Origin of the sequence: Herbiconiux daphne, assembly GCF_024979295.1 — a bacterium.
In the GTDB taxonomy this organism is placed as follows: Bacteria; Actinomycetota; Actinomycetes; order Actinomycetales; family Microbacteriaceae; genus Herbiconiux; species Herbiconiux daphnes.
This window is the reverse complement of the sequence record NZ_JANLCJ010000001.1, coordinates 956,963-1,070,644: the sequence shown is the minus strand read 5'-3', so window position 1 is coordinate 1,070,644 and position 113,682 is coordinate 956,963. Positions and strand designations below refer to the sequence as shown.

Genomic DNA, 113,682 nt, shown 5'->3' with positions numbered 1-113,682 from the left:
TCGACAGCACGCGCGCGACGACGTCGTCGTTCGTCATTTCGGTGTCGCTGGTCTCATGGTCTGACATTGCAGTCAAGACTAGCCTCCTTGTTTGCTAGATTCCCTCTATGGATGGCGAGCACTACTTCTCTGCGCAGCCCGCGGGTGAGCTCTCACTCCGCGAGATCGACGTCACCCTGGCCGGCTCGCCCTACCGCCTCACGACGGCGTCGGGCATCTTCAGCCCGGAGCGGATAGATACCGGCACCCAGGTGCTGCTGGCGAACGTGCCCACTCCACCGCCCGGCGGGAATCTGCTCGATCTCGGGTCGGGGTGGGGGCCGATCGCGCTTTCACTCGCCCTGGAATCACCGCGTGCAACGGTGTGGGCGGTCGACGTGAACGAGCGCGCTCTGGATATGGTTCGTAGAAATGCTCACATGATTGGTCTCGAGAATATCAACGCCTGCCGGCCTGAAGATGTTCCCGCAGATCTCGGTTTCACCACGATCTGGTCGAACCCGCCGATCAGAGTGGGCAAGAACGAGTTGCACTCGATGATGTCGACCTGGCTGCCTCGCCTCGAGGTGGGGTCGGATGCCTGGCTCGTCGTGCAGAAGAACCTCGGCTCGGATTCATTGCAGCGCTGGCTGACGGGCGAGTTCGCCGATCTGTCGGTGACGCGGGCCTCGACGAACAAGGGCTACCGCGTGCTGCGAGCCCGCAAGAAGGCCGCCGCAGCCTGAAGCTGAGCCGCTAGGCGATGGCGAGGTCGCCCTCGTAGACGAGCTCGGCCGGGCCCGACAGGGCGACGTGCTCGCCGTCTTCGGTAGGGAACATGCGCACGCCGACGACACCGCCCGGAACGCTGACACTCCAGTTGTTGGGAGCACCGGCTCCCGCCCAGTGCCGCGTCGCGAGCGCGGCCGCCGCAGCACCGGTGCCGCAGGAGAGCGTCTCGCCGCTCCCCCGCTCGTGCACGCGCATGCGGATGTGACCGACGCCGTCGCGCACGAGCGGATCGCCCGGCACCACGAACTCCACATTGGCGCCGTCGGCCGGCGCGGGTTCGAGGTGCGGGATGAACGACAGATCGGCCTCGTCGAGCTCGGCGTCGTCGGCGAGAGCCACCACAACGTGGGGGTTGCCCACGTTGATGCCGAGGCCCGGCCGCGCGACCTGCAGGTTCTTGGCGCGAACGAGCGGCTCGCCGCCGTCGAGACGCCAGCGGCCGAGGTCGACCTGGAAGCCCAGTTTGTTGAGCTGCACGTCGCGCACACCGCCGCGGGTGCCGATGACGAGCGTCTCGCCGGGGGCGAGCGTCGCCAGGCCGTTGTCGAGCAGGTAGCGGGTGTAGACCCGGATGCCGTTGCCGCACATCTCCGAGAGCGATCCGTCGGCGTTGTGGTAGTCCATGAACCACTCAGCCGACTCGTCTTCGGCCAGGGCTGCCGCGCCGGCCTCGAGGCTGCGCGAGCGCACGGCCCGCAGGATGCCGTCGGCGCCGACGCCGAAATGCCGGTCGCAGATCGCCGCGATCTGGCTGGGGCTGAGGTCGACTTCGCCGTCGGGATCGGTGAAGAGCACGAAGTCGTTTCCCGTGCCCTGGCCCTTGGTGAAGTGCAGATCGGCTGGCATGAATTCAGTCTATGGCTGCCCGGATGGCGGCCTGCACGCTGTCCGCGTCGAGCGAATCGGCGTCGATCGCGCCCGGATAGCGTTTGAACCAGCTGACCTGCCGACGGGCGTAGCGCCGGGTCAGGGCCTGGGCTTCGGCGATGGCGTCGGCTCGCGACATCCGGCCGTCGAACTCGGCCAGGGCCTGGGCGTAGCCGATGGCCCGGGCAGCCGTCGTGCCGTCGCGGAGGCCTTCGTCGAGCAGTGCTTCGACCTCGCCGACCAGCCCGTCGGCCCACATGCGCTGCACGCGGGCGTCGAGGCGCGGAACGAGTTCGCTGCGCTCCATGCCGAGCCGCACGATCGCGGTCGGCCGCCATGGCACCGGCGCCTCGGGGAGGCTGCCGGTGACCGGCGTGCCCGTGATCTCGACCACCTCGAGTGCGCGCACGATCCGACGCCCGTTGAACTGGCCGATGGATGCCGCCGCCGCGGGGTCGATCGCCTTGAGCCGGTCGTAGAGGGCACGAGGGCCGGCCTCGTCGAGCTCGTTCTCGAGGCGGGCGCGGACGGCATCGTCACGCGCGGGGAACTGGAAGTCGAAGATGACCGACGAGACGTAGAGCCCCGACCCGCCGACGACGATCGGAACGGCGCCCCGCTCGAGGATGCCGTCGACGGCGGCGCGGGTGTGACGCTGGTAGGCCGCGACGGAGGCCTCGTCGGTGACCTCGAGCACGTCGAGCAGGTGATGGGGCACGCCGCGGCGTTCGGCGACGTGGAGCTTGGCGGTGCCGATGTCCATGCCCCGGTAGAGCTGCATGGCGTCGGCGTTGACGATCTCTGCCGAGCGACCGGATGCCGCCAGCGCGTCGGCGAGGTCGAGCGAGAGGTCGGACTTTCCGGTGCCCGTGGCGCCGACCACGGCGATCACCTCGGGGCGGCGTGCGGGGTCGGCCCCCGACGACGGGCCGAAGGGGGCGGTCATGCGACCGTCAGCGAAGGTCGTCGTTCGAACTGTAGATCGGCACCGTGGCCACACGGTCGGGCGACGGCGTCGCCGGGCCGACACGCAGGGTCGGCAGGCCGAGCGACACGCGGCCCGGGGTGGTGGCCGTCGCACCGGTGGTCGAAGCGGGCACCCCGCACGACTCGGCGTCTGCGCGGTCCCAGGCGTCGCCCGCGCGGGTGGCGCGAACGACGAGCGGGGAGCCGTCGCTGTCGGCGATGAGGTGGAACGGAGCGGCCTGGGTCACGGTGACCGTCACCACGTCACCCGGTCGGGGCCTCGCCGACCCCTCGGGGAGTTCGAAGTGCACGAGCCGGCTGTCGCGCGCGCGACCGCTCAGGCGGTGTGTGGCCGAGTCTTTGCGGCCTTCGCCGTTGGCGACGACCAGTTCGACCTGGCGGCCGATGAGCTTCTGGTTCTCTTCGAGCGAGATGCGCTCCTGCAGGGCCGCTAGGCGCTCGTAGCGCTCCTGTACAACATCGTGGGGCACCTGGTCGGGCAGCGTCGCCGCCGGGGTGCCCGGCCGGATCGAGTACTGGAAGGTGAACGCCGACGCGAAGCGCGCCTGCTCGACGACCCGCATCGTCTCGAGGAAGTCGGCCTCGGTCTCGCCCGGGAAGCCGACGATGATGTCGGTGCTGATGGCGGCGTCGGGCATCTTGGCGCGCACCCGGTCGAGGATGCCGAGGAACTTCTCGGAACGGTAGGAGCGCCGCATCGCCCGCAGGATGCGGTCGGAGCCGGACTGCAGCGGCATGTGCAGCTGCGGCATCACCGCCGGCGTCTCGGCCATCGCGTCGATCACGTCGTCGGTGAACGCGGCCGGGTGGGGGCTGGTGAAACGGATGCGCTCGAGGCCCTCGATCTGGCCGGCGGCACGCAACAGCTTTCCGAAGGCGAGACGGTCGCCGAACTCGACGCCGTAGGAGTTGACGTTCTGGCCGAGCAGGGTGACCTCGATGGCGCCGTCGTCGACGAGCGACTGGATCTCGCCGAGCACCTCACCGGGCCGGCGGTCTTTCTCTTTGCCGCGCAGCGACGGCACGATGCAGAACGTGCAGGTGTTGTTGCAGCCCACCGAGATCGACACCCACCCGCTGTAGGTAGAGTCGCGCTTCGTGGGCAGCGTGGACGGGAAGGTCTCGAGCGCCTCGAGAATCTCGATCTGCGCTTCGTCGTTGTGCCGCGCCCGCTCGAGCAGGCTCGGCAGGGCTCCCATGTTGTGGGTGCCGAAGACCACGTCGACCCACGGCGCCTTGTCGAGGATGACGTTCTTGTCTTTCTGGGCCAGACAGCCGCCCACCGCGATCTGCATGCCGGCGTGGCGGCGCTTGACCGACGCGAGGTGCCCGAGGTTGCCGTAGAGCTTGTTGTCGGCGTTCTCCCGCACCGCGCAGGTGTTGATGACCACGACGTCGGCTTCGACCCCGTCGGCCTTCACATAGCCGGCCGCTTCGAGCGATCCGCTCAGGCGCTCGGAGTCGTGCACGTTCATCTGACAGCCGAAGGTGCGCACCTCGTAGGTGCGGGCGCGACCGGATGCGTCGCGAGACGCATCAGACGTCTCGATGATCGTCGGGGCTTCGCTGACAGTGCTCATGGTGGGTCCATTCTACGAACAGCGACCGGATGCCTCGTGCAGCCTGCATCGGCCAGCTCGATCGCGCAGCTCGCGCGGCGCGCGCGTGCTCAGCGGAACCGCGGCCCGCCCGACCCCTTGCGTTCGGCCAGCGCTCGTCTCGTGACCTCCCGCACCACCGCCGAGGCGTAGCCGCGGCGCGCGAGAAAGCCCATCAAACGGCGCTCCGCGGTCGCGTGGTCATAGGACGACAACTGCCCGGCACGCTTCAGGGCCGCCTCGAGTGCACGGTCGAACTCCTCGTCGTCGTCGAGCTGCTCGAGCGCCGCGTCGACGTATGCCGAGGGGATCTTGCGGGCGTGCAGCTCGCGGGCGATCACCGCACGACTCTTGTGGTTGCGCTCGCTCAGACGCTCGACCAGCGACTCGGCCAGCGCGAGGTCGTCGAGGTAGCCGAGCTCTTCGTAGCGGGCGATCAACACCACCGCCTCTTCGTCGGACGCACCCTGAGCCATCAACAGCGAGTGCGTCTCGTCGGCGGAGAGCTGACGCCGACCGAGAGCCCGGATCACGGTGTCGCTCACTCGCTCGAGGCGCTCTTCGTCGCTCATTTCGGGCACGACCGGGAGCTCGACCACGGGAGCGAGCGACGAGACCACCGAGAGAGCGGCCGGACGTGTCGCCGGCTCGGCCTGGGATTGATGCACCGGGGATTCATGCACCTGTGACTCTTGCACCGGGGTCTCATGCGCCGGGCGCAGGTCGGCCGGTGGCTTCGCCACCGAACGCGCTCGCCCGGCCGGGTGGTTGCCCGAGCGCGGTGACGCCGGAGCCGGCGCGTCGCTCGGCCCGGTGTACCACTCCTCAGGCGACGCACTCCCGGGCGACGCACTCTCGTGCGCGCCCGCGTCGGCCGGGTTCGCCGGCCGACCCGCGTCGAGCTCCACCTCAGCGCCGGACCGGGGCGCCGCGGCGCGACCGCGCCCTCGACGCACCGAGTCCAGGCTGATGATGTCGTTCATCGGAACCTAGGCACCCTTCCGGGCCGCGATCTTGGGCTGGATCGGATCGACCGTCGCCGCACCCGCTGCACCGGCGGCCGTCGCCGCGGCGGCAGCCGCCGCACCGACCTCACCGATTCCGAGCTTGGCCAGGATCTTGTTCTCGATCTCGAGCGCGATGTCGGGGTTCTCGGTGAGGAACCGGCGGGAGTTCTCTTTGCCCTGGCCCAGCTGATCGCCGTCGTAGGTGTACCAGGCGCCCGACTTGCGCACGATCTCGTGCTCGACGCCGAAGTCGATCAGGCTGCCCTCGCGGGAGATGCCGATGCCGTAGAGGATGTCGAACTCGGCCTGCTTGAAGGGCGGCGCCATCTTGTTCTTCACGACCTTGACACGCGTGCGGTTGCCGACCGCCTCGGTGCCCTCTTTCAGGGTCTCGATGCGGCGGATGTCGAGACGCACCGACGCGTAGAACTTGAGCGCCTTGCCGCCGGCCGTGGTCTCGGGGCTGCCGAAGAACACGCCGATCTTCTCGCGCAGCTGGTTGATGAAGATCATCGTGGTGTTGGTCTGGCTGAGACCACCGGTGAGCTTGCGGAGCGCCTGCGACATGAGGCGGGCCTGCAGACCGACGTGCGAGTCGCCCATCTCGCCCTCGATCTCGGCGCGGGGCACGAGCGCCGCCACCGAGTCGATGACGATGAGGTCGATCGAGCCCGACCGCACGAGCATGTCGGCGATCTCGAGCGCCTGCTCCCCCGTGTCAGGCTGGGAGACGAGGAGGGCGTCGATGTCGACACCGAGCTTCTTCGCGTATTCGGGATCGAGGGCGTGCTCGGCGTCGATGAACGCGGCGATGCCTCCGGCCCGCTGGGCGTTGGCGATGGCGTGCAGGGTCAGCGTGGTCTTTCCCGACGACTCCGGCCCGTAGATCTCGACGATGCGGCCCCGCGGCAGACCTCCGATGCCGAGTGCGACATCGAGCGCGATCGACCCGGTCGGAACGACCTCGACCGGAGCGCGGTCGTCGCTGCCCAGACGCATGACCGATCCTTTGCCGAACTGGCGGTCGATCTGGGCGAGCGCGGTTTCGAGTGCTTTCTCACGATTTGCGTCTGACGGCATTTCGGTCTCCTTCTATCGGTGTGCGGCCGGAACGGCGGCGTCGGTGTGCCCACAGGCTGTCGTGTGCGTCCGATTTCTCAGGCGGCAACGACAAGGCGTTTTCGAGAGTGTCGAACAAGAACCACGGTAGACAGGACGACCGACACTGGGTCAGGCGGCATCCGATCTGTGGAGAACTTCTTCGACTCTCTCGATGTGCAGAACACTACCGAAGACCGAACATATATTCGATAGCAGCGCGGCGTGTCCCCGCGAAGACACGAGCGGGATCGCCCGAATGCGGCCGAACGCCGCCCGGCGCGCACACGAAAAATCCCCCCGGCCGGAGCCGGGGGGACAGTTTCACCGTCGGGGTTGTGCCGGTAGACCGGCTCCGTGCCATCGCGCCGGCGGAACATCCGCCGATCGGCAGACCGCGAGCCACACCTCTCGCGGAGCGATGCCTGATTTCAGAGCCTGATCTGCGGTGCGATCACCGAGCTCGGCCAGAACGAGATCATTGGTCAGAACCTGACCGTATGCGATGCCGAACTCGTCGGCGATCGCCTGGCGGAATTCGCTCAGCCGCACGTCACCGGGCGACGAGGTCTGCGTCGAAATCTGCGACGAACTCGTCGGGGATGGTGTCGGGAATCGGGTCGATTCCCTCGACGACGGCGAGACGATCGCCGACCTCACGCATGATGACGGAGATCGGGGTGTCGAGCGCTTCGGCGACCGAAGCGAGGATCTCGCTCGAAGCCTCTTTCTGGCCTCGCTCGACCTCGCTCAGGTAGCCGAGGGCGACGCTCGCTTTACTTGCCACTTGACGAAGGGTGCGGCCCTTCTGCAGGCGGAAGTCCCGAAGCACGTCGCCGATTTCCTGACGAACTAGAATCACTGGACCCTCCTTGCGTTCCCGTCACGGTCATATTCGAGTGGCTCTGCGAACCGCTGCTCGGCTTTGGTTCGTAGCAGAAACTCTAAACGACTGGGACTGGACATATCTTGTGAATGACATCAGATGTAACGAGATCGAAACGCGCTTCATTCCCGGCGCCCAGGTTCACAACGATTCCTCGAGAAGGGCGAGCGCGAGCCGCACCGATTCGGCTCTGACGGCCGCTCGATCGCCGCTCAGCCGGAGGGCGTGACTGCGCACGTCTCCCCCGATCGCCAGGCCGATGAACACCGTTCCCGGCGGCTGACCGCCCTGGGAGTCCGGCCCCGCGACGCCCGTGGTCGCGATGCCGATGTGAGCGGGCTCGCCGCGCACCGCGAGGGCACTGCGCACGCCCACGGCCATCTGCATCGCGACATCCGGATGCACCGGGCCGTGCGCGGCCAGGACCTCGGCATCGACGCCGAGCACGGTGTGCTTCAACTCCGTGTCGTAGGCGACTATTCCGCCGACCAAGACGGCGGATGCGCCGGGCACCGACACGAGTTCGGCGGTCAGCAGACCGCCGGTCAGCGACTCCGCCACCGCGATCGTCGTGTGACTCGTGGTGAGGGCCGAGACGATGCGCGCGGCCGCCGAGTCGCCGGGCGGCATCCCTCGGCCGACGGGCTGGTCGGTCATGGCCGGGCCGGCGGAGTGCGGTTCAGGCGCCAGGCCTGAACGAGGTAGTCGATGCCCGTGACCACCGTGAGGATCAGCGCCAGCGCCATGAAGACGGCGTTCACCCAGTTCACCCAGTCGCCGAGGAGTGCCGGGAACGGCAGCAGGGCGAGCGAGATGGCGATCGACTGCACCAGCGTCTTCAGCTTGCCGCCCCGCGACGCCGGGATGACCCGGTCGCTCAGTTGCACGAATCGCCAGACGGTGATGCCGACCTCGCGCACCAGGATGACGATGGTGACCCACCACGGCAGTTCGGCGAGGATCGAGAGGCCGATGAGGGCCGCACCGGTCAGCACCTTGTCGGCGATCGGGTCGAGCAGCTTGCCGAGATCGGTGACGAGGTTGCGGCTGCGCGCGATGTGCCCGTCGATGCCGTCGGTCGCGATGGCGAGGATGAACAGCACCGCGGCCGCCCAGCGCAGACCGCCGTCGGCGCCGTTGTCGACCAGCAGCATCACGAAGAAGACCGGCGCCAGGATGATGCGCACGATGGTGATGGCGTTCGGGAGGTTGAAGTTGCTCGGCCTCGGCGGTGCCGCCCCGGCTCCGTTGCTCTCCGTCACGTGCTCACTCCCTGCCGGTCAACTGCCAGGCATCCTCGCTCGAAGACTCCTCGTCTTCAGCGTAACGGTCGTCGTCGCGCGGCGACACCGGTGACGGGGCACCGCCGCCGGCACCGGCCGATGACGTGCCGCCCGAGGGCCCTTCACCGCGGATCATGGCGAGCACCTGCGGCAGCTGGTCGGCGGTGACGAGCACGTCTCGCGCCTTCGAGCCCTCTGACGGGCCGACGATCTCGCGCGACTCGAGGAGGTCCATCAGACGCCCGGCCTTGGCGAACCCGACCTTCAGCTTGCGCTGCAGCATCGAGGTCGACCCGAACTGGGTGTTGACGACGAGCTCGGCGGCCGCGAGCAGCACCTCGAGGTCGTCGCCGATGTCGGAGTCGATCTGCTTCTTCTCGGCCGTGACCGCCACGTCGGAGCGGTATTCGGGGCGCGCCTGGCGGGTGACGTGCTCGACGACCTTCGCGATCTCGGCCTCGGTGACCCAGGCGCCCTGCACACGGATCGACTTCGACGAGCCCATCGGCAGGAACAGCGCGTCGCCCTGGCCGATCAGCTTGTCGGCCCCGGGCTGGTCGAGGATGACGCGCGAGTCGGTGACGCTCGTGACGGCGAACGCGAGTCGCGAGGGCACGTTGGCCTTGATGAGACCCGTGACCACGTCGACCGAGGGCCGCTGGGTCGCGAGCACGAGGTGGATTCCGGATGCGCGCGCGAGCTGCGTGATGCGCACGATCGAGTCTTCGACGTCACGCGGGGCCACCATCATCAGGTCGGCCAACTCGTCGACCACCACCAGCAGATAGGGGTAGGGCTTCAGCACGCGCTGGCTCGCCGGCGGGAGCTGGATCTCGTTGTTGACGACCGCGCGGTTGAAGTCGTCGATGTGACGGAAGCCGAAGCTCTCGAGGTCGTCGTAACGCATGTCCATCTCTTTCACCACCCACGACAGCGCCTCGGCCGCCTTCTTCGGGTTCGTGATGATGGGCGTGATGAGGTGGGGAACACCCTGATAGGCGGTGAGCTCGACGCGCTTGGGGTCGATCAGCACCATGCGCACCTCGCTGGGCTTCGCCCGCATGAGGATCGACGTCACCATCGAGTTGACGAAGCTCGACTTGCCGGAGCCGGTCGACCCGGCCACGAGCAGGTGGGGCATCTTCGCGAGGTTGGCGAGCACGAACTTGCCCTCGACGTCTTTGCCGACTCCGATGGTCATCGGGTGGGTGTCGTTCATGGCCTTCGACGACCGCAGCACGTCGCCGAGCACGACGGTCTCGCGGTCGGCGTTCGGGATCTCGATGCCGATGGCGCTGCGCCCCGGGATGGGCGACAGGATGCGCACCTCGTTCGACGCCACGGCGTAGGCGAGGTTCTTCGACAGCGCCGTGACGCGCTCGACCTTCACGCCCGGGCCGAGCTCGATCTCGTAGCGGGTGACGGTGGGGCCGCGCGAGAAGCCCGTGACCGTCGCGTCGACGTTGAACTGCTTGAGCACGTCGGTGATGGCGCGCACCACCTCGTCGTTGACGGCCGACCGCGCCTTGGCCGGGCCCCCGGCAATGAGGCTCGAGGCCGCCGGGAGGCGATAGTTCGCGGCATCCCGCTCGGCCGCCGCCGCGAGGGTGAAGGCGTCGTCGGCCCCATCACCCGCGGTCGTGGCCGACATCGGGGTGGTGGGGATGGGCGTGCCGGAGAAGGCCGGCAGCGCCTCGGTCATCGAGTCGTCGAGCAGACCCGTGGCCGACGGGCGGCCCGGCAGCACCTCGCCCGTGACGCGCTTGATCGCGAGCTCGGCGGCCTCCATGTCGTCGAGCAGGTGGTTGCCGAAGTTCTCGGTGGAGTCGATTTGGGCGGAGTCGATCTGGGCGGAGTCGATCTGGGTGGAGTCGAACTCGGCGGCGCTCTCGAACGCGCCGTCGATCTCGTCGTTGGCGGTGCGGTCGACCACCTGCGGCGTCAGCAACGGGGTGTCGAACGCGGGATCGACCTCGCGTTGGCTCTTGTTGCGCCGCCACCAGGGCAGCGAATCGGTGTCGCCCTCGGTGGCCTCGAGGTCGAGCATGTTCTGCTCGTCGGCACTCTGCTTCTTGGCCGCCCGGTCGGCCTTCGGGGCGGGTTGTTCGTCGTCGGGAGCCGGAGCGCCGAAGAGGTAGGCATAGAGCTCGCGCATGCGGCGGCCCAGCTTGTTGGGCGGGGTCTTCGTGATGATGAACAGCGACAGCACGAAGAAGAAGACGATGACGATCGTGGCGCCGATCGGCGTGATGAGCGCCATCAGCGGAGCCGCCAGGATCCAGCCCAGGATGCCGCCCGCGACGGCGAGCTTGTCGATTCCCGCGGCCGGGTCGGGCGCCGAGCCGAACACGTGGCAGAGGCCCGAGACCGAGACGAGCAGCACCGCCAGGCCGATGCCGATGCGCCCGTTGTCGTGCACGGAACTCGGATGCCGGAACAGCCACAGTGCCAACAGCAGCATGATCACCGGCAGCGCGTAGGACACCCGGCCGAACAGCCCCCCGAAGGTCCACGCGTTCAGCTCGATGGCCACCGCGTTCGAGGCGAGGAACCACTCGACGACGGCGCCGGCCACGGCGAGCACGAAGATGAGGAAGGGCAGCCCGTCGCGCCGCTCGTCTTTCGCGAGCTTCTCGGGGCCGAAGGCGCGGGCGGCCCCACCCACCACGTGGGCGAGCGCCATCCAGGCACCCACGACGACATTGCCGCCGCGCTTCTCGTCGGCGACCGGGTATCTCACGGTCTTCTGCGTGGTGGTGCGCTGGGCCGGCTTGCGTGTGCTCGCGGCCGACCCCCGCGCCGGTGATGCCCCGCGAGACCGGGGCGTCGACTTGCTACTCGTGGCCATACTGGCACGCTACCGGTGAGCTCCGACAACCCCCGGATGCCGCGCCAGCGACCGCGAGATCACGCCTCGATGACGAGCGGAACGATCATCGGACGACGACGGTAGCTCGTGTTCACCCACCGACCGACCGTGCGGCGCACGACCTGCTGCAGGGCGAAGGGCTCCCGCACGCCGTTCTGCGCCGCGTCGGCGAGAGCCGCGCTGATCTTGGGCTTCACCGCGTCGAAGACCCGCTCGTCTTCGGCGAACCCCTTCGCGTGGATCTCGGGGCCCACGACGATGCGCCCGGTCTGCGCCTCGACCACGACGATGATCGAGATGAAGCCCTCTTCGCCGAGGATGCGGCGGTCTTTCAGGTCGGCATCCGTGATCTCGCCCACCGTCGAACCGTCGACGTAGACGTAGCCGAGGTCGTGCTGCCCCACCACGGTCGCGACGCCGTTCTTCAGGTCGATGACGGTGCCGTCTTCGGCGATGAACGTGTTCTGCGGCGGCACTCCGGTCTCGACGGCCAGCTTCGCGTTCGCCACCAGGTGGCGGTATTCGCCGTGCACGGGCAGCACGTTCTTGGGCTTCAGGATGTTGTAGCAATAGAGCAGCTCGCCCGCGGCGGCATGGCCCGAGACGTGCACCTTGGCGTTGCCCTTGTGGATGACGTTGGCGCCGAGCTTGGTGAGGCCGTTGATGACGCGGTAGACCGCGTTCTCGTTGCCCGGGATGAGGCTCGAGGCCAGGATGACGGTGTCGCCCGGGCCCACCTCGATCTGGTGCTCGAGGTTGGCCATGCGCGAGAGCACGGCCATCGGCTCGCCCTGCGATCCGGTCGACATGTAGACGATCTTGTCGTCGGGGATGTCGCCGGCCTTCTTGAAGTCGACGAGCACCCCCTCGGGCACCTTGAGGTAGCCGAGATCGGCGGCGATGGTCATGTTGCGCACCATGGAGCGGCCGAGCAGCGCGACGCGACGGCCGTGCGCATGGGCGGCATCCAGCACCTGCTGAACGCGGTGCACGTGACTCGAGAAGCTCGCCACGATGACCCGACGCGGCGCGCGCTCGATGATCGACTCGAGCACCGGGCCGATGTCGCGCTCGAGCGGCGTGAAGCCGGGCACGTCGGCGTTGGTGGAGTCGACGAGGAACAGGTCGACGCCGGCCTCGCCGAGGCGGGCGAACGCGCGCAGGTCGGTGAGGCGGTCGTCGAGCGGCAGCTGGTCCATCTTGAAGTCGCCGGTGTGCAGCACCACGCCCGCGGCCGTCTTGATGGCGACGGCCAGCGCATCGGGGATGGAGTGGTTCACGGCCACGAACTCGCACTCGAACGGGCCGAGGTTCTCGACCTGACCCTCGCGCACGTCGAACGTGTAGGGGGTGATGCGGTGCTCTTTGAGCTTCGCCTCGACGAGGGCGAGCGTGAGGGCCGAGCCGATCAGCGGGATGTCCTCGCGCAGCTTCAGCAGGTAGGGTACGGCGCCGATGTGGTCTTCGTGGCCGTGGGTCAGCACGATGCCGACCACGTCGGCGAGGCGGTCGCGCACGACGCTGAAGTCGGGCAGGATCAGGTCGACGCCCGGCTGGTTCTCTTCGGGGAAGAGCACGCCGCAGTCGACGATGAGCAGCTTGCCCTCGTATTCGAACACGGTCATGTTGCGGCCGATCTCGCCGAGACCGCCGACCGGGGTGATTCGGAGTGTGCCGGCTTCGAGGGCGGGCGGATCTGCTATCGGGCTTTGCATGGGCCCTCCTTGATTGTCATGCAGTGCGTGGCTTCATGCTCACGCTGTGGCTGTGTGGCGCTGAGGGCGGGTGCCGGATGCCGCGGCGACCCTCAGCGGGTGGTGCCGGCGACCCTCGGCAGGGCACCGCCGGCGGCGGCGTTGCGGTCGGGCCGGAAGTTGCGGAGGTCGAGGCCGGGGATGCCCTGCACGAGGTCGATCTCGTTCTCGATCTCGGCGGCCTCCCACTCCTCGGGGCCGACGAGGGGCAGTCGCACACGCGGGCTGCCGATGCGGCCGAGGCCGTGCAGGATGTACTTCGCCGCGACGGTGCCGGGCACGTGCGTCATGATGGCGCGCACGAGCGGCTCGAGCGACTTGTGCGCCGCCGTGGCGGTGGCCAGGTCGCCGGCGTTGACCGCGTCGACGATCACGCGGTAGGGCCCGGGGGCCACGTTGGCGGTGACGCCGATGAGGCCGCTCGCGCCGATGGCGAGGTGCGGCAGCACGTTCGCGTCGTCGCCCGAGAAGTAGAGCAGGTCGGTCTGGTTGAGCACCCGGCTCACCTCGCTGAAGTCGCCCTTGGCGTCTTTCACCCCGAGGATGTTCGGGTGCTTCGACAGGCGCAGGATGGTCTCGTACTTGATCGGCACGCCGGTGCGCCCCGGGATGTCGTAGAGGATCACCGGCAGATCGGTCGCGTCGGCGATCATGCGGAAGTGGGTGAGGATGCCGGCCTGGGTGGGCTTGTTGTAATAGGGCGTGACGACGAGGTTGCCGTCGGCTCCCGCCTTCTCGCTCTGGCGGGCCAACTGCATCGCGTGGGCGGTCTCGTTCGAGCCGCCGCCCGTGATGATCTTCGCGCGGCCCGCGGCGACCTCTTTTCCGACCTCGACCAGACGGATCTTCTCGGGGTCGGTGAGGGTCGAGGTCTCGCCGGTGGTGCCCGACACGACGATGCCGTCGGCTCCCCCGGTGATCAGTTCGTCGATGAGCTTCTCCACCCCGGGCCAGTCGACTTCGCCGTCTGCCGTGAAGGGGGTGACCATGGCGACCAGCACTTGGCCGAATGGGTTCGATGCGTTAGACACGGTTACAGGCTATCGCCTCTCTCGTCGTGCAGATCTGAGCACCTCACTCAGAAGCCCAGCCGGCCGAGCAGCTTGGGGTCGCGCTGCCAGTCCTTGGCCACCTTGACCCGGATGTTGAGGTAGACCTGGCGCCCGAGCAGGGGCTCGATCTCGGCGCGCGCTCGCGACCCGACCTCGCCGAGCCGCGACCCTTTGGGGCCGATGATGATGCCCTTCTGACTGTCGCGCTCGACGAACAGGTTGGCGTAGATCTCGACCAGGTCGCGGTCTTCGCGCTCGGAGATGTCGTCGATGGTGACGGCGATCGAGTGCGGCAGCTCGTCACGCACGCCCTCGAGCGCCGCCTCGCGGATGAGCTCGGAGATGCGCGACTCGAGGCCTTCGTCGGTGATCTGGTCTTCGGGGTAGAGCTTCTCCGACCGCGGCAGCAGGCGGATCAGCTCGCTGATCAGCACGTCGAGCTGGATGGCGCTGGTCGCCGACACGGGGATCACGGTCTCCCAGTCGCGCAGCTCGGAGACGGCGAGCAGTTGCTCGCCCACCTGCTGCTTCGACGCCGAGTCGATCTTGGTGACGATCGCGATCTTCTTGGCGCCCGGGTACTGGTCGAGCTGGTCGTTGATGTAGCGGTCGCCCGGCCCGAGCTTCTCATCGGCCGGCAGGCAGAACCCGATCACGTCGACGTCGCCGAGCGTCGACTGCACGAGCGAGTTGAGCCGCTCACCGAGCAGCGTGCGCGGGCGGTGCATCCCCGGGGTGTCGACCACGATCACCTGGCCGGCCGGGTCGTGCACGATGCCCCGGATGGCCTGCCGCGTGGTCTGGGGCTTCGAACTCGTGATGGCGACCTTCTCGCCCACGAGCGCGTTGGTGAGGGTGGACTTGCCCACGTTGGGCCGGCCCACGAAGGTCACGAACCCCGCGCGGAAGTCGTCGGTGTCGCCCGATCGGTCGGTCATGCGTTCTCCTTGGTGCTGCTCTGGGACTCGCTCGCCCGTTGGTCGTCACGCGGTTCCGGATGCGCGTCGGGGTCGCGGCGCGCGATCACCGTCGAGAGGCGCTTGCGCCGGCCGTCGGTGCGGTCGGCGGTGAGCTCGAGGCCCGAGACGCGCGCCACCGAGCCGGCCACGGGCAGGCGGCCGAGCGTCTTCGACAGCAGCCCGCCGACGGAGTCGACGTCGTCGTCGTCGAGCTCGAGGTCGAACAGCTCGCCGAGTTCGTCGACCGGCAGCCGGGCGCTCACCCGGTAGCGGCCGTCGCCGAGGTCTTCGACCTCGACCACATCGCGATCGTATTCGTCGGAGATGTCGCCGACGAGTTCTTCGATCAGGTCTTCGAGGGTGACGAGACCGGCGATGCCGCCGTATTCGTCGACCACCATGGCGAGGTGGTTCGACTCCAGTTGCATCTGGCGCAGGGTGTCGTCGACCTTCTTCGACTCGGGGATGAACAGCGCGGGCCGCACCAGCTCGCGAACGGGCATGGTGTCGAGCTTCGTGGGTCGTTCGTAACTCAGCCGGGCCACGTCGCGCAGGTAGAGCACGCCGAGGATGCGGTCGACGTTGTCGTCTTCGACCACCGGGATGCGCGAGACGCCCTTGCTGAGGAACAGCCCGAGACCGTGCCCGACCGTGGCGTCGTCGTCGATGGTGACCATGTCGGTGCGCGGGATCATGACCTCGCGCACCACCGTGTCGTTGAACTCGATGATGGAGTGGATGAGCTCGCGGTCGTCTTCTTCGAGCACGTCGAGCTCGGTCGCCTCGTCGACCATGCTGAGCAGCTGCTCCTCTGACGAGAAGGTGCCCGACCTGGGCCGGCCGGGGGTGACCCGGTTGCCGATGGCGACCAGCGCGTTCGCGACCGGGCCGAGCACCACACGCACGAGGTGGACGGGGACGGCGCCGTAGCGCAGCACGCCACGTGAGTGCACGCGGCCGACGCTGCGCGGACTCGAGCCGACGAGCACGAACGACACCGCCGTCATGATGAGGGCCGAGAGCACGAGCGCGAGCCAGAGCACGTCGATCGAGAAGGCGAGTGCGATGGTGACGAGCACGGCCGCCGTGGTCTCGAACACGACGCGGGCGAAGTTCACGGCGTTGATGTGCGCACCGGGATCGTCGGCGATGGCCCGCAGCGACCGCTTGGCGCGGTAGCGGTCGGCCAGCTCGAGGATGTCGGATCGCGACAGCGACAGCACGGCCGAGTCGACGGCCGCGAAGAGACCGCCGAACGCCACGAGGACGAAGGCGGCGATCAGGAAGAAGACGATCGTCATGCCGGGCGGCGACGCTCGCTCATCGCGAAGCCGACGAGGATGTCGCGCTGGATGCCGAACATCTCCTTCTCCTCCTCGGGCTCGGCGTGGTCGAAGCCGAGAAGGTGGAGGATGCCGTGGGTGGTGAGCAGCAGCAGCTCTTCGAGCGTGGAGTGGCCGGCGGTCTGCGCCTGCGCCTCGGCCACCTGCGGGCAGAGCACGACGTCGCCAAGGAGACCGGCGGGGGTCGGGGCATCCTCGGTGCCGGGACGCAGTTCGTCCATCGGAAAGCTCAGCACGTCGGTGGGGCCCGGTTCGTCCATCCACTGCACGTGCAGTTGCTCCATGGCGGCCTCGTCGACGAGCACGATCGCGAGCTCGGCGTCGGGATGCACGTGCAGCTGGTCGAGCGCGTAGCTCGCCAGCCGCAGCAGCGCCGTCTCGTCGACCGGGATGGACGACTCGTTGTTGACCTCTATCGACACGGACCTACCTCTTGTTCCTGTTGTACCGGCGATCGCGGTCGTTGCTGTAGTCGGGCCCCTGGCCCGAGCGCTGCCGCTCGGCCATCTGCACCTGGTCGTAGCGGGTGTAGGCGTCGACGATCTGGCCGACGAGCGTGTGCCGCACCACGTCGGCGCTCGTGAGCGTGGCGAAGTGGATGTCGTCGAGCGAGCCGAGGATGCGGGTGACCACCTGCAGGCCGCTCGTACCCGTGGGCAGGTCGACCTGCGTGATGTCGCCCGTGACCACCATCTTCGAGCCGAAGCCGAGGCGGGTGAGGAACATCTTCATCTGCTCGGGAGTGGTGTTCTGCGCCTCGTCGAGCACGATGAACGAGTTGTTGAGCGTGCGGCCGCGCATGTAGGCCAACGGTGCCACCTCGATGGTTCCGGCGGCGAGCAGCTTCGGCACGATCTCGGGATCCATCATCTCGTTGAGCGCGTCGTAGAGCGGCCGGAGGTAGGGGTCGATCTTGTCGGTGAGGGTGCCGGGCAGGTAGCCCAGCCGCTCGCCGGCCTCGACCGCCGGACGGGTGAGGATGATGCGCTCGACCTCTTTGCGCTGCAGCGCCTGCACGGCCTTGGCCATGGCGAGGTAGGTCTTGCCGGTGCCGGCCGGACCGATTCCGAACACGATCGTGTTCTCGTCGATCGCGTCGACGTAGGCCTTCTGCCCTTGCGTCTTCGGGCGCACGCTCTTGCCGCGAGCGGTGAGGATCGCCTGGCTCAGCACCTCGGCCGGGCTCGCGCCGCGGTCGTTCTCGAGGATGCGCGCCGACGAGTTGACCTCGATCGGCGTGAGATCGTGGCCGCTGCGCACCATGACGAGCAGCTCTTCGACGAGGCGGCGCGCCGCGTCGACCTGGTCGGCGTCGCCGGCCAGCGTGATGTCGTTGCCGCGCACCAGCACGGAGACGAGGGGGAATTGCCGTTCGATGGTGGTGAGGAGGCGATCTTGCGGCCCCAGGAGCCGCACCATCTCGATGCCGTCGATGTGCAGGCGCGCTTCGGTGAGCGGGGTCTGCGGGGTGGGTGTTGCGTCAGCCCTTTCCAAGGGATCCTTCCTCGAGGCCGCCCCCGAGCACGTGAGCGTGCACGTGGAAGACGGTCTGCCCGGCACCTTGGCCGGTGTTGAAAATCAGTCTGAAGTCGCCACCGGTGAGTTCGGCGGCGAGGGAGTCGGCGACCTCGATCATCTCGGCGAGAAGGCCCGGGTCGCCCGCGGCCAGCTCGACCACGTTGCGGTATTGCTCGGTCTTCGGCACCACGAGCACGTGCACCGGCGCCTTGGGCGCGATGTCGGGGAAGGCGATGACCCGGTCGGTCTCGGCCAGGATGGTGGCCGGGATCTCTCGCGCGATGATGCGGCTGAAGATCGAGGGCGAATCGGTTTCGGTGGTCATGGCTCCATCTTAGTTTTGGCCGCACCGAAACCGGAGGGGTGGGGACAGGATCGCCCACGGGGTTCGCTACGGGCGTGCTGTGGAGAAGTGGATGTGACGGCTACCACCGGCCGAGGGCGACGTTCAGCACGGCGAGCGCGGCGGGTCCCGCGCTCGAGGTGCGCAACACCTCGTCGCCGAGCCGCACGATCTCGGCCCCGGCATCGGCGAGCCGCTCGAGCTCGCGGGGCGAGATGCCGCCTTCGGGACCCACCACGAGCGCGATCGGGGTGGCGGTGGCCGCGGCATCCGTCGTTCTCCCCGCGCGGGGAACGCCCGACTCCTCGCCCAGACCGGCCACCTCGGTCAGCCGCACGGTGGCGGTCGGCTCGAGCACGAGCATCCGGAATTCTGCGGCCGATCGCGCCAGTGCACCGGTGTCGACGAGGTCGCCCACCGTCGGCACGTGCGGCCGGATCGACTGCTTCGCCGCCTCGCGAACGATGCTCGACCAGCGCTCGATGCCCTTGGCCACCTTGGGGCCCGTCCAGCGCGAGATCGAGCGCTCGGCCTGCCACGGCAGCACCGCGGAGACGCCGAGTTCGGTCGCCGTCTGGATGGCCAGCTCGTCGCGGTCGCCCTTCGCGAGGGCCTGCACGAGCAGCACCAGCGGGCGGGGCTCCGGATGCTCGACCGCGGCCTCGACCACGATCTCGAGCAGCTTGGGTTCCGCGCGCGTCACCACGCCGTGCAGCACGAGGCCGCGGCCGTCGCCGATCGACGTCTGCTCCCCGACGCGCAGGCGGCTGACCGTCGCGGCGTGCCGCGCCTCGTCACCCGTGAGCTGCACGACGTCGCCGACGCCGTGAGGCACGGCCCGGAGGTCGTCGCGCAGGAAGAGCGAGCTCATCGACCGGTCACACGTTGAGGAAGCGGTCGCGCAGCTTCGCGAACAGTCCCTGCTGGAAGTGACCGAGGCTCGGCGCCGGGTATTTGTGCGCCGACGCGAGCTGCTTGATCAGCTCCTTCTGCTTGTGGTCGAGCTTCGTCGGGGTGACGACCTGGATGCCGACCCGCAGATCGCCGCGGCCGTTGCCCCGCAGGTGCGTGACCCCGCGGCCCTTCACCGTGAGCACCTCGGCGCTCTGGGTGCCGGGCTTGATCTCGATCTCGATGTCGCCGTCGAGGGCCTCCACCTTGGCGGTGGTGCCGAGCACGGCATCCCACATCTGCACCTCGAGGGTGCAGAGCAGGTCGTCGTCGTTGCGCGAGAAGACCTCGTGGTGCTTGACCTTCATCTCGAGGTAGACGTCGCCCTGGGGGCCGCCGGCGGGGCCGACCTCGCCCTGGCCGGGCAGCTGGAGGCGGAGGCCGGTGTCGACGCCGGCCGGGATGTCGACCGGGATGGTGCGGCGGGCACGAACGCGGCCCTGGCCCTGGCAGGTGGGGCACGGGTTCGGGATGACGGTGCCGTAGCCGCGGCAGGTGCCGCAGGGCGCGCTCGTCACGACGTTGCCGAGCAGCGACCGCACGGTGCGCTGGATCGAGCCGGAGCCGCCGCAGATGTCGCACGTGACGGGCGAGGTGCCCGGCTGGCAGCACGAGCCGTTGCAGGTCTCGCACACCACGGCGGTGTCGACCTCGAGGTCGCGGTGGGTGCCGAAGATGACCTCGCCGAGGTCGACCTCCACCCGCAGCAGGGCGTCTTGACCGCGCTCGGCGCGCGACTTCGGGCCGCGTGAACCGCCGCCCTGGCCGCCGAAGAAGGTCTCGAAGATGTCGCCGAAGCCACCGAAGCCGCCTCCCCCGCCCCCGAAGGTGGGCTGGGGGCCGCGGTCGTAGTCGCGACGCTGGCCCGGGTCGCTCAGCACGTCGTAGGCGTGGGTGACCTGCTTGAACTTCTCTTGCGCATCCGGGCTCGGATTGACGTCGGGGTGCAGCTCGCGGGCGAGTCTGCGGTAAGCCTTCTTGATCTCTTCGGGAGTCGCTTCGCGCGAGACGCCGAGCACGTCGTAATGGTCAGCCACCAGGGGCTTCTCCTTTGTTCGGTGAGGTTCGTTGAGCGTGGCGAGGGAGACCGGTCAGTTCGCGCTGCCCGACTCCCCGAGAGTGCGGGAGAGATAGCGCGCGACCGCGCGCACCGCCGAGATGTTGCTCGAGTAGTCCATGCGGGTGGGGCCGAGCACGCCGAGCCGGGCGATCGACGAGCCGATGCCGCTGTAGCCCGAGGCGAGGATGGAGGTCTCGCCGAGGCCGAACGACTCGTTCTCGCGGCCGATGCTGACGGTGACGCCGCGCTGATCGGCTTCCATCTCGCTGAACAGGCGCAGCAGCACCACCTGCTCCTCGACCGCTTCGAGCACCGGGAGGATGCTGCCGTGGAAGTCGTCTTCGGTGCGCACCAGGTTGGCGGCCCCGGCGATCAGCAGCTTCTCCTGGCGGTTCGCGGAGACCTGCTCGTGGAGGGTCGCGGCCACCACGTCGACGATCGGCGCGCGATCGGCGGGGAAGCGGTCGGAGACGCCGGTGAGCGCGGCGGCCGCCTCGGTGAGGCCGAGCCCGCCGACGGCCTCGTTGAAGCGCAGTCGCAGGTCGGAGATGAGGGCGTCGTCGAGCTCGGCCGGCACGTCGACCACGCGCTGCTCGACGTGGCCGCCGTCGGTGATCATCACCGTCATCAGCCGGCGCGGCGTGAGCGCGACGACCTCGATGTGGCGAACGCGGGCCTGCGAGAGGGAGGGGTATTGCACGAGCGCGACCTGGCGGGTGAGCTGCGAGAGCAGGCGCACGGTGCGGGCCAGAACGTCGTCGACGTCGACCGACGAGCCGAGGAAGGTCTCGATGGCATGGCGCTGCGCCGGCGAGAGGGGGCGCAGGTCGGAGAGGTGGTCGACGAAGAGGCGGTAGCCCTTGTCGGTGGGCACGCGGCCCGACGAGGTGTGGGGCGCGGTGATGAGCTCTTCTTCTTCGAGCAGCGCCATGTCGTTGCGGATGGTGGCGGCCGACACGCCGAACGAGTGGCGCTCGGCGATGCTCTTCGAGCCGACCGGCTCACGCGAGGCGACATAGTCTTGAACGATCACGCGGAGCACTTCGAGGCTGCGTTCTGAGACCATCCGCAACACCGTCCTTTCGTGCGTGTCGCCCGATGAACGCGGATTGGCACTCGCATCACCGGAGTGCCAATTATATCCCGCATCAGGCCCTCGATGTTCCGGACACCCTGAGTGAAAATCATTGCCGCCCGACACACCGGGCGCTATCTTGTGTCTGAGCACGAGCCCGTGCACCCACGTCTGAAAGGCGCGAGACCATGACTGACCCCAACGCGACACCGCCGTACGACCCGGCCTCCGGCCAGCCGACTCCGGGCGCCGGGCAGCCGACGCCTCCTCCGGGCTATCAGGCACCGCCGCCCGGATACCAGGCCCCGCCTCCCGGCTACCAGACGCCGCCTCCCGGCTACCAGGGCGCACCGGCCGCTCCGCTCAGCCCCGCCGAAGACAAGCAGTGGGCCATGCTCGCGCAGCTCGGCGGCATCCTGGGCTGGATTCCGCCGCTCATCATCTGGCTGATCTTCAAAGACCGCGGGCCCCTCACCAACCAAGAGGGCAAGGAGTCGCTGAACTTCCAGATCACGGTGGCGATCTTCGTGGTGGGCCTCTACATCATCGGCACCATCACGGCGTTCATCTTCATCGGCTTCCTGTTCTACTTCCTCGCGTGGGCCGTGCAGATCGTGGGCCTCATCTTCGCGATCATCGCGGGCGTGAAGGTCAACCAGGGCGGCACCTACCGCTACTTCTTCAACTTCCGCTTCATCAAGTAGCCCGCCTCCCCCTCCTCCTCTTTTCGCCGAGTTGCGCCAAAGTGACCTTCCGCGGGCCGCGGATGGTCACTTTGGCGCAATTCAGCTGAGGGGGCGGGGTCAGTCAGCTGAGGGGGCGGGTCCAGCCACGGGAGCGTAGGGCCCGCTCGACGCGAGCGGCCTCGACGGAGAGGCGGGCCAGCCCGTCTTTGCGGATGCGCACCACGATCTCGCCGGCCATCTGGAAGTCCTCGATGCGGCGCTCGTCGCGGGCGTACTGCTCGTCGTCGGTGCGATGCTGCTCCCCGTCGTACTCGACGATCACGCGGAAGTCGGGGAACCTCATGTCGGCGCGACCGATGAAGTTCCCGTTGCGATCCAGCACCGGCTCGTTGAGAACCGGCTCGGGCAACAACTTCCGCACGATGGCGAGACGCACCAGGGTCTCAGGCCGCGACTCGGCGCCGTCTCTCACGAGCTCCAGCGCGACGCGCGCCACCGCATTGCCGCGGCGCCGGAAGCCCGACTGCACCCGGCGAGCCAGGTCGTCGATCGAGAGGTAGGGCCGATCCGGGCCACCATCGTGGCGGGGGACGTACACGAGGTGGTCACCCGCCGCGACCAGGTCGTCGAGACCCCGGATGTCGCCACTCACGCGATCCGACCTCGTCATCACCGCCGCCAGGTCGCACCAGGTGGAGGCGGCGTCCGAGACGGGCAGTCCGTGCCGCATCACCACGCGCACGGAGTCAGGATCGACTCGGTGCCCGATCACCCCGCGACCTGAGACCGCGCGGCTCGGCGCCATCGTGGAGACGTGCAGGGCGGCATCCGCTCGGTCGAAGCGGCTCGGGAGCGGGCAGCCCCAGAGCTGCGCGGCGGTCGTGTGGCTGAAGAAGTCGCCCGGGCGCAGGCGCTCGGCGTAGGCGAGGCACCGGTCGTGCAGGGTGACGAGTGCGCCGCGGCGGCTGCGCACCCCGTGGAACGGACGCTCGAGATCGGCCCCCAGCATGCGCTTCGTGGTCAGGCCGGCGTCGCGCCCCGCCTCGACACTGAAGGGCGTGGCCGCGAGTTCCTCGGGGAGTTCGATCTTCTTGGGCATCGCGCCATCCTGCCCCACCCCGCGCCCGCCTGCAGAAGTTCTCCACAGCCCCCGCCGAGTTGCGCCAAAGTGACCGAAAATGCGGCGTGGATGGTCACTTTGGCGCAACTCGGCGGAGGGGGAGGAGGAGGAGGGGGGTTAGGTGAGGCGGCGGACCACGGCGTCGGCCAGGAGGCGGCCGCGCAGGGTGAGGTCGACGGTGCCACGCAGGGCGGCGGCACCGTCGATGAGTCCGTCGGCGATGAGGCCCGCGATCTCGTGCCGGGCGGCATCCGGCAGCGTCTCGATTCGCAGGGCGCCGCGCACCCGGCTGAGCAGCAGCACGCGCTCGAGCTCGCGCGCCGAGGCATCGATGGTCTCGCGGCCGGCGGCGGGCGACTCCCCCGCGGCGATGCGGTCGGCGTAGGCCGACGGATGCTTGACGTTCCACCAGCGGGTCTCGCCCACGTAGCTGTGCGACCCCGGCCCGATGCCCCACCAGTCGCTGCCCACCCAGTAGCCGAGGTTGTGGCGCGACCGGGTCGCCGCGTCGCGCGACCAGTTGCTCACCTCGTACCACCCGTAGCCCGCGCTCGAAAGGGCGGCATCTGCCAGCTCGTACATGTCGGCCTGCAGGTCGTCGGAGGGCTGAGCGACCGCCCCCGAGCGGATCTGCCGGGCCAACTTCGTGCCGGCCTCGACGATGAGCGCATAGGCCGACACGTGGTCGGGATCGTTGGCGAGCACCGTGTCGAGCGATCGCTGCCAGTCGCCGAGCGTCTCACCCGGGGTGCCGTAGATGAGGTCGAGGCTGACCTGCAGGCCGGCATCCTTCGCCCATCGCACGACGTCGGGGATGCGCTCCGGATCGTGGGTGCGCTCGAGGGTGGCCAGCACGCTCGGCACGGCCGACTGCATGCCGAAGCTCACCCGGGTGAACCCGGCGTCGGCCAGGGTGCGCAGGTAGGCCGCGTCGACCGAGTCGGGGTTGGCCTCGGTGGTGACCTCGGCGCCGGGCGCGAGCCCCCAGGTGTCGCGAGCGGCCCGGAGCATGTCGGCGAGTTGCGCCGCCGGCAGGAGGGTGGGGGTGCCGCCGCCGAAGAAGACGGTCGAGAGGGGCCGGTCGGCGACTCCGGATGCCGCGAGCGCACCGGCCGCGAACCGCATCTCCTCGATCGCCTGCTCGGAGTAGTCGGCCTGGCGCGCGCCGCGCAGCTCGGTGGCCGTGTAGGTGTTGAAGTCGCAGTAGCCGCAGCGCACGCGGCAGAACGGCACGTGCACGTAGAGCCCGAACGCGCGGTCGGCCGATGCTGAGGCGTGCGCGAGCGGCAGGAGTCCGTCGGCGGGTGCCGGGTCGCCGAGCGGGAGGGTGGAGGGCATGTCGGGGCTCTCGGCCTAGGCCCGGGCGCCCTTGCTGGGCATCAGTGCCCGCAGGTAGCGCTTGGTGGTGCGGGCCTGCATGATGCGCACGACCGGGTAGCCCAGGCGGTAGAACCAGGTGCTCGGGCGTGAGAACGCGCGCACGACGATCCAGACCGAGTCGTCGGAGAGGTGCTCGACCACGAAGCTCTCCTCGCCCGACGCGGGGTGGCCGGGCAGCGTGCCGTAGGCGAACCCGATGCGGCCCGGTTCGTTGACCAGGTAGACGACGCGCACCGGTGCGCGGAAACGCAGGCCGAGCACCGAGGTCGCCAAGACGGCGGTGGTGCCGGCCGACACGAGCGGCGTGCCGTCTTCGCCGTAGGCCTGCTCCGGATGCGCCGAGCGGGCTGCGAGCGGAGCGCCGAAGTCGTCGTAGACGAGACCCGCGTAGTCGGTGTCGGTGGGCGCGGGCGGGCGCACGTCGCCCACGCCGATGCCGGCTCCGCGCTGCACACCCCAGGCCATCAGCTTCGCGGCCGCGGTCTCGAACCGGGCCGTGCCGCTGCCGAGGCGTGCCCGGCGCTCGATCGGGCGGAACCCGCGCGGCGGGAAGTAGAGCAGATCGGGCGCCTGGGTCGCGCCGACGGCCGCGTAGGTCAGCGCGACGGCGGCTCGCGGGTCGTCGCCCTGCAGGGCTGCCGCACGCGTCGAGCGCATCGGTCCCCCGGCTCGAGGCGAATCGACGTCGACCATTACTTCTTGTCTTTCTTCTCGACGTCTCCCGAGAGCGCCGCGATGAACGCCTCCTGCGGCACCTCGACGCGGCCCACCATCTTCATGCGCTTCTTGCCCTCTTTCTGCTTCTCGAGCAGCTTGCGCTTGCGGGTGATGTCTCCGCCGTAGCACTTGGCCAGAACGTCTTTGCGCATGGCGCGGATCGACTCGCGCGCGATGATGCGGGCGCCGATGGCGGCCTGGATCGGCACCTCGAACTGCTGGCGCGGGATCAGCTCGCGCAGCCGCCCGGTCATCAGCACGCCGTAGGCGTAGGCCTTGTCGCGGTGCACGATGGCGCTGAAGGCGTCGACCTGCTCGCCTTGCAGCAGGATGTCGACCTTCACCAGGTCGGCCTCCTGCTCGCCGGCCGGTTCGTAGTCGAGCGAGGCGTAGCCCGCCGTCTTCGACTTGAGGTTGTCGAAGAAGTCGAACACGATCTCGCCGAGCGGCATGGTGTATTTGATCTCGACCCGGTCTTCGCCGAGGTAGTCCATGCCCTGCAGCGTGCCGCGGCGGCCCTGGCAGAGCTCCATGATGGTGCCGACGTAGTCTTTCGGCGCCAGGATGGCCGCGTTCACCACGGGCTCCTTGACGCTCACGATCTTGCCGCCGGGGAACTCGCTCGGGTTGGTGACCGTGACGGTCTTCTTGTCTTCGGTCGTCACCTCGTAGATCACGCTCGGAGCGGTGGCGATGAGGTCGAGGTCGAACTCGCGCTCGAGCCGCTCGGTGATGATCTCGAGGTGAAGCAGGCCGAGGAACCCGCAGCGGAACCCGAAACCCAGAGCCACGGATGTCTCGGGCTCGTAGACCAGGGCCGCATCGCTGAGCTTCAGCTTGTCGAGCGCCTCGCGGAGCACCGGGTAGTCGCTGCCGTCGATCGGGTAGAGACCCGAGAACACCATCGGCAGCGGCTCGGTATAGCCGGGCAGCGCCACCGTGGCGGGCTTCGCGGCGGTGGTGACGGTGTCGCCGACCTTCGACTGGCGCACGTCTTTCACACCCGTGATGAGGTAGCCGACCTCGCCGACGCCGAGACCCTTCGACGGCGTGGGCTCCGGGCTGGAGACACCGATCTCGAGGATCTCGTGCGTGGCCCGGGTCGACATCATCTGGATGCGCTCGCGCGGGCTCAGGTGGCCGTCGATCATGCGCACATAGGTGATGACACCACGGTAGGCGTCATAGACGGAGTCGAAGATCATGGCGCGGGCGGCGGCATCCGGATCTCCGACGGGAGCGGGAATCAGCTCGACGACCCGGTCGAGCAGGTCTTCGACGCCGAGGCCGGTCTTGCCACTGACGCGCAGCACGTCGTCGGGGTCGCCGCCGATGAGGCTCGCGAGCTCTTTGGCATATTTGTCGGGGTCGGCCGCCGGCAGGTCGATCTTGTTGAGCACCGGGATGATGGTGAGGTCGTTCTCGAGGGCGAGGTAGAGGTTCGCGAGGGTCTGGGCCTCGATGCCCTGCGCGGCGTCGACGAGCAGGATGGCGCCCTCGCACGCGGCGAGGCTGCGGCTGACCTCGTAGCTGAAGTCGACGTGCCCGGGGGTGTCGATCATGTTGAGGGCGAAGGTGTCGCCGCCGACCGACCAGGGCATGCGCACGGCCTGGCTCTTGATGGTGATGCCGCGCTCGCGCTCGATGTCCATGCGGTCGAGGTATTGGGCGCGCATGTCGCGGTCGCTCACGATCCCGGTGATGCCGAGCATGCGGTCGGCGAGAGTGGACTTGCCGTGGTCGATGTGCGCGATGATGCAGAAGTTGCGGATGAATGCGGGGTCTGTGGAGGCGGGTTCAAGCGCCTTCAGTGATTTGGGGCTCACGCATTCCTCTGGGTAATTCGCCTCGGTCGTTCGGCGAAACTTCGCGACGTCCTATTCTGCCACGTCTTCCGTGAGGCGCCGCCGGGCGCTTGAATTGCCTGATGGCCATCTTTCTCACCGGCGCGACCGGTTTCATCGGATCTGCAGTTCTTCGCCAGCTACGCGACCAGGGGCGGGATGTCGCCGCGCTGGTGCGCTCCCCCGAGGCGGCACGGGAGGTCGAGGCGCTGGGCGCGACCGCGGTGCTCGGCACTCTCACCGACACCGAGCTGATCGCGCACGAGGCGCTCGAGAGCGACGGGGTGATCCATCTCGCGTCGCCCGGCGACGAGTCCAGCGCGGCGACCGACGACGCCTTCGTTTCGGCGGTGTTCTCGGGGCTCGAAGGCAGCGACAAGCCGTATGTGCACACCGGGGGCATCTGGGTGTTCGGGTCGGGGTCGTCGATCACCGAGCGCACGCCGTTCGACCCGCCCGCGCTGACCGCCTGGCGGCTGCCGGTGGAGGCGCGGGTGCGCGCCGCGTCGGGCATCAAGACGAGCATCATCGCGCCGGGGATCGTGTTCGGCTACGGGCAGGGCATCCCGACGGTGATCTCCGACGCTCCCCGCGGGTCGGGCGTCGCGCCGGCCCTGCAGCTGATCGGCGACGGCTCGCAGCACTGGACCACCGTGCACGTCGACGACCTGGCGTCGCTCTACCTGCTCGCCTTCGATCTCGCCGATGCCGGGTCGTATTACATCGGCGCGAGCGGGCAGAACCCGACCGTGCGGTCGCTCGGAGAGGCGGCAGCGGATGCCGCCGGGCTCGACGGCCGCGTGGAGGCCTCGTCGGTGGAGGAGACGCGGGCACGCCTGGGCGCGGGGTTCGCCGACGCGCTGCTGCTCGACCAGCAGGCCTCGGGATCGGCGGCGCGGATCGACCTGGGCTGGGAGCCGAACGGGCCGTCGCTCGTCGACGAGCTGCGGTCGGGCTCGTACGCGCCCGCGGCGGCGGCCTGAGGCCGCGCCGGGCGCGTCGGCCGCGCCGCTGCGCCGACGGCTGCGTCGAGAAGTCACTTTTCGTTGCGAAGGGGCCGGTTCTTGACCGAAAAGTGACTTCTCGGCGGGGGCTCTGGGCGGGGTGCGGGTGCGGGGGTTGTGGGCGCGTGCGGGGGCTCGGCGGCCGGCGCGAGGGCTCAGCGCGTGAGCGGGATGGCCCGGGCGACCTCGTCGGGCGTGAGGAACGTGCCCTCGGCCTCGACGCGGTGCACCAGCGCCACGAGGGCGGCGTTGAGAGGGGCGCGGGAGCCGGCATCCGTCGCCGCGGCGACCACGGCACCGTTGAGGTGATCGATCTCGGTGAGCTGCCCGCGGCGGATGCTCTGCAGGGTCGATCCCGGGTTGGGGGTGGCCCCCATGCGGCGACCCATCAGGCGCGGCAGCAGTCGCGCGATCGGCCGCGGAGCCCGCGCGAAGGCCGCCAGCAGGGGGTCGCTCAGGCCGAGCAGGGTCTCGAAGCGCACCCCGCGACGACGCGCGACCCCGACGGCCTCGAGCATGCTGGCCGTGAGCACGGCTCGCAGGCGGCGATCGGCGATGGTCTGCTGCACTGAGAGCCCGGTGATGGCGGGTAGGGCGTTGATCTGGTTGACGATGAGCTTCGTCCACTGGGCGCCGGTGAAGTTGGGGGTGACCTCGACGGGCATGAAGGCTCCGAGGGTCTGGCGGGCCAGCTCGAGCACGGAGTCGGGGGTCGCGGGCAGGCGGCCGAGGTAGGTCGAGGCGGGGGTGGTGATCTCGACCTCGCCCGGCGAGAGGTACGACGCGGCGAACAACGCGAGCGCACCGACGACAGGGGTCGTGGGCAGGTGGGCGGCCGCCGCCTCGGCGCCACCCAAGCCGTTCTGCACGACGACGAGCGGCACCCCGTCGAGGTGGGCGGCGTTCGCGTCGAGTGCCGCCGCGGCATCCTGGGCCTTCACGGCCAGCACCGCCAGATCGGGCTTCGCCCCGAGAACAGCGGATGCTTGCACGCGCGCGGTGTGCTCGCCCCAGTGTCCGCGCAGGTGCAGGCCCTGGGCGCGAATGGCGTCGAGCTGGGCGCCGCGGGCGGTCACCGACACCTCGTGGCCGGCGCGGTCGGCGAGCGCGGCGATCACCCCGCCGACAGCCCCGGCGCCGATGACGGCGATCTTCATCGGGGACTCACGGGCGTGCTCATCGCAGGTCGAGACCGTAGGCGCGGGAGGGTTCGATGCCGGGCGGGTTCTCGCGGTCGGGCATGCGGGTGAAGCCCATCGATTCGTAGAGACGGTGCGCGGAGGTCATGGCGGTTCCGCTGTTCATCACCACGCGGTCGAGGCCGCGGGCCCGGGCGACGCCGATGACGAATTCGGTGAGCAGGCGTCCGATGCCGCGACGACGGGCGGCGGTGTCGACGGCGAGCAGGCGGAACTCGAGCTCGCCGGGCCGCGCGAGGTGGAGGGATTCGCCGGGTCGCGGAAGGGTGACCGACCCCAGGAGCGCTCCGGTGGACGAATCGACGGCCACCCAGACCTCCGCCGACTCGACGTGGCGGGCGAGGTCGCGCACCTCGTCGGCGTAGGCGCCGCCGATGGCGAAGTCGTTGCTGTAGGCCGCGTAGCGCTGCTCGGCGGCGTGGGCGATCTCGTCGGCGCGGATGGGACGGATGACGACGCCCATCGGCCCGGCGGCCGCCGGCACCGGCGGGGCGGCGAGTGGGGCGGCCGTGGCGGGCGCTGCTCCGGGCGCATCGACCGCGGCGTGTGCTGCGGCGGGGACGGCAGGCGAAGCGGCGGCTTCGACGACGCCCGCGACGGGCGCGGCTGGCGGGTCGGGGAGGCGGCGGATGCCCTCGAGCAGGTCGGCGAGGGAGGCGGCGGCGCAGAAGCGGATCCAGCCCTCGCCCGTGCGGCCGAAAGCGCTGCCGGGGGCCACTGCCACGCGCTTCTCGATCAGGAAGCGCTCGGCCCACTCCGCGACGTCGCCGTCGGTCGCGTAGCCCACGTCGACCCAGAGGTAGAAGGCGCCGCTCGGTTCGAGGTAGCGGATGCCGCGGGCGCGCAGCACCTCGGTGGCGGCTCGGAGGTTGTCGCGATAGTGCGTGGCGGCATCCGTCACCGACTGCTGGTCGCCGAGCAGGGCCGTCACCACCGCACGCTGGGCCGGCGTGTTCACGCAGCTGATCATGGCCTCCTGCGCCGACCGGAGGAGGGGAGCGAAACCGGGCGGGGTCAGCAGCCAGCCGACGCGGGCTCCGGTGAGCGCGTAGGTCTTCGAGGCCGAGAAGACCGTGAGCACGCGGTCGTCGTGGCCGAGGCTCGCCATGCTCGTGTGCGGCTGGTCGTAGGTGAAGCGTTCGTAGACCTCGTCGCTGATGACCCAGAGGTCGTGCTCGCGGGCGAAGTCGAGCAGGGCCTGGAGCGTGTCGCGGTCGAAGACGGCGCCGAGAGGGTTGGACGGCGAGTTGACGATGAGCACACGGGTGCGGCCGGTGACGAGGTGCTCGAGTTCGGCGAGGTCGGGCGCGAAGCCGTTCTCGGGGCGCAACGCGTAGGGAACGGGGGTGGCCGACACCAGGTGGGCGTTCATCGTGAACGTCGTGTAGCCGGGGTCGGGAACGAGCACCTCGTCACCCGGATCGAGCAGCAGCGACATGGCGAGGTAGAGCCCCTGGGTGGCGCCGTTCGTGACCCAGACCCGCTCGGTGTCGGTGACGATGCCGTTGCGCTCGGCCACGGTGCGCACGATCGCCGCGCGCAGTTCGGCGACGCCGCCGTTGGGGGTGTAGTCGGTGTCGTCGTTCTGCCAGGCCCGCGCCGCGGTGTCGAGGGTGGCTTGGTCGACGGCAACATCCGGCTCGCCAACGACGAGGTAGACGACGTCGTCGAGCGCGTGCGCCAGCTCGAAGATGCGACGGATGCCGGACGGCGGAACCGAGTCGGTGTGCGAGGCGAGACGAGGCATAGGCTTCTACGGTACCGCGTGCAACACGCGCCCTGGCCGGGCGGATTGTTCAGGCGGTCAAGAACTGGTAATGTTGCCTGTTGGCTTACGCATCCATACTCTTCTGCTGGGTGCGAACAGCGAGTGGCTCCTTCCGCGGCTCGGCCGCAGCGGACCATCGCACCGCACTCATCCGAACAGATACAGAGGTTATTTCCGTGGCAAACATCAAGTCGCAGATCAAGCGCATCGGCACCAACAAGAAGGCCCAGGAGCGCAACAAGGCCGTCAAGAGCGAGCTCAAGACCGCCGTTCGCGCGACCCGCACCGCCGTCGTGGCCGGCGACAAGGAGAAGGCTCAGGCCGCTCTGCTCCTCGCGGGCAAGAAGCTCGACAAGGCGGCGTCGAAGGGCGTCATCCACAAGAACCAGGCAGCGAACCGCAAGTCGGCCATCGCCAAGCAGGTCGCGGCTCTCTGAATCCAGAGCCTCACAGCGTGAAGGGTCCCACTTCGGTGGGGCCCTTTTCTGTATGGTGGGCGGTTCGTGGCCGCCGCTGGTAGCCGCCGCTGCGTGGCCGCCTATCGTGGCCGCCGTTCAGAGCGTGCCGCGGGACGATATGACGCCGATCATGCGCTCGAGGGCGAAGACCGGGTCGCGGCCGGCGCCCTTGACACTCTCGTCGGTCTCGGCGAGCACCTGGATGCTGCGGCCGAGGCCCTCCCCGGTCCAGCCCGAGAGGTCGCGGCGGGCGCGGTCGATCTGCCACGGCGCCATGCCGAGCTGACCGGCCAGTTGCCCGGAGCCGCCGCGCGTGCCCATGACCTTGGCCATGGTGCGGAGCTTCATGGCGAAGGCCGCCACGATCGGCACCGGATCGGCCCCCGAGGCGAGCGCGTGCCGGAGCAGAGCCAAGGAGTCGCCGTAGTTGCCGGCGATGGCGGAGTCGGCCACCACGAAGGCGTTGGTCTCGACACGGCCCGCGTAGTAGCGCTCGACCGTGACCTCGGTGATCTCGTCGCTCGCGTCGGAGACCAGCTGCGCGCATGCGGCCGAGAGCTCGGCCAGGTCGTCGGAGAAGGCGGAGACGAGAGCCCGGATCGCGCCAGGGGTGGCGCGTTTGCCCGCGGCACGGAACTCCGCCGACGCGAACTCGTACTTGTCGGAATCGCGCTTGAGCTCGGCACATACGATCTCGGTCGCGACCCCGGCGGCGGCGCGCACCGCCTCGAGCAGCTTCTTGCCACGCACTCCCCCGCCGTGCCGCAGCACGACATAGGTGTCGTCGGCCGGATAGCCCAGGTAGGCGATGGCGTCGTCGATGAACGCGTCGGTGCACTTCTCGACCGCGGAGACCCGCAGCAGCCGAGGCTCGCCGAACAGCGACGGGCTCGCGAGTGAGAGCAGCTCGCCCGGCGAGTAGGAGGCGGCATCGACATCCGTCACCTCGAGACTCGGGTCTTCGGCTTTCAGCAGGTCGCGCAGTTGCCGGATGGCCCGCTCGGCCAGAAACGTCTCGCTGCCCGTCACGAGCACGACCGGAGAGGGCTGCACCTGGTTCCACTCGAGTTGAGGGATGAGCGTCTTCGAAGCGGGTTTCGCCGCTCGGCTGCCGCGCGCAACTGCCATGATCACCTCTCTCGTCGGTCGGCATTCAGCCTAGCCGCCGGTGCCGACACCGATGCCGGCCCGGTGGCCGTCGCCTGTGCCGTTCGCGGACGTCGATGCGGACGCGTTGCGCCAATTGTCCCGCACAGCCCTGCCATGCCCGGGCAGCACGGCTAGGGAGGCACGGTCTTCTCCGTCCAGACGGAGATCGCGGCGGAGCGCCCGGAGATGACGACGAGCCCGGCGAGATCGGTGCGGGCGACCCGGGTCGCGGTGCGCCCCAGGATGCCGAGCAAGCGGTCGGTGGGGTGGCCGTAGCCGTTGTCGAGGCCGACCGAGATGACGCCGACCACCGCGTGCAGCGCCAGGTAGAACCGCTCGCTCTGGTCGGCACTGCCGTGGTGGGCGACTTTGACGACGTCGACCGGGCCGATGGTGTTGGCGGCAGCCACGGCAGCCTGCGCCCGCTCTCCCAGGTCGCCGAGGAACATCATGCGCAGGGGCCCGGAGAACAGCACGGTCACGCTCGCCTCGTTGCCCGAGATGCGGGCGCCGTCGCGAGGCCACAGCACGTCCCACCGGTAGTCGCCGAGGGTGTCCGCCATGCCGCGGTGGGCGTCGACGACCTGGGCCCCGCCGCCGCGGAGATCGTCGAGGAGATGTTCGTCGGCCGCGCCATCCGTGGGGCCCACGAGGGCGCGGTCGACGATTCCGACGACGGCGTCGAGACCGCCGACGTGGTCGCGGTCGTAGTGGGTCAGCACGAGCAGGTCGATGCGCTACACGTTCAGCCGTCGCAGGCACGCCGTCAGCGGTTCGGGGTCGGGACCCACGTCGACGAGCGCGACACGGTCACGGCTGTGCACGAGCACGGCGTCGCCCTGGCCGATGTCGCACGCCGCGAGCTGCCAGTCGCTCGGCACCGCCCCCGCGCGGGCGAGTGCGCCGCCGGCGAGCGCTCCGCCGATAAGGACCACACCGACCGCGGCCACGAGACCGCAGACGGCGGCCACTCGGGGCCTCGAGCGGGCCGCCAGCAGGTAGACGAGCAGGAGGACAGTGATCGCGATCGCGCAGGCCGCCGCGAGCAGCGCATCCGGGAGCACGATCACCGAGAAGGGAGCCGCGGCGAAGAATCGAGCCACGGCCGCGATCCAGGCCGACGGCAGCCAGGGCACCCACGCGGCGACCGCGGCGAGGCTCGGCACGACGACTCCGAGCAGGCACACCACAAGGCCTAGAACGCCGACCGCGGCGGCAGCCGGCTCAGCCAGCAGGTTGGCCGGAACCGTGTAGGGCGTGAGTTGCGGCGCGAGAAGGAACAGCACCGGCTGGCACGCCACCTGCGCGGCGACCGGCACCGCGACGGCGAGCGCGAGCCATCGGGGCATGACGCGGGCGGCTACCGCGGCGATGGGCCGCGTCAGCAGCAGCAGTCCGCCGGTGGCGAGCACCGACAACGCGAAACCGGCGCTGGTCGACAGCCAGGGGTCGAGCGCGAGCAGCACGACGATCGAGAGGCAGAGTGGCGGGATGCCTCCCGAAGGGCGCCCGAGACCGAGCGCGACGAGCACGATCACGGCCATCACCGCGGCGCGCAACACGCTGGGCTCGGGCGTCACGAGCACGACGAACAGCACGAGAACGGCGATCGACACCACGACCCGGGTGCGCCGGCCGATGCCGACCGCCCCGCCCACGAGCATCACGGCGGTGACCACGACGGCGCAGTTGGCGCCCGAGACCGCCGTGAGATGGGTGAGGCCGGTGACCTTCATGGCATCGGTGAGCGATTGCGACACCGCGCTGTCGTCGCCGATCGCCAAACCGGTGAGCAGGGCGGCGCCGTCGCCGGGCAGCCCGGCTGTCGTCTGGTGGAAGCTCGATCGCAGGGTGTCGGCCCAGGCGAGGTGCCACGGAGGGCCGGCGGAGACGGTCGGGGATCCGCGCGCGAAGAACAGGAACTCGTGCGACTCACCGGGCGTCAGGGGCGTCAGTGTGCCGCGGGTTCGAAGGGTTGCACCGATGGCCAGCGTCTGCGGGTCGGCCGATGCGAACACCAGCGTCGGCGACCGCGCCGCGACCACGAGCCCGGCAGCGGAGAACGACTCGAGGGTGGCGTCGAACGACACCCGAGGCGGATCGCCCGGCCGTGCACCGAACGCCGCCGTCGTCGACAGCTTCGGGATGCCGGTGACCACGAGCACCGCCTCGCCCGGGCGCGGGCGCCCTTCGTCGAGTGACGGCGGATGCCGCAGGTGCCCGAGCGCGAAGGCGGAGGTGCAGACGAGCGCCACCGCGGCGGCGGTGAGGGCAGCGATGGGCAGCACTCCACGAAGCAGCCTGCGGGGCAACCCGCCCGCCGGCGCCCGGCGCGATCGAAGCAGTGTGACCGTGGTGACGGCGGCGGCGAGCGTCCACGCGATCACGGCCGCCCCGGGCGCGGCCGCGGGAGTGACGCACAGCAGGCCGGCGACGACCCAGGTCGCGATGGCGGGTGGAGCGAGACGCAGATCGATGGGTGCCGACGGTCGTTCGGAAGCAACGGTTATCCCGCTTCGAGGCCGGTTCACACCGTCACCAGGTCGCGCAGGCCATCGAGCGTCTTGTCGCCGATTCCGGTGACCTGAAGCAGGTCGTCGACCGAGGTGAACGGGCCGTTCTCGTCACGCCAGGCCACGATTCGGGCGGCCATCGCCGGACCGATGCGCGGGAGGCCGTCGAGGTCGAGGGCGGTGGCGACGTTGAGGTTGAGCGCGGGGCCGCCTGGCTGCCCGGGGGCGGGCCCCGCCTGACCGCCGCCGCCAGAACCCGCGCCGGCCCCTCCCGACCCCGCGGGAGGGGCGACGGGAGCCTCGCCCACCGCGAGCACGCGAAGCTGCTCCCCGTCGACCAGCGGCCGGGCGAGGTTGACGGAACCGGGATCAGCAGCCTCGGTCAAGCCGCCCGCGAGGCCGACGGCGTCGAACACGCGAGCACCCTCGGAGAGTTCGTAGACGCCCGGCACGGCGACCGCGCCCAGCACGTGCACGAGGATCGCGGGCCCCGAGGGGTCTGACGCCACACCGTCGGCAGCACCCGGATCGCCCGAACCGTCGCCGGCGGTCGCACCACCGGCAGCGGTGCCGCCGCCGGACGCGCCCGTTCCCCCGCCCGAGCCGTTCGACCCACCGTGAGACGGCGAACCGGACGGCGAGCCCGACGGCGCCGCCGCGGCATCCGTCGGCGACCCCGACGACAGGGTCGACGTGACACCTGCGGCCGAAACGGCCGGGCCTAGCACCGTGGTGGCTCCGACCGGCGACAGCGCCGTGACGAGCACCGAGCACACGAGCGCGGCCACGACGAGCACGATCGCCGCACCGACCCCCACGCGCACCCGCAGCGACGCACCCGACGGGTGGAGTGAATCCGGCGCGTCGGACGGATCGGACATCACGGCGAGCCCGGGTGGATCGCCGCTGTCGGCAAGTGCGAGCGATTCAGGCTCGCCGGAGAACGGATCCGTGCGCTGAGAAGGCGCCTGCACATGACGGCCTGCGGAGATCCCTGATCTCCGCGCGGGCGCAGACGAGCTCGCCACCGAGCCCGCGGAGCCAACAGAGTCGGCGGACCCCACACCCCCAACAGAGCCCCCACGCCGGCCCACACGGCGCGTCTGCCCGAAAACGCCGAACCGGCCCGACGGCCGAGGGTCACCTGCATCTGACGAGGACATGCCGTCAGAGTAGGAAGACCGTCAGGCCGTCAGGGCCCGTCGGAGCGATCTGTGGAGAACTCCTACGACGCCGGTTTTGTGACGAAGTTGACGAGGCGGGGCGCTCGCGCCACCACCGTCACGATCTCGCGGTCGCCGATAGAGCGCACCACCGACGGTAGCGCTCGCGCCTGCGCCTCGAGCTCGTTTCCGGCGATCTTCGGCGACACCTCGAGCCGGTCGCGCACCTTGCCGTCGACCTGCACGACCGCGGTGACGGTCTCTTCGGTCAAGAGCGACGGGTCGGCGCCGCGCCAGCCGTAGTTCGCGATCGACGGCTCGTAGCCGAGTCGGGCCCACATGTCTTCGGCCGTGTACGGCGCGAAGAGCGACAGCCCCAGGGCCACGGTCTCGACGGCCTCGCGCACGGCGGGGTCGCCGCCGCCCGGGCCCGAGTCGATGGCCTTGCGCGCGGCGTTCACGAGCTCCATCAGTCGAGCCACCACCACGTTGAACTTGAACGACTCCACCAGCCCCGGCGCCTCGGCCAGGAACTTGTGGGTCACCCGCCGCAGCGCGCGGTCGCCCTCACGCCAGTTCACCGACGGCGGCGACGTCACGTCGCCGACCAGGCGCCAGGCCCGGGCGAGGAACTTCGCCGAACCCGCCGGCGAGACATCCGCCCAGTCGATGTCGTCTTCGGGCGGCCCGGCGAACGCCATCGTGAGGCGCACCGCGTCGACGCCGTGCTCCTCGAGCTGGTCGCTGAGGCGCACCAGGTTGCCCTTCGACTTCGACATCGCCGAGCCGTCCATCAGCACCATGCCCTGGTTGAGCAGCGCGCTGAACGGCTCGGTGAACGAGACGTAGCCGAGGTCGAACAGCACCTTCGTGATGAAGCGCGCGTAGAGCAGGTGCAGGATGGCGTGGGTCACGCCGCCGACGTACTGGTCGACCGGCGCCCACTTGTCGACCTCGCGCGGGTCGAACGCCTTGGTCTCGTCATTCGGCGACAGGAAGCGCAGGAAGTACCACGAGCTGTCGACGAAGGTATCCATCGTGTCGGCGTCGCGGAGCGCCGGGGTGCCGTCGACGGGGTTGGGCACGTTCACCCAGTCCGACGCGGCGCCGAGCGGCGACGTGCCCTTCGGCGTGAGGTTGAGGCCCTCGGTGGGCGGCAGCAGCACGGGCAGCTGGTCTTCGGGCACGGGGTATTCCGCGCCATCCGCCCCGTGGATGATCGGAATCGGGGTGCCCCAATAACGCTGCCGCGAGATGAGCCAGTCGCGCAGCCGGTAGTTCTTCGCGGGGCGGCCGGTGCCGGCGGCCTCGAGGATCTCGATGATCTTGCGGATCGCGTTCGACTTCGACAGCCCGTCGAGCGGGCCCGAGTTGATCAGGCGGCCCTCGCCCGCGAGTGCCAGACCGGTCTTCGCCGGGTCGATCACGGTGATGTCTTCGGGCCAGTCCTCGGGCAGCTCGTCGCCGTGCACCACCGGGATGGCGCCGGTCACGGGCTGCAGGGTGTCGACGACCACGCGGATCGGCAGGTCGAAGGCGCGCGCGAAGTCGAGGTCGCGCTGGTCGTGCGCGGGCACGGCCATGACGGCGCCGTGACCGTAGTCGGCCAGCACGTAGTCGGCCGCCCAGATCGGCAGGCGCTCGCCGTTGACCGGGTTGATCGCGTAGCGCTCGAGGAAGATGCCGGTCTTCGGGCGGTCGGTGGCCTGGCGCTCGGTCTCCGACGACTTCTGCACGTCGGAGAGGTATTTCGTGAACCGCGAACGCACCTCTTCCGACGGCGATCCCGCCGCCAGGTCGATCGCGAGGTCGGAGTCGGGGGCGACCACCATGAACGTCGCGCCGTAGAGCGTGTCGGGCCGGGTGGTGAACACCGTCACCGGCTCGTCGCGCCCCTCGATGGCGAAGTCGACGTCGGCGCCGATCGAGCGGCCGATCCAGTTGCGCTGCATCGCGATCACCTTCGCGGGCCAGGTGCCCTCGAGCTGACGCAGGTCGTCGAGCAGCCGGTCGGCGTAGTCGGTGATGCGGAAATACCACTGGGTCAGCTTCTTCTTCACCACGACCGCGCCAGAACGCTCGGAGGTGCCGTCGGGCAGCACCTGCTCGTTGGCGAGCACGGTCTGGTCGACCGGGTCCCAGTTGACCCACGATGCCTTGCGGTAGGCGAGACCCTTCTCATACATCTTGAGGAACAGCCACTGGTTCCATTTGTAGTACTCGGGGTCGCTGGTGTGCAGCACGCGGTCCCAGTCGAACGACCCGGCGTACTTCTTGAAGCTCTTGCGCTGCTGCTCGATGTTGTCGTAGGTCCACTGCCGCGGGTCGAGTCCGCGCTTGATGGCCGCGTTCTCGGCGGGCAGGCCGAACGAGTCCCAGCCGATCGGATGCATCACATTGAAGCCCTGCTGGCGCCAGTAACGGGCGATCACGTCCCCCAGCGCGTAGGCCTCGGCGTGGCCCATGTGCAGGTCGCCCGACGGGTAGGGGAACATGTCGAGCACGTATTTGCGCGGGCGCTTGTCGCCCTCGAGGTCGCTCTGGAACGGCTTCAGGTCTTCCCAGATCGGCATCCACTTGTCTTGGATGGCCTGGAAGTCGTAGCGTTCGGCGTCGTCGTGCGACGAACCGGCGGCGGTGGCGGGCGTGTTCTCGATGACCACAGGACTCTCATTCATGCGTGCGCACGCGACTCACGCTCTCGGCAGAACCGCCAGAGGATGAGGCGCTCGGGATGGCGCGCTCGGCGCACCAGTGACCAACAGTACTAAACAAACCTCCGCGGTTCCCCGCCGATCAGGCGTTGTTCACGGTCGGCGAAGCCCGGAACCCCCGTCGTCGACCGGCGCCCGGGCACCGAGCACGGCGAGCAGCGCGGCCGCCTTGACCCGGGTCTCGCGCAGCTCGTCGGCGGCTTCGGAGAGCGCGGTGATGCCGCCTCCCGCACCGATGGATGCGCCATCCGGAGTCAGCACGATGCTGCGGATGACCATGGCCAGATCGACCGACCCGTCGAACGAGAGGTAACCGTACGCCCCCGAATAGATGCCCCGCGGCCCGCCCTCGAGCGCCGCCAGGTGCGCCATCGCGCTGCGCTTGGGCGCCCCGGTCATCGAGCCCGCCGGAAAACAGACGGCGACGGCATCCAGCCCCGTGACCCCGTCGGCCAGCTGCCCCTCGACCGTGCTGACCAGCTGGTGCACCTGCCGGTAGGTCTCCACCTCGAGCAACGACGTCACCTGCACCGAACCCACCCGGCAGACCCGGGCGAGGTCGTTGCGCATGAGGTCGACGATCATGAGGTTCTCGGCGCGCTCCTTCTGGCTGGCGGCGAGCTCGCGCACCAGCAGGGCGTCTTCGACAGGCCCGTCGCCGCGCGGCCTGGTGCCCTTGATCGGGCGCGTGACCACGGTGCCGTGCGGGTCGACCGACAGGAACTGCTCGGGCGACGAACTGAGCAGCGCCGTGTCGCCCACCCGCAAGTAGCCCGAATGGTGGCTCGGACTCGCCTCGCGCAACCGCCGGTAGGTCTCGAACGGATCGACGTGCTCGTTCACCGCGAACCGGTTGGTGAGGCAGAGCTGGTAGGCGTCGCCGCGCTCGATGATGCGCTTGCACTGCTCGACGAGCCGCTCGTAGTCGTGGGCCGGGTGGCGCACCGATGCCTCCACGCGCGTGCTCGGGTCGCTCTGCGCGGGGGTGGGGAATGCGGATGCCGGTTCCTCAGCGGGCGTCGTGGTGCTTGAGTTCGTGGCGCTGGCGTTTACAGCGCGGGCGCTCGCGGCCTTGGCGCTCGTAGCCCCGGCGCTCGCGGCCTGAAGTGCCGCGGTGGTCTGCGCGAACCATTCTTCGGCGCCCGGCTCGTCGAGCGCGAGCAGGGTCACGCCGCCGGTTGCGTGGTCGAACTCGACGGCGCGATCGACCCGCAGGAACACGGCCACCGGATGCCGCGGCCGCGGCGTGCGGCCGGCACGCTCCTCGTCGAGGGTGCCGAGCTCGTATTCGAGCCAGCCGACCCAGCCCAGACGGAAGCGCGGGCCCGCGCCGGTGGTGTCTGCGGCGGCGGCGCCGTCGGCGTCGGCGCCCTCGGCGGGCGCCGCCTCGGGCGGGCGGTGCATCGCGCCGAAGCCCACGGTGCCGGCGAGGATCTCGGCCCAGGAGTGCCAGCGGCACACGGTCGCCGACGCGCCGAGGTAGCTCATGCCGCTCGTGGCATGCGTTCCGCTGTCGAGCCAGAACGCGTTCTCGGCGTGTGCGTAGAGTGCTTCGAAAACCGTCGCGGGGTCGAGTTCGACGGCCACGGAACGGCGCAGGAGCGTCATCGACACTGTACTAGCGTAGATCGTGCGACCTGACGGAAGGAGCGAGTGTGGCCGATGCCCCCGCGACCTTCGTCTGGACCGGCGACGCCCTCGTCGAGCGCGACCTGCGCCCGCACGACCGGCTGCTCGTCGCCGACTCCTGGCTGGTCTCGGCCGACGGCCGCACCCGCGCGCTCGACGCGCACCGCGAGCGCTTTCTGGCCGGCATCGAGGAGTCCGCGGGGGGTGCATCGGCCGCGGCATCCGGAACCGGCAGCTCGGCCGGGCACACGGATGCCGCCGCCGAAGCCTTCTGGAGCGCCGCGCTCGGTCGGCTCCGCTCGTTCCGTTCGGGCCCGCTGTTCCCTCGTGTGGAGCTGGCCGCGGTCGACGGCACCGAAGAGTTGCGCCTGCGCGTGCGGGTGGCGCCGCGACGCCGGGAGTCGACCGTGCTCGCGACACACGCGGGGCCCGAACCGCGCCGGGTGCCGCGCGTGAAGGGTCCCGATCTCGAGCGGCTGCTCGCCCTGAGGGCGGGCGCTCAAGAGAACGGCGCCGACGAGCTCGTGCTGCTCGACGACGGACTGGTCAGCGACGGCACGAGTTCGGCCGTGCTGTGGTGGCGTGGCGAGACGCTCGTCGCGCCGGCGAGCGACCTCGCGCGGGTGGCCAGCGTGACCGCTCGGAGCATCCGGTTGATCGCCACCGCGACCGGCACCCGCGTGGTGGAGGAACGCGCCCGGCCGGGTGACCTCGACGGCTGCGAGGTGTGGGTGGTGAGTGCCCTGCACGGCATCAGCGTGGTCGACGCCTGGATCGACGGGCCGGTGGTGGTCGCCCGCCCCTCGCGCGCCGCCACCTGGCGCAAGCGCCTCGAGGCCCTCAGCCGCCCGCTCTGACCGCGGCCCCGCCGCCCCTGCCGCCCCGCGGCGCGCTCGCGGCGGTCGCGCAAAAGCACCCAAAACGCGACGACGGAGCCGTTTGCGCGACCGCGAGCCGCCGCCGCGACGGGGTGACGCACGAGGAGACGGGAGCACCGCCCCCGCTCAGAGGTGCAGGGTCGACGTGACGAGGTGTTCGGGCACGGGGGTGTGCGAGATGAGCACCACCGCGCGGTCGTCGCCCGCGGCGGCGAGGAGGTCGTCGAGCAGGGCATCCGCGAGGTCGGGGTCGACGTTGGCGGTGGGCTCGTCGAGCACGAGCACGGGAAAGCCGGCGAGCAGCGCGCGGGCCAGCGCGATGCGCTGGGCCTGGCCTCCCGACACGAGCGCGCCCCGCTCGCCCACGCGCGCCGTCAGTCCGCCGCGCTCGCGCACCCACGGCCCGAGGCCCACCCGCTCGAGCACGTCGAGCAGATCGTCGTCGGTGGCCGAGTCCCGGGCGAAGAGCAGGTTCTGCCGGATGTCGTCGTCGAACAGGTAGGGCGTCTGCTCGCACAGCCCCACCACCGTGCGCAGCACGTCTTGCGGATAGTCGCGCGCCTCGACGCCGTTCACCCGATAGTGGCCGCCGTAGTCGAGAAAGCGCACGAGCGCGTGCGCGAGCGTCGTCTTGCCCGACCCGCTGCGGCCGCGCACGAGCAGTCGGTCACCGGCCCCGAGGTCGAACGACACGCCGGTGACCGCATCGGCCGTTTCACCGGGCCAGCGCGCCGACAGCCCGCGCACGCTGAGCGTGATCGCCCCGCGAGGGGCGGGTCGGGTGGCCTCGGGCCCGTCGACGGGAATGCCCGGCGGCACCTGGTCGGGCACCACCGACGCGATGCGATCGGCGCTCGCCCGAACCTGCCGCCACGCCCCGGCCGCGAGCGGCACGAGCGCGAACACCTCGAACACGGCCATCGGCGCGAGCGCGATGACAGCGAGCGCCGGCCCGCCAAACCCGCCGGAGCCGCCCGAGCCCAGCATCCCGACACCGACGACCAGGGCGAACACCGTCACCGCTCCGGCGACGAGGGTCACGAGCGCAGCGGTCACGCCCGACCCCGCAGCCCGGCGCACCTGGGTTCGGGTGAGAAGCGCGTCGGCCGCTGCGAGGTCTGCACGGCGGCCATCGGCGGCGCCGTACGCCACCAGGGTGTCGACGTTCGCGAGGTAGTCGGCGAGGTCGGCCTGGTACGACCCGCGGATGCCGGCCAGCTCGCGTTCCGCCCGGCCCGAGACCCACACGTTCACCGCGGTGCCGAGCACGAAGGCCAGCACGAGGCCGGCGAGCAGGATGGCCCCGGCGGCGGGCAGCAGCACCCACACCAGCACCACCGCCGCGACCGCGGTGAGACCGGACACCAGGAGCGGCTGCACCACCCGCAGCGGAAAGTTCTGCTGCTCGTCGACGTCGGCCACGAGCCGGGTCAGCAGATCGCCGCGACGACTGCGGCCGAGCCCGTCGGGCGACACGGGCACGAGCCGCTCATAGACTCCCACCCGCAGCGCGGGCATCGTGGCGAAGGCGGCGTCGTGACTCACCAGCCGCTCCACGTAGCGGAAGGCCGCCCGCCCCAGCGCGAACGCCCGCACCCCCACCATCGCGGCGCTGAGGAACAGGATCGGCGGCTGCTCGGCGGCTCGCGTGATGAGCCAGGCGGCCGTCACGAGCAGTCCCACGGCGCTGAGGGCGCTCACCAGGCCGAGCAGCACACCCGGCAGGAACCGCCGCAGCGACGGCTGCGCGAGTTGGATCACCTCGGAACGCTTCACGAGCGCACCACCCGTTCCGCGCGAGGCTCGGCGACGATGACGACGTCGCCGAGCCTCGCGCCGTCGTCGTGGGAGGTGAGCTCTGCCGACGGAACGGCGGCCACACCCCGGTCGAGCGCCAGCACCGTGTCGGCCGCGGCGATCACGGCACGACGGTGGCTCACCACGATCACGGCCCGCCCCTCGTCGGCGAGGGTTCGCAGGCACCGGATGACGGCCCCCTCCGTCTCGTCGTCGAGCGCCGAGGTCGGCTCGTCGACCACCACGACCGCGGAGTCGAGGCGGCGCGCCCGATAGACCGCGCGAGCCAGCGCGACGCGCTGCGCCTGGCCTCCCGAGAGACCGCCGCCCCGCGGGTCGACCGGGGTCGAGAGCGAGACGGATGCCGCACCCACCAGCTCGAGGGCTGCTCGAGCAAGGGCCTCGTCGAGGTCGGGCGCCCCGAGGGCGACGTTCTCGGCCACCGTGCCGGGAAGCAGCGTCGCACGCTGGGCCGACCAGGCCAGCCAGTCGCGCGGCACGGGGTCGCCCGCCACATCGCGGCCGTCGAGTTCGAGGCATCCGTCGGCCGGCACGAAACCCAGCAACGCCGCCACCAGTGATGACTTGCCGCTGCCGCTCGGCCCGGTCACCGCCGTCACGGCGCCGCGGGCGAACCGCGCGTCGAGCCCCTCGACCATGGCCGTCCCGCCGCGCCGCACCGTGAGCCCGCGCACCTCGAGGCCGCGGAACCCGTTCGAACCCGCGCCCCCGGGCGCCCCCTGGCTCGCCCGAGGCACGTCGGCACGGGGCCGGTTCGCGCCGACGACCGCGCCGGCCGCGTCAACCGCGCCCGCACCGGCGCCGGCAGCGATCCCGGCGCCCGTAGCTACAACCGCGCCCGCCCCCGCGTCCAGGATCGCGAACACGTCGTCCGCCGCCGCCACCCCGTCGGCGGCCGCGTGGAACTGCGCGCCCACGTTGCGCAGCGGCAGAAACGCCTCGGGTGCGAGCAGCAGCACGAACAGGCCCACGCCGAGCGCCAGGCTGCCGTCGATGAGGCGCACGCCGATCGACACCGCGACGAGCGCGACCGAGAGACTCGCCGCCAGCTCGAGCGCGAAGCCACTGAGGAACGACACGCGCAGCACGCGCATGGTCTGCACCCGGTAGTCGTCGGTGACCGCCCGGATGCGTGCCGCCTGCCGATGCTGGCGGCCGAAGATCGTGAGGGTCGACAGGCCGCCCACGACGTCGAGAAAGGCGGCCGAGAGCCGCCCGAGCTTCTGCCACTGCTTCGTCTGCACGGTCTGCGTGGCCCAGCCGATCAAGATCATGAACACCGGGATGAGCGGGAGGGTCAACGCGACCGTGAGCCCGCTGATCCAGTCCTGGGCCCAGATCACCACGACGGTGATCGGCATGGCGATGGCCGTCAGGATGAGCTGCGGCAGGTAGCGCGAGAAGTAGGTGTCGAGCGCGTCGAGCCCCGGACCCACGACCACGCCGACGGCCGTGGAGTTGCGCGAGCCCAGCCACCCCGGGCCGAGGCGGGTGATCGCCGCCAGCACCCGCTGACGCAGCTCGCTCTTCACCACCGCCGCTCCGCGCACCGCGTTGGCGTCGGCGCCCCAGGTCACGAGGAACCGCAGCAGCACCACCCCGGCCAGCGCCACGAGCACCGGCACGAGCGAGGCGAGCGACTCCCCCGAGATCGCCCGCACGATCACCTGCGTCACCAGGAACGAGAACGCGATCACCACGCCGGTCTGCGCCACGGCGAGCACGCCGCCCACCGCGAAGAACGATCGTGCCGCGGCCGCGTATTTCAGGAGTCTGGGATCGACGGGACGCACCTGTCTAGTGTGCGCCCTCGGCCGGGATGGCCGCGCGCGTGATGCGCTTGCGGAAGATCCAGTAGGTCCAGGCCTGATAGCCGAGGATGAGCGGAAGGAAGATCAGCGCCACCCAGCTCATGATGGTGAGGGTGTACTGCGACGACGAGGCGTTCTCGATGGTGAGGCTGTTCGCAGCGTCGTTCGACGCGGGCATGACGTCGGGGAAGAGCGCGAAGAACAGGCTCAGCACCGCCACCCCGATGGTGGCGGCCATCAGTCCGAACGCGAGCCCCTCGCGGCCCCTCAGGTTCGCGACGAACGACGCGATCAGCACGACGGCGGCCACGAGCGACAGCAGCACCGAGGCGAGCGTGCCGTAGGCCACCGAGGTCCAGGCGAGGAACGCCGCCGCGACCACGATCGTCAGCGCACCCGAGCGGGTGGCCAGCCGCCTGGCCCGCGAACGGATGTCGCCATCGGTCTTGAGCGACACGAACACCACCCCGTGGGTGAAGAACAGCAGCAGCGTCGTGGCTCCGCCGAGGAGGGCGTAGGGGTTCAGCAGGCCGAAGAAGGTGCCGATGTAGTCGTGGTTCGCGTCGAGCGGCACGCCGGCCACGATGTTCGCGAAGGCCACACCCCAGAGGAACGCGGGCACCGCCGAACCGATGACGATCATGCGGTCGAACCGCTTCTTCCAGGCCTTCTCCGGCCGCTGGTGGCGGTATTCGAACGACACCCCGCGCAGGATGAGCGCCAGCAGGATGAGCAGCAGCGGCAGGTAGAACCCGCTGAACAGGGTGGCGTACCACTCGGGGAACGCCGCGAACAGCGACGCGCCCGCCACGATCACCCAGGTCTCGTTGAGATCCCACACGGGGCCGATGGTGTTGATGAGCACGCGCCGATCGGTGTCGTCGCGGCCGAGGAAGGGCAGCGACATCCCGACGCCGAAGTCGAAGCCGTCGAGCACGAAGTAGCCGACGAACAGAAAGCCGACGATGCAGAACCACAGAACTGTCAGATCCATCACGCGCTCCTAGTAGACCGTCGCCTCGTGGCGGAGTTCCCCGGATTCGGGGTCGGGCTGCGGCGGCTCGTCGGGCCCACTCTGGATGGCCTTCTTGATGAGCTTGAACTCCACCACCGCGAGGGCCCCGTAGATGGCGGTGAACGCCAGCAGGGAGATGAGAACGTCGAGCCCGGTGATGCCTGGGGAGACGGCATCCGACGTCTTCAGCAGGCTGAACACGATCCAGGGCTGGCGACCCATCTCGGTGAAGATCCAGCCCACGATCATGGCGCCGAGCGAGAGCGGGAACGCCCAGATGGCCACCCGCCACATCCAGCGCCAGCGGGGCTCGCGGCCCTTGCGGGTCATCCAGAGCCCCACCACGGCCACGAGCACGTGGGCGAGGCCCAGGCCGATCATCCAGCGGAACGCCCAGTAGGTGATCCAGATCGTCGGCGTGTAGTCGCCCGGGCCGTAGAGCTGCACGTACTGCGCCTGCAGGTCGTTGATGCCCTCGACCGTTCCGTCGAAGGTGTGGGTCGACAGGAACGACAGCAGGTAGGGCACCCGGATCGAGAACAGTTCGTGCACGCCGTCGGGTGTGCCGAGGGTGAAGATCGAGAAGGATGCCGCGGCTCCGGTGGAGGTGTTGTACAACGCCTCGGCCGCGGCCATCTTCATCGGCTGCGTCTCGACCATCGCGAGCCCGAGCTGGTCGCCGCTCAGCACGGTCAGGATGCCGGCGATCACCATCATCCAGAGCCCGAACTTCAGCGCGGGGCGCATGGTCTCGAGGTGCTGGTTGCGGTAGAGGTGCCAGGCGGCCGCGGCGATGATGAGGCCGGCGGTCACCATGAAGCACGCGAAGATCGTGTGCGGGAACGCCGCGAGCGCCACCTTGTTGGTCAGCAGCGCCCAGATGTCGGTGAGTTCGGCGCGGCCCTTGGCCTCGTTGATCTGGAAGCCGACGGGATTCTGCATGAACGCGTTCGCCGCGATGATGAAGTAGGCCGAGAGCACGCTGCCGATCGCCGCGGCCCAGATGGTGACGAGGTGCAGCTTCTTGGGCAGTCTGTCCCACCCGAAGATCCACAGGCCGATGAACGTGGCTTCGAGGAAGAACGCGAGCAGGCCCTCGAGGGCGAGCGGGGCGCCGAAGACGTCGCCGACGAATCGCGAGTAGTCGCTCCAGTTCATGCCGAACTGGAATTCCTGCACGATGCCGGTCACCACGCCCATGGCGAAGTTGATCAAGAAGATCTTGCCGAAGAACCGCGTCAGCTGGAGGTATTTGGCCTTGTCGGTGCGCACCCAGGCCGACTGGAAGATCGCCACCGTGACGGCGAGCCCGATGGTCAGGGGCACGAAGAGGAAGTGATAGATCGTCGTGAGGCCGAATTGCCAGCGCGAGAGGATGAGGGGGTCGAGTAGTTCGTTCACGCGGAACTCCTTGCGTGGAAGCCGGGCCACGCTGCCGTCGTAGTGGTTACGACGCCCTCAGTTTAGCCACTTGTATACAAGCAATCAAACCCGTCAGGCATTCCTATGGTTCTGCCGCTAGGGTTCTGTGCATGCGGTGTGGAATACAAGCATGAACGAGGCGCTGTCCTGGATCCTGGATACCGTACAGTCGGTAGATCCCCTGGTCCGGACGCTTTTAGCGGGTCTCGCCATTTTGCTCGAGACGAGCATCCTGATCGGCCTCGTGGTGCCGGGCGACACCGTCGTGCTCGTGGCCTCCACGGGGGTCGACGGGCCACTTGAATACACGTCGATGGTGGTCGTCGTCATCGTCGGCGCCCTGATCGGCGAGAGCATCGGCTTCACCCTGGGCCGCTATGTGGGGCCGTGGTTGCGGGCATCGCGCCTCGGGCGCCGCATCGGCGAGAAGAACTGGCAGCGCGCCGAGACCTACCTGGCCCGGCGCGGCGGCATCGCGGTCTTCCTGTCGCGGTTCATCCCGGTGCTGCACTCGCTCATCCCCCTCACCGTCGGCATGAGCCCGATGACCTACCGGCGCTTCATGCGCTGGACGGTGCCGGCCTGCGTCATCTGGGCCGTCGCCTACGTCTCCGTCGGCACCTTCGCGGCGGGCGGCTACCGGGAGCTCTCTCGCGAACTGCACGGCGCCGGCTACCTTTTCGTGGCCGCCATCGCGCTGTTCATCGTGCTCGTCTTCGTGGTGAAGAAGCTCATCAACCGGGCCGAGGCCCGGCACATGAACGAGGCCCCGCCCTCCCCCGACGAATCGGAGGAGACCGGGGCCCCGTAGACGAACGGTCGCGCTTAGAAGAGCGCCACCTTGTCGAGCCAGTTCTTGGCGATGGTGTCCGCCGACTCCTGGTCGTTGACGCTCTGCGAGTTGAGGTCGACGAGGTCTTCTGCCGTCAGCGCGGCGCTGACCTTGTTGATGACCTCGGTGACCTCGGGGGTCGCGGCATCCGTGTTGATGAGCGGCACGACGTTCGAGGCCAGGAACAGGCCCTTCGGGTCGGCGAGGGTGACGAGGCCCGAGGTCTTGATGTTCGGGTCGGCCGAGTAGATGTTGACGAGCTGGACCGTGTTGTCCTTCAGCGCCTGGATCGTCAGCGGTCCGCCCGAGTCCTCGATCGGCGTGAAGCCGACGGTGACGTCGTAGGTGCTCTTCAGTCCGTCGGGACCGTAGGGGCGCGTCTGCAGCTCGGAGTTGCCGCCGAGGGTCAACGGGGTCGTGACCTTCGAGAGATCGGCCAGGCTCGTGACGTCGTTCGCCTCGGAGAACTCCTTGGTGACGTTGTAGGAGTCCTGGTCGGTCGCGGGCGACTGGTCGAGCACCTCGAGGCCTTCGGGCAGGGCGTCGGCGAGCGCCGCATAGACGTCGTCGCTCGTCTTCGCCGTGGTCTCGGGGTCGTAGTACTGCAGCAGGTTGCCGGTGTACTCCGGGAACAACTGCACCTCGCCCGACTCGAGCGCCGGCAGGTAGGCGTCGCGCTGGCCGATGTTGAACTGGCGCGTCACCTCGATGTCGTTGGCCTCGAGCGCCTGGGCGTAGATCTCGGCGATGATCTCGTTGGAGTAGTAGGCCTGCGAACCGATGACGATCGGACCGGATGCGCCGTCACTCGAACCCGACGTCGACGTGGTGTCGAGCGGATCGCTGGACGCACACCCTGCCAGCGCCACCACTGCGCCGACCGCGACTAGCCCAATGACGAGCCGGCCTTTCTTGATTGCTGTGAACATGTGATCATTTCCCTTCTTGGGCGGGGACTCCCGCCACCGCCAGCGGACGGGATGACCGCGGGCGGACTTCTTTGAGTTCTTTCGCGACGACACCGCGTGGAACCACCAACTTCTGCACGAGCGCGAAGATTCCCTCCAGCGCCAGAGCGAGTGCGGTGACCAGGATGGAGGCGCCGAGCGCCTCGGGGTAATTCGACGTGGCGAAGGCCTCGAAGATGAACACGCCGAGCGCGCCGCCCGACACGTAGGCGGCGAGGGTGGCGGTGGCCACCACCTGCAGCAGCGACGAGCGCACGCCGCCGATCAGCAACGGCAGCCCGAGCGGGATCTCGACCTGGGTGATGACCTGCCACTCGGTCATGCCGACCGCCCGGGCGGCGTCGATGGTCTTGCGGTCGATCGACTCGAAGCCGGCGTAGGCGCCCGCGAGGATGGGTGGGATGGCGATGATGACGAAGGTCAGCAGAGGCGCGCGGAAGCCGATGCCGAGCCCGAGGCCCAGCAGGATCAGCACGCCGAGGCTCGGCAGGGCGCGGAAGCCGCCGGAGAGCGACACCGCGAGGTCGCGGCCACGGCCGGTGTGCCCGACGAGGTAGCCCAGGGGCACGGCGATCACCGCGGCGATCGCGGTGGCGCCGAAGGTGTAGAGCAACTGCTCGACCAGGCGCACGATCCAGCCCTGGGGGCCGGCGTAGTTGGCGGGGTCGAAGATCCAGGCGATGCCCTCGGCGACGAGGTTCACGAGGCGCCTCCGGTGAGCACGGCGGTGCGACTGCGCGAGATGGCCCGCGCTCGGGCTCCGCGCGCGCCGCGGTCGCTGCGGTTCCAGGGCAGCAGCAGGCGGCCGAGGCCCACGAGCACCAGGTCGAACACCACGGCGATGATGAGGGTGGCGACGATGCCCGTCACCACCTCGCCCGGGATGGTTCGCTGCAGTCCGTTGATGAAGAGATAGCCGAGGCTCGTGACGCCGATGACGGAGCCGATCGTGGCGAGACTGACCGTGCTCGCCGACACCACCCGGAGGCCCGCGAGCAGCACCGGGCCCGAGAGCGGCAGCTCGACGCGCCAGAACCGCTGCCAGCCCGAGAAGCCCATCGACGACGCCGCTTGCTTCACGTCGTCGTCGACCGACCCGAGGCCGTCGGAGGCCGAGCGCACCATGAGGGCGACGGCGTAGATGGTGAGCGCAACCACCACATTGACCGACGAGAGCTGCGGGGTGCCGAGGATGAGCGGCATGAAGATGAACAGTGGCAGCGAGGGGATCGTGTAGAGCAGCCCGAGCACGACGAGGATGGTGCCGCGCGACACCCGGTAACGGTTGGCGACCCAGCCGATGGGGATGGAGATGAGGAAGCCGATGATGATCGGCGGGATGCACAGGGCCACGTGGGCCAGCATCAGCTCCCAGACCAGGTCGAGGTTCGACGAGAGCCACTTCACGACTGGAGGACCCCCGTCGGCGTGCCCGCCTCGTCGACCACGATGTCGCGCCCGCCGACCTTCTCGATGCGCAGCTTGCGCTTGCCCTTGTCGGCGCCCACGAACGACGCCACGAAATCGTCGGCCGGTTCGGCCAGAATCTCGGCGGGGGTGCCGACCTGGGCGATGTGACCGCCCTTCTGCAGGATCACGACCTGGTGTCCGAGCAGGAACGCCTCGTCGATGTCATGGGTGACGAACACGACCGTCTTGCCGAGCCCCTCCTGCAAGCGGATGGTCTCCTGCTGCAACTCGGCCCGCACGATCGGGTCGACCGCGCCGAACGGCTCGTCCATCAGCAGGATGTTGGGGTCGGCCGCGAGCCCGCGAGCGACGCCCACACGCTGCTGCTGGCCGCCCGACAGCTGCCGGGGGTATTTGTCGGCGAGCGACCGGTCGAGCCCGACGGTGTCGAGCAGTTCGAGCGCGTGCGCCCGCGCGTCTCTCTTCGCCACGCCGTTCAGCACCGGCACGGTGGCCACGTTGTCGATCACCTTGCGGTGCGGCAGCAGCCCCGAGTTCTGCATCACGTAGCCGATGCGGCGGCGGAGCTTCACGGGTTCGAGCGACGACGTGTCTTCGCCGTCGATGAGGATGGCGCCCGAAGTGGGGTCGATCATCCGGTTGATCATGCGCAGCAGCGTCGTCTTGCCACAGCCCGAGGAGCCCACGAGCACGGTCGTCTTGCGCGGCGGGATGACCAGGTCGAAGTTCTCGACCGCGACCGTTCCATCGGGGAACTGCTTCGTCACCGAACGGAACTCGATCATCGACAGACCCAATCGTCAACGGACCACGGGTTGCGATCCACCCTCAACCCAAACATCGTTCGGGCCAATCGCAAAGCCCCCTCGTCAGAGAAGGTCACATTGCCGGTTCAGGCGTGAACCGACGAGCCCAGGTAGGAGCCCACCACCGCGCGGGTGGCGGCGATCGCGGCCTCGTCGCCCCGCGGGGCGGAGATGAACGCGCGCACGATGAGGGCATCGGCGATCGTCAGGGCGATGTCGAGCCGGTTCACCAGGTCGTCGTCGACGACGCCGAGCTCGTCGGTGAGGATCGCCGCGAGCGGGCCAGCGACACGAGCGGATGTCGTGCCGCCCTCGACCTCGGGAAGAGCGATCTGGTCGCTCAGGCGGATCGAGGTGTAACCGGGCTCGGTGCGATGCATCTCGACCGAGGCGTCGATGAGGCAGTCGAACACCCCGTCGATCGTGCTGGGGCTGGCCGCCTCGAGGTTGTCGACGCTCTTGCGCAGAAAGCGCTCGAACCCGCGCAGGCTCATGGCGCTGAGCACCGCGATGCGGTCGGGGAAGTAGCGGTAGACCGTTCCGATCGACGCACCGGCGCGTTCGGCGACCATGGCGGTCGTGAGCCGCTCGATGCCCACCTCGGCCACCACGGCGGATGCCGCGTCGAGCAGTGCTCCGATGCGCTCGCTACTGCGTGCTTGAACCGGCTCGTTCCGTACTTGCCCGGTCGTCGTCAGCGCACCGCTTATTAGGTCGTTGAATGACACTCCGCCCGTCCTTCCCGAAATCCCGACACCCAAGTCTAGTTCCGCCCATCCTGGCAGGCACACCAGCCGAGCGCACGCTTCGGGCAGACCGTGACAGACTGGACGGGTGCCAGAAGAGACAGCCGCGGCACCCCGGCTGCACCGTGCCGCCCGAATCGACGACGCGATCCACGAGTTCCGCGAGAAGTGGGCTCGGCGTCGTGGGCACTTGCCGACGGTGATTCCCTACACCGGCTACGGCTCCACCGCCCGCATCCGCGTGCTCGGCCGCGTGCTGCTCACCAAGCAGCCCAAACCCGGCTCCCGCGCCGCCCGCACGATGCAGCGGCGCGAAGAACGGGTGCGCGGCTGGCGCAGCTTCACGAGCGTGCCGGTCGGCGACGTCGAGGTGACGATCGAGGTGGAGGGCATCGTGCGCACGGTGCACGCCGACCGCGGCGGGGTGGTCGACACGTCGGTCGACGTCGAGCTCGAGCCCGGCTGGCACACCATCACCATGCAGACCGCCGGAGCGGAGGCGGTCGAGGCGCCCGTCTACATCGTGGCCCCCGGCACCGACTTCGGCGTGGTGTGCGACATCGACGACACCGTGATGGTCACCGCGCTGCCGCGGCCCTTCCTCGCCTTCTGGAACACGTTCGTGCTCGACGAGCACGCGCGCATCCCCACCCCCGGCATGGCCGTCTTCCTCGAGCGCCTGCTGTCCGAGCACTCCGGCGCCCCGGTCATCTACCTCTCGACCGGCGCCTGGAACGTGGCGCCGACCCTGTCGCGATTCCTCTCGCGCAACCTCTACCCCCGCGGGCCCCTGCTGCTGACCGACTGGGGGCCGACGCACGACCGCTTCTTCCGCAGCGGCCGCGAGCACAAGGAGACGAACCTCCGCCGCCTCGCGCAGGAGTTCCCCGACATCCGCTGGGTGCTGATCGGCGACGACGGCCAGCACGACGAGGAGATCTACGGCGGCTTCGCCCTCGACCAGCCCGACCACGTGCGCGCCATCGCCATCCGCCAGCTCTCCACGAGTGAGGCGGTTCTGGCCGGCGGTCGCTCCAAGCTCGACCAGGTGCCGCTCGAGAACGCGACTCCGTGGGTGTTCGCACCCGACGGCGCCGGCCTCTCCGAGGGCCTCAAGAAGGTCATCGCCGACGACTGAGCCCGCTCAGCCGGCCGAAGGAGCGCGCTCAGCTGGCCGAGTGGTTCTCGAGGAACTGGTAGACCTCGTTCTCGTCGACACCCGGGAACTTGCCCGAGGGCAGGGGCGACAGGATGTGGGCGTGCAGCTTCGCGCTCGGCCACGCGGCCGACGACCACCGGTCGGCGAGGTCCGACGCGGGCTTGCGGCAGCAGGCTTCGTCGGGGCAGGTGGACTGCACCCGCCCTTGCGTGTCGCGGCCGCGGAACCACTTGGCCTCGGAGAACGGCACGCCGAACGAGATCGAGAACTCACCGGCATCCGTCTTGCCCGTCTGCGTCGCGCACCAGAACGTGCCCGCCGGGGTGTCGGTGTACTGGTAGAACTCGGTGGTGCGGTTGGTGCGGCCGAGCGCACTGCGCGCCGCCCATTTGCGGCACACGAGCTGGCCCTCCACGGCTCCGGTGACGTCGACCGGCAGGGGCAGTCCGTCGTTCTCGTACGCCTTGTAGATGGCGCCGTCCTCCCCCACCCTCAAGAAGTGCACGGGCATGTCGAGGTGCGAGGTGGCGAGGTTGGTCATGCGCAGCGCAGCGGCCTCGTGGGTGACGCCGAACGCGTCACGGAAGTCTTCGATCGAGAGGTCTTTGCGCTGCTTGGCCGCGCTCAGGAAGGCGACGGATGCCGTCTGCGGCATGAGACAGGCGGCGGCGAAGTAGTTGATCTCGAGCCGCTGCTGCAAGAACTCGGCGTAGCTCTGCGGCGGCGTGTGCCCGAGCAGTCGATGCGCCATGGCCTGCAGCGCCATCGACCGCAGGCCGTGGCCGCCCGGGATCGACGCGGGCGGCAGGTAGATGCGGCCGTTCTCGAGGTCGGTCACCGAGCGCGCCGAGTGCGGCAGGTTGTCGACGTAGATGAGGGTGAAGCCGAGACTCTCCGCGAGCAGCGAGACGCTGCGGTGGGTCAGCGCGCCTGAGGTGTGGCCCACCGTGGCGAGCGTGTCCTCGGCCAGTTGCTCGAGCTCGGGCAGGTAGTTGTTCTTCTGCCGCATCGCGAGCCGGTTCTCGGTGTTCGCGCGCCGGGCCTCCTCGGGCGTCGCGATCGACTGGGTGGCCCGGCGCAGCAGTTCGCGATGGAGCCCCACCAGCGACTCGAGGGTCTCGAGCGGCAGATTGCGGCTGGCCGGCACCACGGGCAGGCCGAGCGAGGCATACAGCGGGCTGTTCTGGGCCTTCGCGAGCTCGATCTCGAGGGCCGTGCGCGCATCCGGAGCCTCGGCGCTCAACAGGTCGGGCACGGGCACGCCGAGTTCGGTCGAGAGCGACTGCAGCAGTGAGAGCTTCGGCTCGCGCCGGCCGTTCTCGATGAGCGAGAGCTGGCTGCCGACCACGCCGACCCGGGCTCCGAGCTGGTCGAGCGTGAGCCCCTGCTGCTTGCGGTGATGACGGATGCGCCGGCCGAGGGTGATGAGATCGCTGCTGGTGTCGGTCAATTTTTTCTCCCGTAAAGATCCGCCGATCTTTCCGGCGAATTTTTCTGAATCTAGCCCAATCTGCCCGGATAGTGGAAGAACCGAGAACAAATTGACGAGAAACGGACTCTCGATGAGCATCCTGGAAACCACCACAATGATCGATGTCGACGGCCCCAGCTCCAACCCCGACGTGAACGAGTGGGTGCGCGACGTCGCGCTGCTCACCAAGCCCGACTCCATCGTGTGGTGCGACGGCTCGACCCGAGAGTGGGACGACCTCACCAAGATGATGGTCGCCCAGGGCACCCTCATCCGCCTCAACCCGGAATGGCGCCCCAACAGCTTCCTCGCCCGCAGCGACCCCGCCGACGTGGCGCGCGTCGAGGACCGCACCTTCATCTGCTCCGAGAACGAAGCGGATGCCGGCCCCACCAACAACTGGCGCAACCCCTTCGCCATGCGCGAAGAGCTCACCACGCTGTTCGCCGGCAGCATGCGCGGCCGCACCATGTATGTCGTGCCGTTCTCGATGGGCCCGCTGGGTGGCCCGATCTCCCAGCTCGGCGTGCAGATCACCGACTCGCCCTACGTTGTCGTCAGCATGCAGCTGATGACCCGCATGGGCGTCGAGGCGCTCGACCTCATCGGCCCCGAGACGCCCTGGGTGCCGGCTCTGCACTCGCTCGGCGCCCCGCTCATCGACGACGAGGGCACCCGCCACGACGACGTGGCCTGGCCGCACAACCCGACGAAGTACATCAGCCACTTCCCCGAGACCCGCGAGATCTGGTCGTTCGGCTCGGGCTACGGCGGAAACGCCCTGCTCGGCAAGAAATGCTTCGCGCTGCGCATCGCCTCGGTCATGGCGCGCGACGAGGGCTGGCTCGCCGAGCACATGCTGATCATCAAGATCACGAGCCCCGAGGGCAAGGTCTACCACGTGGCTGCGGCCTTCCCCTCGGCGTGCGGCAAGACCAACCTGGCGATGCTCAACCCCTCCATCCCCGGCTGGCAGGTCGAGACCATCGGCGACGACATCGCCTGGATGCGCCCCGGCTCCGATGGCAAGCTGCGCGCCATCAACCCCGAACGCGGCTTCTTCGGCGTCGCCCCCGGCACCGGCATCACCACCAACCCCACGGCGGTCGACACCGTCTGGGGCAACACGATCTTCACCAACGTCGCCCTGCGCGACGACGGCGACGTGTGGTGGGAGGGCCTCACCCCCAAGGCGCCGTCGCACCTGCTCGACTGGCAGGGCGAGGAGTGGACGCCGTCGTCGTCGACCCCGGCGGCGCATCCGAATTCCCGGTTCACCGTCACGGCCGACCAGTGCCCCTCGATCGCGAACGACTGGGACGCCCCCGAGGGCGTCGTGATCGACGCCATTCTGTTCGGCGGCCGCCGCCCGAGCACCGTTCCCCTGGTGTCGCAGGCGCGCGACTGGTCGCACGGCGTGTTCATGGGCGCCACGATGGCGTCGGAGACCACCGCCGCGGCCGAGGGTGCCGTCGGGCGCCTGCGTCACGATCCCTTCGCCATGCTGCCGTTCTGCGGCTACGACATCACCGACTACTTCGCGCACTGGCTCGAGATCGGCGAGGCGCTGGGCACGGATGCGCCGCCCATCTTCTCGGTGAACTGGTTCCGCAAAGACGCCGACGGCCGGTTCATCTGGCCCGGGTTCAGCGAGAACTCGCGCGTCATCGAGTGGATCGTGCGCCGCCTCGAGGGCGAGGTCGAGGTGATCGACTCCCCGATCGGCAAGCTGCCCCGCGTGCGCGACTTCAACGTCGACGGACTCGACATCGCCTACGAAGACCTGCAGGCGATCCTCTCGGTCGACCGCCCGGCCTGGCACCGCGAGGTGGGCGAGATCGGGGCGTACTTCGACGAGCTCGGCAGCGACCGCATCCCCGAGCAGCTGAATCGCGAGCTGGCCACCCTCAAGGCGAACATCCGCTGACCGGTCGTGGTCGGCGGCGCCCCACCGCGGCCGACCACGACTCGAGCGGTATCCTGGTAGCACCACAGTGAGGCACCTCTCCACCTGACACGGTGCCGCCTATATCGCCAGGAGGCCCTTGTGACCGCGAACGTGCCCGACAAACCCGCTCTCGAGGGGCTCGAGAAGAAGTGGGACGCCGAGTGGGCGGCCCGCGGCACCTACCTCTTCCCGCGTGAAGGCGCGACCCGCGAGAGCGTCTACTCGATCGACACGCCCCCGCCGACGGCGTCGGGCTCGCTGCACATCGGGCACGTCTTCTCCTACACGCACACCGACGTCATCGCGCGCTTCCAGCGCATGACGGGCAAGCGGGTCTTCTACCCCATCGGCTGGGACGACAACGGGCTGCCCACCGAGCGCCGGGTGCAGAACTACTACGGCGTGCGGGTCGACCCGTCGCTGCCCTACGACTCCTCGTTCAGTCCCCCGCAGGAGGGCGGCGACGGCAAGAGCAGCAAGGCCGCCGACCAGCTGCCCATCTCGCGGCGCAACTTCATCGAGCTGTGCGAGCGGCTCACCCTCGAAGACGAGAAGCAGTTCGAGGCGCTCTGGCGCGACCTCGGCCTCTCGGTCGACTGGACGCAGACCTATCGCACCATCGGCGAGGAGTCGCTGAAGGCGAGCCAACTGGCCTTCGTGCGCAACGTCGAGCGCGGCGAGGCCTACCAGGCCATGGCGCCGACGCTGTGGGATGTCACGTTCCGCACCGCCGTGGCCCAAGCCGAGCTCGAAGACAAGGAGCAGCCAGGCGCTTATCACCGCATCGCCTTCCACCGGCCTGACGGTGAGCCCGTCTTCATCGAGACGACCCGCCCCGAACTGCTGCCGGCCTGTGTGGCCCTGGTGGCGCATCCGGATGACGAGCGCTACCAGTCGCTGTTCGGCACCACGGTCACCACCCCGGTGTTCGGCGTCGAGGTTCCGGTCGTCGCCCATCACCTCGCTCAGGCCGACAAAGGGTCGGGTATCGCCATGATCTGCACCTTCGGCGACCTCACCGACGTCATCTGGTGGCGCGACCTCGACCTGCCGAACCGCGCGATCATCGGCTTCGACGGCCGCATCGTGAGCGACCCGCCCGCCGCCATCACCTCCGAAGCCGGCCGGGAGGCCTATGCGCAACTCGCCGGCAAGACCGTCTTCTCGGCCAAGCAGGCCGTCGTCGAGCTGCTCCGCGCGTCGGGCGACCTCATCGGCGACCCGAAGCCGATCGTGCACCCCGTGAAGTTCTTCGAGAAGGGCGACCGCCCGCTCGAGATCGTGTCGACCAGGCAGTGGTACATCAAGAACGGCGCGCGCGACGAAGAGCTGCGCGCCCGCCTGCTGGCCGAGGGCGCGGCGCTCGAGTGGCATCCGGAGTTCATGAAGGTGCGCTACGAGAACTGGGTCGGCGGCCTCACCGGCGACTGGCTCATCTCGCGCCAGCGCTTCTTCGGCGTGCCGCTGCCGGTGTGGTACCCGCTCGACGCCGACGGCAACCCGGTGTTCGACGAGCCGATCGTGGCCACCCCCGACATCCTGCCGGTCGACCCGTCGTCGGATGCCGCGCCCGGCTTCGACGAGTCGCAGCGCGGTGTTCCCGGCGGCTTCCAGGGCGAGGTCGACGTGATGGACACCTGGGCCACCTCGTCGCTCACCCCGCAGCTCGCGGGCGGCTGGGAGCGCGACGACGAGCTCTTCGGCATGGTGTTCCCCTACGACCTGCGGCCTCAGGGGCAGGACATCATCCGCACCTGGCTGTTCTCGTCGATGCTGCGGTCGTTGCTCGAAGAGGGCGTCAAGCCGTGGCAGCACGCGGCCCTGTCGGGATTCATCGTCGATCCCGACCGCAAGAAGATGTCGAAATCGAAGGGCAACGTCGTCACCCCGGCCGACATCCTCGCGTCGCACGGCTCCGACGCCGTGCGCTACTGGGCCGCTTCGTCGCGGCTCGGCACCGATGCGGCCTTCGACGAGAAGAACCCCACCCAGATCAAGATCGGGCGGCGCCTGGCCATCAAGATCCTGAACGCGGCGAAGTTCGTCTACGGCTTCGCGCTGCCCGAGGGCCGCTACGGCATCGTCAACCCGCTCGACACGAGCATGCTCGCCGAACTCGATGCGGTCGTGGCATCCGCCACCGCCGATCTCGGCGGCTACGACCACGCTCGAGCGCTCGAGACCGTCGAGCGGTTCTTCTGGACGTTCTGCGACGACTACCTCGAGCTCGTGAAGGAACGGGCCTACCGCGACGAGGCCGACCCGGCCGAGAAGGCCTCCGCGGTGCTCGCGCTGCAGGCGGCGATCGACGTCATGCTGCGCCTGCTCGCGCCCTACCTGCCGTTCGCGACCGAAGAGGTGTGGTCGTGGACCCACGACGACTCGGTGCACACGAGCGAGTGGCCGCGGTCGGCCTGGCCGACGGATGCCGCGGCCGACGCCTCGGGCGACCCTCGGGTGCTGGCGCTCGCCGGTCGTGCCCTCGTGGGCATCCGTCGCGCCAAGACCGATGCGAAGGCATCGCAGAAGACGCCGGTCGCGAGCGCGACGATCGCCGGTCCCGACGACGAGATCGCGTTGCTGCAGCTCGCCGCGGCCGATCTGCGCGCGGTGGGCCGGATCGCCGAGTTGCGGTTCGCCTCCGCCGACGAACTCCTGGTCAGCGATATAGTTCTAGCGCCCGAGGACAAGCCGGAGGTCGCCGGATGAGCACCATCAGCAGCACCGGCAGTATTAGCAGTACCACCAGCAGTGCCAGCGAGGAGGCGACGATGCCGATCACGGTCCGACCCATCGAGACCGGGGAGTTCTTTCCCTGGCATGCCGTCTACTCCGGCTACGGCGAGTTCTATGAGCAGCCGCTGCACGACGAGAAGGCCGTGCTGGTGTGGAGCTGGATCATCGACGACGTCAACGAACTGGAGTGCCTCGTGGCGGTCGACGAGGGCGGCGAGGTGGTGGGCCTCGCGCACTTCCGCGAGTTCGCCCGGCCGCTGGCCGGCAGCCGCGGCCTCTACCTCGACGACCTGTTCGTGCTGCCCGAGAAGCGCCACCAGGGCATCGCCACCGCGCTGATCGAGGGCGTCGCCGACGTCGGTCGCGCTCGTGGCGCGAGTGTGGTGCGCTGGATCACCGCGAAAGACAACGAGGCCGCGCGCTCGCTCTACAAGAACGTGGCCGAGAAGACCCAGTGGGTCACTTACGACAAGGCGCTCTGACACGATGATCCAACTCGGAACCCGCTGGCTGGTCGGCGACGAACCGCCGTCGCGGTTGCCTCAGGTGGTCATCGACGCGATCTACGAGATCGAGGGCGAACTGGCCGAGCAGGGGGTGGCGGCCTCCGGCGAGTGGAGCTGGACGCTCACCTGGCTCGAGGGCAAGCCGGTCGTCGAGCTCGACGACGAGACGGTGGTCGAATACGACGCCGACACCGACACCGCGGTGGTCACTCCCGGTCACTGACCTCGGGTCGGGGCGTCGAGAGGTCGGTGCGGGGCGCGCGGCGCCAGGGGAACGCGCTCCACAGCATGATCACGCCGCCGACGAGCAGGCCCCAGAACGCTGATCCGATGCTCACGATCGTGACCCCGGATGCGGTGACCAGGAAGGTCGCGATCGCTGGAATGCGATGGGCCGGCTCTTCGATGGCGCTCGCCACGGAAGTGACGAGCGCGCCGAGCAGGGCGAGCCCCGCCACCGCCTCGATGAGGATGGGCGGCGCGGCCGAGATGAGCGCCGTGGCGGCCCCGGCCGCGAGACCGAAGACGACGTAGAGGATGCCGGCGGTGACCGAGGCCACCCAGCGCTTCGAGCGGTCGGTGTGCGAGTCGGGCCCGGCCATGATGGCGGCGGTGATCGCGGCGAGGTTGACCGCGTGGCCGCCGAAGAACGAGCCGGCCATGGTGCCGATGCCCGAGGCCAGCAGGGCGGGCCGGGGCGGAACCGTGTAGCCGAAGGTCGACATCACGGCGAACCCGGGCACGTTCTGGCCGGCCATCGTCACGATGAACAGCGGCAGGCCGAGGCTCACGATCACGAGCGGGTCGAACCGGGGCAGCACGAAGGTGACGGTCGGAGCGAGGCTCGCCTGCGACAGCCAGCCCGACCCGGCGGTCACGCCGATGCCGATCGCGGCGACCGCCATGGCCGCGGGCACCGCCCAGCGCGGTGCGAAGCGGAACAGGATCAGCCAGGTCAGCACGACCGGTAGCGCCAGCAGCGGAATCTCGACGGCCGCGGTGATCGGCGCCAGACAGATCGGGAACAGGATGCCCGCGAGCATCGCACTGGCGAGGGGCTTCGGGATCCGGGTGATCGAGCGCCCGAGAGCGGGCCACAGCCCGCACAGCACGATCAACGCCCCGCAGACCAGGAACGCCCCGGTGGCGGCGCCGAAGTCGTTGGTGGTGGCCGCGGCCGCGACCAGCAACGCCGCTCCGGGAGTCGACCACGCGAAGGCGATCGGCATGCGGAACCAGGCGGCCAAAAGGATGCAGCACAGACCGCTGATCACGCAGACGGCGAGCAGGCCGCTGGAGGCCTGCGCGTCGGTCGCGCCGACGGCCCGGAGGCCCGCGACGACGAGCACGAACGAACTGGCGAACCCGGTGATGGCCGAGACGATGCCGGCCGAAATGGGCTGGATGATGAGCGTGCCTTCCCCCGCCCGGCGCCCGCCCTTCGTGGAACGCCGGTCGATCGTGGAGCCGGCGGACAGCCGGCCCGCGGTGCTAGGCCGACTTCTCCTCGCGGCGCGCCTTGCGCGGAACGATGGTGGGCGCCGCGTTCTCGAGCACGGCCTCACGGGTCACGATGACCCGGGCGACCTCGTCGGTCGACGGCACCTCGAACATGATCGGGCCGAGCACTTCTTCCATGATCGCGCGCAGGCCTCGGGCTCCGGTCTGGCGCAGCACGGCTAGGTCGGCGATGGCCTCGAGCGCATCGGTCTCGAAGTCGAGCTCGACGCCGTCGAGCTCGAACATGCGCTGATATTGCCGCACCAGCGCGTTGCGCGGTTCGGTGAGGATCTGCATGAGCGCCGACTGGTCGAGCGGCGTGACGGTCGTGACGACCGGCAGGCGGCCGATGAACTCGGGGATGAGCCCGAACTTGTGCAGGTCTTCGGGCAGCACCTCGCCGAACAGGTTGGCGTCGGCTTTCTTGCTGTAGAGCGGCGAGTTGAACCCGATGCCGCGCTTGCCGGCCCGCTGCGAGATGATCTCTTCCAGCCCCGCGAAGGCGCCCGCCACGATGAACAGCACGTTGGTGGTGTCGATCTGGATGAACTCCTGGTGCGGGTGCTTGCGGCCGCCCTGCGGGGGAACGCTGGCGACGGTGCCCTCGAGGATCTTCAGCAGCGCCTGCTGCACGCCCTCGCCCGAGACGTCACGGGTGATCGACGGGTTCTCGGCCTTGCGGGCGATCTTGTCGACCTCGTCGATGTAGATGATGCCCGTCTCGGCCCGCTTGACGTCGTAGTCGGCGGCCTGGATGAGCTTGAGCAGGATGTTCTCGACGTCTTCGCCGACGTAGCCCGCCTCAGTGAGGGCGGTGGCGTCGGCCACGGCGAACGGCACGTTGAGCCGCTTCGCCAGGGTCTGTGCCAGGTAGGTCTTGCCGCACCCGGTCGGGCCGATGAGCAGGATGTTGCTCTTGGCGATCTCGACCTCGGAGGCCTGCGCCTCGGCCGACACGATCGCCGTGCGGGCCCGGGTGCGCTTGTAGTGGTTGTAGACGGCGACGGAGAGGGCGCGCTTCGCGGCATCCTGACCGATGACGTACTCCTCGAGGAACGAGTAGATCTCTTTCGGCTTCGGCAACTCGAACTCGCCGGCCGCTTCTTCGCTGGCCTCGGACAGGCGTTCTTCGATGATCTCGTTGCACAACTCGACGCACTCGTCGCAGATGTAGACGCCGGGACCGGCGATGAGCTGCTGAACCTGCTTCTGGCTCTTTCCGCAGAATGAGCACTTGAGCAGGTCGGCGCTCTCTCCTATGCGTGCCATGCCCAGCCTCCTAAACGCTGTGTTCTGACGAGCCTAACCCGAACGTCCGACAAGCACGGCCAACGACGCCACATTCCCCGCATCCGCCGCTCAATCGATGATGTGACGCAGGTAACGGCCGGGCGCATCCAGGAAGCGGCGCCAATGGCCCACGAGCTCGAGCTGCTCCCACTCGGTGCGGCGGATGCCCCACTCGCCGAGCTCGAGGATGGTGGCTCCCGGCAGGGAGGCGAGCACCGTGGCTCATCTCGTGCAGGTCGCCGTCGGGCGAACCCGGCAGCTGCTCGAGGTAGCTGTAGTAGCTGTGCATGGTCTCGGCGCGCAGGAAGAAGCCCCAGCGCGGCGCCACCAGTCCGCGGTCGAGCTTCAGCCACTCCCCCAGCGGAGACTCGCTGGCCCGGGTGCTCCCCCCGCCGTTGCGGCTGCCGCCCTCGGCCGGGAACCCGAACGCCATCGCGATGCCCTCCAGCACCGTCGACTTGCCGCTGCCGTTCTCGCCCACCAGGAAGGTGACGCCCGGATCGAGCTCCAGTCCACCCTGCAGCTGGGCGACGGCGGGAACCGTCATGGGCCAGGAACCAGCGACAGCCGGGACATCCGAGAAGAAGGAGATCTTCCGGACGGCCCGGCTGTCGGTCAACCAGTCCTGGTCGGACACGGCGACGGTTCGGCGCGCAGTGAGGTCAGCTGACCAGCGCCGGCACGTTCTTGCGCGAGGTCAGCACCTGGTCGATGAGGCCGTATTCGAGCGCCTCGTCGGCCGAGAGGATCTTGTCGCGGTCGATGTCTTTGTTGACCTGCTCGAGCGTGCGGTTCGAGTGGTGCGAAAGCGTGCCCTCGAGCCACTCGCGCATGCGCAGGATCTCGCGGGCCTGGATCTCGATGTCGGACGCCTGGCCGCCGCCCTGGCCGGTGGCCGGCTGGTGGATCAGGATGCGCGCGTTCGGCAGGGCGAGGCGCTTGCCCGGCGTTCCGGCCGCGAGCAGCACGGCGGCGGCGGAGGCCGCCTGGCCGAGGCACACGGTCTGGATCTGCGGGCGCACGTACTGCATGGTGTCGTAGATCGCCGTCATCGCGGTGAACGATCCACCGGGCGAGTTGATGTACATCTCGATGTCGCGATCGGGATCCTGCGACTCGAGCACCAGCAGCTGGGCCATGATGTCGTCGGCCGAGGCGTCGTCGATCTGCACGCCGAGGAAGATGATGCGGTCTTCGAACAGCTTCGCGTAGGGGTCTTGGCGCTTGAACCCGTAGGCCGTGCGCTCTTCGAATGTCGGCAGGATGTAGCGGTCCGTCGGCATGGTGCCGTTACGGTAGGCGCTCGCACCGAACGTGGGTGTCTCCATTAGTTGTATCCCTGTTTCTCTTCGGAATCCGGTGCTGATCAGACCTGGTCGGCCGCAGTGCCCGCGCCGCCGATGACGTCGCTCGCGAACTCGCGCACGTGGTCGACGAAGCCGTACTCCAGCGCTTCCTGCGCGCTGAACCAACGGTCGCGGTCGCCGTCTTCGTTGACCTGCTCGACGGTCTTCCCCGTCTGGGCGGCCGTGATCTCGGCGAGGGTGTGCTTCATGCTGAGGATCAGCTGCGCCTGCGTCTGGATGTCGGACGCGGTGCCGCCGAAGCCGCCGTGGGGCTGGTGAAGCAGCACTCGGGCGTTGGGCGTGATGTAGCGCTTGCCCTTGGTGCCCGAGGTGAGGAGGAACTGGCCCATCGACGCGGCCATTCCGATGCCCACGGTCACGATGTCGTTCGGAACGAACTTCATGGTGTCGTAGATCGCCATGCCGGCCGTGATCGAGCCGCCGGGCGAGTTGATGTAGAGGTAGATGTCGCGCTTGGGGTCTTCAGCCGCGAGGAGCAGGATCTTGGCGCAGATCTCGTTCGCGTTGTCGTCGCGAACCTCTGACCCGAGCCAGATGATGCGGTCCTTCAGCAGTCGGTCGAAGACGCTGGATGGGAGAGCCGTTTCGGCCATGTGTGTCGCTCCAATTCACTTGCAGTGGTTTGAATCTACTGGGTCGAACGTGCATCGGTGCCCGTGTTCGCCGTCGGCAGAGTGGGGAACGACGAAGGGCCCCGCATCCGTCACCGGATGGGGGCCCTTCTTCAGGGAGTCGCTCAGTGCGAGTGACCCGCGTGGTCGTGACCGGCGTGCTCGTCGGCCGCCTCGGCGTCGAGCAGGTTCTCGCCCTCGTCGTCGGCCGCGAGCACCGTGAACTCGCTGATGTCGACGGGCTTGCCGTTGGTGTCGACGACCTTCGCCTTCGACAGCACGATCGCGAGCGCCTTGTTGCGGGCGACCTCGGCCACCATGGCGGGGATCTGGTTCGACTCGGAGAGGATCTTCACGAACTCGTTCGGGTCCATGCCGTACTGGGCCGAGGACTGCACGAGGTACTGCGTGAGCTCGTCTTGCGAGACCTTGACCTCTTCTTTGTCGACGACCGCGTCGAGCAGGATCTGCGTCTTGAACGTGTTCTCGCTCGACTCGGTGACCTCGGCGCGGTGCTCGTCGTCTTCGAGGCGGTTCTCGCTCTCGAGGTGACGGTGCACCTCGTCTTCGATCAACGCCGGCGGAACCGGGATGTCGACCTTCTCGAGCAGGCTCTCGACGATCTTGGTGCGGGCTTCGGATGCCTGGCCGAAGGCCTTCTGCTTCTCGACCTGCTCCTTGAGCGAGTTCTTCAGCTCGTCGAGCGTGTCGAACTCGCTGGCGATCTGGGCGAAGTCGTCGTCGGCGTCGGGCAGCTCGCGCTCTTTCACGGAGTTGAGCGTGACGGTGACCAGTGCGTCGCGACCGGCGTAGTCGCCGCCGAGCAGCGGGGCCTCGAAGGTGGTGGTCTCACCGGCGGTGAGGGTGTCGAGGGCCTCGTCGATGCCCTCGAGCAGCTCGCCCGAGCCGATCTCGTAGGAGATGCCCGAAGCGGTGTCGACCTCGACGTCGTCGACGGTGGCGACGAGGTCGAGCTGGGCGAAGTCGCCGGTCTTGGCCGGGCGGTCGACCGTGACGAGCGTGCCGAAGCGGCTGCGCAGGTTCTCGAGCTCGGCGTCGACATCGGCGTCGTCGACCACGGCGGGCTCGACGGTGACCTCGAAGCCCTCGTAGTCGGGCAGGTCGATGTCGGGGCGCACGTCGACCTCGATGGCGAGCTCGAGGTCGCCCGAGAAGTCGTCGGCCTTCGGCCACTCGACGATGTCGGCCTGCGGGCGGCCGAGCGGGCGCAGCTCGTTCTCGGTCACCGCGGCACGGTAGAAGCTGTCGAGGCCGTCGTTGACGGCGTGCTCGAGCACGGCCTCTTTGCCGACGCGCTGGTTGATGATGGGCGGCGGCACCTTGCCCTTGCGGAAGCCGGGGATGTTGATCTGCTCGGCGATGTGGCCGTAGGCGTGCTCGATGCTGGGCTTCAGTTCTTCCGGGGTGACGAAGATCGCGATCTTCACACGCGTGGGGCTGAGCTTTTCGACCGTGGTCTTCACGTTGGGGTATCTCCTGATGGTTTTGATTGTGCGAATCAAGTCGTGTCGGGGCGACAGGATTCGAACCTGCGACCTCCCGCTCCCAAAGCGGGCGCTCTAGCCAAGCTGAGCTACGCCCCGGCGGCGAATTGGCCCCCGCAAGTCTAGTGCACGCTTCGGGGCCGTCACACAGCGCCCGTCAAGCTGTACTACGATGTTCGGGTGCCTGGGGTGATTCCACCCCGCGCGGGGATGTAGCTCAATGGTAGAGCCTCAGTCTTCCAAACTGATCACGCGGGTTCGATTCCCGTCATCCCCTCCATGGCGGCCGGGTCCTGCGGCCCCGTCGCACGCTCAGGGCCCGATTACCACTCAGGGCCCGACTTCGCTCGAACCCGTCTGGCACTGGCGGGCGTGATCCAGGCCCGCCGCCTCGGCATCCAGACCCTCCACCTGGCCGAACGCCGACACGTCGACCGCGGTGGCGTCGACCGCCTGGTAGGTGGCGGCATCCGCGGTCGAGGGGTCGTCGGTGGTGAACCACGCCGCCGTCGTGCGATCGGCGCCGAGGGCGGCGACCACGAACCAGCTCGTCTCCGATGCCGGCGTCGCCGAGACCGAATCGATCGTCACTCCCGCGTCGAGCCCCTGCTGCAGCGCCGTCAGGGCGCCCGGGGTGAGATCGCGGCAGACGATCTTCATGGCCTCGACCTCGGCGCCTGCTGACGACGGGCCGGACGATCCCGCCGCGTCGGCGGCGCATCCGGTGGCCCCTCCGGCCAGGGCGACGAGGGCGAGACTTGTCAGGATGACGCGCAGTTTCATGGAGGGAGTGTATCGGGGCGACGTGACGTGCCCGCGACGCGCGCCCGACCCGCCCGGCCGAGCGGTGTGCAGGTCACGGGTAGCGGTCAGTTGCTGAAGCTCGCCGTGGTGTATTCGAACCCGGGGGCGATGTCGTAGACGATGCCGGTCGCCCCGGCCAGGGAGTAGCCCTCGACGAAGGTGAGCGTCTGCCCGGGCGGGATGGTGTCGACGGGCGGCAGCCCTTCCATGCCGTTGTCGGAGTCGACGATCAGGCTGCCGTCGACGCCGCCCGACGTCACCGTCGAGATGGGGAACGGATCGAAATCGACGGCGGTGCCGTTGAAGATCGTGACGGTGAACGACAGGTTCACGGCCTGATCGGCTCCGGCCGCGACATCCGAGGGCGTGAACGGGGTGGGCTCGCTCACCGTGATCTGCATGCCGTCGTCGTAGGTGACGACCTGGCCGAAGCCGGCCGCGATGACGTCGCCGGAGGGGTCGTCGGGCGCGGGGGCCGTGGTCTCGTCGTCGGGCGCTTCGCTCGGCAGCGGTTCGGCGGGCACCGGCGTGATCAACGGGTTCTCGGCGGCGTCGTTCACCGCCGCGGCGAAGAAGATCACCGTGTAGACCACCGCGAGCACGATGCTGAGGATGAGGGCGACCCCCGACAGGATCGTGCCGGTGAGGGCGAGGCCCTTGCTGCGGCTCTTGCGCACGAGGGCGATGATGCCGAGCACGAGTCCGACGAGGGCGACGAACCACACGCCCCAGTTGAGGAAGGGGATGAAGGCTCCGATGAAGGCGACGCCGCCCACGATGACGGCGGCGATGGCCAGCCCGTTCCCGGCGGGCGGAGGCGTCGAGGGCGGGCCCGCGTACTGCGGCGGCTGCCCGTAGGCGCCGGGGGGCGGGCCGTATCCGGGTGGCGGCGGTGAGACATGGCTGCCGTAGGCGGGAGACTGCTGAGGCGCCGCGGGAGGAGCGACCGGCGGCACGGGAGGTGCGGGCGGCACGGGAGGCACCGGAGGAATCGGGGGCACCGGAGGTGTCGCGGATGCCGGCGGAACAGCGCCGTCGTCGTCGGATTTCGGTGTCTGGCCTTCGCCCGGAGGAAGATTCGTCACCTTCGTCAGTGTGGCACCGAACGGGTGCGGGGCACCAGGAAAATCGGCGCACCTCGCGTATTCTGGCGACATGAGCCCTCGCCCGCTGTTCATCGCGGCCGCAGCGAGCTACCTCGCCAACTGCGCACTCGGCGCCGCCGTCGCGGCCCGGGTGATCGACACCCGGCGCATCCGGTGGGTGCATCACGCCGTCTACATCACGACCTCGCTGCTCTCGGGGGCCGCCGTGAGCTCGCTGCTCTGGCACCGGGGCGACAACCGGGCGGCGTGGGTGCTCGTGCCGGCCGCCGCTCCCCTGGCGGCCATCCCCCGGGTGAGCGCCCGCACCCGCGGCCATGTGTTGATCGCGGCGACCGCGGCACCGTTCTACGCCGCGAGCCTCGTTCTCTCGCGGAGGTGATGGGCATGCAATTCCTCGACGTCGTGCGCCGGCGCAAGACCACGAACGGCCCCTTCCGGCCCGACCCCGTGTCGGCCGAGCACCAGCGGCTGCTGATGGAGGTCGCCGGGCGCGCGCCCTCGCAGCTGAACAGTCAGCCCTGGCGCTTCGTGCTCATTGACGACCGGCCGACGATCGAGACGATCGCCGGCATCAGCGGCGAGAGCATGACCGAGGCGATGTCGAACGGCACCTTCTTCGAGCGCTACAAGCCCTATTTCCGGTTCAGCGCCGCCGAGATGCAGGAGAAGAGGAGCGGGATGCTCTTCGACAAGCTGCCCGCGCCGCTGCGGCCGTTCACGAAACAGGTGTTCACCGCGCGCGGGCAGAAGATGATGAACGCCTTCCGGGTGCCCCAGACGCTCGGCGAGGAGAACCGCAGACTCGTGGCGGGGTCTCCGCTGCTGATCGGCGTGATGCTGGATCGCGCCGAATACCGGCCCGGTGAGCTGTCGTCGTTCTACTCCGTCTTCAGCATGGGCGCGGCCATGGAGAACGTCTGGCTCGCCACGGTGGAGCTCGGCATGGGCATCCAGTTCGTCTCGTTCCCGATGGAGGCGCCCGGTCGCTGGGCCGAGATCGAGACCCTGCTCGGGGTGCCCGACGACCTCGAGCTGATGGCCGTCTATCGGCTCGGCTACCTGCCCGCCGACCAGCAACGACCCGCCATCGACTGGTCGAGTCACGAGCGCCGCCTTCCGTCGCAATACGTTTTCCGCAACACCTGCGCCACGCCCGAGACCGGCTGGGACGACCGATAGTCTCGGGTCACCGACCGTCGACCCGTTTGAAAGGCGCGCCATGTCCGAATCAGAGTTGTCCGGCCCCGAGTTCACCGGAGAGACCGCGCTGCAGGCCGCTCCGTGGGAGACCAAGCTCTCGTTCTGGCTCTGGCTCGCCGAGGCCGTGCTGGGCATCGTCAACGGCATCCTGATCATCGCCGGCGCGGTTCTCGTGACCGCCGTCGTCGGCCTCGAGAACGACGGAGCCGTGGCCACGGTCGGTGTGCTCGTCGCTCTCGGCATCCTGATCGCGGCGCTCGCCGTGTTCCGCATCGTGTGCTCGGTGTTCATGCTGCGCGGCAAGGTCTGGGCACGCAACGCGCTGACCATCCTCGGCGTGCTCGGCCTCATCGGCGTGATCTGGGAGTTCCAGAGCAACCCGGGCGTCGCCATCGCCCACGCGCTCGTGCTGCTGGTGGCCCTGATCGCCATGTTCCTGCCGAACTCGAACGCCTACTTCCGCGCTCCGTACCCCGAGAAGTAGCTATTTAGCCGAGCCTCAGCTTGCTTGCGGAACATTCGTGGCTGAGTAGCGTTGAGTCACAGGGAATCGGAAGGACACCCCCATGACTGAAGTAATCACCACCCCCACCAGCACCACGAGCCCGGATGTCGCCGCCGCAGCGGCCCAGTTCCTCGGCCCGGTGGTCATCGAACTCCAGGCCCTCGCCGTGAACGGCAAGCAGGCGCACTGGCACGTGCGCGGGTCGAACTTCATCGGTGTGCACGAGCTGCTCGACCTGGTCGTCGACCACGCGCAGGACTACGCCGACACCGCCGCCGAGCGTGTCGTCGCCCTGGGCCTGCCGATCGACGCCCGCATCCAGACGGTGGCCGAGAAGACCACCGCCACGAAGATGCCGGCCGGCTTCCAGAAGTCGGATGCCACGATCGCCACCATCATCGAGCAGATCGACGTGGCGCTCGCCGTCGTCAACAAGGCCGTGAAAGAACTCGGCGAGATCGACGCGACCTCGCAGGACGTCGCCATCGAGATCGCTCGCGGCCTCGACAAAGACCGCTGGTTCCTCTTCGCCCACATCGCCGCGTAGTTCTCCTCCCTTCGCCCGCTCACGCGGTCGCGCAAACGGCTCTCCGACCTCGGTCGGGGAGCCGTTTCTGCGACCACGGCGGGGTTGCGCCGCGGCAGCGGTGCGGGGTTGCGGTCAGAGAGCGCGGTGGGTGGCGCGGCCGGCGAGCAGCGTGAGGGCTACGGGCATGTGGCGGAGCGACTCGGCCGAAGACGCGAGCGGGTCGGCATCCGTCACCGCCAGGTCGGCCACATCGCCCACACGCACCCGATCGCGACCCCGAGCCGACGCCGCGAGAGCATCAGCGGCCGTGATGCGCTGCTCCGGATGCCACGGCTCACGCCCGTCGCGGGCTCGCCCCACGGCGGCCGCCATCATCACCCACGGGTCGAGCGGCGCCACGGGGGCGTCGGAGCCGAGGGCGAGGGTCGCCCCGGCCGCGAGCAGGCTCGCGAGGGCGAACGACCGGCCGGTGCGGCCGGCCCAGTAGCGGTCGGCGACGTCGCGGTCGTCCATCGCGTGCTCGGGCTGCACGCTCGCGGTCACGCCGAGCTGCCCGAAGCGCGGCAGGTCGGTCTCGGCCAGCAGTTGGGCGTGCTCGAGCGATCCGCCGCCGCCGAGGGCCTCGAAGGCGTCGAGCGTGAGGCGGTTGGCGTGGTCGCCGATGGCGTGCACGGCCGGCACGAATCCCGCGGCCACCGCCCGTTCGAGCAGCGCCCGCAGCTCGTCGGGCGCGACGGTGAGCAGGCCGTGGGAGTCGGCGCGCCCCTCGAGGCCGGGGTATTCGTCGAAGCAGAAGGCGGTTCGGGTGTTGAGCGACCCGTCGGTGATGACCTTGAACGGCCCCACGTGGATGAGGTCGTCGTCCGTGCCGCCGGCGCGCACGAGCGGCGCACCGGTGCGCAGACCCTCGGCGACGGCCCGGTCGAGGTGTTGGGGGTAGACGCCGAACTCCACCCGGAGCAGGTCGTGGCCGGCGGCGGCTCGGCGCGACCAGACCTCCGGGTTCCAGGCCATCTCGAGGTCGACGATGCCCACCACCCCGCGGGCGGCGGCCGCGCGGGCGGCGTCGAGCGCCCATCCGTCGACCGTCTCGGCCGGCACATCGTCGAGGGCGCGATGCACGGCGAAGGCCTCTTCCTCACGCAGCACGCCCGTGGGATGCCCGGCGCGGCCGAACTGCGCGAGCGCGGCCGAGTTGAGCCACACGCAGTGCAGGTCGCCCGACACCAGCACGACCGGCCGCGGGCCGGCGACGGCGTCGAGCACGGCGGCGGTCGGCTCGTCGGCCCACAGTCCGTCGCGGAATCCGAACCCCACGATCATCGCGCCCGGCGAGGTGCCGACCCCGCCGGCGGCGCCGGACGCGCCGTCGGCCGCGGCGCGGCAGGCCTGGAGCACGAGTTGCGCCGTCTCGGCCGCGGAACCCGCCGCCGACACGTCGAGGCGGCGGGAGACGGCCGCCCACTGGCTGAAGTGCACGTGGTTGTCCCACAGGCCGGGAACGAGAAAGCGGCCGCCGAGATCGATGTGCTCGGCATCGCGGGGCGAAGGCGCAGCCGTTCGCTGCGCGGGCGCCGGCGCTGACGCCGCCGGGGCACCGCCGTCGCTGGCGCCGCGGGCGTCGATCGCCACGATCACGCCGTCGACGATCGAGACATCGACCAGCCCGTCCTCGCCGGGCAAGCGCCCGCCGAGCAGCCGCAGTGAACCCGTCACCCCGCGCTCCCGCGCTCCGAACCGGGCGCTCCGGCGGCTCCAGCCGCTCCGGCCGCTCCGGCCGCGACATCCGCGCCCGCCGCTCCGACCCCTCCGGCCCCGAACACGCCCGGGTTCGCCCGTCGCATCTCGCTCGCGAGCTCCCCGCTCGCGTAGGGGCCCGAGCCCTCGAGCTCGCCCACGATGCGCGCCACGGTCTCGTCGGGCCGGTTCTGGCTCATCTTCCGCTTGGCCGTGAACCGGGTCACGGGCAGCCGGAACCCGACGGTGCCGGCGCTGATGCGGTCGGCATAGGCCGAGTTCTCGAGGGTTCCGCGCATGCGCCGGGGATGCGGCATCCGGTCTTCGAAGTGATCGACCAGGCGTTCGAGCACCCGGAGGTTCTCGTCGGCCGGAAGGAGTTCGGGCACACCGTAGAGGTGTGCGGTCACGAAGTTCCAGGTGGGCACCGCGGGCTTCGCGTCGTACCAGCCGGGCGAGATGTAGCCGTGCGGGCCCTGGATGATGACCAGCACCTCGTGCTCGCCCCACTCGTGCAGCTCTTCGTCGGGCCGCCCGACGTGGCTCACGATGGCGAGCCCCTCGGCCGACTCGTCGAGCAGCACGGGGTAGTGCGAGGCGACGAGCCCGTCGGAGGTCGAGCTCACGATCGTGGCCCACGGGTTCTCCCGGATGAGCTGGGCGACGTCGTCGGGGTCGGTGAGGGCGAACGATCTGTTCTCGCGCACGTCAGGCCTGATCCACGGGGCACCAGTAGAGCTTGCGGCCGCCCATCTCCTCCATCACGATGTTCGTTCCGCAGATGCGGCACGGCAGGCCTTCGCGCTTGTAGACCCAGTGCCGGTCGGCGCGATTCGCCATCGCCTTGGCGTAGGCGGGGTCGTCGAGGCCGTCCATCGTCATCATCTGGCCGGTGCGCACGCCGAGGCCGAGCAGGTGGGTCCAGTCGCGCCAGATCGCGCGCACGGTGTCGGCGGGCACGAGCTTGCCGGGGGTGTGCGGGTTGAGTCGCGCGCGGAACAACAGCTCGGCCCGGTAGACGTTGCCGATGCCGCTCACCACCGATTGGTCCATCAGAAGCAGCCCGATGGGCGTGGGCTTCTTCGTGACGGCGGCGACGAAGTCGTCTTCGGCCTGCGGCGTGTCGTCGACGAGCGGGTCGGGCCCGAGCTTGCCGATCACCGCGGCCACCTGCTCGGGCGACAGCACCTCGCACGCGGTCGGACCGCGCAGGTCAGCGACGGCCGTTTCGGTCAGCAGCCGCACCCGCACCTGGCCCACGGGCTCGGGCGGAAAGGTCGCGTAGTCGTCGCCCACCTTCTCCTGCTCGGCCATCCGCAGCCGGGCGCGGCGGGGCGCCCCGATGCTCTGCACCGAGTCCTCCCCGTCGACGTCGTCGAGCGAGACTCCGGATGCCGCGGCGGTGGCGTTCTCGCCCGCGACCGCGATCTCGGCTTCCGACCCTTCGGCCTGGGCGCCGAGAACGGTGCCGCGCTGGTTCGTCTGCCCCATGCGGCCCGAGGCGGAGCGGATGGTGGCGTCGGTGGTGATGTCGCCAGCGAAGTCCCACGCGCCGTACATGCCGAGGTGCACCCGCAACCACAGTTCATGGTCGAACTCGAGGAACATCTGCTTGCCGACCGCCCGTGACGCGGTCATCGTGCGTCCGTCGATGAGCGAGGCGCCCTCGGCGAACCGGCCCTGCGGCGAGCTGGCCGCCACACGGTGACCGACGAAGTTGCGCGCGAACTGCCGCGCGATCCGGTGGACGGAATGACCCTCGGGCATGATCAGGCGTCGACGACCCGGTCGGTGATCGATCCGGTCGCCTCGTACTCGGCGATCTGCGCGATGCGGCGCACGTGGCGCTCCTCGAGCGAGAACGGCTCGTTCACGAAGAAGTCGATCAGCTGCGTGGCCTCCTCGACGGTGTGCTGGCGCGCGCCGATCGAGATGACGTTGGCGTCGTTGTGCTGGCGGGCGAGCTTGGCCGTGGCCTCGTTCCACACCAGTGCGGCGCGCACGCCGCGCACCTTGTTGGCCGAGATCTGCTCACCGTTGCCCGACCCGCCGAACACCACGCCGAGCGACTCGACGCCGGCCTCCTGGTCGCGCACCACGGCGTGTGCCGCGTTGATGCAGAACGAGGGGTAGTCGTCGATCGGGTCGTAGCTCTCCGGCCCGTGGTAGACGACCTCGTGGCCGGCGGCACTCAGGTGCTCGGTGATGTGACGACTGAAATCGAGCCCGGCATGATCGGTGCCGATGTGAATGCGCATGCCCCGAGTTTACGGTCTCCTCGAGTTGCGCCGAAGTGACCATCCCGCGTGCGGGATAGGTCACTTCGGCGCAACTCGGCGGAGGTTAGAACTGGGGGCCGCGGGTGCGGGAGCGCTTGAGCTCGAAGAAGCCGTCGTAGGAGGCCGCGGCCACCACGCCGTCCCAGAGGGTGAGGGCCACCTCACCCGTGGGCGCGGGGCTGATCACGGGGCCGAAGAACGCGACGCCGTTCACCGATATGACAGGGGTGCCGACATCCTGACCCACCCGATCGATGCCGTCGAAGTGCGAGGCGCGCATCTGCGGGTCGAACTCGTCGGAGTCGGCGTAGCCGGCGAACTCGGCGGGCAGCCCCACCTCGGCGAGCGCCTCGGCGATCACGGTGTCGGCGTCGGTGCTGCCGCCCGGGTGGATGCGCGTGCCGAGCGCGTCGTAGAGCGGCTTCACGATCTGCTGGCCGTGTAGCTCGGCCGCCGCGGCGACGAGGCGCGTGTAGCGCAGGGCACGCGGGAAGAAGGCGCGGTACTCCTCCGAGACGTCGGTGTTCTCGTTGAGCACGGCGAGGCTCATGATGTGCCAGGTGACGTCGAGGTCGCGGTGCTCCGCCACCTCGTCGACCCAGCGGGAGGTCATCCAGGCCCACGGGCACGACGGGTCGAACCAGAAATCGACCACGGTCTTCTCAGTTGTCATACTGCGATCGAACCACAGAACGCCCGAGGCCATTCCCGTCTGCCCTACTAGGCTGATTGCGCCAGTCGTGGCGAACCCGCGACGGATCAGAAGGAGAGCAGAAAGTGCCTGGAGAAAACCTCACCCGCCTGGAAGCCCAAGAACGTGCCGCGCTCGTTCAGACCGAGAGCTACGACGTCGTTCTCGACCTCACGACCGGTGCCGAGACGTTCCGCAGCACCACGACGGTCGTGTTCACGGCCTCCGAGGGCGCCTCGACGTTCATCGACGCCATCACCTCGACGGTGCACGCGGTGACGCTGAACGGCACCGAGCTCGACCCGGCCGAGGTGAGCGACGGCATCCGCATCCAGCTCGACGGTCTCGCCGCCGAGAACGTGCTCGTGGTGGACGCCGACATGTTCTACACGAACACCGGCGAGGGCCTGCACCGATTCGTCGACCCGGTCGACGACGAGGTCTACCTCTACAGCCAGTTCGAGGTGCCCGACTCCCGCCGCATGTTCGCGGTGTTCGAGCAGCCCGACCTCAAGGCCACCTTCACCTTCACGGTCACGGCACCCGACTACTGGGAGGTCGTGTCGAACTCCCCCACCCCCGAGCCCGTCAAGGGCGCCGACTCGACCGCCACCTGGAGCTTCGAGCCCACCCCGCGCATCTCGTCGTACATCACGGCGATCGTGGCGGGCCCCTACATCGTGGAGCGCTCGTCGCTCACGAGTGCCGACGGCCGCGAGATCGCCCTCGGCGTCTTCAGCCGGGCATCCCTGTCGCAGTACATGGATGCCGACTACATCTTCGACAAGACCCGCGAGGGCTTCGAGTTCTATGAGAAGCACTACGACTTCCCCTACCCGTTCGCCAAGTACGACCAGCTCTTCGTGCCCGAGTTCAACGCCGGGGCGATGGAGAACGCGGGCGCGGTGACCTTCACCGAGACCTACGTGTTCCGCTCCAAGGTCACCGAGGCGGTGCGCGAGCGGCGCGTGGTCACGATCCTGCACGAACTCGCGCACATGTGGTTCGGCGACCTCGTCACCATGCGCTGGTGGAACGACCTCTGGCTCAACGAGTCGTTCGCCGAATACATGTCGACGCTCGCCACCGCCGAGGCCACCGAGTGGAAAGAGGCGTGGACGACGTTCGCCGCCATGGAGAAGAGCTGGGCCTACCGCCAGGACCAGCTGCCGTCGACGCATCCGATCGTCGCGCAGATCAACGACCTCGAAGACGTGCAGGTGAACTTCGACGGCATCACCTATGCCAAGGGCGCGTCGGTGCTGAAGCAGCTCGTGGCCTGGGTCGGCCAGAAGGAGTTCATGGCCGGCGTCGCCGCCTACGTGAACAAGCACCAGTTCGGCAACACCGAGCTGAACGACCTGCTCACCGAGCTCGAGAAGACGAGCGGCCGCGACCTCGCCGAGTGGTCGGAGCTGTGGCTCGAGACGGCCGGCGTCAACACGCTCCGCCCGGCGATCGAATACGACGCGAACGACGTGATCACCTCGTTCGCCGTGGTGCAGGAGGCGCCGCTCGACTACCCGACGATCCGCCCGCACCGGCTCGCGATCGGCTTCTACGTGATCGAGGGCGACAAGCTCGTGCGCGACTACCGGGTGGAGCTCGACGTCGACGGCGAGCGCACCGAGGTGCCGCAGCTGGTGGGCCGGGAGCGGCCGACGCTCGTGCTGCTCAACGACGACGACCTCGCCTACGCCAAGATCCGCCTCGACGGCTACTCGCTCGACATGGCGCTCGACCGCCTGGCCGCCATCGAGAGCCCGCTCGCGCGCTCCCTCGTCTGGGGCTCGGCCTGGGACGCCACGCGCGACGCCGAGTGGAGCGGCCGCGACTTCGCGCGCCTCGTGCTCAGCAACATCGCCACCGAGACCGAGTCGACCACGCTGCGCACGGTGCTGGGGCAGCTCGTGCTCACGGCCACGCAGTACGTGGCTCCGGATGCGCGCGACGAGACCGTGCAGGCCGCCGCGAACACGCTCTGGCGGCTCGCTCTCGACGCCGCACCGGGCTCCGACGCCCAGTTCCAGTTCGTGAAGTTCTTCGCTGCCCTCGCCAGCACCGAGGAGCAGCTCGAGAACGTGCAGCACCTCTTCGACGGCACCGTGATGCTCGAGGGTCTCGACATCGACACCGACCTCACCTGGGAGTTGCTGATCGCGCTCGTGGCGGGCGGCAAGGCCGGCCCCGACGAGATCGCGGCGACCCTCGAGGCCGACAACACCGCATCCGGGGCGCAGTCGGCGGCGCACGCCACCGCCGCCATCCCCACGGTGGAGGGCAAGGCGGCGGCCTTCGCCTCGCTGGTCGACACGGATGCCGCGCCGAATGCCATCGTGCGCGCGACGGGTCTGGGGTTCCAGCGTGCCATCGACCCGAGCCTGTTCGAGGCGCTCGTGCCTCGCTACTTCGACTCGCTCGTGACGCTCTGGCAGACCCGCAGCTACGCCATCGCCGCCTCGGTCATCAACGGGCTCTACCCGGCCGGGCTCGCGAACCAGGCCCTGCGCGACGCCACCCAGGCCTGGCTCGACGCCAACACCGACCAGCCGCCGGCGCTGCGGCGCCTGATCATCGAGAACCTCGCGGGGGTCGACCGCGCGCTGGCTGCTCAGCGTCGCGACCAGGGGTAGCGCTAAGGGTCTGCCAAGGGTCGCCCCGTAGGCTTGAGGACATATGGATTGGAATCTGTTCTGGGCGAATCTGAATTCGTTCTTTCATGACTACCGGGTGCCCCTCGGCATCCTCATCATCGTCATCGCCGCGATCGTCATCCGCGGCATCCTGCTCTTCACGGTCAGGCGGCTGGTCGACCAGGTCGTCTCGGGCGTCAAGAAGAAGCAGAACGTCGCCGACACCCAGGCGCTGACGGCCTCACCGCTCGCCGCGGTGCGCATCGTGCAGCGCACGCGCACCCTCGGCACGGTGCTGACGAACATCATCAACGTCACGGTGGTGATCGTGTCGATCATCCTGGTGGTCAACACGATCGACCCCAGCGTGCTCGGCTCGCTCGCACTGCTCACCGCGGCGCTCGGCGCCGGCCTCGGTTTCGGCGCTCAGAACATCGTGAAAGACGTGCTCAACGGCCTCTTCATGGTGTTCGAAGACCAGCTCGGCGTGGGCGACGTGGTCGACCTCGGCCCCGCCACCGGTGTCGTGGAGGCCGTCGGCATCCGGGTGACCCAGGTGCGCGACGTGAACGGCACCCTGTGGTTCGTGCGCAACGGTGAGATCCTGCGGGTGGGCAACATGTCGCAGGGCTGGGCGCGGGTCATCATCGACCTCGCCATTCCCTACGACGCCGACATCGAGACCGTGCAAGACCGCATGCTCTCCGTCGCGGTCGAGATGGCGAACGAGGCCAAGTGGCGCTCGCGCATCATCGAGAAACCCGAGATCTGGGGGCTCGAGTCGATCTCGGCCGAGGCCCTCGTCATCCGTCTCGTGGTGAAGACCCGCACCTCGGCGAAAGACGACGTGGGCCGCGAGCTGCGCATCCGGTTGAAGCGCGCCCTCGACGAGCTCGACGTGAAGCTGCCGTCGCTCAACACCGTGGTGCTCTCGGGCTTCGAGGGCGCTGCGAGCGTGCAGGGCGCCCGGCCACCGCGCACGAAACCGATCTCGACCGAGGCCACGAACGAGGCCCTCGCCAAGGCACCCAAGTCGCCGCGCGCACCCCGCGCGCCCAAGGCGACCCGCGCACCCCAGCCCCCGAAGGACGAAAGCTGATGGAGATCACCCCGAAGGTGCCCGAGAACCCGTTCTTCGAGCAGGTCGGCGGTCACGAGACGTTCGTGAAGCTCGTGCGCGAGTTCTACCGTGGGGTGGAGACCGACGAGGTGCTGAAGCCGATGTACCCGGCCGACGACATGGAGGGCGCCATCGGGCGGCTCACCCTGTTTCTCGAGCAGTACTGGGGCGGCCCGGGCACCTACAGCGAGCAACGGGGTCACCCGCGGCTGCGGATGCGCCACATGCCGTTCAAGGTCAACCCGGAAGCGCGCGACCACTGGCTCGCGCACATGCGGGTCGCGGTCGATTCCCTCGGGCTCGCTCCGCTCGATCGCGAACTGCTCTGGGACTACCTCGAGCGCGCCGCCCACGCCATGGTGAATACTTTCGAGGAGTAAGGCGCCGCGAGGCGTGCACCCCATCCCGCGACAAAGGAGTTCCGGATGACCTCTGCTGACGAATCGACCGACGTGATCGTCGTGGGTGCGGGGCTCGCGGGCCTCGTGGCCGCGTGCGAGGTGCTCGACTCCGGGCAGCGGGTCACCGTCGTCGAGCAGGAGCCGGCGGCATCCCTGGGCGGGCAGGCCTGGTGGTCGTTCGGCGGCATCTTCCTCGTCGACAGCCCTGAGCAACGGCGCATGCGGGTGAAGGACTCCCTCGACCTCGCCCGCCAGGACTGGTTCGGCAGCGCCGGGTTCGACCGCGACGAGGACTACTGGCCGAAACAGTGGGCCGAGGCCTACCTGCAGTTCGCCGCCGGCGAGAAGCGCGCCTGGCTGCACGAGCGCGGGGTGCGGTTCTTTCCCGTGGTGGGCTGGGCCGAGCGCGGCGGGTACACGGCGAACGGGCACGGCAACTCGGTTCCCCGCTTCCACATCACCTGGGGCACCGGACCGGGCGTGCTGGCGCCCTTCGTCGCGCGCTTCGAGGCCGCCGCGGCGGCGGGCCGGGCGCGCGTGCTGCACCGGCACCGCGTCGACGAACTCGTCACCGAGGGTTCCCGCGTGACCGGCGTGCGAGGCGGCGTGCTGGAGCCGAGCCCGGTCGCCCGCGGCGAGTCGAGCTCGCGCGAGGTGGTCGGCGAATTCGCCCTCTCGGCCGGCGCCGTCATCGTGACCAGTGGCGGCATCGGCGGCAACCACGACCTCGTGCGCGAGATGTGGCCCGCGCGGCACGGCACCGCGCCGGCGACGCTGCTCTCGGGGGTTCCCGCGCACGTCGACGGGCGCATGCTCGGCATCACCGAACGCGCGGGGGCGCGATTGGTGAACACCGACCGCATGTGGCACTACACCGAGGGCATCACGAACTTCGACCCGGTGTGGCCGCAGCACGGCATCCGCATCCTTCCGGGCCCGTCGTCGCTCTGGCTCGACGCGACCGGCGCGCGCCTTCCGGTGCCGTTGTTCCCGGGGTTCGACACGCTGGGAACGCTCGAGCACATCCTGCGCACGGGCTACGACTACAGCTGGTTCGTGCTGACTCAGGCGATCATCGAGAAGGAGTTCGCGCTGTCGGGCAGTGAGCAGAACCCCGACCTGACCGGTAAAGACCTGCGGTTGCTGGCGCAGCGCATCCGCCCGGGCGCCCCCGGGCCGGTGGAGGCCTTCAAGGAGCGCGGGGTCGACTTCGTGGTGGCCGACACGCTGCCGGAGCTGCTGCACGGGATGTCGCGGCTCGAGCCCGACGGGCCGCTCGACCCGGCGCTCGTGACCCGGGAGGTGTTCGCGCGCGACCGCGAGATCGCGAACACCTTCACGAAGGATGCGCAGATCACGGCGGTGCGCGGCGCCCGGCGCTACCTGGGCGACCGCCTCATCCGGGCCGCGAAGCCGCACCGCCTGCTCGACCCGAAGGCCGGACCGCTCATCGCGGTCAAGCTGCACATCCTGACCCGCAAGAGCCTCGGCGGCATCGAGACCGATCTCGACGGGCGGGCGCTCTCGCCCGACGGCCAGCCGATCGAGGGCCTGTTCGCGGCCGGCGAGGCCAGCGGCTTCGGCGGGGGCGGCATGCACGGTTACCGCGCGCTCGAGGGCACGTTCCTCGGCGGCTGCCTGTTCTCGGGTCGGCAGGCCGGGCGGGCGGCCGCTCGGTCGGTGTAGCGGAGCCCCGGCGGGCGAGCCGGCTCGCCAACGCGCGGGCGGGCCCTGACCGTCGTCAGCGTCGTCAGCGTCGTCAGCGTCGTGCGGGTCGTCAGCGCCGCACGAGCACATGGCCGCGCTTCATGGTGAGTCGCAGCCACTGGCCGGTGCGATAGACCAACACGTCGTCGTCGGCCTTGACGAAGCCGAGACTCACCGCGCAGAACGCGGCACCGGCGGGGATGCCGGGCCGCAGGTCGGGCAGCGCCGGCAGGTCGCGCCCCCATACCTCGGACCGCACGCGGTGCACGAGTTGTTCGCCGGTGTCGGCGGGAACGGCGGCGGCGACCTCGGCGATGCCCGCGCGGGCGGCGGTCTCGAGCACCTCGGCGCCCAGCGTGCCCTCGGGCTCCCATCCGCCACGCGGCGGGCTGATGCCGGCCCAGGCGATGCCCGACTCCGAGGGCGGCAAGGGCACCTCGATCGGGCCCGACTCGGAGTTGCTCAGCACACTCAGCTGGGCGACCCGGTCGAGCAGCGCCCGGATCGAGACGACGGCGTCGAACGGATCGGCGCTCGCGAGGGCGAAGGTGCGCAGCCCGAGCACCGTCGGGGTGGAATCGAGCAGACCTTTGGGCGTGAGGGCGGCCGTGTAGGCGGCGAGCACACCGAGGCCGCCGATCAGCCGAACCGACCCGTTGTCGACCCGTGCGGCGCGGCCGAGGTAGACCTTGAGGTCGCCGAGCGAAGCGGCATCGATAAGGGTGAAGGACTGGACCATCTCTGCTGTCTAAACTACTTCACAGAGCAACAGAACGACTTTCGTCACGACGACTGTGTCGCGAACCACTTCTCGGAGGAACCATGTCCGACCCCCTCTCCGGCTTCCTCACCACGCTCGACCTGGTCGACACCGGCGCCCGCACCGAGGAAGACATCTTCACCGGGCCCTCGCAGTGGATGCCGAACGGCCGCGTCTTCGGCGGTCAGGTTCTCGCGCAAGCGCTCATCGCCGCGGTGCGCACCGTCGACACCGAGCGGGTGGTGCACTCGCTGCACGGCTACTTCCTGCGGCCGGGCGACGCCGGGCAGCCGATCACGTTCGCGGTGGAGCGCATCCACGACGGCCGCTCGTTCTCGACCCGCCGCACCCAGGCCTACCAGAACGGCGTGCCGATCCTCTCGGTGATCCTCTCGTTCCAGCTGCCCGACGAGGGCATCGAGCACCAGGTCGAGATGCCCTCCGATCTTCCGGAGCCCGAAGACCTGCCGAGCGCCGTGGAACTGCTCTCGGCGATCGACCACCCGATCGCCCGCACCTGGGCCCGTGAGCGAGCCTTCGACATGCGGCACATCCCGTCGCCGATCTACATCACGGTGGAGGGCGAGCGCGTCGCCCATCAGGCGGTGTGGATCACGTCGCTCGGCCGTCTGCCCGACGACCCGAACCTGCACCGCGCCGCACTCGCCTACGCGAGCGACTACACGATCCTCGAACCGGTGATGCGACGGCACGGCATCGCGTGGGCGCGACCCGACCTCAAGATGGCGAGCCTCGATCACGCCATGTGGTGGCACCGGTTCGCGCGCGCCGACGAGTGGCTGCTCTATACGCAGACCTCGCCGAGCGCCGGGGGCGGCCGGGGACTCGCGCTCGGCAGCATCTACGACCGGTCGGGCAACCTCGTCGCCTCGGTCGCCCAGGAGGGCATGGTTCGCGTCAGCGACCCCGACGCCTGAGCGCGGGAAGCCGGCGCCGCGCGTCAGGCCCGGCGGCGGAAGACGAGGGGGTCGTCGAGGTAGGGCTCCCAGGCTTCGCGCTCGTGCGGCAGGATGCGCCGTGGCCGCTCGGTCTCGGCGTCGACGAGCACCAGGGTGGTCGACGCCTTCACGAAGGTGACCTGCGGCGGAGCCGCGAGCGGGCTCTTGATCTCGTAGTAGACGTCGAGGCTCGCGCCGCCGAGGTGGCCGATCCAGAGTTCGACGTCGATCGGCTGCCGGATGTAGGGCATCGACCGCACGTATTCGATCTCTTGCCGCGAGATGACGCTCTTTGTGCGGGTCGACGGGCTCGCGTCGATGACCGCCGTCGTCCACTCCGCCTGCCCCGGATCGGCGAGGTCGCCGTCGACCCAGAACGCGAACACGCGCGCCTCTTCGAGGATCTTCAGCATCGACGCGTTGTTGACGTGGCCGTAGGCGTCGAGGTCGCTCCAGCGCAGCTGGATCGGAACGTGCAGGCGCATCCGGGTCTAGTCCCGCGTGAGCTTCCGGTAGGCGGAGCGGTGGGGCTTCGCCGCGTCGGGGCCGAGGCGCTCGATCTTGTTCTCTTCGTAGGACTCGAAGTTGCCCTCGAACCAATACCAGTTCGCCGGGTCGGCCTCGGTGCCCTCGTAGGCCAGGATGTGCGTGGCGATGCGGTCGAGGAACCACCGGTCGTGCGTGATGACCACCGCACAGCCCGGGAACTCGAGCAGCGCGTTCTCGAGGCTGCCGAGCGTCTCGACGTCGAGGTCGTTGGTGGGCTCGTCGAGCAGCAGCAGGTTGCCACCCTGCTTCAGCGTCAGGGCCAGGTTCAGGCGGTTGCGCTCACCGCCCGACAGCACGCCGGCCGGCTTCTGCTGGTCGGGCCCCTTGAACCCGAACGTCGAGACGTAGGCGCGTGACGGGATCTCGGTCTTGCCGACCTGGATGTAGTCCTGCCCGTCGGAGACGACCTCCCAGAGGGTCTTCTTCGGGTCGATGCCGCCGCGCGACTGGTCGACGTAGGAGATGTCGACGGTGTCGCCGATCTTGAGGTCGCCGCTGTCGAGGGGCTCGAGGCCCACGATCGTCTTGAACAATGTCGTCTTGCCGACGCCGTTGGGGCCGATCACGCCGACGATGCCGTTGCGCGGCAGGGTGAAGCTCAGGTCGTCGATCAGCACCCGCTCGCCGAAGCCCTTGTGCAGCTTCTTCGCGTCGATGACCTGCGAACCGAGACGGGGGCCCACTGGGATGACGATCTCTTCGAAGTCGAGCTTGCGTGTGCGCTCGGCCTCGTTGGCCATCTCTTCGTAGCGGGCCAGACGAGCCTTCGACTTGGCCTGACGGCCCTTCGCGTTGCTGCGCACCCAGTCGAGCTCTTCGGAGAGCCGCTTGGCGAGCTTCGCGTCTTTCTTGCCCTGCACCTCGAGGCGCTCGCGCTTCTTCTCGAGGTAGGTGGAGTAGTTGCCCTCGTAGGGGTAGAGGCGACCGCGGTCGACCTCGGCGATCCATTCGGCGACGTGGTCGAGGAAGTACCGGTCGTGGGTCACGGCGAGCACGGCGCCGGGGTATTTCGAGAGGTGCTGCTCGAGCCAGGCGACGCTCTCGGCGTCGAGGTGGTTGGTGGGCTCGTCGAGCAGGAGCAGATCGGGCTTCTGCAGCAGCAGCTTGCACAGCGCGACCCGGCGCTTCTCACCACCGGAGAGATTGGCGACCGTCGCGTCGCCGGGCGGAGTGCGCAGGGCATCCATCGCCTGCTCGAGCTGGGAGTCGAGATCCCACGCGTCGGCAGCGTCGATCTCTTCTTGGAGGGTGCCCATCTCGGCCAGCAGCGTGTCGAAGTCGGCGTCGGGCTCGGCCATCTCGGCGCTGATCTCGTTGAAGCGGTCGAGCTTGCCCTTGATCGGGCCGACGCCCTCCTGCACGTTCTCGAGAACGGTCTTGTCTTCGTCGAGCTCGGGCTCCTGCATCAGGATGCCGACGGTGAACCCCGGGGTGAGCTTGGCCTCGCCGTTGCTCGGGGTGTCGAGGCCCGCCATGATCTTGAGGATGGTCGACTTACCGGCACCGTTCGGACCGACGACCCCGATCTTCGCCCCCGGGAGGAACGCCATGGTGACGTCGTCGAGGATCAGTTTGTCGCCCACCGCTTTGCGGGCGCGCACCATCGAGTAAATGTATTCGGCCATGCCTACCAGTCTATTGGCCGGGTCTGACCGATCAGGCACGAGCCGGTGCCCAGCACATGGGTGACGACGCTCTTGTACTGGCCCTGGCCGTACTGCCCGATCAGGCACTCGTCTTTCCAGCGCACCGAGAACTGGATCGAGTCGGCCGCGACCCCGACCGTCGTGATGTCGGGCGTGACCTGCATCGCCGCGATGTCGAACCCGTTGGTGCGCAGATTGCTGGTGAAGTCGACCCCACCGGCCGCCGGGTTCGAGGCGATCAGGGCCTGATTCACCGAGTCGAAGAACGGCTGGTTGTCGGTGGCCGTGCCGTCGGGGTTCAGCTGCCCGGCGACTGCCGTGGGGGTCGTCGTCGCCGTCGGACTCGCAACGGGCGTCGTCGACGCCGTCGGGCTGGGCGTGGCGGCCGGTTCGGCCGTGCAGGCGATCAGCAGCAGCGACAGTGCGAGGGGAACGGCTGCCGCCGCCCACCGGATCGCCGGCCGTTCCGCGGTGGCGGAGTGGCGTCGTTTCGTGTGCATCGCTCGCAGTGTCCTCTCGTTCGCGGTGCGCAGTGCGGCGGCCTGTGGGGCCCCCATGAAGTTTATGGGGTGGCGTGCCGAGTCTGCTGGGAGACTGCCCCGCTCGGCCCCGACCTGCGCACCGTGCGGGTCAGAACGGCACGAGCGAAGCGCCGGCGGTCTCGGCCGAGCCGTCGCCGGAGACCGCGGAGGCCTCGTCGTGGCCCGAACCGTTGCCCGAACGCCCAGCAGACCCGCCACCCGATGCCAGGCCGGGGGTCGCCCACTCGGCCGGTTGCGCCGGCTGCCCGTCGCCCGCACCGCTGCCGACGGCCTGCCCGGCGCCCTGGCCCTCCGGCGAGCCGGCCGACAGCGACTTCGTGTAGACCGACGTGCCCCAGCAGAGGTCGTGGCCCACGGCATCCGCCTCGACCTCGATGGTGGTGCCGGACTTGTCGCCGCTCTCCCACGCCCGGATGCGCAGGCGCCCGGTGACCACGACGTGCTGGCCGCGCACCACGGATGACTCGACGTTGGTGGCGAGCTGCCGGAAGGTGCTCACCGTGTACCAGTTGGTCTCGGCGTCGACCCACTTCTTCTGGTCGCGGTCGAACCGCCGCTGCCCCGACGCCAGGCGGAAGCTCGTGATGTCGAGCCCCGAGTTGGTGACGATGTGGCGCGGATCGGTCGCGACGATTCCTGTGAGGGTCAAAAGGTCGGGCATGGTGTGCTCCTTCGCGTAGTGGTCGTGCTGACGAACCGATTCTGCGCGGGAGCAGGAAGGTCGACGACCGAGGGCGGCACATCTGTGCACAGACCCTCGGTCGTCGCGAATTGTGGAGAAGGAGATCTGATGTGCGGAGACGTGGCGACGTCAGAACCGGCCTGCGGCCAGCCGGTCAGGCGGCCTTGATGTACTTGGCGTAGGCCTTGCGCACCTTCGTGACCTTCGGAACCGCGACGGCCATGCAGTAGCCCTGCCCGGGGTTCTTGGCGAAGAAGTCCTGGTGGTACTCCTCGGCTCGGTAGAACGCGCCGAGCGGCTCCAGCGTCGTGACGATTCCGCCGTCCCACAGCTCGGAGGCCCGCTCGAGCGCGGCCTCGAAGAGCGCCTTCTGCTCGTCGCCGTCGTAGAACATCGCCGAGCGGTACTGCGTTCCGACGTCGTTGCCCTGGCGGTTCAGCTGCCGCGGGTCGTGCAACGTGAAGAAGACGTCGAGGATGATGTCGGCCGGGATGACGGCGGGGTCGAAGGTCACGGCGACGGCTTCGGCCTGGCCGGTCGTGCCGGTGCAGACCTGTTCGTAGGTGGGGTCGGCGACGGTGCCGCCGGTGTAGCCCGACACCACGTCGTGCACTCCGTCGAGAGTGCGATAGACGGCGTCGAGGCACCAGAAGCAGCCTCCTGCAAGGACGAAGGTTTCCATGCCCGAATTCTATGCCGGGCCCGATCCCGGAACCCAGCCGGCGATGTCGGTGGTGCACCGTAGCGTCGAATCATGAAGACGACCACCACACCCCCGCAGCAGCCGGCTCTCCGCCGCGTGCGCGACGGCTATTGGCGCGTCACGGCTGCCTCGGGCGTCGTGCTGGGCTACGTCGAGCAGACCGACGCCGACGGCGTCGCCCGCTACCGCGCGAAGCGCCTCTTCTCGTCGCTACGCGTCGTTGAGATCGGCGAGTTCGGCGCCCGCGAGGAGGCGGCCGAGTGCCTGCGTTGACCGGCCGGCCGAGAAGCGCCATGGTGCCCGCGGCACCAGTTCGGGCGACACCGGCTCGTCGCCGTCGCCAACCGAAAATCGCGAGGTAGTGTGCCGCTCATGGAATGGTGGAATGGTTTCGTACGGTGGCTCTCTTCGACGAGCGGCGAACACGTCGTCTCGAGCATCATCCTTCCGGCGGCCGCGATCATCGTGGCCGGTCTGCTGGCGGCCTGGATCGCGTCGAGCTCCATCCGGCGCCTGCTCGCCAAACACGATCGTGAGCTGAAGATCTCGGCCATCGCGTCGCTCATCGACGCCGCCGAGCAGGCGTCCGTCTGGAATTCGCTGACTCCCCAGGAGCAGATCCTCGCCGACCGGGCGACCGGGCAGGCCGACATCCAGGTGCGCCTTCTGCCGATTCGGGGAGCGGATGTCGCCGCCAACTGGGCCGCGCACGCGCTCGCCGAGATGAAGCGCAACTCCGCGACGTTCGGCTACCAGGTCGAGCCCGCGGTGTTCGAGTTCCGCGACCGGCTGATCGAGTGGCAGCAGCGACCGGCTCGCGCCAAGCGGGTGTTCCAGACCGACCTCGACCGGTGGAGCGTCGAAGACGCGTCGGCCGAGCGCGAGCTGCTCGCCCAGCAAGACGCCTGGGTGGCGCAGCAGCACCACGTGCAGCACACGCCCGACACGCCGAACGACTCAGACACGCTCGGTGTGAACACCGTCGCCATGGCCGCACCGCCCGCCCCGCTGACGGCCCGCACGCCTTCGGCCGCCCCCGCCGCCTACACGGCCGCGGTCGGCTCGCCCTACTCCGGCGGCTCGGCGGCGAACGCCGTCATCGCCCCCGCCACTCCCCTGCTGCCGACGCATGAGCCGCGGCCCACCGTGCAACAGGTCGCGTCGGGAACCGGCACCCGCGGCGTCGCGCCCAGCGCCGACTAGCGCCAGCATCGCCCAGAACCGAGCGCGCACACACGGGGCTCCCCGGCCGCGCGTAGTACGCTTTTCGCGTCGCCCCTGTAGCTCAGTGGATAGAGCACCGGCCTTCTAATCCGTTTGTCGCTGGTTCGAATCCAGCCAGGGGCACGGCCCGCCGCCGAGCGCTACTGCGAGACGAGCGCCACGATGGCCACCACGGCCGAGATCACCGCGATGAGCAACGAGATGCCGATCAGCACGGCGTGCACGATGAGGAACGGTGTCGCCTTTCCGGCCGCGTCGCGGGCCCGTTCGTCGCGGTTCACCCGCTTGAAGAACTGGGGCCAGACGATGGCGTTCCAGGCGGCGTTGACGAGGAGCAGGATGGCGAGCGTGATGATCATCGACGCCATTCTACGGAGGGCCTCGCCGTCGGATGCCGCCACTAGACTCGCTGCATGAGTTCTTCCTCAGACCGCCTGGTGTGGATCGACTGCGAGATGACGGGGCTCGATCTCGAGGTCGACGAACTGGTCGAGGTCGCGGTGGTCATCACCGATTTCGATCTCGCGCTCGTCGATCCCGGCTTCAGCATCGTCATCAAGCCCGACGCCTCCGCCTTGGCGAACATGAACGACTTCGTCACCAAGATGCACGAGACCAGTGGTCTGGCCGAAGAGATCCCCCACGGAGTGAGCCTCGCCGACGCCGAATACCAGGTGCTCGAATACATCCTGAAGTTCGTGCCCACCGCGCAGCAGGCCCCGCTCGCCGGCAACACGATCGGCACCGACCGCTCGTTCCTGGCGAAGTTCATGCCGCGGGTCGACGGGCACCTCCACTACCGCAGCATCGACGTGTCGTCGATCAAAGAACTCGCTCGCCGCTGGTTCCCCCGCGTCTACTTCAACGCGCCCGAGAAGGCGGGCGGCCACCGCGCGCTGGCCGACATCCTCGAGTCGATCCGCGAGCTGGAGTACTACCGCAAAGCGGTGTTCATCCCCGAGCCCGGGCCCACGTCGGCCGAGCTCAAAACCATCTCTTCCGACGTGGTGCGCGAATTCACCTCGCGGATGTAATAGAATCTTTCTTCGTTGCCACGCAATCGAGATTGTGAGGCGAACATGGTGGATATAGCTCAGTTGGTAGAGCGCTGGCTTGTGGTGCCGGATGTCGCGGGTTCGAGTCCCGTTATTCACCCCACTGGTGGCCCGGGTCTTCGACCCGGGCCACTGCAGCATCAGGGGCCCAGGTCTTCGACCCGGGCCAGGGCAGCATCAGGGGCGGCGATGATCGAGATGGCCGAAGAGCCCTTCGAGGCGCTGGTCGGCGACGAACTCGACCACCTGCCCGACGACATGCTCGACGGTCTCGACAACGTGGTCTTCGTCGTCGAAGACCGGCCCGAAGACGGCTCGCTCGACCTGCTGGGGCTCTACGACGGCGTCGCGCTCACCGAGCGGGGCCAATACGGCTTCGGCGAGATGCCCGATCGCATCACGCTGTTCCGCGAACCCCTGCTGGCGATCTGCGACGACGTCGACGAATTGCGCGACCAGATTCACATCACCCTCGTGCACGAGATCGCCCACTACTACGGCATCGACGACGACAAGCTCCACGAGCTCGGCTGGGGCTGACTCACAGCGGGTTCGAAGCAGATGGTTACCGGGTCGATACGGGTCGGTGCCGGGATGCGCGCGACCGGGACCGTAGCCTGGAGCCATGGCGGGATCGGTCGGACGCAAAGCGGTGAGAGCCGTCGTGATCGTCGTCGGCGTGTTCGTGATCCTCGGCCTCGGCCTCTACGGCCCGGCGACCCTGGTCGGCCCACTGCCGACCGCGACCGCCTCGGTCAGCGAGACACCGGCGCAGTCGGCAGCCGCCGCCGCCCCTACGATGCCGTCGACCGGTGCCAGCGCCATCGTCGCCGACGTGGCGACCCCGGTCTTCGCCTCCGGGGGGCTCACCGAGGCCGTGCCGATGGGCGGCGTGGCCAAGATCATCACGGCACTCGTGGTGCTCGACGCCAAGCCCCTGGCCGCGGGCGCGCAGGGGCCCACGATCACCATCTCGAAGGCCGACGTCGACGGTCTGCAGAAATACCAGGCTGAGAGCGCCCGCACCGTCGGGGTCACCCAGGGCGAGACCTGGACCCAGCGGCAGATGCTGCAGGCCATGCTGCTCGGCTCGAGCAACAATCACGCCGACACGCTCGCCCGCTGGGCCTACGGGTCGGTCGACGATTTTCTCGCTGCAGCCGACGCCTGGCTCGCCGCCCGCGATCTGACCGGCATCACCCTGGTCGACGCAACCGGGCTCGACGAGAACGACATGGGCACCGCATCCGACCTGGCACGCGTGAGCGCGCTCGCCTTCTCGGAGCCCTCGATCGCCGAGACCATGGCCGAAGACGACGTCACCGTTCCGGGCAACCGCCGGGTCGACAACCTCGCGGCCTACCAGGCCGAGCTCGGCTACACCGGCGTCTCGCGCAGCTACACCGACCAGGCCGGCGTCTGCTACCTGTTCGCGCTCGAGGTGCCCGTGTCGGCCGACCCGGCCGCGGCATCCGGAACCGAGCCCGGCACGGCCGTGCTCTACGGCGCATTCATCCGCGAACCCGACTGGGACACGCTCGACGCCGACCTCGCCGCCCTCGCGGCCTCGGCCGCCGGCACGGTCACGCAGACCCCCGTGGTGACCGAGGGCCAGACCTTCGTGACCTACACGACACCATGGGGCGACACGGCCAACGGGGTCGCGCTGGCCACCGAGTCACGACTGCTCTGGGTGACCTCGCCGTTGACCTACACGATCGACGCCGAGCCGCTCGCCACCGGCGCGAAGGGCCAGCACGTGGGCAGCGTGACCGTCACCACACCCGACGGCGACGTGAACGTGCTGCTCGAACTCGACTCGCGCATCGGCGACCCGGGGCCGCTCTGGCGCCTGATGAACCCGGTGCCCGTGATCACCGCGTTCATCGATTCGCGCAAATAGCGGGTCGGTGAGCCTGTGGCGGCTCAGGTGGGCACCACGAGCAGGGCGAGTTGGCGGGGGCTCTCCCGGCGCACGAACCGCTGCCACTGCGCCTCCCAGCGGTCCCATTCCCGGGCGTAGAGCTCGCCGTCGCGCTGCAGGGCGCGCGCCTTGCGCACGGCGTCGTCGGCCTCGACCCAGATGCTGAGGTCGGCCAGAGCGGCGTTCGCGCGGCTCAGCGCACCGCAGCCCTCGATGACGAGCGGATGCCGCGGGTCGACGCCGTGCCATTCCGCGGGCCGCCCGGTCTGCCAGTCGTGCCGCCGCCAGCGACCCGGCCGCCCGGCGCGCAGCGGCAGCAGCAGATGCTCGGTGACGGCCTCGCTGGCGGCGTCGAGCCCGTCCCAGCCCGGATAGATGTCGTCGAGGTGCACGACGGTCGGCCGGTCGTCGCCGACCCAGCCGTCGCGCAGCCGCGAGGCCAGATCGGTCTTGCCCGACCCGCTCGGGCCGTCGATGAGGATGACGGTCACGATCAGCCGATCACGAAGTTGAGGCTGCCGGCGAGCACCGCGGCCACGAGCGCGACGACGCCGATGACCAGCCCGATCGCGATCAGCAACCACTCCCGGCGGCCGAACGGCGACGGCCGCGCCCAGGAGCGCACGACGTCGCCGCCGAACCCGCGGGCCTCCATGGCCGTCGCGAGCTTGCTGCCGCGCCGGATCGAGATGACGAGCAGGGCGAAGGCCTGGTTGGCGAAGCGCCGGATGCGGCCGGTGTCACCGAGGCCACGCGCCCGGCGTGCCAGTTCGAGTTGGCGCCAGTCCTGCAGGAACAGGCCGATCAGCCGCAGACCGGCGAGCGCTCCCAGCACGAACCGGCTGGGCAGGTGCCACACCTGCGCGAGACCATCGGCGAGGTCGGTCGGGTCGATCGTGGCGAACAGCACGACGGCGGGCAGGCCGATGGCCAGGATGCGCAGCACGGTCGCCACGGCGAGCGCGATCGACCCGTCGCTTATGTGGATGAGCCAGAACTGCAGATAGGTCTGCCCGGCGGAGACCCCGTAGAGCAGGGTGGTGAGACCGGCGAGCGGAGCCGCGATCCAGATCGCCGCCGTGCGCCGGAAGAACTGCCCGGGCGACAGACCGGCCCAGAAGAACAGCACGCTCTCGAGCACGAGGGCGACCGCGGCCGACACCCAGTCGATCGTCACGAGAAGCAGCGCGCTCAGGGCCAGGGATGCCGCGAGCTTCGCCACCGGGTTGATCGAGTAGATCGACTGCGGTCCGCGCGCGGGAGTGAGAACGCTCATTCGGCCACACCCCCGCGGCCTGCACCGGGAGCCAGGACGGCGGTCGCTCCCACGACGAACTCGTCGTCGGCCAGCGCGTCGATGAACGCCTGGTCATGAGTCACCGCGACGATCGCGGTGCCCCGATCGAGCTGCTCGGCGAGCAGGCGCACGAGCTCGGCCCAGGTGCGCGAATCCTGCCCGAACGTCGGCTCGTCGAGCACCAGGATGCGCGGGCGCGCGACGAGCGCCGACGCGACCGAGAGACGGCGCTTCTCGCCGCCCGACAGCGTGTAGGGGTTGGCCTTCAGCAGCCCGTCGAGCCGGAGCCGGCCGGCCACCTCGGCGACGCGCTCGTCGATCTGCTGCTGAGGCAGCCGGAGCGCCCGCAGCGACACCTCGAGCTCTCCGCGAACCGATCCGGTCACGAACTGGTGCTCGGGGTCTTGGAACACCATGCCCATGCGCGTCAGAAGATCGCCCGATCTCCACTCGAACGGGTCGAGCCGCTGGTCGGGCGAGCTCGCGCCGATGCCGGCCGCCCCGACCGGAGTGTCGCCCCGGCGAACTCGCTCCCGCTCCCGCTCGCGCAGCTCCCGCTGCTGCTGCCGCCGTCGACGCGCAGCGCCGTCGTGTCTCGGGCGCCCGAGGCCGGCGGCGAGCACCGCCGAGGCCGCGAGCGTGCCTCCGGCCCGTGGGATGAGCCCCGCCAGCGTGAGGGCGAGGGTCGTCTTGCCCGCGCCGTTGGCGCCGGTGATCGCCAGCGCACGACCGGCGCGCAGCGTGAGATCGATGCCGCCCGCCACCGGCGAGCCCGGCACCCGCTCGACCACGAGGCCGTGCGCCGCCAGCAACCCCGTCGAGACGGGAACGGGTGCGTCCGCGGCATCCGTCGCCCGCACCCGCGGCGGCGAGCTGTCGGGCCCGATCGCCTCGGCGACCGCGCCGGAGTCCGGCGCAGCGACCCGACCAGAGGCCGGCTCCCCGCCCCGGGCCGGCCGGCCCTCGAGCGGGTCGTGGCCCGGCACCCACACGCCGTCGCGCGCGAGCTCGGCGCCTCGATCGCGCAGCACCACGGAGGGGACGCCGTCGGCGAGCACCCCGCCGCCGGGGGCGAGCACGACCACCCGGTCGACCACGTCGAGCCAGATGTCGACCCGGTGCTCGATCACCACGAAGGTGGCGTGCGACGACCGCACCACGTCGGCGACGGCATCCCGCACCTCGATCACGCCGCCCGGGTCGAGATTGGCCGTCGGCTCGTCGAGCAGCACCACTCCCGGCTGCATCGCGATCACTCCGGCGAGCGCCACCCGTTGCTTCTGGCCTCCCGAGAGCTCTGACGTGGGGTGGTCGAGCGGCAGGTCGAGTCCCACGGCGTCGAGGGCCGCGGCCACCCGCGGCCAAATGTCGGCACGCGGCACACCGAGGTTCTCGCATCCGAACGCCACGTCGTCGCCGACGCGCGCGAGCACGACCTGCGAATCCGGGTCTTGCATGAGCAGGCCAACCCGTCCGCGCTGCCCGGCGGGGGCGACCCCGTCGACCAGCAGACTCCCCTCTTCGTCACCCTCGTCGACGCCGCCCAGCACGCCGGCGAACGCCTGCATGAGGGTGGATTTGCCGGCTCCGGATGCCCCGAGCAGCAACACGCGCTCCCCCGGCTCGATCACCAGGTCGAGACCGCGCACGGCCCACGACGACCGGCCGGCGTGCCGCCAGCCCCAGCCGTCGGCGCGGAGGCCGGCGGCGGGAACGGGGCCGGCGGCGGGAACGGGGGTGGGGCCGGGCACGCTCAGGCCCTTGCCGTGGCCTCTCGGCCGGAGGCGAACCGGCTGAGTGCTCCCGTTCGGGCGAGCCCCCGTACGACGAGCCAGGACAGCAGGCCGGCGATCACCGCACCGCTGATGGCGCCGCAGATGATGTAGGTGACGTAGAACTGGCCCGTGAGCCCCGGGTACCAGAGCACCGAATCGTTGATGCCCATCGCGATGCCGGCGCCCGCGCCCGCGAGAACGGCGACGTAGACCCGGTAGTTGGCGTAGAGGAAGATCGCGAACACGATCTCGGCGCCGAGCCCCTGCACGAGCCCCGAGACCAGGGTCAACGGGCCCCATTGGGTGCCGACCAGCGCCGACACGACGGCCGCGACCAGTTCGGTGAACAGCGCCGCGCCGGGTTTGCGGATGATGAGGCCGCCGAGCACGCCGGCGAAGAGCCAGACGCCGCCGACGAGACTCTGAGCGCCCGGCAGCAGCGCTTCGAGCCCGGCGCTGAAGGGACTGTAGGTGAGGTTCCAGACCCAGAAGATGAGTCCGGAGGCCACGCCGATGACGCTGGCGACGACGATGTCGACGACCCGCCAGCGGTAGACGACCCGGCGGCGGCCGGCGGAGGTGGCGGAGCGGATGGTGTTGGAGGTGGTGTGCATTGTGTCCTGCCCATTCAGTGAGGTGGAAGGGGCACAGGTTCTCCGTGTCCGGCTGCGGCCGGCTCGCGAGCGCGCCGGTGAACACCGAACACGGTCAAGAGATGCCTCCCTGCGCTGGCATGATCCAGATCAGGTTCGACGGTCGAAGGTTGAGAACCTTCCTCTCAGCCCGGCTCACCGGACTCCCGTGTTGATGACGAGTATAGACCGCGCCCGGTTCAGGCGGAGGCGGCATCCCGAACCCGGTCGCGCACGAACGCGGCCACGGCGTCGGCGGCCGTCACGAGGTGCTCGGCGTGCGTGAACCCGCTGATCTTCGTGCGCGGCTTGAGCTCGTGCTCGCCGTCGTCGAGCCAGACGAACCGGATGCCGGGGGCGAGCCGGTAGCCGCTGACCTCGTCTCGGGTGCCGAACGGGTCACGCGTGCCCTGACAGATGAGGGTGGGGGTCTCGAGCGCCTCGAGGTGCGCGGTGCGGAGCTTCTCGGGCGACCCCGGCGGGTGGAACGGGTAGCCGAGCACCACGAGGGCGGCGACCGACCCGCCTGCCCTGAGGTCGTCGGCCACCATGCTGGCGACCCGCCCGCCCATCGACTTGCCGCCGATGGCCACCGGTGCCCCGGCGATGAGGCAGACCTCGGCGACCGCGTCGCGGTACTCCTGCATCAGGGTCTCCGCCTTGGGCGGCGGCTTGCGGGTGCCGGTGCGCCGCGCAGCCATGTAGCCGAACTCGAACCGGGCCACCCGGATGCCCCGGGCGGGCTCCGCGAGCAGGCCGCAGAACCGCTCGAGCCACGCCGAGTCCATCGCAGCGCCCGCCCCGTGGGCGAGCACCAGCGTCGGCCCGTCGTCCGGCCCCGTCCAGAGCAGGTCGGTGGCCACGCGCGGCCTCGGGCTACTTCTTGAGTGCCTTGATGACCCGGGCGAAGGCCCAGCCGCTCGTGATGATGACCGGAATCGAGACCGCGAGCAGGGCGATCAGGTTGGGCTCGAAGGAGGCGTTGCCGTCGGTCGTGACGTAGGCGCCGATGGGCACGCTGAGGCCGCCACCGCCGAAGCCCTCACCACCGGCCTCGCCCCCGAGCAGGGGCTTCGAAGCATCCGTCGGCGAGTTCGCGTTGCCGTTGCCCGTGCCGTTACCGCCCCCGAAACCGGCCCAGACGAGCGCCACCGGAACGATGGTCTTGCCCTCGATCTCGACAGGCGCGCCGTAGGCGGCTCCGACTCCGATGGACTTGGTCGCGTCGGTCAGGGTTTCCACGAGGTTGGCCATGGTGCAACGCTACCGCGATCGATCGCGGCGGGGTAGGGTCATGGGCCGATCAGGGCATGCCCGTCTCGACCCGCTAGCGTTGAACCGAATCGACAGGAGATCAGATGCAGTCATGGCCAGGATCGGCCTACCCCCTCGGAGCCACCTACGACGGGAGCGGAACGAACTTCGCCCTCTTCAGTGAGGCCGCCGAACGGGTCGAGCTCTGCCTGTTCGGCGACAAGGGAGCGGAGACCCGGGTCGAGCTGACCGAGGTCGACGCCTTCGTGTGGCACGCCTACCTGCCGCAGGTGCAGCCGGGTCAGCGCTACGGCTACCGGGTGCACGGCCCCTACGACCCCGAGAAGGGTCAGCGGGCGAACCCCAACAAGCTGCTGCTCGACCCCTACGCCAAGGCGACGAGCGGCGAGATCGACTGGGACCAGTCGCTGTTCTCCTACACCTTCGGCGACCCCGACTCGGTGAACGACGAGGACTCGGTCAAGCACATGACCTACGGCGTGGTGATCAACCCGTTCTTCGACTGGTCGGGCGATCGCAAGCTCCGCATCCCCTACAGCGAGAGCGTCATCTACGAGGCGCACGTCAAGGGGCTCACCGAACTGCACCCCGAGGTGCCGAAGGAGCAGCGCGGAACCTACGCCGGCATCGCGCATCCGGCGGTGGTCAGCCACCTGCTGAAGCTCGGCGTCACCGCCATCGAGCTCATGCCCGTGCACCAGTTCGTCAACGACAGCGTGCTGCTCGACAAGGGCCTGTCGAACTACTGGGGCTACAACACCATCGGCTTCTTCGCGCCGCACAACTCCTACTCCTCCACCGGCGACCGCGGTCAGCAGGTGCAGGAGTTCAAGGGCATGGTGAAGTCGCTGCACGCGGCCGGCATCGAGGTCATCCTCGACGTGGTCTACAACCACACCGCCGAGGGCAACCACCTCGGGCCGACACTGAGCTTCCGCGGCATCGACAACGCCGCCTACTACCGCCTGATGGAAGACGATCAGCGGTACTACATGGACTACACGGGCACCGGCAACACGCTCAACGTGCGGCATCCGCACGCTCTGCAGCTCATCATGGACTCCCTGCGCTACTGGGTCACCGAGATGCACGTCGACGGCTTCCGCTTCGACCTCGCGAGCGCCCTGGCGCGCGAGTTCTACGACGTCGACCGCCTGTCGACCTTCTTCGAGCTCGTGCAGCAAGACCCCGTGGTGTCGCAGGTCAAGCTCATCGCGGAGCCCTGGGACGTCGGCCCCGGCGGCTACCAGGTGGGCAACTTCCCGCCGCAGTGGACGGAGTGGAACGGAAAATACCGTGACACCGTGCGCGACTTCTGGCGCGGCGAGCCCTCGAGCCTCGGCGAGTTCGCGAGCCGGTTCACCGGCAGCGCCGACCTCTACGAGCACTCCGGCCGCCGCCCGGTGGCGAGCATCAACTTCGTCACGGCGCACGACGGCTTCACCCTGCGCGACCTCGTCTCCTACAACGAGAAGCACAACGAGGCGAACGGCGAAGACAACAACGACGGCGAATCGCACAACCGCTCGTGGAACTGCGGCGTCGAGGGCCCGACCGACGATCCTAAGGTGCTCACCCTGCGCGCCAGGCAGCAGCGCAACTTCCTCGCCACGATGCTGCTCTCGCAGGGCGTGCCGATGCTGCTGCACGGCGACGAGCTCGGCCGCACGCAGCTCGGCAACAACAACACCTACGCGCAGGACTCGCCGCTCACCTGGGTGCACTGGGACTCCGAGGACCAACCGCTGATCGAGTTCACCGCGGCGGTGCTGCGCCTCCGCAAGGAGCATCCGACGTTCCGCCGCAGCCGCTTCTTCGACGGCCGGCCCGTCAAGCGCGGCAAGGGAGAGCCGCTGCCCGACATCGTGTGGCTGAACGAAGACGCCACCGAGATGATGCCCGAGGAGTGGGACTCGGCCCTCTCGCGATCGGTGGGCGTGTTCTTGAACGGCCACGGCATCCGGGCCCGCGATCAGCGCGGCAACCCGCTGAGCGACGTGCACTTTCTGCTCTACTTCAACGCCCACGACGAAGACCAGGTGTTCACCCTGCCTTCGGCCGAATACTCCGCGAGCTGGGACGTGGTGATCGACACGGCGGGCGAAGCGGCGGATTCCCAGGTGTTCGAGGCTGGCGGACCGCTCACTGTCGGGGCACGCTCGATGGTGGTGCTTCGAGTTCATCGCGAACTCGAGGTCGAACCCGACCACTCCGTGGCCGCGTCGCTCACCGCCCAGGCCGACTCCACCGGAACGATCATCCCCGCGAGCCCCTCGGTGGGTTAGCGGGGAGGGCCGCCCACCCCTGTCAGAAAGAGCACTCCGGATGCGCACTCCCCGTTCGACCTATCGGCTCCAGCTCACCGACAGCTTCACCCTGTGGGATGCGGCGCGCCTGGTTCCCTACCTGTCGCGTCTCGGCGTCGACTGGGTCTACCTCTCTCCCATCCTGCAGGCAGAGGAGGGGTCGCAGCACGGCTACGACGTCACCGACCACTCGCGTGTCGACGAGTCGCGGGGTGGCGCCGACGGCCTGAAAGCGCTGTCGGATGCCGCCCACGAGGCCGGTCTCGGAGTGCTCGTCGACATCGTGCCCAACCACGTCGGCGTCGCCACCCCCGCCCAGAACCCCTGGTGGTGGGATCTGCTGAAGCACGGCCGCGAGTCGCGCTACGCCGACGCCTTCGACATCGACTGGGAGGCCGGCGGCGGGCGGCTCACCATCCCGGTGCTCGGCGACGACTCGCTCGACGCCCTCACGCTCGAGACAAGCGAAGCGGGCGAGACCCTGCTCGCCTACTACGACAACCGCTACCCGATCGCGCCGGGCACCGCCGACGACGGCGCAAGCCCGCAGACCGTGCATGACCGGCAGAGCTACCGGCTCATGAACTGGCGGCTCGAGAGCACCGATCTCAACTACCGCCGGTTCTTCGCCGTGTCGTCGCTCGCGGCGATCCGGGTCGAGGAGCAGTGGGTGTTCGACGAGTCGCACGCCGAGATCGCGCGCTGGTTCCGTGACGGCCTCGTCGACGGGCTGCGGGTCGATCACCCCGACGGCCTCGCCGACCCGGGGCAGTACATCGAACGTCTCTCGGCGCTCACCGGCGGCGCCTACATCCTGATCGAGAAGATCCTCGAGGGCGACGAGCCCCTCGACCCCGCCTGGCCGTCGGCCGGCACCACGGGCTACGACGCCCTCGCCGGCCTCGACCGGGTGTTCATCGACCCGGCCGGCGAGCAACCGCTCGACGCCCTGGCCGCCGAACTCCGCGACGTGCGCACCGAACGGCAGAAGACGCTCACCGAGACCGCCGACGAGAGGGCGCGCACGAGCACGAGGGCCGCGGGCACCTACCAGGGGCTGATCCACGACACCAAACGCGCCGTGGCCGACGGCATCCTGCAGGCCGAGGCCCGGCGGCTCACCCGCGACATCGAGCGCGCCGGCGGTCTGTCCACGCCCACCGCGAGCGCCGAGATCACCGACGCCGTGAGCGAGCTGCTCACCTGCTTCCCCGTCTACCGCTCCTATCTGCCCGACGGCCGGGAACACCTCGACCGCGCGCTCGAGCTCGCTCTCGAGCACCGGCCGGAGCTCGAACCGGTGCTGCGGCAGACCGCCGAGGTGCTCGGCCGCACCGGAACCGCGCCGAGCATCCGGTTCCAGCAGACGTCGGGAATGGTGATGGCCAAGGGCGTCGAAGACACGGCGTTCTACCGCTGGACGAGACTCACCAGCCTCACCGAGGTGGGCGCGGAGCCCGACGAGTTCAGTGTGGGCGTCGAGGAGTTCCACGCACTGCAGCAGCACCGCAACGAGACGCTGCCGTTCACGATGACCACGCTCTCGACCCACGACACCAAGCGCTCTGAAGACACCCGCGCCCGAATCTCGGTGCTCGCCGAGATCGCCGAGGGCTGGGCCGGCACCCTCGCGAAGATCCGCTCGACGCTCCCCCTCGGCGACGGCAGCTTCGAGAACCTGCTCTGGCAGGCCATGGTGGGGGCCTGGCCGCTCAGCCGAGAACGCGCTCAGGACTACGCGCTCAAGGCCGCCCGCGAAGCCGGTGACTCCACGGGCTGGCTCGACCCCGACGAGGAGTTCGAACAACGGATGTCGGATGCCATCGACGCCGTCTACACCGACCCCATCGCCCGGGGCCTGATCGAGAGCCAGGTGGCGAGTGTGCGCAGCGCCGGCCGCAGCAACTCGCTCTCTGAGAAGCTCGTGCAGCTCACCACCACCGGGGTGCCCGACGTCTACCAGGGAACCGAGTTCTGGGACCACTCGCTCGTCGACCCCGACAACCGCCGGTTCGTCGACTTCGACGCCCGCTCGGAGGCGCTCGCCCATCAAGACACGGGCGAGCTGCCCGACTGGGCGGCCTCGGCGGCTGACCCCGACGACGACGGTGCCGTGAAGCTGCTCGTCGTCTCGGCCGCGCTGCGGTTGCGGCGCGACCGGCCCGAGCTGTTCCAGGCGTACACGCCGCTCGAGGCGAGGGGCTCGGCGGCACGCCACGCCATCGCCTTCGACCGTGGGGGCGCCATCACCCTCGCCACCCGACTGCCGCTCGGCCTGCTGCACCACGGTGGGTGGGACGACACCGTGGTCGAGCTGCCGCCGGCCCGCAACGGCTACGTCGACGCCTTCACCGGCCGCTTGTTCGAGGCCGGCAGCGTGCGACTGGCCGCCGTGTTCGAGACCTACCCCGTCGCCCTTCTGCAGACCATCGAGGAATCATGACCGACGACGACGCCAACGACTTCCGTGACTTCCGGGACTTCCGGGTCTGGGCGCCTCGCGCCGAGCGCGTGGAGCTCGTGATCGACGACCCCGCGAGCCCCACGCGGGGAGCGGCCGACGGCACCGGCAGCGGCGGCCGCACGGCGCATCCGATGGCCCTGAGAGACGGCGGCTGGTGGTTCCCGGAGCCCGGGGTCGACTGGCGCGCCGGGCTCGACTACGGCTACCTGCTCGACGGCCAGGGGCCCTACCCCGACCCGCGCTCGCGCCGCCAGCCCGAGGGCGTGCACGGTCTCTCGCGTACCGACGACGCACAGGGCTACGAGTGGCACGACGCGGGCTGGGCGGGGCTGCCCGTCGACTCGGCCGAGATCTACGAACTGCACATCGGCACATTCACCCCGGAGGGCACGCTCGATGCCGCGGCCGGCAAACTCGACCACCTGCTCTCGATCGGCGTCACACACGTGGAGCTGCTGCCGGTGAACGGCTTCAACGGCACCTACAACTGGGGCTACGACGGTGTCGCCTGGTTCACGGTGCACGAGGGCTACGGCGGACCGGAGGCCTACCGCCGCTTCGTCGACGCCTGCCATGCCGCCGGTCTCGCCGTCATCCAAGACGTCGTCTACAACCACCTCGGGCCGAGCGGCAACTACCTGCCGCTGTTCGGGCCCTACCTGCACCACGAGTCGAGCAACACCTGGGGCGACTCGGTGAACCTCGAGCACGAGGGTGCGAAGGAGGTGCGGAGCTACATCATCCACAATGCGCTGATGTGGCTCGGCGACTACCACGTCGACGGCCTGCGCCTCGACGCCGTGCACGCCCTGGTCGACCACTCGACGATGCACCTGCTCGCCGAGCTCGGCGAGGCGGTCGACGCCCTGTCGGCCGACACCGGGGTGAAGCGACTGCTGATCGCCGAGAGCGACCTCAACGACCCGGTCATGTTCCTCGGCCGCGACGAGGGCGGCTACGGTCTCGATGGTCAGTGGAGCGACGACTTCCACCACGCCGTGCACGTCAACCTCACCGGCGAGACCTCGGGTTACTACGCCGACTTCGACTCGGTCGGAGCGCTGGCCAAGGTGCTCACCCGTGGCTTCTTCCACGACGGCACCTACTCGAGCTTCCGCGAGCGGGAGCACGGCGTCGAGCTCGATCGGGCGGCGACCGCACCGTGGCGGCTGGTGGTGGCCTCGCAGAATCACGACCAGATCGGCAACCGCGCCATCGGCGACCGGCTCACCGCGACGCTCGGGCCCGATTCGCTCGCCATCGCGGCCGCCCTCACCCTGCTCGGGCCGTTCACCCCGATGCTCTTCATGGGTGAGGAATGGGCGGCGTCGACGCCGTGGCAGTTCTTCACCTCGCATCCGGAGCCCGATCTCGGCAAAGCCACCGCCGAGGGCCGCATCGCGGAGTTCGAGAAGATGGGCTGGGATCCCGACGTCGTTCCCGACCCGCAAGATCCGTCGACGTTCACGAACTCGAAACTCGACTGGTCCGAGATCGACGACCCGGCGCATCCGGAGCACCGATCGGTGCTCGGCGTCTACCGCCGGCTCGCGACGATCCGGACCACGTTGCCCCCGGGCGACGAGCTGCGGCTCGCCGACGTGCGCGTCGACTTCAGCGAAGACGACCGCTGGCTCGTGCTCGAGCGGCCGCCGATCGTGCTGGTGGTGAACTTCTCGGATGCCGCGGTCGATCTGCGGGCGATCGCCCCCACCCTCGGGGAGCCCCTGTTCGACTCGCACGCTCAGCTGAGGGGCGACCCCCTGCCGGAGCGCCTCACCGCCGTGGCTCCCCATTCGGTCGTGGTGGCCCGCCGCGCCTGACGGGACCACCTCCGCCTCTGCCGCGCGGGGTGGTCGCGCAAAAGCACCCGTAACGAGGCGGGAACGACACTTTGCGCGACCCCCAGGGGGCGACTCCGCGAAATTGCGGCGATCGGGTCAGCGGCGGGTGCCGTTGCGGTCGGCGGTCTCGCCCGACTTCGGGGCGTGCACGAGCGAGGCCGGGCGCACGCTGTCGGTGCCGAACTTCGCGGTGACCCGGTCGATCGTGAGTTCGGCCTCGCGCCAGCCCTCGGAGGGCACTGTCTCGTCGGCCCACAGCGCGGGCTGATGCACCGAGCCTCCGGCCTCGGTGAGCTGCTCGACGCGCACTCCGATGAGGCGGATGGCCTGATGCTTCGCACCGACGGCGTCGAAGATGGCCGACACCTCGTCGAAGATCCGCTTGCCCAGATCGGTGGGTTCGGCGAGCGTGCGCGACCGCGAGATGGTGGTGAAGTCGGAGTAGCGGAGCTTCAGGGCCACCGTCTTGCCCACGAGTCCGGCGGCACGCAGGCGCACGGCGACCCGGGTGGACTGGTGCAGCAGTTCGCGGCGCAGCACCTCGGGTGACCACTCGTCGATGTCGAAGGTGCGCTCGTGCCCGACGCTCTTCTCCTGACTGACCGTCTCGACATCGCGCGTGTCGATGCCGAGCGCGAGTTCATGCAGTTTGACGCCCGTGGCCTCCCCCAGCCCCCGCACGAGGGTCTCGAGCGGGGTGTCGGCGATGTCGCCCACGGTGCGCAGGCCCCGGCGCTCGAGCTGCTCGGCGGTCTTCTCCCCCACACCCCACAGGGCGCGCACGGGCAGCGGATGCAGGTAGCCGAGCACCTCCGACGGGCGCACCACGAGCATGCCGTCGGGTTTCGCCCGCCCTGAGGCCAGCTTGGCCATGAACTTCGTGGGCGCGACGCCCACCGAGCAGGTCAGCCCGGTCTCGGAGAGCACACGCTGCCGCAGGCGCTCGGCGATGACGTCGGACTCGCCGAGCAACCGGCGGGCGCCCGCCACGTCGAGGAAGGCCTCGTCGATGCTGAGCGGCTCCACGAGCGGCGTGACCTCGCGGAAGAGCCCCATCACCTGACGCGAGTAGTCGCGGTAGAGCTGCATGTGCGGCTCGAGCACGACGGCCTTGGGGCACAGGCGCAGCGCGGCACCGACCGGCATCGCCGAGTGCACCCCGAACGCACGCGCCTCGTAGGTGGCGCTCGTCACGACGGCACGCGGCGAGTGGCCGCCGACGATGACGGGCTTGCCGCGCAACTCGGGGTGCGAGAGCAGCTCGACCGACGCGAAGAACGCGTCCATGTCGACGTGCAGGATCGGCGGGCTGGGCTCCGCGATCGGCTGCTCGGTGTGCATACTCCGAGCCTAAGCGCCGCGGGCGGCCCTCGGGCGGGCGGATGCGCGCGGCCGCGACATCCGGTCACAGCCGTCGTGCAGTCGACACCCAGACAAGGGGAAAATACTGATCGACGCGTCATCGCCCGGCGCACCGACCACCGGACAGGATCGACCCGTGAAAGCTCTTCTCGACATCGGGATCCTGTCGGGTCCGTTCGTGATCGCCGTGTATGCCGCCGCGGCCGTGACGGCGTTGCTGCTGCTCGTCGTTCGCCCCGGCCCGCGGTGGCGCCGAGCGCACTGGTTCGCCGTCGCCGTGCTCGCGGCCGCCGTCGGGGCGGGGATCGGCCTCGGCCTGACCTGGCTGCTCAGCGACACGCTCGATCTCTTCGGCGCCGACCTCACCCCGGTCACGCGCACGTGGATCGCCGTGGGCTTCGCCGGCATCGGCCTCGGCCTCGCCTCGCTGTGGCGCGCGACCTGGCGCCGGGTGATCGCGGTGGTGCTCGCGATCGTGCTCTTCGCCGGCACCACGGCGATGTCGGTGAACATCGACTTCGGTCAGTACCCGACCGTGCGCAGCGCCCTCGGGCTGAGCGCCTATGCCGGTGACGTGCTGCCCGCCATCGCCACTCCCGACCCCGCGACCCAGCCGACCATCGCCACCTGGTCGGCGCCGGCCGACCTGCCTCAGCACGGCGCCGTGGGCGAGGTCACCATCCCGGCCACCGTGTCGGGCTTCGCGGCCCGCCAGGCGGTGGTCTACCTCCCGCCGGCGGCCCTCACCGCCGACCCGCCGAAGCTGCCGGTGCTCATCATGCTCTCCGGCCAGCCCGGTAGTCCCGACGCGCCCCTCGACGCGGCCAAGCTGCAGCGGAGCCTCGACGCCTACGCCGCCGCCCATCAGGGGCTCGCCCCGATCGTGGTCTCGCCCGACCAGCTCAGTGCGCCCGACGTCAATCCGATGTGCGTCGACTCCCCCATCGGCAACTCGGCGACCTACCTCACCGTCGACGTGCCGGCCTGGATCCAGGCGAATCTGCCGGTGCTGCCCGGCCCGCACTACTGGGGCATCGGCGGCTACTCGCAGGGCGGCACCTGCTCGATCCAGCTCGGTGCGGGGCATCCGGAGCTCTTCGGGGCGATCCTCGACGCGTCGGGCGAGGAGTATCCCAAGCTCGGCGACGCCCAGACCACCATCGACGAGGGCTTCGGGGGCGATGCGGCGGCGTACGCGGCCGCGTACCCCGCGGCGGTCATGGCCGCCCACGCGCCCTACGCCGACACGTTCGCGGTGTTCGGGGTCGGCAGCGACGACTCGGGCTACCTGCCCGGCGTGAAGACCCTCTACGCCGACGCCCAGGCCGCCGGCATGACCGCCACCTACCTCGAAGCCCCCGGCAGTGCACACGACGCCACGACCTGGTCGTACGTCTTCGCGAAAGGGCTGGGGTTGATCGCCGACCATTGGGGCCTCGACCGGTGATGCGCCGGATCCTCGCCGCGGCATCCCGTCACGCGCGGTCGATCCCGGTCACCTGGGTGGTGGCCGCACTGGTGCTGCTCGCGAGCATCGTGCGACTGTCGATGCGGCCCGGGCGCATGCGCGGCTCGATCGATGCGCTGGTGTCGACCGGGCTCGACACCGTGTTCGTGCACCACGACTGGGTGTCGACCATCACCTCGGTGTTCTTCGTCTGGAATCCGGTCGCCCTGGTGTTCGTGGTGCTCGCCGTGCTGGTGGGCATGGGGTGGGCGGAACGCCGCATGGGCCATCTGCGCGTGGCGATCAGTTTCGTGGTGGTCGCCGTTCTGGGCATCCTGCTGGGCCTCGTGACCGAGGCGTTCGGGGTCGTGCTCGACCTCTACTCGGCCGAGATCGGCCGCACGCACCGCACGGTCGACCCGCTGATCGCCGTGATCGGGGTCGTGATGACGGCGAGCGCCTTCGCCGGACCACTGCTCAAACGGCGCATCCGGGTGGTCGGGTTCGCGGTCATCCTCGTGTTCGTGCTCTACTCCGGCCAGCCCTCCGATCTCTACCGGCTCTTCGCGGCGGTGGTCGGCCTCGTGCTCGGCCTGACGCTTGCCCGCACCAGACTCGTGGTGCGCCGGCCGCGCGCGACCCGGCGCGAGGCGCGCACCCTGCTGGCAGCCGTGGTGGCCGTGACCGCTCTCGGGCCGCTCGTCACCATCGCCTCGCCCCAGGGTGCCGGAGTGCTGAACCCGCTGGGGCTGCTCTTCCGCGATCCGCTGCACGACTACGCCGCCATCGCCGCGCGGTGCCAGACCGGCGACTACACCCGGCACTGCGTCGACGCACTGGCGCTCTCGCGTCTCGACGGGCCAGGCGCGGTGCTGCTCACGCTGCTGCCGCTTCTCGCACTGATCGTGGCCGCGTGGGGAATCCAGCGCGGCCGGCGCGTGGCGCTGTGGCTCGCCGTCGGCATCAACCTCACGCTGTCGCTGCTCGCGGCGGTCTACTTCGGTTTTCTGCCGCTGCTCTCTTCGAGCGAGTACACCGCGTTCCAGAGCGCGGCGGCCGACGACTACCGGGCCTTCGAGATCGTGTCGGCGCTCGTGCCCCTCGCCATCGCCGTCGCGCTGACGGCGTCGCTGCGCCTGTTCCCCGCCGAGCAGTCCCGGCGCTCCACCGCCTGGTTCGTGACGGTGGTCGTCGCGCTCTTCCTCGGCTTCTCCACGGTCTACCTCGGGGTCGCGTGGTTCGTGCGCGACCAGTTCTCGCCCGTCGCCAGCTTCGACGACCTCCTGCTCGACCTGCCCGAACGCTTCGTGCCTGTGGGGTTGCTGTCGTTCGAACCCGCCGACATCTTCCCCGCCGGGCCCGTGGCGGTGATCGCGTCGCAGTGGGTGGGGCCGGTGTTCTGGACCGCGGCCATCGTGGCGGCGATGGTGCTCATGCGCCGGGCGCATCCGCTCGGCGACGCCACCGACGCCGGCCGCGTTCGCCGATTGCTCGACGCCGGATCGGGCGGCACCATCTCGTGGATGACCACCTGGCCGGGCAACCACTACTGGTTCTCGCCCTCGGGCGACGGGGCCGTCGCCTACCGGGTGGTCAACGACGTGGCGATCACGACCGGCGACCCGCTCGGGCCGGTGGCGCGGCATCCGGAGTTCGCCCTCGCCTTCGCGACCCACTGCACCGACCACGGCTGGACGCCCGCGTTCTACTCGGTGACGGATGCGCTGCGAGACGCCCTGGCAGCCGCTGGCTGGTCGTCGATGCGGGTCGCGGAGGAGACCGTCGTGCACCCGGCCGACTGGTCTCTCGAGGGCAAGAAGATGCAAGACGTGCGCACCTCGATCAACCGCGCCGCGAAGGAGGGCGTGCGCGCCGAATGGTGCACCTTCGCCCAGCTGGGGCCGTTCGCGACCGCGCAGCTCCGCGAGATCTCGGAGCTGTGGGTGGCCGAGAAGGGCCTGCCCGAGATGGGCTTCACCCTCGGCGGCGTCGACGAGCTGATCGACCCCGAGGTGCGGCTCATGATCGCGCTCGACGGCGACGACCGCGTGCTGGGCGTGACCAGCTGGCTCCCCACGTTCGAGAACGGGGTCGTGGTGGGCTGGACGCTCGACTTCATGCGGCGGCGACCCGACAGCGTGAACGGCCTGATGGAGTTCTTGATCGCCCAGGCCATCCTGCGCGGTCGCGACGACGGGGTGCGGTTCGTGAGCCTGTCGGCGGCCCCGCTGGCGGTGAGCGACCCGCAGCGCGAGCGGGCCACCGGCATCCTGCCGTTCCTCAGCCGCACCCTCGAGCCCGTGTACGGCTTCCGCTCGCTGCTGCGGTTCAAGATGAAGTTCCGGCCCGAGTTCCATGAACTCTTCCTCTGCTACCGCGACCCGCTCACCCTGCCGGCGATCGGTCTCGCGCTGGCCCGCGCCTACCTGCCCACGCTGTCGGCCCGGCAGGCGCTGCGAACGCTGTCGCCCCGACCCGAGTAGCGTTTGAACCATGAAGTTTCGATACCTCGGCAACAGCGGACTCAAGATCTCGGAGATCACCTATGGCAACTGGCTGACCCACGGGTCGCAGGTCGAGAACGACATCGCGGCGCGATGTGTTCAGGCCGCCCTCGACAACGGCATCACCACCTTCGACACGGCCGACACCTACGCCAACACGGCCGCCGAGTCGGTGCTCGGCGACGCCCTCGCGGGGCAGCGGCGCGAGTCGCTCGAGATCTTCACGAAGGTCTACTTTCCGACCGGCCCGATGGGCCCCAACGACACCGGGCTCTCACGCAAGCACATCAGCGAGTCGATCAACGCCTCGCTGCGCCGGCTGAAGACCGACTACGTCGACCTCTACCAGGCGCACCGGTTCGACTACGAGACGCCGCTCGAAGAGACCATGCAGGCCTTCGCCGACATCGTGCGACAGGGCAAGGCGCTCTACATCGGTGTCAGCGAGTGGACCGCGCAGCAATTGCGCGACGGCCATGCCCTCGCCGAGCAACTGAACATCCAGCTCATCTCGAACCAGCCGCAGTACTCGCTGCTCTGGCGCGTGATCGAAGACGAGGTGGTGCCCACCTCGCGCGAACTCGGCATCTCGCAGATCGTGTGGTCACCGGTCGCTCAGGGCGTGCTCACCGGCAAGTACCTGCCGGGTCAGCCGGCACCCGAGGGTAGCCGCGCCACCGACGAGAAGGGCGGCGCCGACATGGTGAAGTCGTGGATGCGCGACGAGGTGCTCGAGCGGGTGCAGCGCCTGAAGCCGGTGGCCGACGACCTCGGCATCACGCTGGCCCAGCTGTCGATCGCCTGGGTGCTCTCGAACGACAACGTGGCCGCGGCACTGATCGGCGCCTCCCGGCCCGAGCAGGTCGAGTCGAACGTCAAGGCGTCGGATGTCACGCTCACGCCTGACGTTCTCGCGGCGATCGACGACATCATCGGCGACCTCGCCGAGCGCGACCCCGCCAACACGACCTCGCCGGCCCGGCGGCTGACCTAAGAGGCGTCGACCGCGCGGGCGAGGAGGGCGACCACCACGGTGTCGCCCTTCGTCGCCTGCCGGCCGACCTCCTGAAAACCGAGCCTCGAGTGGAAGATGAGCGACCCGGGGTTGGGCGGATCGACGTTGACCTCGCAGTCGACCTCGGTCGCCCCGCGGGCACGCGCCGCGTCGAACACGGCGTCGTAGAGCAGTGCGCCGATGCCGCGGCTGCGGCGGCCCTCCCCCACGACGATGCGGTCGACGTAGAGAAAACGATCGCCGCGGGCGCTGAACCAGCGGTAGTTCTCGCTCCGGTAGTCGAGGCCGGGCGGTAGGGCCAGCACGAAGCCGAGCACGGCATCCGGATGCCCGCGCTCGACCACGGCGACGGCCGCGACCGACTGCTCCACCAGGGTGCGCAGCTCGTCGTCGTCGATGTCGTTGACGGCCGGCACCGCGGCACGGTTCAGCACCATGAGCTGCGGCAGGTCGGCGATGTCGACCGGCCGCACGACCGGGTCGGTGCTGTGGGGGCTCACAGACCCGACCTTATCCGGTCGACCGGGGCGCCGGAACGGCGTGTTCGCTCGTCGCGGACAGACCATTGTCGGCCGAAGGAATGCGCATCCGACGCCTGGGCTTGACAATGGAGATCGACAAGGAGCTGCCGCATGACCTCACACCCCGCCTCGACCGACCACGCGACGACCTGGCTGCGCCTGCAGGAGCGAGCCCATCAGGAGTTCGCGACCCGTGTCGCCGCCGTCACCGACTGGAACGCGCCGACGCCCGACACCGACTGGAACGTCGCCGATCTGGTGCGGCATGTGATCGAGGAGCAGCAGTGGGTGCCCTGGTTGCTCTCGGGCCTCAGCCCGAGGCAGGCGAGGAGCCGGCTCCGGCCGCTCGACGACGCCGACCTGCAGCACGAGTGGCACCTGTTCTCGCTCGCCGCCACGACCGCCTGGCACGACGCCGCGCCCGACTCGCTCGTGACCCTCTCGTACGACACGGTGCCGGTGCTCGACTACCTCAAGGAGCAGGTCTCCGACGTCACGATCCACGCCTGGGACCTCGCTCGCGCCGTGGGAGCCGAGGAGTCGATCGACGACGAACTCGTCGCGGCGGTGTGGACGGTGTTCGAGCCGCAGAAAGAGACGCTCGAGGCCAGCGGGTTGTTCGCGTCGCCGGTGCCGGTTCCGGATGACGCGCCCCTTCTGTCTCGGCTGCTCGCGCTCACCGGCCGCGATGACCGCGTCGCGGTGTGAGGTTCACGCCCCGCTCGTGCTGACGGTCGGCCGCCGGTAGGCGGTCGACCCGGCGGCACGGTAGACGAGCTCGCGCGGGTGCACCGAGCAGAGTTCGACGAGCAGCGCGTCGAGATCGATGCGCAGGATCTCGAGCTCGGCCACGATGCTCGCCGGTCGTTCGTCGACGTTCTCGATGAAGATGTTGCACGCGGCGACCATGTAGTTGAGCGGGTTCCACGCGCCCGAGCGCGGCCGGAGCGACTTGCGGGCGATGCGGATCTCTTTGCGTAGCAGCACGACCGACCGCATCACCCGGTTGAAGTCGGAGTCGGGGTCGGCGCGGTCGATCGAGACCGGCTCGAACGACTGGTCGGGCGAGAGCGCGCGACGCGAGGCGATCTCGATCGTGAGCAGCCGCAGGGCGTTCACCTCGGCGAGCTTCTCGACCCGCCGGCCCTTGCCGCGGTCGATCAGGAGCGCCAGCAGCGCCCCACCGGTCACGCTGATCGTCGTGACGATGATCTGGGCTACGAGAACGTCCATGCGGCAACTCTACGAGCCACCACCGACACTCTTCCGGGGGTCATCCGCGAGTCGTGAAGACCCGGGTCAGGCGCCCCGCCGGGCCCGGGCATCAATCGGCGGAGGCGCGCTCGAGCACCAGTTCGCGCACGCGCGCCGCGTCGGCCTGGCCCTTCATCGCCTTCATGACGGCTCCGATCACGGCCCCGGCGGCCTGCACCTTGCCGTCTTTGATCTTCGCGAGCACGTCGGGCTGGGCGGCCAGGGCGTCGTCGATCGCGGCGATCAACGCGCCGTCGTCGGAGACCACGGCGAGACCGCGGGCGTCGACGACCTCCTGCGGGCTGCCCTCGCCGTCGATGACGCCCTCGAGCACCTGGCGGGCCAGACGGTCGTTCAGGGCACCGGAGTCGATGAGGGTCACGAGGGCCGCGACATCCGTCGGCGACACCAGGCTCGACGGCTCGGCGTTGCGCGCGTTGGCGATGCGCGAGATCTCGCCCGACCACCACTTGCGCGCGGCCTGGGGGCTCGCGCCGGCGGCGACCGTGTCGGTGACCTCGACCAGCAGGCCCGCGTTCTGCACGTCTTGGAACTCAAGGTCGGTGAAGCCCCACTCCTGCTTCAGGCGGCGGCGACGGATGGCCGGGGCCTCGGGCAGGGCGGCGCGCAGCTCGTCGATCAACTCGGCCGACGGCACCACCGGCAGCAGGTCGGGCTCGGGGAAGTACCGGTAGTCGTCGGCGTCGGACTTCGGGCGCCCGGCGGAGGTGGTGCCGGTGTCTTCGTGCCAGTGCCGCGTCTCTTGTGTGATGGTGCCGCCGTCGGCGAGGATCTGCGCCTGCCGCTGGATCTCGTAGCGGATGGCGCGCTCGACCGAACGCAGCGAGTTCACGTTCTTCGTCTCGGTGCGGGTGCCGAGCGGCGCCGGCGGTTCGCCGGGAGCGGTGCGGGGGCGCAGCGAGATGTTGGCGTCGCAGCGCAGGTTGCCGCGCTCCATGCGGGCGTCGGAGATGCCGAGCGACACGACGATGTCGCGGATGGTGGCCACGTAGGCCTTGGCCAGCTCGGGGGCGTCTTTCTCGGCGCCGTAGATGATGTCGGTGACGATCTCGACCAGCGGCACACCGGCGCGGTTGTAGTCGACGAGCGAGTACTCCGCGCCCTGGATGCGGCCGGTGGCCCCGCCGACGTGCGTGAGCTTGCCGGCATCCTCCTCCATGTGCGCACGCTCGATCGGAACGGTGAAGAAGCGGCCGTCGGGCAGCTCGACCTCGACCGACCCGCCGAACGCGATGGGCTCGTCGTACTGCGAGATCTGGTAGTTCTTCGCCAGGTCGGGGTAGAAGTAGTTCTTGCGGGCGAACCGGCTCGAGGGCGCGATCGAGCAGCCCAGAGCCAGGCCGAGGCTGATGCTGTAGCGCACGGCCTCGCCGTTGACCACGGGCAGCGACCCGGGCAGGCCGAGGTCGACGGGGGTGATGTTCGTGTTCGGCTCGCCGCCGAAGTAGTTCGGCGCGTCGGAGAACATCTTGGTCTTCGTGTTGAGTTCGACGTGCACCTCGAAGCCGAGAACGGGTTCGAAGAGTTCGAGCGCCTTGTCGAAGTCCATCAGCTTGGCCGTGGCCATCAGACGGCTCCTTCCTGTGCTGCGGTCATCTCGCCGGGGGCGAGGTCGGGGGCCAGGCTGATCAGCGTGTGCCCCCAGGAGTCTTCGAGCATGCGCTCGAGTGCGCCGCCGACGTTGTAGAGGCGGGCGTCGTGGCGGGCGGGGGCGAGGAACTGGATGCCGACGGGCAAGCCGTCTTCGCGCGCCAGCCCGACGGGCACCGAGATTCCGGGGATGCCGGCGAGGTTCGCCGGGATCGTGGCGATGTCGTTGAGATACATGGCCATCGGATCACCGGTGTTCTGGCCGAGCTTGAAGGCGGTGGTCGGCGCGGTGGGCGACACGAGCACGTCGGCCTGGCCGAAGGCGGCCTCGAAGTCGCGCTGCACGAGCGTGCGCACCTTCTGGGCGCTGCCGTAGTAGGCGTCGTAGTAGCCGGCGCTCAGCGCGTAGGTGCCGAGGATGATGCGCCGCTTGGCCTCGGCGCCGAACCCGACCTCGCGGGTGGCCGACATGACGTCTTCGACCGTGCCGCCGCCGGGCGGGTTCACTCGCAGACCGAAGCGCACCGAGTCGAACTTCGCCAGGTTCGACGACGCTTCGGCGGGCATGATCAGGTAGTAGGCCGCGATGGCGTATTCGAGGCTCGGCAGGCTGACGTCGACGATCTCGGCGCCGGCCGCGGCTAGCACGTCGAGGGCTTCGCGGAAGCGCTCGAGCACGCCGGTCTGGAAGCCCTGACCGTCGAGCTGGCTGATGACCCCGATGCGCAAGCCCTTCACGTCGGCGCGGCGCACGGCGTCGGCCATCGAGGGCCATTCGTCGGTGAGCGAGGTGGAGTCGCGCGGGTCGTGACCGCCGATCACGTCGTGCAGCAGCGCCGAGTCGAGCACGGTGCGGCTGACCGGGCCGATCTGGTCGAGGCTCGACGCCAGCGCGATCGCGCCATAGCGGCTGACGCCGCCGTAGGTCGGCTTGACGCCGACGGTTCCCGTGACGTGGGCCGGCTGGCGGATGGAGCCGCCGGTGTCGCTGCCGAGGGCGAGCGGCGCCTCGAAGCTCGCGACCGCTGCCGCGG

The 113,682-nt window shown here is 69.5% G+C and carries 106 protein-coding genes, 4 tRNA genes and 1 riboswitch (2 of these 111 only partly in view); of the genes, 35 read left to right on the top strand and 75 right to left on the bottom strand.

From position 1 onward, the window contains the following. Nucleotides 1-67: the beginning of a GTPase HflX gene (gene hflX / locus N1032_RS05350; protein ID WP_259537906.1), read on the bottom strand. 1,469 nt of this gene lie to the left of the window's left edge; the window shows 67 of its 1,536 coding nt (coding positions 1-67); it begins with the start codon at nt 65-67; its stop codon lies beyond the left edge, outside the window. 40 nt (nt 68-107) lie between these two features. Between hflX and N1032_RS05345 the strand changes: the two genes are divergently transcribed. Then, nucleotides 108-725 carry a class I SAM-dependent methyltransferase gene (locus tag N1032_RS05345; protein WP_259537905.1) on the top strand — a complete coding sequence of 206 codons (618 nt, stop codon included), beginning with the start codon at nt 108-110 and terminating at the stop codon, nt 723-725. Between the two features lie 10 nt (nt 726-735). Here N1032_RS05345 and dapF read toward each other — a convergent pair whose 3' ends face one another. The 20 genes from dapF to hrcA form a co-directional block, all read right to left on the bottom strand. After that, complete coding sequence (gene dapF, locus N1032_RS05340; protein WP_259537904.1) at nt 736-1,617, bottom strand: diaminopimelate epimerase; 882 nt, start codon at nt 1,615-1,617, stop codon at nt 736-738. 4 nt (nt 1,618-1,621) lie between these two features. Then, nucleotides 1,622-2,584 carry a tRNA (adenosine(37)-N6)-dimethylallyltransferase MiaA gene (gene miaA, locus N1032_RS05335; RefSeq protein ID WP_259537903.1) on the bottom strand — a complete coding sequence of 321 codons (963 nt, stop codon included), beginning with the start codon at nt 2,582-2,584 and terminating at the stop codon, nt 1,622-1,624. 7 nt (nt 2,585-2,591) lie between these two features. Beyond that, nucleotides 2,592-4,205, bottom strand: coding sequence for a tRNA (N6-isopentenyl adenosine(37)-C2)-methylthiotransferase MiaB (gene miaB, locus N1032_RS05330; protein ID WP_259537902.1), 1,614 nt, complete (start codon nt 4,203-4,205; stop codon nt 2,592-2,594). Between the two features lie 89 nt (nt 4,206-4,294). Further along, complete coding sequence (locus tag N1032_RS05325) at nt 4,295-5,206, bottom strand: regulatory protein RecX (RefSeq protein ID WP_259537901.1); 912 nt, start codon at nt 5,204-5,206, stop codon at nt 4,295-4,297. 6 nt (nt 5,207-5,212) lie between these two features. Continuing rightward, entirely contained in the window at nt 5,213-6,310 is a 1,098-nt protein-coding gene (gene recA, locus N1032_RS05320; protein WP_259537900.1) for a recombinase RecA, read from the bottom strand. Between the two features lie 342 nt (nt 6,311-6,652). Continuing rightward, nucleotides 6,653-6,880, bottom strand: coding sequence for a DUF3046 domain-containing protein (locus N1032_RS05315; RefSeq protein ID WP_259537899.1), 228 nt, complete (start codon nt 6,878-6,880; stop codon nt 6,653-6,655). Between the two features lies 1 nt (nt 6,881). Further along, nucleotides 6,882-7,190: a helix-turn-helix domain-containing protein gene (locus N1032_RS05310; RefSeq protein ID WP_022895995.1), complete on the bottom strand. Its 309-nt coding sequence runs from the start codon at nt 7,188-7,190 to the stop codon at nt 6,882-6,884. 165 nt (nt 7,191-7,355) lie between these two features. Continuing rightward, the gene (locus tag N1032_RS05305; RefSeq protein ID WP_407933000.1) at nt 7,356-7,871 is read right to left on the bottom strand and encodes a CinA family protein; all 516 of its coding nucleotides are present in this window, start codon (nt 7,869-7,871) and stop codon (nt 7,356-7,358) included. Further along, nucleotides 7,868-8,476: a CDP-diacylglycerol--glycerol-3-phosphate 3-phosphatidyltransferase gene (gene pgsA / locus N1032_RS05300; protein WP_259537897.1), complete on the bottom strand. Its 609-nt coding sequence runs from the start codon at nt 8,474-8,476 to the stop codon at nt 7,868-7,870. Before pgsA ends, N1032_RS05305 begins: the two co-directional genes overlap by 4 nt. A gap of 4 nt (nt 8,477-8,480) precedes the next feature. Then, the gene (locus tag N1032_RS05295) at nt 8,481-11,345 is read right to left on the bottom strand and encodes an FtsK/SpoIIIE family DNA translocase (RefSeq protein WP_259537896.1); all 2,865 of its coding nucleotides are present in this window, start codon (nt 11,343-11,345) and stop codon (nt 8,481-8,483) included. Nucleotides 11,346-11,404: 59 nt separating this feature from the next. Beyond that, nucleotides 11,405-13,081, bottom strand: a complete 1,677-nt coding sequence (locus tag N1032_RS05290) for a ribonuclease J (protein ID WP_259537895.1) — start codon at nt 13,079-13,081, stop codon at nt 11,405-11,407. Between the two features lie 92 nt (nt 13,082-13,173). Beyond that, entirely contained in the window at nt 13,174-14,151 is a 978-nt protein-coding gene (gene dapA, locus N1032_RS05285) for a 4-hydroxy-tetrahydrodipicolinate synthase (protein ID WP_259537894.1), read from the bottom strand. Between the two features lie 47 nt (nt 14,152-14,198). Next, the gene (gene era / locus N1032_RS05280) at nt 14,199-15,110 is read right to left on the bottom strand and encodes a GTPase Era (RefSeq protein ID WP_259537893.1); all 912 of its coding nucleotides are present in this window, start codon (nt 15,108-15,110) and stop codon (nt 14,199-14,201) included. Beyond that, nucleotides 15,107-16,432, bottom strand: coding sequence for a hemolysin family protein (locus N1032_RS05275; RefSeq protein ID WP_259537892.1), 1,326 nt, complete (start codon nt 16,430-16,432; stop codon nt 15,107-15,109). Before N1032_RS05275 ends, era begins: the two co-directional genes overlap by 4 nt. Next, nucleotides 16,429-16,896 (bottom strand): rRNA maturation RNase YbeY, encoded by a 468-nt coding sequence (gene ybeY, locus N1032_RS05270; RefSeq protein WP_259537891.1) that lies wholly within the window; start codon nt 16,894-16,896, stop codon nt 16,429-16,431. The genes N1032_RS05275 and ybeY overlap by 4 nt, the downstream gene beginning before the upstream one ends. Before the next feature lie 4 nt (nt 16,897-16,900). Beyond that, on the bottom strand, nt 16,901-17,893 hold the full coding sequence (locus tag N1032_RS05265) for a PhoH family protein (protein ID WP_259537998.1): 993 nt from the start codon (nt 17,891-17,893) through the stop codon (nt 16,901-16,903). A gap of 61 nt (nt 17,894-17,954) precedes the next feature. After that, a complete protein-coding gene (locus N1032_RS05260) occupies nt 17,955-18,317 on the bottom strand; it encodes an HIT domain-containing protein (RefSeq protein WP_259537890.1) in 363 nt (120 codons plus the stop codon). Nucleotides 18,318-18,417: 100 nt separating this feature from the next. Beyond that, nucleotides 18,418-19,206, bottom strand: a complete 789-nt coding sequence (locus tag N1032_RS05255) for a 16S rRNA (uracil(1498)-N(3))-methyltransferase (protein ID WP_259537889.1) — start codon at nt 19,204-19,206, stop codon at nt 18,418-18,420. A gap of 7 nt (nt 19,207-19,213) precedes the next feature. Beyond that, nucleotides 19,214-20,323, bottom strand: a complete 1,110-nt coding sequence (dnaJ, locus tag N1032_RS05250; protein ID WP_259537888.1) for a molecular chaperone DnaJ — start codon at nt 20,321-20,323, stop codon at nt 19,214-19,216. Nucleotides 20,324-20,377: 54 nt separating this feature from the next. Then, nucleotides 20,378-21,412, bottom strand: coding sequence for a heat-inducible transcriptional repressor HrcA (hrcA, locus tag N1032_RS05245; RefSeq protein WP_259537887.1), 1,035 nt, complete (start codon nt 21,410-21,412; stop codon nt 20,378-20,380). A gap of 197 nt (nt 21,413-21,609) precedes the next feature. Between hrcA and N1032_RS28270 the strand changes: the two genes are divergently transcribed. After that, the gene (locus N1032_RS28270) at nt 21,610-22,125 is read left to right on the top strand and encodes a DUF4870 domain-containing protein (protein WP_310795921.1); all 516 of its coding nucleotides are present in this window, start codon (nt 21,610-21,612) and stop codon (nt 22,123-22,125) included. 103 nt (nt 22,126-22,228) lie between these two features. Here the strand turns inward: N1032_RS28270 and N1032_RS05235 are convergent, their stop codons facing one another. From N1032_RS05235 to lepA, 4 genes are all read right to left on the bottom strand, one after another. Further along, nucleotides 22,229-23,206, bottom strand: a complete 978-nt coding sequence (locus N1032_RS05235) for a hypothetical protein (RefSeq protein ID WP_259537886.1) — start codon at nt 23,204-23,206, stop codon at nt 22,229-22,231. A 138-nt stretch (nt 23,207-23,344) separates the two neighbouring features. After that, nucleotides 23,345-24,565 carry a radical SAM family heme chaperone HemW gene (gene hemW, locus N1032_RS05230; RefSeq protein WP_259537885.1) on the bottom strand — a complete coding sequence of 407 codons (1,221 nt, stop codon included), beginning with the start codon at nt 24,563-24,565 and terminating at the stop codon, nt 23,345-23,347. A gap of 15 nt (nt 24,566-24,580) precedes the next feature. Then, nucleotides 24,581-25,300: a DUF1990 family protein gene (locus N1032_RS05225; RefSeq protein WP_259537884.1), complete on the bottom strand. Its 720-nt coding sequence runs from the start codon at nt 25,298-25,300 to the stop codon at nt 24,581-24,583. Continuing rightward, nucleotides 25,300-27,150 (bottom strand): translation elongation factor 4, encoded by a 1,851-nt coding sequence (gene lepA / locus N1032_RS05220; RefSeq protein WP_259537883.1) that lies wholly within the window; start codon nt 27,148-27,150, stop codon nt 25,300-25,302. The genes N1032_RS05225 and lepA overlap by 1 nt, the downstream gene beginning before the upstream one ends. Before the next feature lie 101 nt (nt 27,151-27,251). Here lepA and N1032_RS05215 point away from each other — a divergent pair, with 101 nt between their 5' ends. Continuing rightward, nucleotides 27,252-28,151, top strand: a complete 900-nt coding sequence (locus tag N1032_RS05215) for an NAD-dependent epimerase/dehydratase family protein (protein ID WP_259537881.1) — start codon at nt 27,252-27,254, stop codon at nt 28,149-28,151. Nucleotides 28,152-28,327: 176 nt separating this feature from the next. Here N1032_RS05215 and N1032_RS05210 read toward each other — a convergent pair whose 3' ends face one another. Next, on the bottom strand, nt 28,328-29,329 hold the full coding sequence (locus N1032_RS05210; protein WP_259537879.1) for a ketopantoate reductase family protein: 1,002 nt from the start codon (nt 29,327-29,329) through the stop codon (nt 28,328-28,330). 19 nt (nt 29,330-29,348) lie between these two features. Continuing rightward, complete coding sequence (locus N1032_RS28265; protein WP_310795920.1) at nt 29,349-31,118, bottom strand: aminotransferase class I/II-fold pyridoxal phosphate-dependent enzyme; 1,770 nt, start codon at nt 31,116-31,118, stop codon at nt 29,349-29,351. A 197-nt stretch (nt 31,119-31,315) separates the two neighbouring features. Here N1032_RS28265 and rpsT point away from each other — a divergent pair, with 197 nt between their 5' ends. Continuing rightward, the gene (rpsT, locus tag N1032_RS05195; RefSeq protein WP_259537878.1) at nt 31,316-31,576 is read left to right on the top strand and encodes a 30S ribosomal protein S20; all 261 of its coding nucleotides are present in this window, start codon (nt 31,316-31,318) and stop codon (nt 31,574-31,576) included. A 117-nt stretch (nt 31,577-31,693) separates the two neighbouring features. On the opposite strand, the gene holA is transcribed toward rpsT, so the two are convergent. The 6 genes from holA to N1032_RS05165 all read right to left on the bottom strand — a co-directional run bounded on the left by holA (nt 31,694) and on the right by N1032_RS05165 (nt 40,744). Next, nucleotides 31,694-32,725 carry a DNA polymerase III subunit delta gene (gene holA / locus N1032_RS05190; protein ID WP_259537877.1) on the bottom strand — a complete coding sequence of 344 codons (1,032 nt, stop codon included), beginning with the start codon at nt 32,723-32,725 and terminating at the stop codon, nt 31,694-31,696. A gap of 152 nt (nt 32,726-32,877) precedes the next feature. Next, on the bottom strand, nt 32,878-33,468 hold the full coding sequence (locus N1032_RS05185) for a ComEC/Rec2 family competence protein (protein ID WP_259537876.1): 591 nt from the start codon (nt 33,466-33,468) through the stop codon (nt 32,878-32,880). A gap of 15 nt (nt 33,469-33,483) precedes the next feature. Beyond that, on the bottom strand, nt 33,484-35,277 hold the full coding sequence (locus tag N1032_RS05180) for a ComEC/Rec2 family competence protein (RefSeq protein WP_259537875.1): 1,794 nt from the start codon (nt 35,275-35,277) through the stop codon (nt 33,484-33,486). Then, the gene (locus N1032_RS05175) at nt 35,274-36,233 is read right to left on the bottom strand and encodes a ComEA family DNA-binding protein (RefSeq protein ID WP_259537874.1); all 960 of its coding nucleotides are present in this window, start codon (nt 36,231-36,233) and stop codon (nt 35,274-35,276) included. The genes N1032_RS05180 and N1032_RS05175 overlap by 4 nt, the downstream gene beginning before the upstream one ends. Before the next feature lie 251 nt (nt 36,234-36,484). Further along, the gene (leuS, locus tag N1032_RS05170) at nt 36,485-39,100 is read right to left on the bottom strand and encodes a leucine--tRNA ligase (protein WP_259537873.1); all 2,616 of its coding nucleotides are present in this window, start codon (nt 39,098-39,100) and stop codon (nt 36,485-36,487) included. Between the two features lie 129 nt (nt 39,101-39,229). After that, nucleotides 39,230-40,744, bottom strand: a complete 1,515-nt coding sequence (locus N1032_RS05165; RefSeq protein WP_259537996.1) for an anthranilate synthase component I family protein — start codon at nt 40,742-40,744, stop codon at nt 39,230-39,232. A 47-nt stretch (nt 40,745-40,791) separates the two neighbouring features. Between N1032_RS05165 and N1032_RS05160 the strand changes: the two genes are divergently transcribed. After that, nucleotides 40,792-41,622, top strand: a complete 831-nt coding sequence (locus N1032_RS05160; RefSeq protein WP_259537872.1) for an aminotransferase class IV — start codon at nt 40,792-40,794, stop codon at nt 41,620-41,622. 147 nt (nt 41,623-41,769) lie between these two features. Here N1032_RS05160 and cydC read toward each other — a convergent pair whose 3' ends face one another. From cydC to N1032_RS05140, 4 genes are read right to left on the bottom strand one after another with little or no spacing between them, the layout of a single operon-like run. Continuing rightward, nucleotides 41,770-43,419, bottom strand: coding sequence for a thiol reductant ABC exporter subunit CydC (gene cydC / locus N1032_RS05155; protein ID WP_259537871.1), 1,650 nt, complete (start codon nt 43,417-43,419; stop codon nt 41,770-41,772). Then, nucleotides 43,416-45,254: a thiol reductant ABC exporter subunit CydD gene (gene cydD, locus N1032_RS05150; protein WP_259537870.1), complete on the bottom strand. Its 1,839-nt coding sequence runs from the start codon at nt 45,252-45,254 to the stop codon at nt 43,416-43,418. The genes cydC and cydD overlap by 4 nt, the downstream gene beginning before the upstream one ends. 4 nt (nt 45,255-45,258) lie before the next feature. Then, nucleotides 45,259-46,266, bottom strand: coding sequence for a cytochrome d ubiquinol oxidase subunit II (gene cydB / locus N1032_RS05145; RefSeq protein WP_259537869.1), 1,008 nt, complete (start codon nt 46,264-46,266; stop codon nt 45,259-45,261). A 9-nt stretch (nt 46,267-46,275) separates the two neighbouring features. Beyond that, the gene (locus N1032_RS05140; protein ID WP_259537868.1) at nt 46,276-47,688 is read right to left on the bottom strand and encodes a cytochrome ubiquinol oxidase subunit I; all 1,413 of its coding nucleotides are present in this window, start codon (nt 47,686-47,688) and stop codon (nt 46,276-46,278) included. A 151-nt stretch (nt 47,689-47,839) separates the two neighbouring features. Between N1032_RS05140 and N1032_RS05135 the strand changes: the two genes are divergently transcribed. Continuing rightward, complete coding sequence (locus N1032_RS05135) at nt 47,840-48,520, top strand: DedA family protein (protein ID WP_259537867.1); 681 nt, start codon at nt 47,840-47,842, stop codon at nt 48,518-48,520. 14 nt (nt 48,521-48,534) lie between these two features. Here N1032_RS05135 and N1032_RS05130 read toward each other — a convergent pair whose 3' ends face one another. From N1032_RS05130 to N1032_RS05110, 5 genes are all read right to left on the bottom strand, one after another. Next, nucleotides 48,535-49,470, bottom strand: a complete 936-nt coding sequence (locus tag N1032_RS05130; protein WP_259537866.1) for an ABC transporter substrate-binding protein — start codon at nt 49,468-49,470, stop codon at nt 48,535-48,537. Between the two features lie 4 nt (nt 49,471-49,474). Then, the gene (locus tag N1032_RS05125) at nt 49,475-50,212 is read right to left on the bottom strand and encodes an ABC transporter permease (RefSeq protein ID WP_259537864.1); all 738 of its coding nucleotides are present in this window, start codon (nt 50,210-50,212) and stop codon (nt 49,475-49,477) included. Then, entirely contained in the window at nt 50,209-50,916 is a 708-nt protein-coding gene (locus tag N1032_RS05120; protein ID WP_259537863.1) for an ABC transporter permease, read from the bottom strand. Before N1032_RS05120 ends, N1032_RS05125 begins: the two co-directional genes overlap by 4 nt. After that, nucleotides 50,913-51,725 (bottom strand): ABC transporter ATP-binding protein, encoded by an 813-nt coding sequence (locus tag N1032_RS05115; RefSeq protein ID WP_259537862.1) that lies wholly within the window; start codon nt 51,723-51,725, stop codon nt 50,913-50,915. The genes N1032_RS05120 and N1032_RS05115 overlap by 4 nt, the downstream gene beginning before the upstream one ends. Nucleotides 51,726-51,832: 107 nt before the next feature. After that, a complete protein-coding gene (locus tag N1032_RS05110) occupies nt 51,833-52,474 on the bottom strand; it encodes a TetR/AcrR family transcriptional regulator (RefSeq protein WP_259537861.1) in 642 nt (213 codons plus the stop codon). Between the two features lie 106 nt (nt 52,475-52,580). Here N1032_RS05110 and N1032_RS05105 point away from each other — a divergent pair, with 106 nt between their 5' ends. Next, nucleotides 52,581-53,630 carry an App1 family protein gene (locus N1032_RS05105; RefSeq protein ID WP_259537860.1) on the top strand — a complete coding sequence of 350 codons (1,050 nt, stop codon included), beginning with the start codon at nt 52,581-52,583 and terminating at the stop codon, nt 53,628-53,630. Nucleotides 53,631-53,658: 28 nt separating this feature from the next. Here N1032_RS05105 and N1032_RS05100 read toward each other — a convergent pair whose 3' ends face one another. Then, nucleotides 53,659-55,101 (bottom strand): helix-turn-helix transcriptional regulator, encoded by a 1,443-nt coding sequence (locus N1032_RS05100; RefSeq protein ID WP_259537859.1) that lies wholly within the window; start codon nt 55,099-55,101, stop codon nt 53,659-53,661. Nucleotides 55,102-55,213: 112 nt separating this feature from the next. On the opposite strand from N1032_RS05100, the gene N1032_RS05095 reads away from it, so the two are divergent. From N1032_RS05095 to N1032_RS05080, 4 genes are all read left to right on the top strand, one after another. Further along, nucleotides 55,214-57,049: a phosphoenolpyruvate carboxykinase (GTP) gene (locus N1032_RS05095; RefSeq protein WP_259537858.1), complete on the top strand. Its 1,836-nt coding sequence runs from the start codon at nt 55,214-55,216 to the stop codon at nt 57,047-57,049. A 120-nt stretch (nt 57,050-57,169) separates the two neighbouring features. Further along, entirely contained in the window at nt 57,170-59,779 is a 2,610-nt protein-coding gene (gene valS, locus N1032_RS05090) for a valine--tRNA ligase (RefSeq protein WP_259537857.1), read from the top strand. A gap of 62 nt (nt 59,780-59,841) precedes the next feature. Beyond that, complete coding sequence (locus tag N1032_RS05085; protein ID WP_259537856.1) at nt 59,842-60,288, top strand: GNAT family N-acetyltransferase; 447 nt, start codon at nt 59,842-59,844, stop codon at nt 60,286-60,288. Nucleotides 60,289-60,292: 4 nt separating this feature from the next. Continuing rightward, a complete protein-coding gene (locus N1032_RS05080; protein ID WP_259537855.1) occupies nt 60,293-60,535 on the top strand; it encodes a hypothetical protein in 243 nt (80 codons plus the stop codon). Here the strand turns inward: N1032_RS05080 and N1032_RS05075 are convergent. The 7 genes from N1032_RS05075 to N1032_RS05045 all read right to left on the bottom strand — a co-directional run bounded on the left by N1032_RS05075 (nt 60,519) and on the right by N1032_RS05045 (nt 66,684). Continuing rightward, complete coding sequence (locus tag N1032_RS05075; RefSeq protein ID WP_259537854.1) at nt 60,519-61,877, bottom strand: benzoate/H(+) symporter BenE family transporter; 1,359 nt, start codon at nt 61,875-61,877, stop codon at nt 60,519-60,521. The two genes, N1032_RS05080 and N1032_RS05075, sit on opposite strands and share 17 nt — an antisense overlap. After that, nucleotides 61,804-63,081: an ATP-dependent Clp protease ATP-binding subunit ClpX gene (gene clpX / locus N1032_RS05070; protein WP_259537853.1), complete on the bottom strand. Its 1,278-nt coding sequence runs from the start codon at nt 63,079-63,081 to the stop codon at nt 61,804-61,806. The genes N1032_RS05075 and clpX overlap by 74 nt, the downstream gene beginning before the upstream one ends. Nucleotides 63,082-63,091: 10 nt before the next feature. After that, nucleotides 63,092-63,649: an AAA family ATPase gene (locus N1032_RS05065; RefSeq protein WP_259537852.1), complete on the bottom strand. Its 558-nt coding sequence runs from the start codon at nt 63,647-63,649 to the stop codon at nt 63,092-63,094. A gap of 115 nt (nt 63,650-63,764) precedes the next feature. Further along, nucleotides 63,765-64,430, bottom strand: coding sequence for an ATP-dependent Clp protease proteolytic subunit (locus N1032_RS05060; RefSeq protein WP_259507741.1), 666 nt, complete (start codon nt 64,428-64,430; stop codon nt 63,765-63,767). A 38-nt stretch (nt 64,431-64,468) separates the two neighbouring features. Further along, complete coding sequence (locus N1032_RS05055; RefSeq protein WP_259537851.1) at nt 64,469-65,062, bottom strand: ATP-dependent Clp protease proteolytic subunit; 594 nt, start codon at nt 65,060-65,062, stop codon at nt 64,469-64,471. Nucleotides 65,063-65,205: 143 nt separating this feature from the next. Next, a complete protein-coding gene (tig, locus tag N1032_RS05050) occupies nt 65,206-66,564 on the bottom strand; it encodes a trigger factor (RefSeq protein ID WP_310795919.1) in 1,359 nt (452 codons plus the stop codon). Between the two features lie 45 nt (nt 66,565-66,609). Next, nucleotides 66,610-66,684 (bottom strand) — tRNA-Pro (locus N1032_RS05045). A gap of 107 nt (nt 66,685-66,791) precedes the next feature. On the opposite strand from N1032_RS05045, the gene N1032_RS05040 reads away from it, so the two are divergent. After that, a tRNA-Gly gene (locus N1032_RS05040) sits at nt 66,792-66,865 on the top strand. A gap of 50 nt (nt 66,866-66,915) precedes the next feature. On the opposite strand, the gene N1032_RS05035 is transcribed toward N1032_RS05040, so the two are convergent. Together N1032_RS05035 and N1032_RS05030 are read right to left on the bottom strand one after the other, a co-directional pair. Further along, a complete protein-coding gene (locus N1032_RS05035; RefSeq protein ID WP_259537850.1) occupies nt 66,916-67,368 on the bottom strand; it encodes a hypothetical protein in 453 nt (150 codons plus the stop codon). A gap of 86 nt (nt 67,369-67,454) precedes the next feature. Further along, nucleotides 67,455-68,474, bottom strand: coding sequence for a DUF4190 domain-containing protein (locus tag N1032_RS05030; protein ID WP_259537849.1), 1,020 nt, complete (start codon nt 68,472-68,474; stop codon nt 67,455-67,457). A gap of 70 nt (nt 68,475-68,544) precedes the next feature. Here N1032_RS05030 and N1032_RS05025 point away from each other — a divergent pair, with 70 nt between their 5' ends. The 4 genes from N1032_RS05025 (at nt 68,545) to N1032_RS05010 (ending at nt 70,747) form a co-directional block, all read left to right on the top strand. Continuing rightward, on the top strand, nt 68,545-68,874 hold the full coding sequence (locus N1032_RS05025) for a hypothetical protein (RefSeq protein WP_259537847.1): 330 nt from the start codon (nt 68,545-68,547) through the stop codon (nt 68,872-68,874). 5 nt (nt 68,875-68,879) lie between these two features. Continuing rightward, nucleotides 68,880-69,674, top strand: coding sequence for a nitroreductase family protein (locus N1032_RS05020; RefSeq protein ID WP_259537846.1), 795 nt, complete (start codon nt 68,880-68,882; stop codon nt 69,672-69,674). Between the two features lie 40 nt (nt 69,675-69,714). Next, nucleotides 69,715-70,179: a hypothetical protein gene (locus N1032_RS05015; protein WP_259537845.1), complete on the top strand. Its 465-nt coding sequence runs from the start codon at nt 69,715-69,717 to the stop codon at nt 70,177-70,179. Between the two features lie 82 nt (nt 70,180-70,261). After that, on the top strand, nt 70,262-70,747 hold the full coding sequence (locus N1032_RS05010; RefSeq protein ID WP_259537844.1) for a Dps family protein: 486 nt from the start codon (nt 70,262-70,264) through the stop codon (nt 70,745-70,747). Nucleotides 70,748-70,861: 114 nt separating this feature from the next. Here N1032_RS05010 and N1032_RS05005 read toward each other — a convergent pair whose 3' ends face one another. The 5 genes from N1032_RS05005 to N1032_RS04985 form a co-directional block, all read right to left on the bottom strand. Further along, nucleotides 70,862-72,445, bottom strand: a complete 1,584-nt coding sequence (locus N1032_RS05005) for an amidohydrolase family protein (RefSeq protein ID WP_259537843.1) — start codon at nt 72,443-72,445, stop codon at nt 70,862-70,864. After that, nucleotides 72,442-73,173: an FMN-binding negative transcriptional regulator gene (locus tag N1032_RS05000; protein ID WP_259537842.1), complete on the bottom strand. Its 732-nt coding sequence runs from the start codon at nt 73,171-73,173 to the stop codon at nt 72,442-72,444. Before N1032_RS05000 ends, N1032_RS05005 begins: the two co-directional genes overlap by 4 nt. A gap of 1 nt (nt 73,174) precedes the next feature. Beyond that, complete coding sequence (locus N1032_RS04995; protein WP_259537841.1) at nt 73,175-74,233, bottom strand: Fpg/Nei family DNA glycosylase; 1,059 nt, start codon at nt 74,231-74,233, stop codon at nt 73,175-73,177. 2 nt (nt 74,234-74,235) lie between these two features. Next, on the bottom strand, nt 74,236-74,724 hold the full coding sequence (locus tag N1032_RS04990; protein ID WP_259537840.1) for a ribose-5-phosphate isomerase: 489 nt from the start codon (nt 74,722-74,724) through the stop codon (nt 74,236-74,238). Between the two features lie 85 nt (nt 74,725-74,809). After that, nucleotides 74,810-75,418 (bottom strand): mycothiol-dependent nitroreductase Rv2466c family protein, encoded by a 609-nt coding sequence (locus N1032_RS04985; RefSeq protein ID WP_259537839.1) that lies wholly within the window; start codon nt 75,416-75,418, stop codon nt 74,810-74,812. A 104-nt stretch (nt 75,419-75,522) separates the two neighbouring features. On the opposite strand from N1032_RS04985, the gene pepN reads away from it, so the two are divergent. Genes pepN through N1032_RS04965 form a run of 4 tightly spaced genes read left to right on the top strand, consistent with a single transcriptional unit; the run spans nt 75,523 to nt 81,276 of the window. Beyond that, nucleotides 75,523-78,069, top strand: coding sequence for an aminopeptidase N (gene pepN, locus N1032_RS04980; RefSeq protein ID WP_259537838.1), 2,547 nt, complete (start codon nt 75,523-75,525; stop codon nt 78,067-78,069). Between the two features lie 43 nt (nt 78,070-78,112). Then, the gene (locus N1032_RS04975; RefSeq protein ID WP_259537837.1) at nt 78,113-79,168 is read left to right on the top strand and encodes a mechanosensitive ion channel family protein; all 1,056 of its coding nucleotides are present in this window, start codon (nt 78,113-78,115) and stop codon (nt 79,166-79,168) included. Continuing rightward, nucleotides 79,168-79,569 carry a globin gene (locus N1032_RS04970; RefSeq protein WP_259537836.1) on the top strand — a complete coding sequence of 134 codons (402 nt, stop codon included), beginning with the start codon at nt 79,168-79,170 and terminating at the stop codon, nt 79,567-79,569. The genes N1032_RS04975 and N1032_RS04970 overlap by 1 nt, the downstream gene beginning before the upstream one ends. Nucleotides 79,570-79,614: 45 nt before the next feature. After that, nucleotides 79,615-81,276: an FAD-binding dehydrogenase gene (locus N1032_RS04965; protein ID WP_259537835.1), complete on the top strand. Its 1,662-nt coding sequence runs from the start codon at nt 79,615-79,617 to the stop codon at nt 81,274-81,276. A 91-nt stretch (nt 81,277-81,367) separates the two neighbouring features. On the opposite strand, the gene N1032_RS04960 is transcribed toward N1032_RS04965, so the two are convergent. Further along, entirely contained in the window at nt 81,368-82,036 is a 669-nt protein-coding gene (locus tag N1032_RS04960) for a hypothetical protein (RefSeq protein ID WP_259537834.1), read from the bottom strand. A gap of 83 nt (nt 82,037-82,119) precedes the next feature. Between N1032_RS04960 and N1032_RS04955 the strand changes: the two genes are divergently transcribed. Then, nucleotides 82,120-82,995: an acyl-CoA thioesterase gene (locus tag N1032_RS04955; RefSeq protein ID WP_259537833.1), complete on the top strand. Its 876-nt coding sequence runs from the start codon at nt 82,120-82,122 to the stop codon at nt 82,993-82,995. A gap of 23 nt (nt 82,996-83,018) precedes the next feature. Here N1032_RS04955 and N1032_RS04950 read toward each other — a convergent pair whose 3' ends face one another. The 5 genes from N1032_RS04950 to msrA form a co-directional block, all read right to left on the bottom strand. Continuing rightward, nucleotides 83,019-83,501: an acyl-CoA thioesterase gene (locus N1032_RS04950; protein ID WP_259537832.1), complete on the bottom strand. Its 483-nt coding sequence runs from the start codon at nt 83,499-83,501 to the stop codon at nt 83,019-83,021. A gap of 6 nt (nt 83,502-83,507) precedes the next feature. Next, nucleotides 83,508-85,190 (bottom strand): energy-dependent translational throttle protein EttA, encoded by a 1,683-nt coding sequence (gene ettA, locus N1032_RS04945; protein ID WP_259537831.1) that lies wholly within the window; start codon nt 85,188-85,190, stop codon nt 83,508-83,510. Between the two features lie 2 nt (nt 85,191-85,192). Then, on the bottom strand, nt 85,193-85,711 hold the full coding sequence (locus N1032_RS04940; protein ID WP_259537830.1) for a DUF6993 domain-containing protein: 519 nt from the start codon (nt 85,709-85,711) through the stop codon (nt 85,193-85,195). 130 nt (nt 85,712-85,841) lie between these two features. Beyond that, nucleotides 85,842-86,414 (bottom strand): single-stranded DNA-binding protein, encoded by a 573-nt coding sequence (locus N1032_RS04935; RefSeq protein ID WP_259537829.1) that lies wholly within the window; start codon nt 86,412-86,414, stop codon nt 85,842-85,844. Nucleotides 86,415-86,589: 175 nt separating this feature from the next. Further along, the gene (gene msrA / locus N1032_RS04930; RefSeq protein ID WP_259537828.1) at nt 86,590-87,117 is read right to left on the bottom strand and encodes a peptide-methionine (S)-S-oxide reductase MsrA; all 528 of its coding nucleotides are present in this window, start codon (nt 87,115-87,117) and stop codon (nt 86,590-86,592) included. Nucleotides 87,118-87,189: 72 nt separating this feature from the next. On the opposite strand from msrA, the gene N1032_RS04925 reads away from it, so the two are divergent. The 3 genes from N1032_RS04925 to N1032_RS04915 all read left to right on the top strand — a co-directional run bounded on the left by N1032_RS04925 (nt 87,190) and on the right by N1032_RS04915 (nt 88,485). Further along, nucleotides 87,190-87,411 (top strand): hypothetical protein, encoded by a 222-nt coding sequence (locus tag N1032_RS04925; protein ID WP_259537827.1) that lies wholly within the window; start codon nt 87,190-87,192, stop codon nt 87,409-87,411. A 99-nt stretch (nt 87,412-87,510) separates the two neighbouring features. Next, a complete protein-coding gene (locus N1032_RS04920) occupies nt 87,511-88,341 on the top strand; it encodes a hypothetical protein (RefSeq protein WP_259537826.1) in 831 nt (276 codons plus the stop codon). A 71-nt stretch (nt 88,342-88,412) separates the two neighbouring features. After that, nucleotides 88,413-88,485, top strand: a tRNA-Arg gene (locus tag N1032_RS04915). 17 nt (nt 88,486-88,502) lie between these two features. Here the strand turns inward: N1032_RS04915 and N1032_RS04910 are convergent. Beyond that, complete coding sequence (locus tag N1032_RS04910) at nt 88,503-88,721, bottom strand: SCO4848 family membrane protein (RefSeq protein WP_259537825.1); 219 nt, start codon at nt 88,719-88,721, stop codon at nt 88,503-88,505. A gap of 54 nt (nt 88,722-88,775) precedes the next feature. Between N1032_RS04910 and orn the strand changes: the two genes are divergently transcribed. The 4 genes from orn to N1032_RS04890 all read left to right on the top strand — a co-directional run bounded on the left by orn (nt 88,776) and on the right by N1032_RS04890 (nt 91,320). Then, nucleotides 88,776-89,396, top strand: coding sequence for an oligoribonuclease (gene orn / locus N1032_RS04905; protein ID WP_259537824.1), 621 nt, complete (start codon nt 88,776-88,778; stop codon nt 89,394-89,396). A 48-nt stretch (nt 89,397-89,444) separates the two neighbouring features. After that, nucleotides 89,445-89,520: transfer RNA gene (locus N1032_RS04900), tRNA-His, on the top strand. A gap of 86 nt (nt 89,521-89,606) precedes the next feature. Continuing rightward, nucleotides 89,607-89,957: a metallopeptidase family protein gene (locus N1032_RS04895; RefSeq protein ID WP_259537823.1), complete on the top strand. Its 351-nt coding sequence runs from the start codon at nt 89,607-89,609 to the stop codon at nt 89,955-89,957. Between the two features lie 85 nt (nt 89,958-90,042). After that, complete coding sequence (locus N1032_RS04890; protein ID WP_259537822.1) at nt 90,043-91,320, top strand: D-alanyl-D-alanine carboxypeptidase family protein; 1,278 nt, start codon at nt 90,043-90,045, stop codon at nt 91,318-91,320. Between the two features lie 23 nt (nt 91,321-91,343). Here N1032_RS04890 and N1032_RS04885 read toward each other — a convergent pair whose 3' ends face one another. From N1032_RS04885 to N1032_RS04860, 6 genes are all read right to left on the bottom strand, one after another. Next, nucleotides 91,344-91,832 (bottom strand): nucleoside/nucleotide kinase family protein, encoded by a 489-nt coding sequence (locus N1032_RS04885; protein ID WP_259537821.1) that lies wholly within the window; start codon nt 91,830-91,832, stop codon nt 91,344-91,346. Between the two features lie 2 nt (nt 91,833-91,834). Then, nucleotides 91,835-92,617, bottom strand: coding sequence for an energy-coupling factor transporter transmembrane component T family protein (locus tag N1032_RS04880; RefSeq protein ID WP_259537820.1), 783 nt, complete (start codon nt 92,615-92,617; stop codon nt 91,835-91,837). Beyond that, entirely contained in the window at nt 92,614-94,389 is a 1,776-nt protein-coding gene (locus tag N1032_RS04875) for an ABC transporter ATP-binding protein (RefSeq protein WP_259537819.1), read from the bottom strand. Before N1032_RS04875 ends, N1032_RS04880 begins: the two co-directional genes overlap by 4 nt. A gap of 2 nt (nt 94,390-94,391) precedes the next feature. Beyond that, the gene (locus N1032_RS04870) at nt 94,392-95,027 is read right to left on the bottom strand and encodes an ECF transporter S component (RefSeq protein WP_259537818.1); all 636 of its coding nucleotides are present in this window, start codon (nt 95,025-95,027) and stop codon (nt 94,392-94,394) included. An 89-nt stretch (nt 95,028-95,116) separates the two neighbouring features. Further along, nucleotides 95,117-95,217: riboswitch (TPP riboswitch) on the bottom strand. A gap of 28 nt (nt 95,218-95,245) precedes the next feature. Continuing rightward, nucleotides 95,246-95,908, bottom strand: coding sequence for an alpha/beta fold hydrolase (locus tag N1032_RS04865; RefSeq protein WP_259537817.1), 663 nt, complete (start codon nt 95,906-95,908; stop codon nt 95,246-95,248). A 13-nt stretch (nt 95,909-95,921) separates the two neighbouring features. Then, complete coding sequence (locus N1032_RS04860) at nt 95,922-96,299, bottom strand: hypothetical protein (RefSeq protein WP_259537816.1); 378 nt, start codon at nt 96,297-96,299, stop codon at nt 95,922-95,924. Nucleotides 96,300-96,403: 104 nt separating this feature from the next. On the opposite strand from N1032_RS04860, the gene glgX reads away from it, so the two are divergent. Genes glgX through treZ form a run of 3 tightly spaced genes read left to right on the top strand, consistent with a single transcriptional unit; the run spans nt 96,404 to nt 102,913 of the window. Then, entirely contained in the window at nt 96,404-98,605 is a 2,202-nt protein-coding gene (glgX, locus tag N1032_RS04855; RefSeq protein ID WP_259537815.1) for a glycogen debranching protein GlgX, read from the top strand. 40 nt (nt 98,606-98,645) lie between these two features. Further along, nucleotides 98,646-101,069, top strand: a complete 2,424-nt coding sequence (locus N1032_RS04850) for a malto-oligosyltrehalose synthase (protein WP_259537814.1) — start codon at nt 98,646-98,648, stop codon at nt 101,067-101,069. Next, entirely contained in the window at nt 101,066-102,913 is a 1,848-nt protein-coding gene (treZ, locus tag N1032_RS04845; RefSeq protein WP_259537813.1) for a malto-oligosyltrehalose trehalohydrolase, read from the top strand. Before N1032_RS04850 ends, treZ begins: the two co-directional genes overlap by 4 nt. A gap of 117 nt (nt 102,914-103,030) precedes the next feature. On the opposite strand, the gene dinB is transcribed toward treZ, so the two are convergent. Further along, the gene (gene dinB / locus N1032_RS04840; protein ID WP_259537812.1) at nt 103,031-104,275 is read right to left on the bottom strand and encodes a DNA polymerase IV; all 1,245 of its coding nucleotides are present in this window, start codon (nt 104,273-104,275) and stop codon (nt 103,031-103,033) included. A 157-nt stretch (nt 104,276-104,432) separates the two neighbouring features. Between dinB and N1032_RS04835 the strand changes: the two genes are divergently transcribed. Genes N1032_RS04835 through N1032_RS04825 form a run of 3 tightly spaced genes read left to right on the top strand, consistent with a single transcriptional unit; the run spans nt 104,433 to nt 109,241 of the window. Next, nucleotides 104,433-105,743: an alpha/beta hydrolase gene (locus N1032_RS04835; RefSeq protein WP_259537811.1), complete on the top strand. Its 1,311-nt coding sequence runs from the start codon at nt 104,433-104,435 to the stop codon at nt 105,741-105,743. After that, entirely contained in the window at nt 105,743-108,226 is a 2,484-nt protein-coding gene (locus N1032_RS04830) for a bifunctional lysylphosphatidylglycerol flippase/synthetase MprF (RefSeq protein WP_259537995.1), read from the top strand. The genes N1032_RS04835 and N1032_RS04830 overlap by 1 nt, the downstream gene beginning before the upstream one ends. 10 nt (nt 108,227-108,236) lie before the next feature. After that, nucleotides 108,237-109,241, top strand: coding sequence for an aldo/keto reductase family protein (locus tag N1032_RS04825; RefSeq protein ID WP_259537810.1), 1,005 nt, complete (start codon nt 108,237-108,239; stop codon nt 109,239-109,241). Here the strand turns inward: N1032_RS04825 and N1032_RS04820 are convergent. Beyond that, on the bottom strand, nt 109,238-109,762 hold the full coding sequence (locus N1032_RS04820; protein ID WP_259537809.1) for a GNAT family N-acetyltransferase: 525 nt from the start codon (nt 109,760-109,762) through the stop codon (nt 109,238-109,240). The genes N1032_RS04825 and N1032_RS04820 overlap by 4 nt on opposite strands. A gap of 132 nt (nt 109,763-109,894) precedes the next feature. On the opposite strand from N1032_RS04820, the gene N1032_RS04815 reads away from it, so the two are divergent. Further along, the gene (locus tag N1032_RS04815) at nt 109,895-110,491 is read left to right on the top strand and encodes a TIGR03086 family metal-binding protein (protein ID WP_259537808.1); all 597 of its coding nucleotides are present in this window, start codon (nt 109,895-109,897) and stop codon (nt 110,489-110,491) included. Between the two features lie 3 nt (nt 110,492-110,494). Here N1032_RS04815 and N1032_RS04810 read toward each other — a convergent pair whose 3' ends face one another. From N1032_RS04810 to gatA, 3 genes are all read right to left on the bottom strand, one after another. After that, nucleotides 110,495-111,016 (bottom strand): hypothetical protein, encoded by a 522-nt coding sequence (locus N1032_RS04810; protein ID WP_259537806.1) that lies wholly within the window; start codon nt 111,014-111,016, stop codon nt 110,495-110,497. Nucleotides 111,017-111,107: 91 nt separating this feature from the next. After that, complete coding sequence (gene gatB / locus N1032_RS04805) at nt 111,108-112,625, bottom strand: Asp-tRNA(Asn)/Glu-tRNA(Gln) amidotransferase subunit GatB (protein WP_259537805.1); 1,518 nt, start codon at nt 112,623-112,625, stop codon at nt 111,108-111,110. Continuing rightward, nucleotides 112,625-113,682: the 3' portion of an Asp-tRNA(Asn)/Glu-tRNA(Gln) amidotransferase subunit GatA gene (gene gatA / locus N1032_RS04800; protein ID WP_259537804.1), read on the bottom strand. Its footprint extends 487 nt past the window's final position; only the last 1,058 of its 1,545 coding nucleotides appear in the window; its start codon lies off the right edge, out of view; the stop codon is at nt 112,625-112,627. Before gatA ends, gatB begins: the two co-directional genes overlap by 1 nt.

What these genes read in the sequence shown, in the direction of transcription:
- N1032_RS05345 (WP_259537905.1), top strand. Translation starts at nt 108, where the DNA reads ATGGATGGCGAGCACTACTTCTCTGCGCAGCCCGCGGGTGAGCTCTCA.
- dapF (WP_259537904.1), bottom strand. Translation starts at nt 1,617, where the DNA reads ATGCCAGCCGATCTGCACTTCACCAAGGGCCAGGGCACGGGAAACGAC.
- miaA (WP_259537903.1), bottom strand. Translation starts at nt 2,584, where the DNA reads ATGACCGCCCCCTTCGGCCCGTCGTCGGGGGCCGACCCCGCACGCCGC.
- miaB (WP_259537902.1), bottom strand. Translation starts at nt 4,205, where the DNA reads ATGAGCACTGTCAGCGAAGCCCCGACGATCATCGAGACGTCTGATGCG.
- N1032_RS05325 (WP_259537901.1), bottom strand. Translation starts at nt 5,206, where the DNA reads ATGAACGACATCATCAGCCTGGACTCGGTGCGTCGAGGGCGCGGTCGC.
- recA (WP_259537900.1), bottom strand. Translation starts at nt 6,310, where the DNA reads ATGCCGTCAGACGCAAATCGTGAGAAAGCACTCGAAACCGCGCTCGCC.
- N1032_RS05305 (WP_407933000.1), bottom strand. Translation starts at nt 7,871, where the DNA reads ATGACCGACCAGCCCGTCGGCCGAGGGATGCCGCCCGGCGACTCGGCG.
- N1032_RS05295 (WP_259537896.1), bottom strand. Translation starts at nt 11,345, where the DNA reads ATGGCCACGAGTAGCAAGTCGACGCCCCGGTCTCGCGGGGCATCACCG.
- N1032_RS05290 (WP_259537895.1), bottom strand. Translation starts at nt 13,081, where the DNA reads ATGCAAAGCCCGATAGCAGATCCGCCCGCCCTCGAAGCCGGCACACTC.
- era (WP_259537893.1), bottom strand. Translation starts at nt 15,110, where the DNA reads ATGACCGACCGATCGGGCGACACCGACGACTTCCGCGCGGGGTTCGTG.
- N1032_RS05275 (WP_259537892.1), bottom strand. Translation starts at nt 16,432, where the DNA reads ATGACGATCGTCTTCTTCCTGATCGCCGCCTTCGTCCTCGTGGCGTTC.
- N1032_RS05265 (WP_259537998.1), bottom strand. Translation starts at nt 17,893, where the DNA reads ATGGTGCGGCTCCTGGGGCCGCAAGATCGCCTCCTCACCACCATCGAA.
- N1032_RS05260 (WP_259537890.1), bottom strand. Translation starts at nt 18,317, where the DNA reads ATGACCACCGAAACCGATTCGCCCTCGATCTTCAGCCGCATCATCGCG.
- N1032_RS05255 (WP_259537889.1), bottom strand. Translation starts at nt 19,206, where the DNA reads ATGAGCTCGCTCTTCCTGCGCGACGACCTCCGGGCCGTGCCTCACGGC.
- hrcA (WP_259537887.1), bottom strand. Translation starts at nt 21,412, where the DNA reads ATGGTCTCAGAACGCAGCCTCGAAGTGCTCCGCGTGATCGTTCAAGAC.
- N1032_RS28270 (WP_310795921.1), top strand. Translation starts at nt 21,610, where the DNA reads ATGACTGACCCCAACGCGACACCGCCGTACGACCCGGCCTCCGGCCAG.
- N1032_RS05235 (WP_259537886.1), bottom strand. Translation starts at nt 23,206, where the DNA reads ATGCCCAAGAAGATCGAACTCCCCGAGGAACTCGCGGCCACGCCCTTC.
- hemW (WP_259537885.1), bottom strand. Translation starts at nt 24,565, where the DNA reads ATGCCCTCCACCCTCCCGCTCGGCGACCCGGCACCCGCCGACGGACTC.
- N1032_RS05225 (WP_259537884.1), bottom strand. Translation starts at nt 25,300, where the DNA reads ATGGTCGACGTCGATTCGCCTCGAGCCGGGGGACCGATGCGCTCGACG.
- N1032_RS05215 (WP_259537881.1), top strand. Translation starts at nt 27,252, where the DNA reads ATGGCCATCTTTCTCACCGGCGCGACCGGTTTCATCGGATCTGCAGTT.
- N1032_RS05210 (WP_259537879.1), bottom strand. Translation starts at nt 29,329, where the DNA reads ATGAAGATCGCCGTCATCGGCGCCGGGGCTGTCGGCGGGGTGATCGCC.
- N1032_RS28265 (WP_310795920.1), bottom strand. Translation starts at nt 31,118, where the DNA reads ATGCCTCGTCTCGCCTCGCACACCGACTCGGTTCCGCCGTCCGGCATC.
- holA (WP_259537877.1), bottom strand. Translation starts at nt 32,725, where the DNA reads ATGGCAGTTGCGCGCGGCAGCCGAGCGGCGAAACCCGCTTCGAAGACG.
- leuS (WP_259537873.1), bottom strand. Translation starts at nt 39,100, where the DNA reads ATGAATGAGAGTCCTGTGGTCATCGAGAACACGCCCGCCACCGCCGCC.
- N1032_RS05165 (WP_259537996.1), bottom strand. Translation starts at nt 40,744, where the DNA reads ATGACGCTCCTGCGCCGTTCCGTGGCCGTCGAACTCGACCCCGCGACG.
- cydB (WP_259537869.1), bottom strand. Translation starts at nt 46,266, where the DNA reads ATGGATCTGACAGTTCTGTGGTTCTGCATCGTCGGCTTTCTGTTCGTC.
- N1032_RS05135 (WP_259537867.1), top strand. Translation starts at nt 47,840, where the DNA reads ATGAACGAGGCGCTGTCCTGGATCCTGGATACCGTACAGTCGGTAGAT.
- N1032_RS05130 (WP_259537866.1), bottom strand. Translation starts at nt 49,470, where the DNA reads ATGTTCACAGCAATCAAGAAAGGCCGGCTCGTCATTGGGCTAGTCGCG.
- N1032_RS05115 (WP_259537862.1), bottom strand. Translation starts at nt 51,725, where the DNA reads ATGATCGAGTTCCGTTCGGTGACGAAGCAGTTCCCCGATGGAACGGTC.
- N1032_RS05095 (WP_259537858.1), top strand. Translation starts at nt 55,214, where the DNA reads ATGAGCATCCTGGAAACCACCACAATGATCGATGTCGACGGCCCCAGC.
- N1032_RS05085 (WP_259537856.1), top strand. Translation starts at nt 59,842, where the DNA reads ATGCCGATCACGGTCCGACCCATCGAGACCGGGGAGTTCTTTCCCTGG.
- N1032_RS05080 (WP_259537855.1), top strand. Translation starts at nt 60,293, where the DNA reads ATGATCCAACTCGGAACCCGCTGGCTGGTCGGCGACGAACCGCCGTCG.
- clpX (WP_259537853.1), bottom strand. Translation starts at nt 63,081, where the DNA reads ATGGCACGCATAGGAGAGAGCGCCGACCTGCTCAAGTGCTCATTCTGC.
- N1032_RS05065 (WP_259537852.1), bottom strand. Translation starts at nt 63,649, where the DNA reads ATGACGGTTCCCGCCGTCGCCCAGCTGCAGGGTGGACTGGAGCTCGAT.
- N1032_RS05060 (WP_259507741.1), bottom strand. Translation starts at nt 64,430, where the DNA reads ATGGAGACACCCACGTTCGGTGCGAGCGCCTACCGTAACGGCACCATG.
- N1032_RS05055 (WP_259537851.1), bottom strand. Translation starts at nt 65,062, where the DNA reads ATGGCCGAAACGGCTCTCCCATCCAGCGTCTTCGACCGACTGCTGAAG.
- N1032_RS05035 (WP_259537850.1), bottom strand. Translation starts at nt 67,368, where the DNA reads ATGAAACTGCGCGTCATCCTGACAAGTCTCGCCCTCGTCGCCCTGGCC.
- N1032_RS05025 (WP_259537847.1), top strand. Translation starts at nt 68,545, where the DNA reads ATGAGCCCTCGCCCGCTGTTCATCGCGGCCGCAGCGAGCTACCTCGCC.
- N1032_RS05020 (WP_259537846.1), top strand. Translation starts at nt 68,880, where the DNA reads ATGCAATTCCTCGACGTCGTGCGCCGGCGCAAGACCACGAACGGCCCC.
- N1032_RS05015 (WP_259537845.1), top strand. Translation starts at nt 69,715, where the DNA reads ATGTCCGAATCAGAGTTGTCCGGCCCCGAGTTCACCGGAGAGACCGCG.
- N1032_RS05010 (WP_259537844.1), top strand. Translation starts at nt 70,262, where the DNA reads ATGACTGAAGTAATCACCACCCCCACCAGCACCACGAGCCCGGATGTC.
- N1032_RS04995 (WP_259537841.1), bottom strand. Translation starts at nt 74,233, where the DNA reads ATGCCCGAGGGTCATTCCGTCCACCGGATCGCGCGGCAGTTCGCGCGC.
- N1032_RS04990 (WP_259537840.1), bottom strand. Translation starts at nt 74,724, where the DNA reads ATGCGCATTCACATCGGCACCGATCATGCCGGGCTCGATTTCAGTCGT.
- N1032_RS04985 (WP_259537839.1), bottom strand. Translation starts at nt 75,418, where the DNA reads ATGACAACTGAGAAGACCGTGGTCGATTTCTGGTTCGACCCGTCGTGC.
- N1032_RS04975 (WP_259537837.1), top strand. Translation starts at nt 78,113, where the DNA reads ATGGATTGGAATCTGTTCTGGGCGAATCTGAATTCGTTCTTTCATGAC.
- N1032_RS04970 (WP_259537836.1), top strand. Translation starts at nt 79,168, where the DNA reads ATGGAGATCACCCCGAAGGTGCCCGAGAACCCGTTCTTCGAGCAGGTC.
- N1032_RS04965 (WP_259537835.1), top strand. Translation starts at nt 79,615, where the DNA reads ATGACCTCTGCTGACGAATCGACCGACGTGATCGTCGTGGGTGCGGGG.
- N1032_RS04960 (WP_259537834.1), bottom strand. Translation starts at nt 82,036, where the DNA reads ATGGTCCAGTCCTTCACCCTTATCGATGCCGCTTCGCTCGGCGACCTC.
- N1032_RS04955 (WP_259537833.1), top strand. Translation starts at nt 82,120, where the DNA reads ATGTCCGACCCCCTCTCCGGCTTCCTCACCACGCTCGACCTGGTCGAC.
- N1032_RS04950 (WP_259537832.1), bottom strand. Translation starts at nt 83,501, where the DNA reads ATGCGCCTGCACGTTCCGATCCAGCTGCGCTGGAGCGACCTCGACGCC.
- ettA (WP_259537831.1), bottom strand. Translation starts at nt 85,190, where the DNA reads ATGGCCGAATACATTTACTCGATGGTGCGCGCCCGCAAAGCGGTGGGC.
- N1032_RS04940 (WP_259537830.1), bottom strand. Translation starts at nt 85,711, where the DNA reads ATGCACACGAAACGACGCCACTCCGCCACCGCGGAACGGCCGGCGATC.
- N1032_RS04935 (WP_259537829.1), bottom strand. Translation starts at nt 86,414, where the DNA reads ATGCCCGACCTTTTGACCCTCACAGGAATCGTCGCGACCGATCCGCGC.
- msrA (WP_259537828.1), bottom strand. Translation starts at nt 87,117, where the DNA reads ATGGAAACCTTCGTCCTTGCAGGAGGCTGCTTCTGGTGCCTCGACGCC.
- N1032_RS04925 (WP_259537827.1), top strand. Translation starts at nt 87,190, where the DNA reads ATGAAGACGACCACCACACCCCCGCAGCAGCCGGCTCTCCGCCGCGTG.
- N1032_RS04920 (WP_259537826.1), top strand. Translation starts at nt 87,511, where the DNA reads ATGGAATGGTGGAATGGTTTCGTACGGTGGCTCTCTTCGACGAGCGGC.
- N1032_RS04910 (WP_259537825.1), bottom strand. Translation starts at nt 88,721, where the DNA reads ATGATCATCACGCTCGCCATCCTGCTCCTCGTCAACGCCGCCTGGAAC.
- orn (WP_259537824.1), top strand. Translation starts at nt 88,776, where the DNA reads ATGAGTTCTTCCTCAGACCGCCTGGTGTGGATCGACTGCGAGATGACG.
- N1032_RS04895 (WP_259537823.1), top strand. Translation starts at nt 89,607, where the DNA reads ATGATCGAGATGGCCGAAGAGCCCTTCGAGGCGCTGGTCGGCGACGAA.
- N1032_RS04890 (WP_259537822.1), top strand. Translation starts at nt 90,043, where the DNA reads ATGGCGGGATCGGTCGGACGCAAAGCGGTGAGAGCCGTCGTGATCGTC.
- N1032_RS04880 (WP_259537820.1), bottom strand. Translation starts at nt 92,617, where the DNA reads ATGAGCGTTCTCACTCCCGCGCGCGGACCGCAGTCGATCTACTCGATC.
- N1032_RS04870 (WP_259537818.1), bottom strand. Translation starts at nt 95,027, where the DNA reads ATGCACACCACCTCCAACACCATCCGCTCCGCCACCTCCGCCGGCCGC.
- N1032_RS04860 (WP_259537816.1), bottom strand. Translation starts at nt 96,299, where the DNA reads ATGGCCAACCTCGTGGAAACCCTGACCGACGCGACCAAGTCCATCGGA.
- glgX (WP_259537815.1), top strand. Translation starts at nt 96,404, where the DNA reads ATGCAGTCATGGCCAGGATCGGCCTACCCCCTCGGAGCCACCTACGAC.
- N1032_RS04850 (WP_259537814.1), top strand. Translation starts at nt 98,646, where the DNA reads ATGCGCACTCCCCGTTCGACCTATCGGCTCCAGCTCACCGACAGCTTC.
- treZ (WP_259537813.1), top strand. Translation starts at nt 101,066, where the DNA reads ATGACCGACGACGACGCCAACGACTTCCGTGACTTCCGGGACTTCCGG.
- dinB (WP_259537812.1), bottom strand. Translation starts at nt 104,275, where the DNA reads ATGCACACCGAGCAGCCGATCGCGGAGCCCAGCCCGCCGATCCTGCAC.
- N1032_RS04830 (WP_259537995.1), top strand. Translation starts at nt 105,743, where the DNA reads ATGCGCCGGATCCTCGCCGCGGCATCCCGTCACGCGCGGTCGATCCCG.
- N1032_RS04825 (WP_259537810.1), top strand. Translation starts at nt 108,237, where the DNA reads ATGAAGTTTCGATACCTCGGCAACAGCGGACTCAAGATCTCGGAGATC.
- N1032_RS04815 (WP_259537808.1), top strand. Translation starts at nt 109,895, where the DNA reads ATGACCTCACACCCCGCCTCGACCGACCACGCGACGACCTGGCTGCGC.
- N1032_RS04810 (WP_259537806.1), bottom strand. Translation starts at nt 111,016, where the DNA reads ATGGACGTTCTCGTAGCCCAGATCATCGTCACGACGATCAGCGTGACC.
- gatB (WP_259537805.1), bottom strand. Translation starts at nt 112,625, where the DNA reads ATGGCCACGGCCAAGCTGATGGACTTCGACAAGGCGCTCGAACTCTTC.